The organism is Streptomyces sp. NBC_00154 (genome assembly GCF_026342835.1).
Classification (GTDB): Bacteria; Actinomycetota; Actinomycetes; order Streptomycetales; family Streptomycetaceae; genus Streptomyces.
Map to the genome: position 1 here is coordinate 3,241,266 of NZ_JAPEMI010000001.1, position 115,343 is coordinate 3,356,608.

At 69.6% G+C, this 115,343-nt stretch carries 89 protein-coding genes, 10 tRNA genes, 3 rRNA genes, 1 other RNA gene and 2 riboswitches (1 of these 105 only partly in view); of the genes, 58 read left to right on the top strand and 45 right to left on the bottom strand.

Features of this window, described 5'->3' with window-relative positions; all coding sequences use genetic code 11:
- Positions 1–33 precede the first annotated feature (33 nt).
- From OHA03_RS14565 to OHA03_RS14575, 3 genes are all read right to left on the bottom strand, one after another.
- Complete coding sequence (locus OHA03_RS14565; protein ID WP_267004288.1) at positions 34–468, bottom strand: DUF5959 family protein; 435 nt, start codon at positions 466–468, stop codon at positions 34–36.
- A 268-nt stretch (positions 469–736) separates the two neighbouring features.
- Positions 737–874 (bottom strand): hypothetical protein, encoded by a 138-nt coding sequence (locus OHA03_RS14570; protein WP_267004289.1) that lies wholly within the window; start codon positions 872–874, stop codon positions 737–739.
- Positions 843–1,139 (bottom strand): DUF4265 domain-containing protein, encoded by a 297-nt coding sequence (locus tag OHA03_RS14575; protein WP_267004290.1) that lies wholly within the window; start codon positions 1,137–1,139, stop codon positions 843–845. Before OHA03_RS14575 ends, OHA03_RS14570 begins: the two co-directional genes overlap by 32 nt.
- Before the next feature lie 448 nt (positions 1,140–1,587).
- On the opposite strand from OHA03_RS14575, the gene OHA03_RS14580 reads away from it, so the two are divergent.
- Positions 1,588–3,594, top strand: coding sequence for an Ig-like domain repeat protein (locus OHA03_RS14580; RefSeq protein WP_323181212.1), 2,007 nt, complete (start codon positions 1,588–1,590; stop codon positions 3,592–3,594).
- Between the two features lie 274 nt (positions 3,595–3,868).
- Here the strand turns inward: OHA03_RS14580 and OHA03_RS14585 are convergent, their stop codons facing one another.
- The 4 genes from OHA03_RS14585 to OHA03_RS14600 all read right to left on the bottom strand — a co-directional run bounded on the left by OHA03_RS14585 (position 3,869) and on the right by OHA03_RS14600 (position 7,099).
- Positions 3,869–4,153, bottom strand: coding sequence for a hypothetical protein (locus OHA03_RS14585; protein WP_267004292.1), 285 nt, complete (start codon positions 4,151–4,153; stop codon positions 3,869–3,871).
- 183 nt (positions 4,154–4,336) lie between these two features.
- Entirely contained in the window at positions 4,337–4,627 is a 291-nt protein-coding gene (locus OHA03_RS14590) for a hypothetical protein (RefSeq protein ID WP_267004293.1), read from the bottom strand.
- Between the two features lie 1,153 nt (positions 4,628–5,780).
- Positions 5,781–6,329, bottom strand: a complete 549-nt coding sequence (locus OHA03_RS14595) for an N-acetyltransferase (protein ID WP_267004294.1) — start codon at positions 6,327–6,329, stop codon at positions 5,781–5,783.
- Positions 6,326–7,099, bottom strand: coding sequence for a GntR family transcriptional regulator (locus tag OHA03_RS14600; RefSeq protein WP_267004295.1), 774 nt, complete (start codon positions 7,097–7,099; stop codon positions 6,326–6,328). Before OHA03_RS14600 ends, OHA03_RS14595 begins: the two co-directional genes overlap by 4 nt.
- A gap of 537 nt (positions 7,100–7,636) precedes the next feature.
- Between OHA03_RS14600 and OHA03_RS14605 the strand changes: the two genes are divergently transcribed.
- The 13 genes from OHA03_RS14605 (at position 7,637) to OHA03_RS14665 (ending at position 18,472) form a co-directional block, all read left to right on the top strand.
- Complete coding sequence (locus OHA03_RS14605) at positions 7,637–7,948, top strand: hypothetical protein (protein WP_267004296.1); 312 nt, start codon at positions 7,637–7,639, stop codon at positions 7,946–7,948.
- Positions 7,945–9,051, top strand: coding sequence for a hypothetical protein (locus OHA03_RS14610; protein WP_267004297.1), 1,107 nt, complete (start codon positions 7,945–7,947; stop codon positions 9,049–9,051). Before OHA03_RS14605 ends, OHA03_RS14610 begins: the two co-directional genes overlap by 4 nt.
- Positions 9,048–9,383 (top strand): RRQRL motif-containing zinc-binding protein, encoded by a 336-nt coding sequence (locus tag OHA03_RS14615; RefSeq protein WP_267004298.1) that lies wholly within the window; start codon positions 9,048–9,050, stop codon positions 9,381–9,383. Before OHA03_RS14610 ends, OHA03_RS14615 begins: the two co-directional genes overlap by 4 nt.
- A gap of 74 nt (positions 9,384–9,457) precedes the next feature.
- Positions 9,458–11,032 carry a hypothetical protein gene (locus tag OHA03_RS14620; protein ID WP_267004299.1) on the top strand — a complete coding sequence of 525 codons (1,575 nt, stop codon included), beginning with the start codon at positions 9,458–9,460 and terminating at the stop codon, positions 11,030–11,032.
- Between the two features lie 2 nt (positions 11,033–11,034).
- Complete coding sequence (locus OHA03_RS14625) at positions 11,035–13,113, top strand: hypothetical protein (RefSeq protein ID WP_267004300.1); 2,079 nt, start codon at positions 11,035–11,037, stop codon at positions 13,111–13,113.
- A 212-nt stretch (positions 13,114–13,325) separates the two neighbouring features.
- A complete protein-coding gene (locus tag OHA03_RS14630; RefSeq protein WP_267004301.1) occupies positions 13,326–13,811 on the top strand; it encodes a hypothetical protein in 486 nt (161 codons plus the stop codon).
- A gap of 11 nt (positions 13,812–13,822) precedes the next feature.
- Complete coding sequence (locus tag OHA03_RS14635) at positions 13,823–13,996, top strand: hypothetical protein (protein WP_267004302.1); 174 nt, start codon at positions 13,823–13,825, stop codon at positions 13,994–13,996.
- An 18-nt stretch (positions 13,997–14,014) separates the two neighbouring features.
- Complete coding sequence (locus tag OHA03_RS14640) at positions 14,015–14,203, top strand: hypothetical protein (RefSeq protein WP_267004303.1); 189 nt, start codon at positions 14,015–14,017, stop codon at positions 14,201–14,203.
- Positions 14,204–14,290: 87 nt separating this feature from the next.
- Complete coding sequence (locus tag OHA03_RS14645; protein ID WP_267004304.1) at positions 14,291–15,193, top strand: bifunctional DNA primase/polymerase; 903 nt, start codon at positions 14,291–14,293, stop codon at positions 15,191–15,193.
- Between the two features lie 191 nt (positions 15,194–15,384).
- Positions 15,385–15,543: a hypothetical protein gene (locus OHA03_RS14650; protein WP_267004305.1), complete on the top strand. Its 159-nt coding sequence runs from the start codon at positions 15,385–15,387 to the stop codon at positions 15,541–15,543.
- On the top strand, positions 15,540–16,787 hold the full coding sequence (locus OHA03_RS14655) for a DUF3631 domain-containing protein (RefSeq protein ID WP_267004306.1): 1,248 nt from the start codon (positions 15,540–15,542) through the stop codon (positions 16,785–16,787). Before OHA03_RS14650 ends, OHA03_RS14655 begins: the two co-directional genes overlap by 4 nt.
- Before the next feature lie 185 nt (positions 16,788–16,972).
- Positions 16,973–17,203: a helix-turn-helix domain-containing protein gene (locus OHA03_RS14660; protein WP_267008051.1), complete on the top strand. Its 231-nt coding sequence runs from the start codon at positions 16,973–16,975 to the stop codon at positions 17,201–17,203.
- A 9-nt stretch (positions 17,204–17,212) separates the two neighbouring features.
- Positions 17,213–18,472: a tyrosine-type recombinase/integrase gene (locus OHA03_RS14665; protein ID WP_267004307.1), complete on the top strand. Its 1,260-nt coding sequence runs from the start codon at positions 17,213–17,215 to the stop codon at positions 18,470–18,472.
- Positions 18,473–18,552: 80 nt separating this feature from the next.
- On the opposite strand, the gene OHA03_RS14670 is transcribed toward OHA03_RS14665, so the two are convergent.
- Positions 18,553–18,640: transfer RNA gene (locus tag OHA03_RS14670), tRNA-Ser, on the bottom strand.
- Between the two features lie 109 nt (positions 18,641–18,749).
- Between OHA03_RS14670 and ffs the strand changes: the two genes are divergently transcribed.
- The 6 genes from ffs (at position 18,750) to OHA03_RS14700 (ending at position 27,257) form a co-directional block, all read left to right on the top strand.
- Positions 18,750–18,846, top strand: an RNA gene (ffs, locus tag OHA03_RS14675) — signal recognition particle sRNA small type.
- A 113-nt stretch (positions 18,847–18,959) separates the two neighbouring features.
- Positions 18,960–21,143 (top strand): DNA polymerase III subunit gamma and tau, encoded by a 2,184-nt coding sequence (locus OHA03_RS14680; RefSeq protein ID WP_267004308.1) that lies wholly within the window; start codon positions 18,960–18,962, stop codon positions 21,141–21,143.
- Between the two features lie 93 nt (positions 21,144–21,236).
- Entirely contained in the window at positions 21,237–22,487 is a 1,251-nt protein-coding gene (gene purD, locus OHA03_RS14685; RefSeq protein ID WP_267004309.1) for a phosphoribosylamine--glycine ligase, read from the top strand.
- Positions 22,488–22,803: 316 nt separating this feature from the next.
- Positions 22,804–24,564 (top strand): hypothetical protein, encoded by a 1,761-nt coding sequence (locus tag OHA03_RS14690; RefSeq protein ID WP_267004310.1) that lies wholly within the window; start codon positions 22,804–22,806, stop codon positions 24,562–24,564.
- Positions 24,565–24,785: 221 nt separating this feature from the next.
- Entirely contained in the window at positions 24,786–26,246 is a 1,461-nt protein-coding gene (locus OHA03_RS14695; protein ID WP_267004311.1) for a N,N-dimethylformamidase beta subunit family domain-containing protein, read from the top strand.
- A gap of 111 nt (positions 26,247–26,357) precedes the next feature.
- Positions 26,358–27,257 (top strand): phosphoribosylaminoimidazolesuccinocarboxamide synthase, encoded by a 900-nt coding sequence (locus tag OHA03_RS14700; RefSeq protein ID WP_267004312.1) that lies wholly within the window; start codon positions 26,358–26,360, stop codon positions 27,255–27,257.
- Positions 27,258–27,301: 44 nt separating this feature from the next.
- Here the strand turns inward: OHA03_RS14700 and OHA03_RS14705 are convergent.
- From OHA03_RS14705 to OHA03_RS14725, 5 genes are all read right to left on the bottom strand, one after another.
- Positions 27,302–27,377 (bottom strand) — tRNA-Gly (locus tag OHA03_RS14705).
- Between the two features lie 22 nt (positions 27,378–27,399).
- The gene (locus OHA03_RS14710; protein WP_267008052.1) at positions 27,400–28,011 is read right to left on the bottom strand and encodes a response regulator transcription factor; all 612 of its coding nucleotides are present in this window, start codon (positions 28,009–28,011) and stop codon (positions 27,400–27,402) included.
- Between the two features lie 332 nt (positions 28,012–28,343).
- A tRNA-Gly gene (locus OHA03_RS14715) sits at positions 28,344–28,416 on the bottom strand.
- Positions 28,417–28,497: 81 nt separating this feature from the next.
- A tRNA-Gly gene (locus OHA03_RS14720) sits at positions 28,498–28,569 on the bottom strand.
- Positions 28,570–28,695: 126 nt separating this feature from the next.
- The gene (locus OHA03_RS14725; protein ID WP_267004313.1) at positions 28,696–29,031 is read right to left on the bottom strand and encodes an Lsr2 family protein; all 336 of its coding nucleotides are present in this window, start codon (positions 29,029–29,031) and stop codon (positions 28,696–28,698) included.
- A gap of 382 nt (positions 29,032–29,413) precedes the next feature.
- On the opposite strand from OHA03_RS14725, the gene purS reads away from it, so the two are divergent.
- The 6 genes from purS to OHA03_RS14755 all read left to right on the top strand — a co-directional run bounded on the left by purS (position 29,414) and on the right by OHA03_RS14755 (position 34,467).
- Entirely contained in the window at positions 29,414–29,674 is a 261-nt protein-coding gene (purS, locus tag OHA03_RS14730) for a phosphoribosylformylglycinamidine synthase subunit PurS (RefSeq protein ID WP_030929711.1), read from the top strand.
- Entirely contained in the window at positions 29,671–30,351 is a 681-nt protein-coding gene (gene purQ / locus OHA03_RS14735; RefSeq protein WP_030929707.1) for a phosphoribosylformylglycinamidine synthase subunit PurQ, read from the top strand. The genes purS and purQ overlap by 4 nt, the downstream gene beginning before the upstream one ends.
- On the top strand, positions 30,348–32,597 hold the full coding sequence (gene purL / locus OHA03_RS14740) for a phosphoribosylformylglycinamidine synthase subunit PurL (RefSeq protein ID WP_267004314.1): 2,250 nt from the start codon (positions 30,348–30,350) through the stop codon (positions 32,595–32,597). The genes purQ and purL overlap by 4 nt, the downstream gene beginning before the upstream one ends.
- 68 nt (positions 32,598–32,665) lie before the next feature.
- Positions 32,666–32,791 carry a hypothetical protein gene (locus OHA03_RS14745; protein WP_267004315.1) on the top strand — a complete coding sequence of 42 codons (126 nt, stop codon included), beginning with the start codon at positions 32,666–32,668 and terminating at the stop codon, positions 32,789–32,791.
- A gap of 10 nt (positions 32,792–32,801) precedes the next feature.
- Positions 32,802–33,602: a maleylpyruvate isomerase family mycothiol-dependent enzyme gene (locus tag OHA03_RS14750; RefSeq protein WP_267004316.1), complete on the top strand. Its 801-nt coding sequence runs from the start codon at positions 32,802–32,804 to the stop codon at positions 33,600–33,602.
- A 64-nt stretch (positions 33,603–33,666) separates the two neighbouring features.
- Positions 33,667–34,467: an META domain-containing protein gene (locus OHA03_RS14755; RefSeq protein WP_267004317.1), complete on the top strand. Its 801-nt coding sequence runs from the start codon at positions 33,667–33,669 to the stop codon at positions 34,465–34,467.
- 1 nt (position 34,468) lies between these two features.
- Here OHA03_RS14755 and OHA03_RS14760 read toward each other — a convergent pair whose 3' ends face one another.
- Together OHA03_RS14760 and OHA03_RS48000 are read right to left on the bottom strand one after the other, a co-directional pair.
- On the bottom strand, positions 34,469–35,953 hold the full coding sequence (locus tag OHA03_RS14760) for a sulfatase (protein WP_267004318.1): 1,485 nt from the start codon (positions 35,951–35,953) through the stop codon (positions 34,469–34,471).
- A 174-nt stretch (positions 35,954–36,127) separates the two neighbouring features.
- Positions 36,128–36,220: a putative leader peptide gene (locus OHA03_RS48000; RefSeq protein WP_352303411.1), complete on the bottom strand. Its 93-nt coding sequence runs from the start codon at positions 36,218–36,220 to the stop codon at positions 36,128–36,130.
- 462 nt (positions 36,221–36,682) lie between these two features.
- Here OHA03_RS48000 and purF point away from each other — a divergent pair, with 462 nt between their 5' ends.
- Positions 36,683–38,209, top strand: coding sequence for an amidophosphoribosyltransferase (purF, locus tag OHA03_RS14765; RefSeq protein ID WP_267004319.1), 1,527 nt, complete (start codon positions 36,683–36,685; stop codon positions 38,207–38,209).
- Between the two features lie 60 nt (positions 38,210–38,269).
- Positions 38,270–39,343 carry a phosphoribosylformylglycinamidine cyclo-ligase gene (gene purM, locus OHA03_RS14770; RefSeq protein ID WP_267004320.1) on the top strand — a complete coding sequence of 358 codons (1,074 nt, stop codon included), beginning with the start codon at positions 38,270–38,272 and terminating at the stop codon, positions 39,341–39,343.
- Positions 39,344–39,507: 164 nt separating this feature from the next.
- Here purM and OHA03_RS14775 read toward each other — a convergent pair whose 3' ends face one another.
- Positions 39,508–39,765 carry a DUF3073 domain-containing protein gene (locus OHA03_RS14775; protein WP_030929682.1) on the bottom strand — a complete coding sequence of 86 codons (258 nt, stop codon included), beginning with the start codon at positions 39,763–39,765 and terminating at the stop codon, positions 39,508–39,510.
- A 336-nt stretch (positions 39,766–40,101) separates the two neighbouring features.
- Positions 40,102–41,184 (bottom strand): Glu/Leu/Phe/Val dehydrogenase dimerization domain-containing protein, encoded by a 1,083-nt coding sequence (locus tag OHA03_RS14780; protein WP_267004321.1) that lies wholly within the window; start codon positions 41,182–41,184, stop codon positions 40,102–40,104.
- 175 nt (positions 41,185–41,359) lie between these two features.
- Between OHA03_RS14780 and OHA03_RS14785 the strand changes: the two genes are divergently transcribed.
- Together OHA03_RS14785 and bldC are read left to right on the top strand one after the other, a co-directional pair.
- Complete coding sequence (locus OHA03_RS14785) at positions 41,360–42,205, top strand: hypothetical protein (protein ID WP_267004322.1); 846 nt, start codon at positions 41,360–41,362, stop codon at positions 42,203–42,205.
- A 537-nt stretch (positions 42,206–42,742) separates the two neighbouring features.
- Positions 42,743–42,949, top strand: coding sequence for a developmental transcriptional regulator BldC (gene bldC / locus OHA03_RS14790; RefSeq protein WP_003949541.1), 207 nt, complete (start codon positions 42,743–42,745; stop codon positions 42,947–42,949).
- A 478-nt stretch (positions 42,950–43,427) separates the two neighbouring features.
- Here bldC and OHA03_RS14795 read toward each other — a convergent pair whose 3' ends face one another.
- The 3 genes from OHA03_RS14795 to hrpA form a co-directional block, all read right to left on the bottom strand.
- Positions 43,428–43,763, bottom strand: coding sequence for a DUF6274 family protein (locus OHA03_RS14795; protein ID WP_267004323.1), 336 nt, complete (start codon positions 43,761–43,763; stop codon positions 43,428–43,430).
- A gap of 139 nt (positions 43,764–43,902) precedes the next feature.
- Positions 43,903–43,977, bottom strand: a tRNA-Asp gene (locus OHA03_RS14800).
- 115 nt (positions 43,978–44,092) lie between these two features.
- Positions 44,093–48,025, bottom strand: a complete 3,933-nt coding sequence (gene hrpA, locus OHA03_RS14805) for an ATP-dependent RNA helicase HrpA (RefSeq protein WP_267004324.1) — start codon at positions 48,023–48,025, stop codon at positions 44,093–44,095.
- A 421-nt stretch (positions 48,026–48,446) separates the two neighbouring features.
- On the opposite strand from hrpA, the gene OHA03_RS14810 reads away from it, so the two are divergent.
- On the top strand, positions 48,447–49,217 hold the full coding sequence (locus OHA03_RS14810; protein WP_267004325.1) for a thioredoxin domain-containing protein: 771 nt from the start codon (positions 48,447–48,449) through the stop codon (positions 49,215–49,217).
- A complete protein-coding gene (locus tag OHA03_RS14815; RefSeq protein WP_267004326.1) occupies positions 49,214–50,062 on the top strand; it encodes a cytochrome c biogenesis CcdA family protein in 849 nt (282 codons plus the stop codon). Before OHA03_RS14810 ends, OHA03_RS14815 begins: the two co-directional genes overlap by 4 nt.
- Before the next feature lie 41 nt (positions 50,063–50,103).
- Here the strand turns inward: OHA03_RS14815 and OHA03_RS14820 are convergent.
- The 4 genes from OHA03_RS14820 to OHA03_RS14835 all read right to left on the bottom strand — a co-directional run bounded on the left by OHA03_RS14820 (position 50,104) and on the right by OHA03_RS14835 (position 52,124).
- Positions 50,104–50,177, bottom strand: a tRNA-Phe gene (locus OHA03_RS14820).
- Positions 50,178–50,199: 22 nt separating this feature from the next.
- Positions 50,200–50,274: transfer RNA gene (locus tag OHA03_RS14825), tRNA-Asp, on the bottom strand.
- A 38-nt stretch (positions 50,275–50,312) separates the two neighbouring features.
- Positions 50,313–50,385 (bottom strand) — tRNA-Glu (locus OHA03_RS14830).
- A gap of 170 nt (positions 50,386–50,555) precedes the next feature.
- Entirely contained in the window at positions 50,556–52,124 is a 1,569-nt protein-coding gene (locus OHA03_RS14835; RefSeq protein ID WP_267004327.1) for a metallophosphoesterase, read from the bottom strand.
- A gap of 92 nt (positions 52,125–52,216) precedes the next feature.
- Here OHA03_RS14835 and OHA03_RS14840 point away from each other — a divergent pair, with 92 nt between their 5' ends.
- Positions 52,217–52,567: a metallopeptidase family protein gene (locus OHA03_RS14840; RefSeq protein WP_267004328.1), complete on the top strand. Its 351-nt coding sequence runs from the start codon at positions 52,217–52,219 to the stop codon at positions 52,565–52,567.
- A gap of 170 nt (positions 52,568–52,737) precedes the next feature.
- Here OHA03_RS14840 and OHA03_RS47830 read toward each other — a convergent pair whose 3' ends face one another.
- Positions 52,738–53,286 carry a hypothetical protein gene (locus OHA03_RS47830; RefSeq protein WP_323181213.1) on the bottom strand — a complete coding sequence of 183 codons (549 nt, stop codon included), beginning with the start codon at positions 53,284–53,286 and terminating at the stop codon, positions 52,738–52,740.
- Positions 53,287–53,535: 249 nt separating this feature from the next.
- Here OHA03_RS47830 and OHA03_RS14850 point away from each other — a divergent pair, with 249 nt between their 5' ends.
- The 5 genes from OHA03_RS14850 (at position 53,536) to OHA03_RS14870 (ending at position 61,563) form a co-directional block, all read left to right on the top strand.
- Positions 53,536–55,842, top strand: a complete 2,307-nt coding sequence (locus tag OHA03_RS14850) for a DEAD/DEAH box helicase (protein WP_267004330.1) — start codon at positions 53,536–53,538, stop codon at positions 55,840–55,842.
- A gap of 230 nt (positions 55,843–56,072) precedes the next feature.
- Positions 56,073–58,211, top strand: a complete 2,139-nt coding sequence (locus tag OHA03_RS14855) for an FG-GAP-like repeat-containing protein (RefSeq protein ID WP_267004331.1) — start codon at positions 56,073–56,075, stop codon at positions 58,209–58,211.
- Positions 58,211–59,752: an FG-GAP-like repeat-containing protein gene (locus tag OHA03_RS14860; RefSeq protein ID WP_267004332.1), complete on the top strand. Its 1,542-nt coding sequence runs from the start codon at positions 58,211–58,213 to the stop codon at positions 59,750–59,752. The genes OHA03_RS14855 and OHA03_RS14860 overlap by 1 nt, the downstream gene beginning before the upstream one ends.
- Before the next feature lie 138 nt (positions 59,753–59,890).
- Positions 59,891–61,399: an amino acid permease gene (locus tag OHA03_RS14865; protein WP_267008053.1), complete on the top strand. Its 1,509-nt coding sequence runs from the start codon at positions 59,891–59,893 to the stop codon at positions 61,397–61,399.
- 91 nt (positions 61,400–61,490) lie between these two features.
- Positions 61,491–61,563, top strand: a tRNA-Lys gene (locus OHA03_RS14870).
- A gap of 123 nt (positions 61,564–61,686) precedes the next feature.
- On the opposite strand, the gene OHA03_RS14875 is transcribed toward OHA03_RS14870, so the two are convergent.
- A complete protein-coding gene (locus tag OHA03_RS14875; protein WP_267004333.1) occupies positions 61,687–63,318 on the bottom strand; it encodes an adenosine deaminase in 1,632 nt (543 codons plus the stop codon).
- 182 nt (positions 63,319–63,500) lie between these two features.
- On the opposite strand from OHA03_RS14875, the gene OHA03_RS14880 reads away from it, so the two are divergent.
- Positions 63,501–64,622 (top strand): peptidoglycan bridge formation glycyltransferase FemA/FemB family protein, encoded by a 1,122-nt coding sequence (locus tag OHA03_RS14880; protein WP_267004334.1) that lies wholly within the window; start codon positions 63,501–63,503, stop codon positions 64,620–64,622.
- 36 nt (positions 64,623–64,658) lie between these two features.
- Here the strand turns inward: OHA03_RS14880 and cobN are convergent, their stop codons facing one another.
- Positions 64,659–68,258, bottom strand: a complete 3,600-nt coding sequence (cobN, locus tag OHA03_RS14885) for a cobaltochelatase subunit CobN (RefSeq protein ID WP_267008054.1) — start codon at positions 68,256–68,258, stop codon at positions 64,659–64,661.
- Between the two features lie 90 nt (positions 68,259–68,348).
- A riboswitch (cobalamin riboswitch) is annotated at positions 68,349–68,424 on the bottom strand.
- Positions 68,425–68,527: 103 nt separating this feature from the next.
- On the opposite strand from cobN, the gene OHA03_RS14890 reads away from it, so the two are divergent.
- From OHA03_RS14890 to OHA03_RS14900, 3 genes are all read left to right on the top strand, one after another.
- Entirely contained in the window at positions 68,528–69,844 is a 1,317-nt protein-coding gene (locus OHA03_RS14890; RefSeq protein ID WP_267004335.1) for a cobalamin biosynthesis protein CobG, read from the top strand.
- Positions 69,845–69,912: 68 nt separating this feature from the next.
- Positions 69,913–70,539, top strand: coding sequence for a precorrin-8X methylmutase (locus tag OHA03_RS14895; protein WP_030929633.1), 627 nt, complete (start codon positions 69,913–69,915; stop codon positions 70,537–70,539).
- A 2-nt stretch (positions 70,540–70,541) separates the two neighbouring features.
- Positions 70,542–72,056, top strand: a complete 1,515-nt coding sequence (locus tag OHA03_RS14900; RefSeq protein ID WP_267004336.1) for a precorrin-2 C(20)-methyltransferase — start codon at positions 70,542–70,544, stop codon at positions 72,054–72,056.
- Positions 72,057–72,065: 9 nt separating this feature from the next.
- Here OHA03_RS14900 and OHA03_RS14905 read toward each other — a convergent pair whose 3' ends face one another.
- On the bottom strand, positions 72,066–72,812 hold the full coding sequence (locus OHA03_RS14905; RefSeq protein WP_267004337.1) for a cobalt-precorrin-6A reductase: 747 nt from the start codon (positions 72,810–72,812) through the stop codon (positions 72,066–72,068).
- Between the two features lie 15 nt (positions 72,813–72,827).
- Here OHA03_RS14905 and OHA03_RS14910 point away from each other — a divergent pair, with 15 nt between their 5' ends.
- Positions 72,828–73,943: a cobalt-precorrin-5B (C(1))-methyltransferase gene (locus OHA03_RS14910; protein ID WP_267004338.1), complete on the top strand. Its 1,116-nt coding sequence runs from the start codon at positions 72,828–72,830 to the stop codon at positions 73,941–73,943.
- A gap of 32 nt (positions 73,944–73,975) precedes the next feature.
- Here OHA03_RS14910 and cobM read toward each other — a convergent pair whose 3' ends face one another.
- From cobM to OHA03_RS14935, 5 genes are all read right to left on the bottom strand, one after another.
- Complete coding sequence (cobM, locus tag OHA03_RS14915) at positions 73,976–74,725, bottom strand: precorrin-4 C(11)-methyltransferase (protein ID WP_267004339.1); 750 nt, start codon at positions 74,723–74,725, stop codon at positions 73,976–73,978.
- The gene (cbiE, locus tag OHA03_RS14920; protein ID WP_267004340.1) at positions 74,722–76,011 is read right to left on the bottom strand and encodes a precorrin-6y C5,15-methyltransferase (decarboxylating) subunit CbiE; all 1,290 of its coding nucleotides are present in this window, start codon (positions 76,009–76,011) and stop codon (positions 74,722–74,724) included. The genes cobM and cbiE overlap by 4 nt, the downstream gene beginning before the upstream one ends.
- Before the next feature lie 159 nt (positions 76,012–76,170).
- On the bottom strand, positions 76,171–76,578 hold the full coding sequence (locus OHA03_RS14925) for an SSI family serine proteinase inhibitor (RefSeq protein ID WP_267004341.1): 408 nt from the start codon (positions 76,576–76,578) through the stop codon (positions 76,171–76,173).
- Between the two features lie 336 nt (positions 76,579–76,914).
- Entirely contained in the window at positions 76,915–77,163 is a 249-nt protein-coding gene (locus OHA03_RS14930; RefSeq protein WP_267004342.1) for a hypothetical protein, read from the bottom strand.
- A gap of 72 nt (positions 77,164–77,235) precedes the next feature.
- Entirely contained in the window at positions 77,236–78,621 is a 1,386-nt protein-coding gene (locus OHA03_RS14935; protein ID WP_267004343.1) for an FAD-binding oxidoreductase, read from the bottom strand.
- 149 nt (positions 78,622–78,770) lie between these two features.
- On the opposite strand from OHA03_RS14935, the gene OHA03_RS14940 reads away from it, so the two are divergent.
- Positions 78,771–79,934, top strand: a complete 1,164-nt coding sequence (locus tag OHA03_RS14940; protein ID WP_267004344.1) for a sulfite oxidase — start codon at positions 78,771–78,773, stop codon at positions 79,932–79,934.
- A 36-nt stretch (positions 79,935–79,970) separates the two neighbouring features.
- Here OHA03_RS14940 and OHA03_RS14945 read toward each other — a convergent pair whose 3' ends face one another.
- Positions 79,971–80,387, bottom strand: a complete 417-nt coding sequence (locus tag OHA03_RS14945) for an SHOCT domain-containing protein (RefSeq protein WP_267004345.1) — start codon at positions 80,385–80,387, stop codon at positions 79,971–79,973.
- A gap of 212 nt (positions 80,388–80,599) precedes the next feature.
- Here OHA03_RS14945 and OHA03_RS14950 point away from each other — a divergent pair, with 212 nt between their 5' ends.
- The 6 genes from OHA03_RS14950 to OHA03_RS14975 all read left to right on the top strand — a co-directional run bounded on the left by OHA03_RS14950 (position 80,600) and on the right by OHA03_RS14975 (position 86,298).
- Positions 80,600–80,770, top strand: a complete 171-nt coding sequence (locus OHA03_RS14950; protein ID WP_267004346.1) for a hypothetical protein — start codon at positions 80,600–80,602, stop codon at positions 80,768–80,770.
- Positions 80,771–80,845: 75 nt separating this feature from the next.
- Positions 80,846–82,042 (top strand): SPFH domain-containing protein, encoded by a 1,197-nt coding sequence (locus OHA03_RS14955; RefSeq protein ID WP_267004347.1) that lies wholly within the window; start codon positions 80,846–80,848, stop codon positions 82,040–82,042.
- Between the two features lie 116 nt (positions 82,043–82,158).
- Positions 82,159–82,232: transfer RNA gene (locus OHA03_RS14960), tRNA-Met, on the top strand.
- A gap of 238 nt (positions 82,233–82,470) precedes the next feature.
- Positions 82,471–83,655: a PP2C family protein-serine/threonine phosphatase gene (locus tag OHA03_RS14965; protein ID WP_267004348.1), complete on the top strand. Its 1,185-nt coding sequence runs from the start codon at positions 82,471–82,473 to the stop codon at positions 83,653–83,655.
- Positions 83,656–83,903: 248 nt separating this feature from the next.
- Positions 83,904–84,056, top strand: a riboswitch (cyclic di-AMP (ydaO/yuaA leader).
- 11 nt (positions 84,057–84,067) lie between these two features.
- Positions 84,068–85,186 (top strand): M23 family metallopeptidase, encoded by a 1,119-nt coding sequence (locus OHA03_RS14970; protein ID WP_267004349.1) that lies wholly within the window; start codon positions 84,068–84,070, stop codon positions 85,184–85,186.
- A gap of 167 nt (positions 85,187–85,353) precedes the next feature.
- On the top strand, positions 85,354–86,298 hold the full coding sequence (locus OHA03_RS14975) for an aldo/keto reductase (protein ID WP_267004350.1): 945 nt from the start codon (positions 85,354–85,356) through the stop codon (positions 86,296–86,298).
- A 4-nt stretch (positions 86,299–86,302) separates the two neighbouring features.
- Here the strand turns inward: OHA03_RS14975 and OHA03_RS14980 are convergent, their stop codons facing one another.
- The 4 genes from OHA03_RS14980 to OHA03_RS14995 all read right to left on the bottom strand — a co-directional run bounded on the left by OHA03_RS14980 (position 86,303) and on the right by OHA03_RS14995 (position 91,755).
- Positions 86,303–87,844 (bottom strand): PrsW family intramembrane metalloprotease, encoded by a 1,542-nt coding sequence (locus OHA03_RS14980; RefSeq protein WP_267004351.1) that lies wholly within the window; start codon positions 87,842–87,844, stop codon positions 86,303–86,305.
- Positions 87,845–87,940: 96 nt separating this feature from the next.
- Positions 87,941–88,750 carry a tRNA (guanosine(46)-N7)-methyltransferase TrmB gene (gene trmB / locus OHA03_RS14985; protein WP_267004352.1) on the bottom strand — a complete coding sequence of 270 codons (810 nt, stop codon included), beginning with the start codon at positions 88,748–88,750 and terminating at the stop codon, positions 87,941–87,943.
- Complete coding sequence (gene lhgO, locus OHA03_RS14990; RefSeq protein ID WP_267004353.1) at positions 88,743–89,999, bottom strand: L-2-hydroxyglutarate oxidase; 1,257 nt, start codon at positions 89,997–89,999, stop codon at positions 88,743–88,745. The genes trmB and lhgO overlap by 8 nt, the downstream gene beginning before the upstream one ends.
- A gap of 160 nt (positions 90,000–90,159) precedes the next feature.
- On the bottom strand, positions 90,160–91,755 hold the full coding sequence (locus tag OHA03_RS14995; RefSeq protein ID WP_267004354.1) for a sporulation protein: 1,596 nt from the start codon (positions 91,753–91,755) through the stop codon (positions 90,160–90,162).
- Between the two features lie 1,144 nt (positions 91,756–92,899).
- On the opposite strand from OHA03_RS14995, the gene OHA03_RS15000 reads away from it, so the two are divergent.
- Positions 92,900–95,011 carry an asparagine synthase-related protein gene (locus OHA03_RS15000; RefSeq protein ID WP_267004355.1) on the top strand — a complete coding sequence of 704 codons (2,112 nt, stop codon included), beginning with the start codon at positions 92,900–92,902 and terminating at the stop codon, positions 95,009–95,011.
- A 51-nt stretch (positions 95,012–95,062) separates the two neighbouring features.
- On the opposite strand, the gene OHA03_RS15005 is transcribed toward OHA03_RS15000, so the two are convergent.
- Positions 95,063–97,048 carry a sigma-70 family RNA polymerase sigma factor gene (locus tag OHA03_RS15005; protein WP_267004356.1) on the bottom strand — a complete coding sequence of 662 codons (1,986 nt, stop codon included), beginning with the start codon at positions 97,046–97,048 and terminating at the stop codon, positions 95,063–95,065.
- 378 nt (positions 97,049–97,426) lie between these two features.
- Positions 97,427–98,308 (bottom strand): TetR/AcrR family transcriptional regulator, encoded by an 882-nt coding sequence (locus OHA03_RS15010; protein ID WP_267004357.1) that lies wholly within the window; start codon positions 98,306–98,308, stop codon positions 97,427–97,429.
- Between the two features lie 339 nt (positions 98,309–98,647).
- Here OHA03_RS15010 and OHA03_RS15015 point away from each other — a divergent pair, with 339 nt between their 5' ends.
- Positions 98,648–100,054: an NAD(P)/FAD-dependent oxidoreductase gene (locus OHA03_RS15015; RefSeq protein WP_267004358.1), complete on the top strand. Its 1,407-nt coding sequence runs from the start codon at positions 98,648–98,650 to the stop codon at positions 100,052–100,054.
- A 245-nt stretch (positions 100,055–100,299) separates the two neighbouring features.
- On the top strand, positions 100,300–102,057 hold the full coding sequence (locus OHA03_RS15020) for a SpoIIE family protein phosphatase (RefSeq protein WP_267004359.1): 1,758 nt from the start codon (positions 100,300–100,302) through the stop codon (positions 102,055–102,057).
- Between the two features lie 16 nt (positions 102,058–102,073).
- On the opposite strand, the gene OHA03_RS15025 is transcribed toward OHA03_RS15020, so the two are convergent.
- Positions 102,074–103,372, bottom strand: a complete 1,299-nt coding sequence (locus OHA03_RS15025) for an MFS transporter (protein WP_267008055.1) — start codon at positions 103,370–103,372, stop codon at positions 102,074–102,076.
- Between the two features lie 132 nt (positions 103,373–103,504).
- On the opposite strand from OHA03_RS15025, the gene OHA03_RS15030 reads away from it, so the two are divergent.
- From OHA03_RS15030 to rrf, 4 genes are all read left to right on the top strand, one after another.
- The gene (locus tag OHA03_RS15030) at positions 103,505–104,062 is read left to right on the top strand and encodes a MarR family winged helix-turn-helix transcriptional regulator (RefSeq protein ID WP_267004360.1); all 558 of its coding nucleotides are present in this window, start codon (positions 103,505–103,507) and stop codon (positions 104,060–104,062) included.
- 679 nt (positions 104,063–104,741) lie between these two features.
- Positions 104,742–106,267: ribosomal RNA gene (locus tag OHA03_RS15035) — 16S ribosomal RNA — on the top strand.
- A gap of 296 nt (positions 106,268–106,563) precedes the next feature.
- A 23S ribosomal RNA gene (locus tag OHA03_RS15040) occupies positions 106,564–109,686 on the top strand.
- Positions 109,687–109,765: 79 nt separating this feature from the next.
- A 5S ribosomal RNA gene (gene rrf, locus OHA03_RS15045) occupies positions 109,766–109,882 on the top strand.
- The 16S, 23S and 5S rRNA genes sit together here, the layout of an rRNA operon.
- A 48-nt stretch (positions 109,883–109,930) precedes the next feature.
- Here rrf and OHA03_RS15050 read toward each other — a convergent pair.
- Complete coding sequence (locus tag OHA03_RS15050) at positions 109,931–110,749, bottom strand: GNAT family N-acetyltransferase (RefSeq protein ID WP_267008056.1); 819 nt, start codon at positions 110,747–110,749, stop codon at positions 109,931–109,933.
- Between the two features lie 91 nt (positions 110,750–110,840).
- Between OHA03_RS15050 and OHA03_RS15055 the strand changes: the two genes are divergently transcribed.
- Entirely contained in the window at positions 110,841–111,401 is a 561-nt protein-coding gene (locus tag OHA03_RS15055) for a GNAT family N-acetyltransferase (protein WP_267004361.1), read from the top strand.
- A gap of 104 nt (positions 111,402–111,505) precedes the next feature.
- Here OHA03_RS15055 and OHA03_RS15060 read toward each other — a convergent pair whose 3' ends face one another.
- The 3 genes in view from OHA03_RS15060 to OHA03_RS15070 are tightly spaced (at most 19 nt apart) and all read right to left on the bottom strand, a layout consistent with a single transcriptional unit that may run on beyond the window.
- Complete coding sequence (locus tag OHA03_RS15060; protein ID WP_267004362.1) at positions 111,506–113,050, bottom strand: type VI secretion protein; 1,545 nt, start codon at positions 113,048–113,050, stop codon at positions 111,506–111,508.
- Between the two features lies 1 nt (position 113,051).
- Positions 113,052–114,470 carry an ATP-binding protein gene (locus OHA03_RS15065; protein WP_267004363.1) on the bottom strand — a complete coding sequence of 473 codons (1,419 nt, stop codon included), beginning with the start codon at positions 114,468–114,470 and terminating at the stop codon, positions 113,052–113,054.
- A gap of 19 nt (positions 114,471–114,489) precedes the next feature.
- Positions 114,490–115,343, bottom strand: partial view of an SCO6880 family protein gene (locus OHA03_RS15070; RefSeq protein ID WP_267004364.1) — the 3' portion only. It continues 697 nt past the right edge of the window; the window shows 854 of its 1,551 coding nt (coding positions 698–1,551); the start codon falls outside the window, past its right edge; it ends in the stop codon at positions 114,490–114,492.

The following is a 115,343-nucleotide window of genomic DNA, read 5'->3' on the forward strand; positions in this document are numbered from 1 at the left end:
GCACGCCTGTGGCACGGGCTGCCCCCTCTGAACTCAGTCCGCGGGGATCAGGTGCGCCCAGACGGCGCGGAGCCTGTCGAGCAGGACACGCTGCTCGTCGATCCAGCCGGGGTCCATGTCGAGGGAGACGGCCAGCCTGGTGGTCTGCTGGTCGGCGATGGTGACCGTGATCCGATCGTGGTCGGCCTCCCGCCAGTCCAGGTGGATGCCGATCTCGGCAACTCGCGCAGCCTCGCGCCAGATGGCGTCGTGCCCCGCGGCGACCGCGTCCAATACGTGCGCCCAGTCGGCCAGGTCTCTTGGCTCCACGTAGGTGTCGTGGACGCCGGACACGAAATCGTTGTGGACCAGGAGCTGTCCCTTCACGTCCGGAATGCCCGGGGCATAGGAGTCGTTCAACTCGACCACGACACTGCCGCCGTACTTGCCGGTGATTCGCAGTAGTGCGAACCGCTCGCGCTCCTTCATGTCCCACCCCTGGGTGTTCGATCCAGTGCTGATGTTGGGCACTCTAGGCGGCACCACCGACGACGCCTGCCGCGCTCAACGTCTCAATGGCCGACTCAAGGCCCGTCTTCTTGCCCTGGGTCTTGTCGGGGATCTTGAGACGCTGGGATTTTGCAGGTCGGGACGCTGGTCCGCCATGGCTCAGGGGTCGCCATTGGTCGTTGTTGGCCACTGTCGATCGGCCTCGGACGGCCCAGGGACGGCCCAGCCTTGGCCCACGTGGTCGGCGTCAGCCAGCGGAAGTGGCCCGCCACTGCGCCGTGATGCACCCCTCTTCCATGTCCCACCACTCCTCGGCTGCGCCGTGGTTGAGCAGCCTCTGCACCTTGGCGAGATCAGCGGTGGGCGGAACGTCCAAGGCCACCATGCCGAACCGTTCTATGCCCTCGCCGTCGACGCCAAAGTTGCTGAAACGCGTTGATCACGCTTTGCCGTGCAGCTCCCGAGCGGCCGTCACGGAACACGATGAGGCGGATGGTGCAGTTCTCCGAACGCCGAACCACCTCGCCGGCCCATCGCACGCCTTCCTCGTCGGGCTCCGTGACCACGACGTCGCCGCAGGCGATGCCTCGGATGAACCAGGGGATGTTGTCGAGCTGCACGGTGCCGTCACCCTGGTCGATCGCCCACAAGCTCTCCACCGAGGCCGGAGGTCAGTCGTCCTCTATCTCAAGCCGGAAGTGCACCTTGACGTACGGGCCGCCGGGATTCGTCATGCTGCCAGGATGCACGCGACAAACAGGCCGCCTGGAGGGGGCCTCTTTCGATGGCGACCTCTTCGTCTCGAAGCAACCCGAAGGGGGCTTAAGTAGGGGCGAGTGTGCCGCTGACCTGCTGCGATGGTCCGCCGCCGTCCGTGCTTGTCTGGGGCTGTTCGCCAGCGTTGTCACGCAGTTGGACACTCACCACCGTTGGACCGAGTCATACCGAGTGCGCGCCTGCCATAGGAAGGTGCTCGGCTCCTGGGCGGCATCCAGTGGGACCTGCGGAAACTTGCGCAGGTGTGCCGTACAACCCTGAAGGGGCTCCAGGGGTCTTGTGGGCAACTGTCTTCCTAGTGGGGGTTGCATCACTGTGTGTGTGCGCAGCATTTCGGCCGTAACAGCGCTCGCGGTCACTCTCGGTTCTGTCGCCCTGATCGGGTCGGCGGCGGGCGCTGCTGTCGCCGACAGCAGCGCCGCGCTGCCCATCACGTCCAGCGGCGACATCATCGTGGACGGCGTTCACCAGCGGGTCTTCATCAGTGACCCGTCGGGAGGCAAGGTCGTCGCCACCGACTACAACGGCACCGTCATCGGGACGATCACCTCGCTGCCGCAGGCTGACGGCCTGGAGCTTTCCGCCGACTCGGCAACGGTCTACGTCGCCGTGCCGGGAGCTGATGAGATCGTGGCCATCGACACGGCGACGCTCACCGAGGCCAGGCGGTACGCGACGGGTGACGGCACAGATCCGCAGCACTTGGCGCTCGCGGGCGGCAAACTCTGGTTCGGCTATGGCAGCGTCGGCCACGGCAACATCGGCTCACTCGACCTGTCCGGCGGGCAGCCGCAGGTTTCCCTCGCCCAGGAGGCCGAGGGGACGTGGAAGGACGCTCCCCTGCTGGACTCGGCACCCGGCGCTCCCGACACCCTGGCGGCCGGCTCGCGCCAGTACTACTTCACCCTCGGCATCTATGACGTGTCGTCCGGCACGGCCAGCCGGACCGCGTTCCTCGGCGGGCAGGACGCGGCCATCGGCAACACCGCGGAGGACCTGGCGCTCACCCCGGATGGCACAGAGCTCGTGGTGGCCACCACAGCAGGCGACTTCCAGCAGGTCTTTCGGACCTCAGACCTGTCAGAGACCATCAGGTATCCGAGCAGCTACTGGGAACAACGGTCGGTGGATGTCGCGCCGGACGGCCTCGTCGCGGGGGGCACCGACACTTACGCCTCCTTCAACCGCCCCCATGTGTCCATCTACAAGCCGGGTAGCACGACCCCGAGGCGGACCGCCAACTTCACCGACTACCAGAATGGAATCGCCCAAGAGACCCTGCTCGACCACGGCGACCTCGCTTTCGCGCCCGACAGCAGCCGGCTCTTCGCGGTCACACACGACCTCATCAACAAGTACCGCCTGCGCGTCGTCACCGACCCCAGCAAGGCCGTCACCACCATCACGGTGAACGCCCCGGCGACGGCCGACCGTGCCAAGTCGCTGACCGTCTCCGGCAAGGTCACGAACACGCTCGGGCTGCCCGGGGGGACCACCGTCGCGGTCACCCGGACGGACCTGGAGTCCCCGAACGGCAAGGCGCTCCCGGCCGCGACGGTGAAGGCGGACGGGACCTTCTCCTTCACCGACACCCCGCCCGCGGGCGGCAAGGTCACGTACAAGATCTCGTATGCCGGCGACGCCGATCGCACGACTGCCTCCGCCTCCGACACGGTCGAGGTCTCCCGGAACTCCACGACCCTGACAGTGAACAAGAACGGCAACGTCTACGCCTACGTCAGCAACGTGACGTTCACCGCCCACCTCGGCACGACGTACAAGAACCGGACGCTCTCGCTCTACGCGGACACCGCGGGCGACGGCAAGGGCAAGTACCTGGTCAAGACCGGCACGGTCAACAGCGAGGGCAGCCTGTCGGTCACCTTGACCCTGAAGCGCGACACCACGGTGAGCGCGTCCTTCTCCGGCGACGCGCGGACCGCCCCGAAGACGGCCACGAGCTGGGTGGGCGCGAAGGTCAAGGTGTCGCTGAGCCTTAGCCGCTACTACAAGACGGCCACGGTCAGCGGGCACACCAAGTACTACTTCCGGAAGACGACCAATCCGCTCCTCACGACCACGATGACGGCCTACCCCGGCCGCTCGCAGAGGCTGCAGTTCCAGATCTACTACGACGGCGCCTGGCGGTCGGCGGGGTCCCAGTACTTCAAGCTCGACTCCACGGGCAAGTCGGTGGTGGAACTGGGCGGCACGCACCAGACCGGCTACTCGATGCGCGTGCGGTCGTCCTACATCAACGACTCCTCGGGCGACACCGTGAACTCGACCACGCACGGCTCCTGGAAGTACTTCACCTTCACCAGCTGAGGCCGCCCGCCCCCAAGGCCCGGCGCATCCGATGACGCGCCGGGCCTTGGGATACATCTTCCTCAGGGGATGCGATACAGCCGAGTGCCACGCTCAAGGACACGATGGCGCGCGCCGGCCACTCCTCGGAGCGGGCCGCGCTGATGTATCAGCACTCGGATCTTGAGCGGCAGAGGAATTCAGCGTTGGTCGTCGTTGAGCACCCTCCGACAGCCCTGAGACGGCCCGGGCCGGTCATGAGCCAGGGCGCCTGGTGTGCTCAGCCCGCATGCCGCTACAGACCGCGGAGTGCCTCGTACAGATCGTCGTAGGCTGACCAACAGTCGATGCTGCCGTCGTCGTACAGGCTGCCCATGCACCAGTCGTCGTCATGAACAGGCTTCACAAGGCACAGGCTGTGGAACCCGAGAATGATCTCTGGGTGCAGCACCTCGTGGGTTCCAGTGCCGGCCACCCACCTCACCGCCCGGTTTGGATCCAGCGCGACAGCCTTTCGGTCCCCGGACACGTCGCGGATCTGGTGGAGGGTCCAGCCTGGGGGTAGCGGTGCGTCTGCCATCCACGGATGATCTCAGCCGCCAGGTGTGGACCACCGCTTTAGGAGCGTGGTGGGGCGAGTTGAGGTCTGACCTGCGGGATGCCGTCTTCGGCGGAAGCTGGCCGCCCTTCCTGCCAGCAGCCGCAGTTCCCCGTGAGTCCCCGCCTGATCTGGCGCGGCCGTGGCACAGAGACCTGCCGTCGATTAGCCTTCGGCGACCAACATCAGGGAGGTGTGGTGTTCAGATTTCGCCGGCGGTCGAAAACGGTGCGGCAGCCCTGGATTGAGCGCGACTTGCAGCGGCGAATCGAGCAAGCTGATCCGGAGCGAGGGCGTGGGTTGTCCCTGCCGGCCGAGGTCCAAGGCGAGGCCCTGCGCTTGCTGCAGGCTGGTAACAGGCTTGAGGCCATCAGGATGATCAGGGAGGCGGGTAACTATGGGCTGGCGGATGCCACGCATATTGCCGCTGCCCTGCAGGGTCGTTGCAACGGACATGGACAGGAGTGCCAGGATCAGCAATGACCGTTTTGAGCTCCGGCCTCATCCATATCAGGTCGATCAAGGGGAGACGTCGACCTCGGCCAACCCTCTGTGTGCCTCGACTGGCTGTCTACTGACGTCCAGCGTCGACCGCCGCTTTTCGCACCTGTTGGTGTCAGCTGCTGATGTCAGGAACCGGGGCGCTCGACGAGTTCGGGGTACTTGTACGCCGGATCCTCTCCACAACGTGCACCGCCTGCTCCGGGTAGGCCCATAGTCGTACAGGCCCCGCAGACGATTCACACTCGATCACCAGCGCTCTGGTCGGGAGCCACAACATGTCGCGGAAGGTTGCTTGGCGTGCGCTGATGTAGCGCAGATCTTTCGGGAGTTCACGCAGCCGCGTCCACGACCAGCGAGGCTTCCATTGGAACTTGCCTCCAGCCCGTACCTGCCCAAGGCTGTATCGGCGCCCCTCGTCCGGCAGGTTGGCCCCGACCTGGAAGAAGACTGTTTGCCCTGCTTCGGTCTGAGTGGCTGTTCGCCGCGCTCGCCGCGCCATGAGCAGCGTCCCGATCACGCCGCCGATGAGGGCAGCGCAGAGTCCCGTAATCATGCGCGAAGGTAACAGGCGGCCAACTCATCGCCAAGGGGTTCGGCGCACCTTGGACCTGACATCACCCACCACTCGCCCCAGCTCCCATCCCGTCCGCCGTCGACCCACACACCGTGGAGCGGGCGTGGTTCATGGCGTCCAGGTGGAGCGCGCCACTGTACGAACGACCTGGACGCCATGGGCCGCGTCTGCTCGGCTCTGCCTGGGTCGATGGTGGTCGGGATGGGAGCCCACGACGCTCGCCACGATTCGGCCGGCACTCGCGTACGGCGCCCCCTCCATCCCGGAGTCTGAGCGCCCCCGCCGGAGGCACCTCTTTCGGCCGCTCGAACTGGTCGGCCCGGCCCCCTCGGGCTCCCACCCGGTGTCGGCCGTTTCTCTTGGGCTGGTGTCGCGCTCGGTGCGCCGCCGCCCGGCCGGGGGCAGCCGGGGCGAAGACAGAGGCAGCCCGCGGCCGGGGGCTGCGGCGCGCGCCGCGCTTGCGCGGCGCCTTGATGAAGTAGGGAAAGTTCTACCGCGCGGTGAACCGGGACAGCTCCCAAGGCCAGCTTGTCAGGACGAAGCGGTGTGGTCCTCGAAGCCGTGTTCAGCCGGTGCCGTTCGACGCTGTGCGAGCCACCCGGAGACGCGCGGTCCCCCGTTCACCGCGCCACCCTCTCGGACGGTGCGGACGTGCTCGAACTCTTCCCGAAGGTAGTACCGCTGCAGCGCCTCGTTCGTTGTCCAAGCGTCAAGGCGGAGCCACTTCGCACCATCTCGATACGCTCTGTCGCCCGCCCAGTCGAGCAATCGTCCACCAAGGCTCTGCCCAGCGTAGGCACGGGACACGGTCAGCTTGGTGACGAAGGTGGACGGCTCGGCCAACTCCTGTTCCGTCCACAGGCCCTCTTCTGCCTCAGGCGAGAGCGTGATGGTGGCTGCGGTCGTGGCGCCATCCATAACCATGAAGACGGAGCCGGCCTCAATCGTGGCTGTTAGCCGATCAGCAGGATAGGGACGCTGCCACTGGTCGCTGCCAAGATGCGCGAGCCAAGCGGCAGCCTCCTCGCGGAAGGCTACGAGCTTGGTCACGTCGTCCGGGTGGGCAAGGAAGACTTTCACTGAGGATCGTTCTCGCTTCGGGCGGACTGGTCGCCGATCTCGTAGTTCATCCGGTTTAGGTCGCCTCGGAACGTCGTGACGGTGCAGCGAATGGGCTGCTCAGCCGAGTACCCGGTTCGCATCCAAAGCAGCACTGGCACCCCCGCGCCGATCTCTAGAAGTCGAGCCTCGTCTGGGGTCGGCATGCGAGTGGAGATCTCGTCGAAGTACCCGACCTGCTCGGTTCCGTGCGCGGCGAGGTAGCGGGTTGTGCCCTCGTCTATGTCGCCGGGCTCGGCAAGGCGGGGAGCCTCGTCTGCGAGCCATGCTGGGTAGTACGTCGCCTGAGTCGACCACGGCACGTCATCGACGTAGCGATGGCAGAACCGCAGGACCGTACGCGATGCAGGCTCCACCTTCAGCCGCTCTGCCACGTCGGCCGGCGCGGGCAGAATCTCGACCCTGAACGTCTGATGCGGCCGACGCCCTGCGGCAGTTACGTCGGTGTTGTATGCATCGCCGTTCTGCGGGAAGTTCAGGTTCTCGAACCGGGAGGCGTTCAGCTCGAACACCTCATGCTTGGCGACCTCGTATCCGAGTCCCTGACTGGACGAGACAAGCCCCTGCATGACCAGCAAGCCCAGCCCGGACCGCACCGTGTTCCGCGACGCGTCGAAACGCGCTGACAGCTCGCTCTCCGAGGGGAGTCGGGACCCGGGCGGGTAGGTCCCGTTGTCGATCTCGCGGCGCAGAGCATCCGCGACTTGTCGGTACTTCGCCTGCTTGCTCATGACCCCATCATGACGCACTCGCTCAACTTGTTGGTACATGTGTGCCCCGATCGCTTGACGCCTCACGGTTCGTGGGTGCACCATCACTGCATCAGCTTGTACCAACAAGTTGAGCAAGCGGTGCAGCTCCTTCAAGTGTGTCGTCTTGCGTCTTATTCCCCTGCCTTCGGGCGGTGGATTGCAACGCACAGGAGCCTCGCATCGGTCGGGGGGAGGTGCCGGACAGCTGTTCGCCGAGAGGCGGGCGGTCCCTTGTCAGTCCGGACGGCAGGTCTCTGCCTACAGCGGGGCCCTAGCGACCTGTTCCTTGATCCGGCAGGCGCGTCCCCGAAAGAGACCACCTGAAGTACTCAACTCCGCAGCACACTCTGCGGCCGGTTGCCTCCTCCGCCTGTCCGGCCTTGTGGCCGTACCGGCGGGGCTGAGGGGAGCCGGAGAACGTCTTTTCCGCTTCATCCACAACGGCGTGCGGCCCCGGTGCTCGAACACCGGGGCCGCTGTTTTGGGCCGTTCCTACTGCTAGGGAGAACACGACCCATGAAGACCATCGTTGCTGGTCGCGAGCCTGTTACGGCGACCGAGTTCATCGAGCTGGCCCTGGGGATCGACCTGGAGCTGTTCACTGGTTCGGCCACGGAGTCCGCGATGGAGCGGGCCGCACGGCTGGACGTCGCACACGAGGTTCTGGCGGGCCTTCGGGAGAGTGACCCCGAGACCGCCGCCTACGCCGAATCGCTGCTGCGGACTCTGCCGGCCACAGCGCTCCGGCCGACCGGGCGACGGCCGCGCCACACCGGCCGCCGCCCGGTTACGGCGCGGCTCACCACCGGATCGGCGGTGGCCGCATGACCACGCAGCCGAATCCGGAGGGGCCCCGACGGGCCCTTAGCCGGGCGCAGAAGGTTGTCCTGGCTGCCGCGTTCGTGCCGATGCTCGCCACCGGCATCGCAGGTGGCGTCGGTACGTACAGCAACATCAGTGCCGCCTACGGGTCGGGTACCGCGCTCGGTGCCGTCGCGGCCGGTGAGGGCGCAACCGCGGTCCTGGCCCTGGTTCTGTTGGGGCTGACGATGCTGGGCCAGTCCTCCCCGCTCGTGGTCCGGGTGGGCCTGTGGGCGTTGCCGGCCGCGTCGTCGGTGATGTCGGGGATGGCTGCCGGTGACGATCCGGGTAAGACCGTCATCTACGCCGTGACCCCGATGGGCATGTGCGTGGCCGCGGAGGGCATGGCGTTCCTCGCGCGGCGCATCGTCGTCCACACGGACGGCCGTGACGCCGACGCGGAGCGCAAGGCCGCTGAGGTCGTGCAGGCGCTGGCCTTCCACCGGGCCCGTGCGGCCAACCACCCGGATGCGAAGGTGCAGGCACGGTCGGAGCGCACGTCATGGAAGCTCGCCCGCCGGGTCGGGATCGGTGATGTGTCCCTAGGGGCGCGGCTGGTCGACGTGCAGCGCGAGCGGGTCACCAGCGGTGCCGACGCAGCGCTGATGGACATGTTCTCCGTCACGGCCACCACGGCCGTCACGCCGGGCGTCACGCCTGCCGTCACACCGGCTACCTCCCGCCTCGAACTCGAAGCACCCACGGCCCCGTCGGAGGCAGGGGACACACAGGACAGCGCCATTGGGACCGCCCCGGAGATCCCGCCTGTGCCGCCCGTAACGGCCGAGGACGCGGCGGCCGAGAGCGGCTCCAACTCGGAGCCGGCGGTGACGCCGCTGACGCTGGCCGAGGTGGCCACCGTCGCGGGAGTCGTGACGCCGCAGACCGGCGAGACCCTAACCGACGATCAGTTGGTTGTCGTGCTGCGGCACCTGCGCTACTCGGAGGACCCACCCCTGTCCTACCGGCGGGCCGCCGCCTCGTTCCGCGAGGCCGGGTTCGTCGGCAGTGAGAAGCGCGTCCGCGTCGCGTGGGGCGCACTCCTCTCGCAGGAGGAGAACACGAGGTGAGCGCCCTGCCTTACCGCTGGCGGCTCGCACCGGACGGCTTCGCGACGTACCGGCAGCTTCGGGCCCTTGGCCTGCGCCCCGGCGGACAGGACGTGGCCGCCGTACTGCACCAGCCCCGTCGTCGCCGAGGCCCGCTGGTGGCCTATCTCTACCGCATCGACCGGGCCAAGCCCATCCGTCCCATGACCCCGGCCAAGTGGGCCGCGCTCGCCAAAGCGAACGCCGCTCAGCAGGTCTGTCCGAACTGCCGCCGGGACGCGGAGTACCGCATCCCGCGCTCGCTCGGCATGTGTGTGACCTGCGCCTATCCCGAAGAACAGTGCGCTGCGTGAAACCCCGCAGGGCCCGGCCGCAAGCCTCCACAGCACCGGTCGGGCCCCTACTCCCACGAAGGAGTGCACTCAGCATGACCGACACCACCATCACTTCGGTAGCGGCCCCCGAGGCCGCCCCGGACATCCCGCCTCCGGCACCCGAGCAGAAGCCCGCCCCGGCCGCCGAGGTGGACCACACCCCGGGCGGCTGGCCGGTCCTCCCGCTCGCGGTGACCGGCACGAACGCCACCACCTCCCTGCTCGCTGCCGCAGCGCTGGTCGGAGGCCCGGCCGCGCTTGCCGTTGCCGCCACCGGCGCGGTCGTCCTCGGCACGGCCGCGGCGACCCGTAAGCACCGCGAGAAGAAGAAGTCTGGCAAGGCCACCGGCCGTACGTCGCGCTCTGCGGCCGGTGCGGGATCGGCTGGTCGTACCTCCCGTCACGGCGGGGCGGGTCGAGTGCCGACGCAGACCGGTAGCGGGAACGCCGGCACCAGTAAGACCGCAGGTCGCGGCCGGGGGAAGTCGACCCGCAGCACCGCCGGTTCCTCGCTGGGGGCCGGGAAGTCGGGCGGACTGAACAGCCGCCCGCGCAACACCCGCAAGACACCGACCACACACGCCTCCACTGCAGCTCCGGGTAAGTCTCGGAGTCGTGCGGGGCAGGTCAAGGCGTTGCGGGCGTCGGCACGGCAGACGGCCCCGTCACGGGCGGCCCGGCGGGCCGAGACGACCGGGTCGCGGCGTGCCGTGGCGGATGCCCGCCGAGGTGCCAAGACAGCAGCGCGGTCGGCCTCCATGGCCCGTAAAGGCGCGATCGGCCGGTCCGTGGGCAAAGCCGCGGGCCGGGTCGCTGCGGCCAAGGGCGCGGTGATCGACCGCAACCGGGCCCAACGGGACCGTCGAGCCGCCGACAAAGTGGCCGGACAGCAGGGCGCGGTGCGCAAGGCCCCCGCCCGGAAGAGGGCCCGTAAGGCTCTGTGGCGGTCGGCCGCCCGGTTCCAGGGCCGTCGACTGCGCGCCGCCCTGCTCGCCGGGGCGTTGGGGCTGGTCGGCATGCTCACCACCCCGCTGGGCCGGAAGCTCGGCTGGGCCTGGCTGCAGTACCCGGGCCGCCGCCTCTACGCCCGCCTCACACACACGGCCGAGGAACAGCGCCACCAGCGGGATGACGCGATACGCGCTGCCCTGCAGGACGACGAAGCCGCCGCCGACGCCGAAGCGGCCGACGACAGTGCCGATCAGGTCGGCGGTACGGCGGAGCGCCCTACGGGGCCGACTCCGGCGGCACCGACCACCACGAGCAGTAGTGAGGGAGAGAACGTGTCTGGTTTCCGGTTCGAGGAGTACGCGGCGGAGATGGAGTCCGCTGCTGGGCAGTACGACCCCGAGAACGCCATGGAGATCCTGGCCATGGTCGAAGGGCTCCCGGCCGCGCTCACGAGCGTGGCGAACGTGATGAAGGTACTCGCCGAGCGGGCTGATTCGGAGTTCCCGCTGGAGAAGGACGTTGCGGACGGCTTCAACGACATCTTCGGCGCCGTCATGTCCGCCGTTGCGGTCGCTGAGGACATGGGTCCGCTGTTCCGCCAGTCCCACGAGCAGGACATCGCCCGCCACGAGGACCCGCGCAACGGGCCCGAGGCCGAGAAGGGATGGAACGTCTGATCATGACCACCAACACACAGGCCAGCACTGGGCCGGTGTGGGACTGGGCTGCCGGTCACGGACCCGTGACCGGCGCCTTGTCCGCCACCACCGGATGCCTCGCCGTCGCCACCACCGGAGCAGCCACCGGCATGCCCCCCGGCTGGGCCCTCGCCGTCGGCGCCGCCGGCGCCATCGGGCACACCATCAGCAGCCTGCGCGAACGCCTCTCCGCCCGGACCATCGCCATGCGGTCCGCTTCCTGGCTGGTCGGAGCCGGGTGGACGACCTGGGCCATGACCACCGGGCCCCTGACCTGGGCTGCCATCGGCTCCCTCGCCACGATCGGCGTGGGCATGGGCGCGGCGGCCCGTTCCACCCTCCTGTACGAAGAAGCACGGGAGTTGGAGGCGATCGCGCAGGCTGAGCGCCAGGTCGCCCGCGAACTGTCCGCCGAACGCCGGGCGATCGCCGCGGAGTGGGTCGACCGCGTCCAACGCGTCTGCGGCCTCACGCTGCGAGTCCTCGCGGTGGAGATCTGGCCCACCGGCACAGGGTTCACCGTCGATGCCGAACTCCCCGCCGGCGGCGCGACGTATGACAAGATCGCGGGCTACTCTGCGCAACTGTCCGCGGATGCGCGTCTGCCGCACGGCTGCACCGCGGTTGCCTCACAGGGCATCCACCAGGGCCGCGTTCTGATCGACGTCACCACGGTCAACGTCCTCTCCGAGGAACGCACTTACCCGTCCGACTACACGCCCCTGTCCATCTACACCGGCATCCCGTGGGGCTACCGCACCAACGCCGAAGAGATCTGCGTCTACCTGCGCGAACAGTGCGCCCTGGTCGTCGGCCCCACCGGGTCCGGCAAGACCAACATGGTGCACGTCATCCTTGCCGGGTTCGCCCGCACCACGGACGTCCTGACCTGGGTGATCGACCTCAACGCCGGATCGGCTGGCCTGTCCTGGGTCCGCCCGGCACTGGACGCGAATGGAGCACTCGTCGACGGGGTCCGGCCGGGCATTGACTGGCTTGCCTCGACGTACGAGGAAGCCGTGCTGATGCTCGATGCTGCCCTGGCGATCGGGCTGCGCCGCAAGGTCGCCTACCAGGACCTGATGGCCGAGCGGAACACCGACCAGCTCCCGATCAGCGCGAAGATTCCGCAGATCATGCTGGTCGTCGACGAGGGTGCGGAGATCCTGACCAGCACCGACCGGCGCATGAAGGAACTCGCGAAGAAGATCCTCGAAGTGATCCGCATGCTGCGCGCCATGGGCATCCGCACGGTGCTCACCGCGCTCGGTGCCACCGGGTCCGTGCTCGGCAACCTGATGATCCGCCGCGAGGCCAAAGCGCGAGTCTGCCTCACCGGCGGGGAAGTCGAAGGCATGGACCTGGGCAAGGTCTTCCCCGGCTCCCGTGGGCTCAAGGTGGACCAAGCCCCGTTCAAGGGCGCCGGGTTCATGGGCACCCCGGAGTCCCCGGCGGCCCTGTTCAAGAACTGGCGGATCCTGCCCAACCAGATCCGCGACATCGTGATCGCCACCTCCGACATGCACCCACACCTCGACGACATCTCCCGCAAGGCCGCCGCAGACGCCTACGCCTCGCGGTGGGATCCGGGGCGGACAGCCTGGATGCGAGACACCACCCACACCCCGGCCACCGACGCCCCGACGCAGACGACCAGCAGTATCGGCGCTCTGAACCTCGCTGCGCTCCGCAGCGACGAAGCCGCACCAGCAGACGATGAGGATGCGGCGGTGCGGGCGTTCATGGAACAGGTCGATGCGCAGTTCGCCACCGCCCCCGACCCCGAGGGCACCCCCGACGGTCCGGCCCCGGCGGGGCTGAATCTGTCCGCGCTCCGCGACGCCGACAACGAGGACGGCGGCCCGGCTTGGCTGTCGGATGCGGCCGCTGCTATCAAGGCTGCGGGCCCGACGGGCATGAAGCCGTCCGCCGTCGCCGACCTCGTCCGCCGCAGCCGGCAGGCTGTACGGGCCGCGCTCAAAGCAGCGGCCGAGCGAGGCGAGCTGGTCTACCGGGACAACGGACCGCACTCCGTCTACATCCACCCCGACCACGCCTGAACACCTCACACAGCGCTACCGGCTACTGGCTACTGCCAACTTGCCACTAGCCAGTAGAACGCCCCTCCACTGGCAACCAGGGGCCCCAACAGGCCCTTTCGCGCTTGCCAGTAGCCACTAGCCAGTAGCCACTACGACCACGCACTGTCACAACGCCTCGGGCGGCACCCAACCACCACGGGTGCCGCCCGAGGCGTTGAAGGGAGCCCTTTGTGTACCCCGAGACCGCGTACGAGATCACCACCCAGCCCCGTCCGGCCGACTATCCCGCCTACCTCCCCGCCCCCGAAGGGCGGGTGATGCTGCCCTCGGAGATCCCGCCCGGCGTCCAGATGGTCACCCTGCCCGGCGGCATACGCACCCTCGCCTACACCCCGAACCAGGCCCCGCCCCCGCCGCCGGTGCCTGTCTCGCAGCCGATCCCGGCATGGGCCAAGACCACCGCTCTCCTGACGCCGACGGTCGGCGGGGGAGTCGCCGCCGCGGGAATCGGACTCTCCTACGCAGCCCCGGGACTGATCGCCATGAGCCAAGCCCTGTGGTCCGCCGTCGCACTCATTGCCGCCGCGGCCATCGGCGTCCCCGTCCTTCTTCGCCTCGGACGCGCCGCGACCGGCACCAGCACGACGCACATCACGCAGAACATCACCGCGAGCGGAATGTTCGGCAAGGCCAACGGCACCATCAACCACCGCTAACGGGTGGGGTCATGCCACTCCTCGACTGGCGGGACGCCCGCCACTTCGACGCCGCCCGGAACCTGCCGTGCGTGCTCTGCGGCAAGCCCACACCCATGCGCTCCCACGACCGCGAACCGGTCCACAAGGTGTGCGCCGAGGACTGGTGCGACCAGAACCCCAACTCCAACCGCTTCCACAACTGAGTCAGAGAGCAGGGACCCATGCCCGACCGAAGGACGCGTGCCGACCAGGTATCCGACGCCATCGCCCGCCTCACAGGCAGACGCACCCTGCGGTGCCCGGCCCCCGACTGCGCCCTCCGCATCCGCTATCGCGCCGTCACCCCGGACGAAGCCCGCCGACTGGCCGCGCTCGCCCACGACCACACCCGCCACGGCACCAAGAAGTAGCTACGCCGAGGGCGGCCCCATCTCACGCCAATGAACGGGGGCCGCCCTCGTCTGCCAGCACTATTCACAGAACTGGAGAAATCCAGCATGACCCATGAAGCACGTTCCGCGCTGCTGGCCGCAGCGCTCGATGCCGCCGCCCGCGGCTGGGCAGTCTTCCCGTTACGGCCGGGAGGTAAGCCGCCCGCCCTGCACGGAGAGGCATCCTGCCCCGGCAGCGGTGAATGCACCACCGGTCACCGCAAGTGGGAGCAGCGCGCCACCACCGATCCCGACCGCATCCGGCAAGCGTGGTCCGCGGGCCGGTTCAACATCGGGGTCGCGACCGGTCCGTCCGGGCTGGTCGTCGTCGATCTCGACATGCCCAAGCCCAACAGCAGTGCGGACACGCCTTCCGGTGTGACGACCTTTGAAGCGCTCTGCGAGCGCACCGGCCAGGCCGTCCCGACCACCTACCGGACCCGGACCGCGAGCGGCGGACACCACCTGTACTTCACCGCCCCGACCGGCATCCGGCTCGCCAACAGCGCGGGCAAGCTGGGCCCGTTGGTCGATACGCGCGCATGGGGTGGCTACGTCGTCGCCCCGGGAAGCGTCGTCCACGGCGGCACGTACGACGTCGTCGACCCCGCGCCCGTGGTCGAGTTGCCCGCATGGCTGCTGAACGCCCTCAAGCCCGCCGAGCGCCCCGCACAGTCACCGCGGCTCGCCATTCCGAAGCATGGAAGCCGGGCCGCGGATACCGCCCTCGCCCGGGAGGCCGCAGCGATCAAAGCGGCGGAAGAGGGGCGTCGCGAGGCACAGTTGTTCCAGAGCGCCCGCTCTCTGGGTCGCTTCGTCGCGTGGGGCGACATCCCCCGGCACGTGGTGGAAGAGGCTTTTCAGTCGGCGGGTGAGTCGACCGGACTCCCGGCATCCCAGTGCCGCTCGACCCTGCGCAGCGCTCTGAACTGGTCCATCCGGACCTGCCGGCCGAGGCAGACGACATGAGCGACCGGCCGAACCCCCTACTGAAAAGCCGTACCTCAACGACCCGGCACCTCCGCCTCGCCGAACCGGCCCCGGCCGCGTCCGGCAGTGGTGCGCCGACAGTCGTCGCCCGTCAGGGCGTCCCTTCATCTGTTCGCCCTGACCCGCAGACCGGAGACGGCAGGTACCCCACCGGGTGGCTGCACGTCGTCATGCCACCACGAGCGATCCCCACCGCCACGTCCACCTGCCACTGCGGCCGCAACCGCAGCGCGGTCGGCCGCCGCAAGGTGATCGCCCTGGTCGAAGAACACGCCCACCACCGAACCCTCTGCCCTCTCCGCACGAACCAGGAAGGGATCGCCACGTGAACGCGACACCGACCACCCCGCCGATCGACGGCGCCGCCCTGCTCGACGAGGTGGAGGCCTTCCACCGACGGTTCAACATCTTCCCCAGGGAAGCCGCCTACGTGGCCGTTGTCCTGTGGGACGCGCACGCCCACCTCATGGACTGCTTCGACTCCACTGCGCGTCTGGCGTTCCTTTCCCCGGAGCCGGGCAGTGGCAAGAGCCGGGCTCTGGAGATCGTGGAAACCGTGGTGCCTCGCGCCCTGACCACGGTCAACTCCTCTGCCAACGCCCTCTTCCGTCTCGTGGACGCACCCGAGGGCCGCCCCACGATCCTGTTCGACGAGATCGACACCGTGTTCGGTCCCAAGGCTGGGGACAACGAACCGGTCCGCGGCTTCCTGAACTCCGGGTACCGCCGGTCCGGGAAGATGCACCGCTGCGTCGGTGACGGGGCCAACCAGACTGTCCAGCCGTTCTCGTCGTTCTGCGCGGTCGCCATGGCCGGGCTCGGCTCCCTGCCCGACACGATCCTGACCCGCTCCGTCATCATCCGGATGCGCAAGCGGGCCCCCAACGAAAGCGTGGAGTCCTACCGGCAGCGTCTCAACGAGCATGAAGGGTTCGCGCTGCGGGACCGTCTCGCCGAGTGGGCCGACAGCGTCCGCGACAGCGTGAAGGACGCCTGGCCCGAGATGCCGGACGGGATCAACGACCGGCCCGCCGACGTGTGGGAACCCCTCCTCGCCGTCGCAGATGCGGCCGGCGGCCACTGGCCCGACCGGGCACGGGCGGCGTGCGTCGAACTCGTCAACGCCGCCCAGGACAACGACGAAGCATCCCTGGGCGTCCGGCTGCTCACGGACCTGCGCGACGCCGTGTTCTGCGGAGCGGAGCGACTGCCCACCGCCGTCATCCTCGAACGCCTCCTCGCGATGGACGACGCCCCGTGGGCCGATCTGGACGACAAGCCCCTGAACTCCCGGGGCCTGGCCAAGTTCCTCGGTCAGTACGTCACCCCGGGCAACAAACCGATCAAGCCGCGTGGCATCCGCATCTCCTCCGGAACCCCGAAGGGCTACTACGCGGAAGACCTCGCGGACGCCTGGACCCGGTACTGCCCCCCGCCCCCTCCCAGGTCCGCAACATCCGCCACAGCCGCCACACCGCAGGTCAGAGGGGGTGAATCTGTGGCGGATAGCGCCACAGCCATCCGCCACACGCCCCCGGAAACCGCCACACCACTCTTCTCCGTGGCCGGCTGACCCGCACCGGCGCGCAGGTGCCGCCACACGTAGGTGTGGCGGCACCTATCCGCCACAGAACCGCTATCCGCCACAAACTCAAGCCGCTGACCTGCAATGTTGCGGCGTGGCGGATGTTGCGGATCCCCCAGAGCGAAGGAAGAGCACGCACTCGAAGAGGAGTCCCAGCCGTGGCACTCGTCCAGATGCACAAGGCCGACGCGAACCGAGCCGACTTTGACCCCTCGCTGCTCGCCGTGACGGTAGAGGAAGCGGCCCGTCGCCTGAGTATCGGCCGGACCACGATGTACGGCCTGATCCGCGACGGAGCAGTACCGACTGTCCCCTTCGGCCGCAGCCGAAGGGTCCCCGTTCAAGCGCTCGTCGACTACCTGACCCAGCGCATGCAGACACGAAGCAACCACGCAGCCGCGTAAGGAGAAGCAATGGCCAAGCGGCCCAAGCGCCCGGACGGGGCGTCGTCCATCTATCTCGGCAGTGACGGCTACTGGCACGGCCGCGTGACCGTGGGCATCCGCGACGACGGTAAGCGAGACCGGCGCCACGTCATGAGCAAAGTCAGCGAAGGGGAGGTGATCAAGAAAGTCCGTGCCCTGGAGAAGCAGCGGGACGAAGGCAAGGTGCGAAAGCCCGGACGGCCGTGGACCGTGAAGGCGTGGCTGCTGCACTGGGTGGAGGAGATTGCTAAGCCGTCGGTGCGAGAGAACACGTATGCCGGCTACGAGGTGGCTGTGCGGGTGCACCTCGTGCCCGGTGTGGGGGCGCACCGACTCGACAAGCTGGAACCGGAGCATCTGGAGCGCTTCTACAGCCGGATGCTCGCCAACGGCAGTAAGCCAGCGACCGCGCATCAGGTTCACCGCACGATCCGCACGGCACTGAACCACGCAATGCGCCGCGACCACATCACTCGGAACGTCGCCACTCTCGCGGTACCTCCGAGGATTGAGGAAGAGGAGGTGGAGCCATACGACATCGAGGATGTGCAGCGTCTCCTCTCCGAGGCCGCCAAGCTTCGGAACAGCGCCCGCTGGTCTATCGCGCTCGCGCTGGGGCTGCGGCAGGGTGAAGCGCTCGGGCTGCGGTGGGCGGATCTCGATACCAGTAGCGGTGTCCTGCGCGTCAGGAAGAGCCGTCTGAGGCCGAAGTACCTGCACGGGTGCGGGGGTGGTTGCGGCACGAAGCCGGGCTACTGCAAGAAGCGGGTCAGGAAGAACGAGGACACGGCCAACACGAAGTCGCGCGCCGGCCGCCGCGTTATCGGCGTCCCCGACGAGCTTGTGAGGCTGTTGGAGCTCCACCGCCGAGAGCAGGCACGCGAGCGGACGATCGCTGGGGAGGATTGGCGCGAGTCGGGGTTCGTCTTCACTTCGCCCGTGGGCGAGCCGCTGGTGCCGAGTACGGACTACGACGTGTGGAAGCGGCTGCTCGTCGATGCGAAGGTCCGGGATGGGCGCCTGCACGATGCGCGGCACACCGCGGCGACGGTGCTACTCATCCTCGGTGTCCCCGAACGGGTCGTGATGCAGATCATGGGCTGGTCGTCCACGGCGATGGCGGCCCGGTACCAGCATGTGACGGGCGGCATCCTCGCCGACGTCGCGCAGCGGGTCGGGGGACTCATCTGGGAAGTGGCCAAGGACCCCGAGGAGAGCGGCCCGGAGGGCTCTGAGAAGTCTCGTTGAGACTGCAGATGAGACTACGAACGTCGAAGGGCCCCACCGCAAGCGGTGGGGCCCTTCGACGTATTGCCCGGTGAGAGCAATGGCGGAGGATACGAGATTCGAACTCGTGAGGGGTTGCCCCCAACACGCTTTCCAAGCGTGCGCCCTAGGCCACTAGGCGAATCCTCCGCGGCAAACAATACAAGACGTTGAGGAGTGCTCGCGAACACGTTCCCCACCGACGGGGTCGGGACGGCAGCGGGTGGACTTGATCGGGGTGGGATCGGCTAAGGTAGGCATCAGCCCCTCACGTGGCGCTATCTGACTGAACTCCCCCAGGGCCGGAAGGCAGCAAGGGTAGGTTGGCTCTGGCGGGTGCGTGAGGGGCCCTTGCGTGTCCGGGGCCTGCGGAGCTTCCCGGTGTCTTCCGGTGGTGTGGATTGCCCGGTCCCCGGTGGTGTGCCCGGTCCGGGGCCGGTTGTCGGTCCGCCCCGATAACCTCGTAGGTGTGTCGTCCCTTGCGCTGTACCGCCGCTACCGCCCCGAGTCGTTCGCCGAGGTCATCGGGCAGGAGCATGTCACTGACCCGCTGCAGCAGGCCCTGCGGAACAACCGGGTCAATCACGCGTACCTGTTCAGTGGTCCGCGCGGCTGCGGGAAGACGACCAGTGCGCGCATCCTCGCCCGCTGTCTGAACTGTGAGCAGGGGCCGACGCCGACGCCGTGCGGGGAGTGCCAGTCCTGCCGGGACCTCGCGCGCAACGGGCCGGGATCGATCGATGTCATCGAGATCGACGCCGCATCGCACGGTGGCGTGGACGACGCCCGTGATCTGCGGGAGAAGGCGTTCTTCGGGCCCGCGTCGAGTCGTTACAAGATCTACATCATCGACGAGGCGCACATGGTCACATCGGCGGGGTTCAACGCCCTGCTGAAGGTGGTCGAGGAGCCGCCGGAGCACCTCAAGTTCATCTTTGCGACCACCGAGCCCGAGAAGGTCATCGGCACGATCCGGTCGCGTACGCACCACTACCCGTTCCGCCTCGTGCCGCCGGGGACGCTGCGCGAATATCTCGCCGAGGTCTGCGGCAAGGAGGACAGCTACGTCGAGGACGGCGTGCTGCCGCTGGTCGTGCGGGCCGGCGCCGGATCCGTGCGTGACTCGATGTCCGTGATGGACCAGCTGCTGGCGGGTGCGGGCGACGAGGGTGTGACATACGCCATGGCGACCTCGCTGCTCGGGTATACGGACCTGTCGCTGCTCGACTCCATCGTGGACGCGTTCGCCGCGGGCGACGGGGCGGCGGCGTTCGAGGTCGTGGACCGGGTGATCGAAGGCGGAAACGACCCGCGGCGCTTCGTCGCCGACCTGCTGGAGCGGCTGCGCGACCTGGTGATCCTGGCCGCTGTGCCGGACGCCGGGGAGAAGGGCCTCATCGACGCACCCGCCGATGTGGTCGAGCGGATGCAGGCCCAGGCGTCCGTCTTCGGCGCTGCCGAGCTGAGCCGCGCCGCCGACCTGGTCAACCAGGGGCTCACGGAGATGCGCGGGGCGACCTCGCCGCGTCTCCAGGTCGAGCTGATCTGCGCTCGGGTGCTGCTGCCCGCGGCCTTCGACGACGAGCGTTCGCTGCAGGCCCGGCTGGACCGGCTGGAGCGCGGCGCCTCCTTCGCGACCGCCGGGTCCGGGCCCGCCATGGGGTACGTGCCGGGACCTCAGACGCAGGCGCATGCGCCCGCAGCCATGGTTCCGCCGGGTGACGGGGTCGCTGCGGCGCGGGCGGCCGTGCGGGGGGACACCCCCGAGACCGCGCCCCCCGCCGCGCCCGTACAGCCCGCCCAGTACGCGGCCCCGGCAGCGCCCGCGGCCCCGGCAGCGCCCGCTGCGCCTGCCGCTCCCGCTCCGCAGCCGCCCGCCGAGGCTCCCACGGGTGGGCAGCGTCCCGGGGCCTGGCCCGCCGCTGCCGCACCGGAGTCCGGGCGCCGCCCCGGTGGCTGGCCGACCGCCTCCGCCCCGGGTCAGGCACCGGCCCCCGTCGCCTCTGCGGCCCCCGCCCCGGCCCCGGCGGCGCCGGCCCCCGCCCCGGGTGCCGCCCCCCAGCCGAGCCCGGGCATGACGCAGGGTGCCGCGCAGGTGCGGAACATGTGGCCGGACATCCTCGAGGCCGTCAAGAACCGGCGCCGGTTCACCTGGATCCTGCTCAGCCAGAACGCGCAGGTCACCGGGTTCGACGGCGCCACCCTGCAGATCGGCTTCCTCAACGCCGGTGCCCGCGACAACTTCGCGAGCAGTGGCAGCGAGGACGTGCTCAAGCAGGCGCTCGCCGAGCAGTTCAACATGCAGTGGAAGATCGAGGCGATCGTCGACCCGTCGGGCGGCGCGGGACAGCCCCAGCAGACCGGCGGTGGCCGGCCGTCCGCCCCGCCCGCACCGCAGCGCCCGACCGCGCCCGCCCCGCAGCAGTACGAGTCCCGGCCCGCGCCGGCCCAGCATCAGCAGCCGGGCGCAGGCCCCGCCGCGACCCCCGCCCCGCAGCCCCGGACCGCTCCCGAGCCGCCGCGTCCGGTCGCCCCGGAGGACGACACTCCGGAGGCGGACGACCCGGATCTGGTCGACTCGGCGCTCTCCGGTCATGACCTGATCGTCCGGGAGCTGGGGGCCACGGTCGTCGAGGAGTTCACCAACGAGTAGCGCGGGCCGGGCGGGGCCGCGGTACGCCTCACGGGCTGTCCACGGAGCGGCATCCGTCAAGGCCGCCGCGCCCCGGCGGTTAGGCTGCACCCCGTGAAGGTCCTCGTCATCGGCGGCGGCGCCCGCGAACACGCCCTGTGCCGCTCTCTCTCCCTCGACCCCGAAGTCACCGCTCTGTACTGCGCACCCGGCAATGCCGGCATCGCAGAGGTGGCCGAACTGCACCCGGTCGACGCGCTCGACGGCGACGCCGTCGCGGGCCTCGCCACCGAACTGGGCGCCGAGCTGGTGGTCGTCGGCCCGGAGGCGCCGCTTGTCGCCGGGGTCGCCGACGCCGTGCGCGCCGCGGGCATCCCCTGCTTCGGCCCCTCCGGCGAGGCGGCCCAGCTGGAGGGCTCCAAGGCGTTCGCCAAGGACGTGATGGCCGGGGCGGGTGTCCCCACCGCCCGCAGCTACGTCTGCACCACCCCCGCCGAGATCGACACCGCCCTCGACGCTTTCGGTGCCCCGTACGTCGTCAAGGACGACGGCCTCGCCGCAGGCAAGGGCGTCGTCGTCACGGGCGACATCGAGGCGGCCCGCGCCCACGCGCTGGCCTGCGACCGCGTGGTCATCGAGGAGTTCCTCGACGGCCCCGAGGTGAGCCTCTTCGCGATCACGGACGGCACGACCGTGCTGCCGCTCCAGCCCGCCCAGGACTTCAAGCGGGCCCTCGACAACGACGAGGGCCCGAACACCGGCGGCATGGGCGCGTACTCCCCGCTCCCGTGGGCCGATCCCAAGCTGGTCGACGAGGTCATGGAGACGGTCCTCCAGCCGACCGTCGACGAGCTCCGCCGCCGCGGCACCCCCTTCTCCGGGCTGCTGTACGCGGGTCTCGCGATCACCTCGCGCGGTGTCCGTGTCATCGAGTTCAACGCCCGCTTCGGCGACCCGGAGACCCAGGTGGTCCTGGCCCGTCTGAAGACCCCACTGGCCGGTGTCCTGCTGGGCTCCGCCAACGGCACCCTCGACGAGCTGCCTCCGCTCAAGTGGCGCGACGACGCCGCGGTCACCGTGGTCATCGCCTCGCACAACTACCCGGACACGCCGCGGACGGGTGACCCGATCCACGGCCTCGACGAGGTGGCGGCGCAGGATGCCCCGCATGCGTACGTCCTGCACGCCGGGACCAGGCGCGACGGCGACGAGATCGTCAGCGCGGGCGGTCGCGTGCTGTCCGTGACCGCGACCGGCAAGGATCTCGCCAGCGCCCGTGAACGTGCCTACACGGCGGCCGCGCGGATCCGGCTCGACGGCTCGCAGCTGCGTACGGACATCGCCCGGAAGGCTGCCGGGGTCTGACCGGGCGGCCCCGGCCGGCCCTGTACATCGCGCCCCCTCAGGCCCGAGGCCCGAGGGGGCGCGGCACGTCCCCGGACGTCCCGGCCCGCTGCCCGGGCGCCTCTGCCCTATGGACACCGGTCCGTCAGCACCTTTGCCCAAAGCCATTCCATCGAGTGACGGCTGAGCCATCCGGATGACGCCCGCCGAGGCCCCAACTAGGGTGCGGCGCAAGCGTTCCGGCACTTGGCCCACCGGCATTGCGATGTCGGTGACGGGTGCCACAGTGGGGGAGTGAGCACTACCGCCGCGGGGGCAGAGGGGGTGACGTCCGGCCGTGTCCGGTACCGGTACTGGTGAGGAGCTGGGTGTGCAGGCTGCGCGTGCCCGAGCTCTTGCCCTGCTGCGCATCCGCAGCAGGGCAACGGCCGTGGCCCTGCTGCCGGCGGCGGTCGCTGTCGTGCTGCTCGTCGCGAGCGCGCAGGGCCGCATCGGCGGTGGCGGTTGGGACGCCGCGCGCTGGGCCGTGACGGCCTGCGCGGCGGTCGTGCTGCTGGGCGCCGCGGCGGTCTCGGTCGCGATCGTACGAGCGAGGCCGGCGGTCAGTCCGACCGTCCCGCTCACCGAGCAGGCCGCCCCCGATCTGTACCGGCTGGTCCGGGACCTCGCCGACCGGCTCGGCGTACCCGCACCGTCGGCCATAGCCCTGACGCCCGACTGCGACAGCTGGCTGGAGGACCGCACACACCCCTCCGCACAGCCCGCGGAGAGCTCGGCGACCCGGCCCGCCGCCTCCGGTGGCCGCCGTCATCGGGTGCCGGTGGCGCCCGTGCTGGTCATCGGGTCGCCGTTCCTGTGGTGGATGCGGGTTGCCGAGCTACGGGCGGTGCTCGCCCCGGTCGTCGCAGGTACGGGCCCCGCCGCCCACCCCGATATAGACGCCGCCCGCCGTTTCGTACGAGGGCTGGACGGCGCGGTCGCCGATGCGGCCGTCCCCGCCCCCGGACGGTTCGCGCGGCTGCGCGGGCTGCCGCGCGGCCTCGTCGGCTGGATCGCCCGGCTGCTCCTGCGCAGCTGTCGCGGCCATGCCGCCGCGATGGAGCGGGGTGTCGCCGCCGCCGCGTCCGAGCGTGCACAGGCTGTGGATTACGGGCTGCGGATCGCGGCCCAGGAGCAGGTCGGCCTTGCCTACGCGGGCTGGGACCGGCTGCTCACCCGGGTCGCGCTGCCGGCCTGGCGGATGGGCCGCTGGCCGTCCCGGCTCGACGCGGGCGTCGTCTCCGCCCTCACCGAGCTCTCCCGGCGCGATCGCCTCGCCGAGGGCTTCACCTCCCGACTCGGCGAGCGCCCCGCCTGCGACCTCCTCGAGGAGCCGGGCGCGGCCGACGAGGCGGCCTCGCTGCTCGCCGCCCGCCTCTTCCACGGCGGCCCCGCAGAGACCGGTCCCGACTGGTCCCCGGTCGACTGGCAGCAGTACCCGGAAGAGGTTGTCGACCGGAAGTGGCGTACCGAAGCGGCCCGCCTGCTCCGCGTCCTCGATGCGATGGGTGTACGTCCCGCCCCGGCCGGAGGACCCGACGAGGCGGTCGGGGGAGCCGGGGCCGTCCGGGCTTTCGGGGCACACGGCGCCGGTGTCGCCGTGCCCACACTGGCCCGGGTCGTCGAGCAGCTCTCCGGCCCGGACGGGCGGGGCGAGGAGCTCGCGGCCGGGATCAGCGCGGCGGTGGCCCGCGAGGAGGCCGCAGCCCCGCAGCAGCCTCCGGCAGGCTCGCCCGCGGGCGCTGCCTCCGACGGTGACGCCCTGGACTTCTGGGGCCCCGACCCCCTGCCGCTCTTCCCGCTCCAGCCGCCCCGTACCGGCACGGAGCTGCTCGCCGACCATGTCGCGGCGATGGTCTGCTGCGCCGCCGTGGACACGGCAGGCGCGGCGCCCGGCCTCGACTGGCTCGACGGGCCGGCCCTGCTGGTCGACGGCGAGCGCCGGGCCGATCTGGGCAGTCCCGTGCTCAGCCTGGTCGAGGACGGGGACGCCGGACCGCTGCGTTGCTGGCTCGCCTCGGTCGGCGTCCGTACCGACAAGCCCGTCCGCCTCGTGTGACCCACGGCCCACCCCGTCCCCGCCCGGCACCGGCGGCACCGGCCGGTATCCGGAGGGGCTCGTTCCATTCACGTCAATTCGCGACGAACGGTGACGGAGTGCATGCGTTATGTGATGTGCTGGGGACCGACGCTGACAGCCGTCGCACCACAGGCTGACACTCGGCGCACCACAGTCGGCACATCACCGTTGTCTCGGGGGATTCGAGGGAGGTAAGCGCTATGGGGGCGGAGCAGATTCGTCGGTGGGAATCGGGTGCCCTCGCGCATGCCGTCTCCGACCCCTTCGGCCAGGGCCCCCTGCCCTGGCTGCGCGGCAGTGAGAACTACTTCGACGACACCGGCCAGGTCGTCCCCTGGTACGCGGATCTCGCCCTGGCCCGCGGTACCGGAGGCGGCACCCGTACCGCCGACGACGTACACCGCCAGATCAAGGGCTTCATCTCGACCGGCGCCGCGGCCCCCGGCGAGGCGATCGACTTCCACATCACCGTGGACCCGCCCCAGCAGTTCTCCGTGGACATCTACCGGATCGGCCATTACGGGGGCGACGGCGCCGCCAAGATCACCACCAGCCCGCGGCTCTCCGGCATCGTCCAGCCGCCCCCGCTCACCGCCGACCGGACCGTCTCCTGCCACCACTGGTGGCAGTCCTGGCGGCTGCAGATCCCCACCTACTGGTCGATCGGCGCCTATGTCGCCGTGCTCACCACGGCCGACGGATACCGCTCTCACATCCCTTTCACGGTGCGTGACAACCACCCGGCCGATCTGCTGCTCGTCCTGCCGGACATCACCTGGCAGGCGTACAACCTCTACCCCGAGGACGGCCGCACCGGCGCCAGCCTGTACCACGCCTGGGACGAGCAGGGCCGGCTCCTCGGCGAGGAGGACGCCGCGGTCACCGTCTCCTTCGACCGCCCGTACGCGGGTGCCGGACTGCCGCTCCACGTCGGTCACGCCTACGACTTCATCCGCTGGGCCGAGCGGTACGGCTACGACATCGCCTACGCCGATACCCGCGATCTGCACGCGGGCCGGATCGACGTCAGCCGCTACCGGGGCCTGGTCTTCCCGGGCCACGACGAGTACTGGTCGGTCCCCATGCGCCGCACGGTGGAGGCCGCCCGGGACGGCGGCACCTCGCTGGTCTTCCTCTCCGCCAACACCATGTACTGGCAGGTCAGCCTCTCACCGTCGCCGTCCGGCGTGCCGGACCGGCTGCTCACCTGCCGCAAGCGCCGCGGCCCGGGGAAGCCCGCGCTCTGGCGCGAGGTCGACCGGGCCGAGCAGCAGCTTCTCGGCATCCAGTACGCGGGCCGGGTCCCCGACCCCCATCCCCTGGTCGTACGGAACGCGGAGCACTGGCTCTGGGACGCGACCGGGGCCGACGAGGGCGACGAGATCGACGGCCTGGTCGCGGGCGAGGCCGACCGCTACTTCCCGCGCACCACACTCCCTCAGCACGAGAACCGCATCCTGCTCGCCCACTCCCCCTACCAGGACAGCGAAGGCACGACGCGCCACCAGGAGACATCCCTGTACCGGGCCCCTTCAGGCGCCCTCGTCTTCGCCTCCGGCACCTTCGCCTGGTCCCCGGCGCTGGACCGCCCCGGCCATGTGGACCCGCGCATCCAGCGCGCCACCGCCAATCTCCTCGACCGCATCTGCAAACACGCCTGAACGACGCGTCACCGCCGCCACGTACTGCCCCTGCTCCACCCCGCTCCACCTCACCCCATCCGGATACGGGACAATCGGAACGACTCCTGGATCAACCTACGCGGAGGCAGCGTGTCCGGATTCGTAGAAAAGCCCGAGCCCGTGGTGGTCCCCGGACTCACCCACCTCCACACCGGCAAGGTGCGGGATCTTTACCGGAACGAGGCGGGCGACCTCGTCATGGTCGCCAGCGACCGTATGTCCGCGTACGACTGGGTCCTGCCCACCGAGATCCCCGACAAGGGGCGCGTCCTCACCCGGCTGTCGCTGTGGTGGTTCGACCAGCTCTCCGATCTCGTCCCGAACCACGTCCTGTCCACGGAGCTCCCCGCCGGGGCGCCCGCGGACTGGGCCGGCCGGACGCTGATCTGCAAGTCGCTGCGGATGGTCCCGGTCGAGTGTGTCGCCCGCGGCTATCTGACCGGCTCGGGCCTCGTCGAGTACAACGCGTCCCGTACGGTCTGCGGCCTCGCCCTCCCCGAGGGCCTCGTCGACGGCTCCGAACTCCCGGCGCCGATCTTCACACCCGCCACCAAGGCCGCCGTCGGTGACCACGACGAGAACGTGTCGTACGAGGAAGTGGCCCGCGAGGTCGGCACGGAGACCGCGGCCCGGCTGCGCCGCACCACCCTCGACGTCTACGCCCGGGCCCGGGACATCGCCCGTGAGCGCGGCATCATTCTCGCGGACACGAAGTTCGAGTTCGGCTTCGACGGTGACGAGCTGATCATCGCGGACGAGGTGCTGACGCCGGACTCGTCGCGCTTCTGGCCGGCCGCCGCCTGGGAGCCGGGCAAGGCCCAGCCCTCGTACGACAAGCAGTTCGTACGGGACTGGCTGACCTCGCCGGCCTCCGGCTGGGACCGCAAGAGCGAACAGCCGCCCCCGGCACTGCCGCAGGAGATCGTCGACGCGACCCGGTCGAAGTACCTGGAGGCGTACGAGCTCCTCACCGGCAACACCTGGCAGTAGGAAACGAAGAAGGCCCCGGTCACGAGGACCGGGGCCTTCTTGCGTGGAGCGAACGACGAGGTTCGAACTCGCGACCTCAACCTTGGCAAGGTTGCGCTCTACCAGCTGAGCTACGTTCGCATGCGCCGAAGCGCGAGAACCACTATACCCATCCTCGTCCCCGCTCGAGACGCACTGCCGCATGACGGTTTTCCGCGCCGAGCTTCGAGGCGGCCGCGGAGAGGTAGTTCCGTACGGTCCCCTGCGACAGGGACGCCCGCTCCGCGATCTCCGCCACCGGCGCCCCGTCCGCCGCCAGTTCCCGCACCTCGGCCTTGCGCAAGGTCAGCGGCGAGTCCCCGGCGGAGATCGCGTCGGCGGCCAACTCCGGGTCCACGTAACGGTTTCCGGCGTGCACGGTACGGATGATGCCGGCCGGCTGCCGGGCGCTGACCGTCTTCGGCACGAACGCCCGCACACCCGCCGCGAGCGCCCGCTTCAGATGTCCGGGGCGGCCGTGACCGGTCACGATCATGGTCCGGCAGCCGGGCAGTTCAGCCCTCAGCGATGTGGCCACACTCACACCGTCCGCACCCGGCATCTGCAGATCGAGTACCGCCACGTCGGGGCAGCGGGCCCGCGCCATGGCGAGAGCGTGCGGACCGGCGGCCGCCTCCGCCACCACGACGAGGTCGTCCTCCAGCGCGATCAGTGCGGCGAGCGCACCGCGGATCAGATGCTCGTCATCGGCGAGCAGTACGCGTATCGCGGTCACCGCCGCCCCTCCAGGACCGCCGGACGGGTTTCCCGGCGGGCCGGCGGGACCTTCGCCGTCAGCCTGAACAGCCGTCGACCCGCGCGCCACGGAGAAGGAGATCCCGGTCACGGCCTCGAGGCGGCCGGCGCGGCGTCGCCGCATTCCGTCCGCCTCGATCACGCATTCATCGCCGGTCATGCCTTCAGGCTTCCGCCTGATGGCGGCCGCAAGCAGTGCGAGCTGTCACCACTGCCCATCACAGACGTCATGTTCAGTCACGGAGCAGAGCACCGGAATACGCCGAAGGCCCTGGTCGATATCGACCAGGGCCTTCGAACAACACGATCAAGAGCGGACGACGAGATTCGAACTCGCGACCCTCACCTTGGCAAGGTGATGCTCTACCAACTGAGCCACGTCCGCATTGCTGCCGCTCAGCTTTCACTGGGCGGTGCGAACACCACCCTACCTGATCCACCGGAGTGGTCGATAAGAGTGATGCAGAGCGGGTGACAGGAATTGCACACTGCGCCTTCCCCCTGGAAGGGGGATGTTCTGCTACTGAACTACACCCGCACGCTGCGTGAGGTTCGGCCTTTTCGGCCTTGCCCCTCGGCGTGCTCCAGACTCTAGCCGACCTGATGGGGTGTCGCGCAAGTCGGTGCCTGCGGGGTGTCGTCGCAGGGTGCGTTCCGGTACCCCTCAACTCGCCTCGCGGAAGGCCTCGTAGACCTTCTTGGGGATCCGGCCGCGGGCCGGTACGTCCATTCGGTGGGACCGGGCCCAGGCGCGCACGGCTGCAGGGTCGGGCGCGAGCGAGGTGTGCCGGTACGACACGGGGGTCTTGCCGTGCTTGCTGGCATTTGTCTGCTTACGGCCGGCTGCCATGTACGGGGCCAGGGCCTTGCGCAGTTTCTTTGCATTGGACGGATTCAGGTCGATCTCGTACGACTTCCCGTCCAGGGCGAAGGCAACCGTTTCCGCCGCATCTCCCCCGTCGATGTCGTCGGAGAGCGTGACCACTACGCGCTGAGCCACGGATATTGGTCCTTTCCTGCGGCATCGGCGCTTCTGGCATGCGCTGATGCCGGCCTTCCGGCTGCTGGGCGGATGGGGGCCGACATGTGTCGACTGTTTAGAGGCAATACTGCTTTCCCTGCTAATCATTTGTACAGCGGTAGGCACCGCATTGTGAAGCCCAGCCAATTACCTCCGCGTGTCCGCCTTCTATGCGCGATCCTGTGAGGGTTTTTTTTGCGGGACTTTTCCCGCACGTTGTCACGGCCGATATCTCCGCGTGATCAGGGCCTGGCGATATCTACCCGCGTAGAATTTCTGGCCAGGTAGGCTGAGGTCACCTGCGGGGGTCTGGGGAGCCCCCCGGAGAAACAGCCGCACCACACCACCACCGGGAGTGCCAGTGGCACGCGTCGTAGTCGACGTCATGCTCAAGCCCGAGATCCTCGACCCGCAGGGACAGGCGGTGCAGCGTGCACTGCCCCGTCTCGGCTTCGAGGGAATCGCGGACGTACGTCAGGGAAAGCGTTTCGAGCTCGAGGTCGAGGGGCCGGTCGACGACGCCGCCCTGACCCGCATTCATGAGATGGCCGAGACGTTCCTCGCCAACACCGTCATCGAGGACTTCACCGTGAAGGTGGAGAAGGCCGAGGAGTCGAAGTGACTGCTCGTATCGGAGTCGTCACCTTTCCCGGCACGCTCGACGACCAGGACAGCCTGAGGGCCGTACGCGTCGCGGGCGCCGAACCCGTATCGCTGTGGCACCGCGACAAGGACCTGCACCAGGTCGACGCGGTCATCCTGGCGGGCGGTTTCTCCTACGGCGACTATCTGAGGGCCGGAGCCATCTCCCGGTTCTCGCCGGTCATGGAGACCGTCATCGAGCAGGCGAAGGCCGGAATGCCGGTCCTCGGTATCTGCAACGGCTTCCAGATTCTGACCGAGGCACATCTGCTGCCCGGCGCGATGCTGCGCAACAACCACCTGCACTTCATCTGCCGTGACCAGAAGCTGCGCGTCGAGAACGCGGAGACGGCCTGGACCTCGGACTACTCCGCGGGCCAGGAAATCTCCGTACCGCTCAAGAACATGGACGGGCGCTACGTCGCCGACGAGCGCGTCCTCGACGAGCTGGAGGCGGAGGGCCGCGTCGCCTTCCGCTACCTGGACGTGAACCCCAACGGTTCGCTGCGCGACATCGCCGGCATCACCAATGCCGCGGGCAACGTCGTCGGTCTGATGCCGCACCCGGAGCACGCCGTCGAGCCGCTGATCGGAACCGGTCGCACCGACGGCCTCGGTTTCTTCACCTCGATCATCAAGAAGCTGGTCAACGCATGAGCCTGGATACGGTCAAGCACGCGGCCGAGACCCCGGACGTCGCGCAGCCCTGGAAGGAGCTCGGCCTCAAGGAGGACGAGTACGCCCGGATCCGCGAGATCCTGGGCCGTCGTCCCACCGGCGCCGAGCTCGCCATGTATTCCGTGATGTGGTCCGAGCACTGCTCGTACAAGAGCAGCAAGGTCCACCTCAAGCAGTTCGGCGAGAAGGTCCCCGCCAACGACGCGATGCTCGTCGGCATCGGCGAGAACGCCGGTGTGGTCGACGTCGGTCAGGGTTACGCGGTCACCTTCAAGGTCGAGTCGCACAACCACCCCTCGTACATCGAGCCCTACCAGGGCGCGGCCACCGGCGTCGGCGGCATCGTCCGCGACATCCTCGCCATGGGTGCCCGCCCCGTCGCGGTCGTCGACCCGCTGCGGTTCGGCGCGGCCGACCACCCCGACACCAAGCGGGTCCTGCCCGGCGTCGTCGCGGGCATCGGCGGGTACGGCAACTGCCTCGGTCTGCCGAACATCGGCGGCGAGGTCGTCTTCGACGCCTGCTACCAGGGCAACCCGCTCGTCAACGCCGGCTGCATCGGCGTGATGAAGCACGAGGACATCCACCTCGCCAAGGCCTCCGGCCCCGGCAACAAGGTGATCCTGTACGGCGCCCGCACCGGCGGCGACGGCATCGGCGGCGTCTCGGTCCTGGCCTCGGAGACCTTCGAGTCGACCGGCCCGGCGAAGCGTCCGGCCGTCCAGGTCGGCGACCCGTTCCAGGAGAAGCTCCTGATCGAGTGCACCCTGGAGATCTTCGGCGAGAAGCTCGTCGCCGGTATCCAGGACCTCGGCGGTGCGGGCCTCTCCTGCGCCACCTCGGAGCTGGCCTCCGCAGGTTCCGGCGGTATGCGCGTCGAGCTGGACACCGTTCCGCTGCGCGACTCCTCCCTCTCGCCCGAGGAAATCCTCATGAGCGAGTCGCAGGAGCGCATGTGCGCGATCGTCGAGCCGGGCAACGTCGGCCGCTTCATGGAGATCTGCGAGAAGTGGGACGTCATCGCCACCGTCATCGGTGAGGTGACCGAGGGCTCGCAGCTGGAGATCTTCTGGCACGGCGAGCAGATCGTCGACGTGCCGCCGCGGTCCGTCGCCCACGAGGGCCCGACGTACCACCGCCCGTTCGCCCGCCCGTCCTGGCAGGATGCGCTGCAGGCCGACGACGCGAACAAGCTGGCCCGCCCGGCGAACGCCGCCGAGCTGCGCGAGCAGGTCCTCAAGCTGGTCGCCTCGCCGAACCAGGCCTCCAAGGCGTGGATCACGGACCAGTACGACCGGTTCGTGCAGGGCAACACGGTGCTCGCGATGCCCGAGGACGCAGGCATGGTCCGGATCGACGAGAAGTCGAACCTGGGCGTGGCCATGGCGACCGACGGCAACGGCCGGTACGCGAAGCTCGACCCGTACACGGGCGCGCAGCTCGCGCTGGCGGAGGCGTACCGCAATGTCGCCACCTCCGGCGCCAAGCCGCTCGCCATCTCGGACTGCCTGAACTTCGGTTCACCCGAGGACCCGGACGTCATGTGGCAGTTCGCCGAGGCCACCCGTGGTCTCGCGGACGGCTGCCTGGAGCTCGGCACCCCGGTCACCGGCGGCAATGTGTCGCTGTACAACCAGACCGGTGAGACGGCGATCCACCCGACGCCGGTCGTGGCCGTGCTCGGTGTGATCGACGACGTGACACGGCGTACGCCGGTCGCCTTCAAGGAAGAGGGCCAGCTCCTCTACCTGCTCGGCGACACGCGTGAGGAGTTCGGCGGCTCGGCCTGGTCCGAGGTCGTCCACAACCACCTCGGCGGTCTGCCGCCCAAGGTCGACCTGGGCCGCGAGAAGCTGCTCGGCGAGATCCTGATCTCGGCGTCCCGCGACGGCATGGTCGACGCGGCGCACGACCTCTCCGACGGCGGCCTGATCCAGGCGGTCACCGAGTCCTGCCTCCGTGGCGGGAAGGGTGCCCGGCTGGTCGTGCCGGACGGTCTGGACGCGTTCACGTTCCTCTTCTCGGAGTCGGCGGGCCGCGCGGTCGTCTCGATTCCGCGCAGCGAGGAGCTCCGCTTCAACGACATGTGCGGGGCGCGGGGTCTGCCCGTCACCCGGATCGGTGTCGTGGACGGCGAGGAGATCGAGGTCCAGGGCGAGTTCAGCATTCCGCTGAGCGAGCTCCGCACGGCGCACGAGGCGACGATTCCGGGCCTGCTCGCCTGAGTCGGTTCCGTGTCAGCGCTTTGAGCGAAGCCCCCGTCCGGTCCACCGGGCGGGGGCTTCGTCATCGCGTGCGTATCGGTGCCGGATCGGTCCTCGGCGGTGGTGAGCGGCAGCGCCGGTGCGGCTCGGAGTCCCGCCTGGCCTCCTTCGCGACCGAGGCCGACCGGGGCACGGCGCCCGCCGACTGCCCGTAGGCTCGCTGCCATGCCGCCGTCCCAGAAGCGCGCCCGCCGCTACGACCTCGTCAGGACCCGCACCGCCGTTCAGGCACAGTTCGCCCATGTCCGGGCGGCGGTCAGTACTCTGACGCCGGATCAGCTGGCTCGGCCGACCCGGCTCGGGGAGTGGACGGTGCGCGAGCTCGCCGCCCATCTCGCGATGGCTGTCTCGAACGTCTGCCGGAACCTGGAGCTGCCGGAGCCGCCCGGCGAGAAGCCCGACCTCACACTGATGGAGTGGCCGTTCTCGACCGCCGGGCGGGCGGGCCGGATCGCCGATGACACCAAGGTGCTCGCCGCGGACCGCCCCGATCTCGACGCGTTGTACGCGGAGGTCGCCGACAGGTTCGAGGCGATGGTGCCGGGCGCGGGCGAGGACCGGCTGCTGCCCACCCGGGTGGGCGTGATGCGGCTGGGCGACTTCCTCGTCACCCGCACGGTGGAACTCGTCGTGCACACGGACGACCTGAACACGGCGACCGGGCTGGACATCCCGTACGACCGGCAGGCCCTTGCCGCCTGTACCCGGTTGCTCACGGACGCCCTCGCGGAGAAGGCGCCCGGCGGTTCGGTCGAGGTGCGCGTCCCGCCGTTCGCCGTCGTCCAGTGCGTCCAGGGTCCGAAGCACACCCGCGGTACGCCGCCCAACGTCGTCGAGACCGATCCGCTGACCTGGATCCGGCTCGCCACCGGGCGTACCCAGTGGTCCCGGGCGCTCGACGAGGCGAAGGTCAGCGCGAGCGGCGAGCGGGCCGACTTGAGCGGCCTGCTGCCACTGCTCGGCTGACGGGAGGCGACGGGGGAACCGGATCGGACCCTCGTACCGTCACATGGCCATGTACGGACAACGAATGACCGTCAGCGTCCTGGCTCTCCTCACCCTCGCCGCGTGCGGTACGGAGTCGGGCTCCGGCTCCGGGTCCGGCGACGGCAGCGGCACCGTACGGACCGGCCCGCCCGTCACCGGCGTCCACTGGAACGTCGACTCGGTGACGGTCGAAGGGGAGAGGACCGCGGCCCCGGACGGAGCCCACGTCACGATCACGCCCGACGGCAGGGCCACCGGGAACTTCGGCTGCAACCACTTCACTGCCGCGGTCCGCGTGGACGGCGACACGGTCACCGTGAAGCCGGCCACGACCACCGAGATGGGTTGCGAGAAGGATCTTCAGCAGTTCGAGCGGGCCCTGTCCGGCGCGTTCAGCGGCAGACTGACCGCCGCCGCGACGGAGAAGCACCTGACCCTGACCACGACGAAGGGCGACTCCATCGCCTTCACCTCGGAGCCTTCTGCCCCGCTCATCGGCACCACCTGGACCGTCACCGCTCTGGTCTCGGGCTCGGCCGTCTCGTCGCTGCCCGCCGGTGCGGAGAAGACGGCGCGACTGAGCTTCGGCAAGGACGACTCCGTGCAGGGCATCCCCGGCTGCAACCAGATGCGCGGCGCCGCGAAGGTCTCCGGCTCCGCCATCACGTTCGGCCGGATCAACGGCACCAAGATGATGTGCCCAGATCCGCAGATGAAGGTGGAACGCGCGCTGCTCGCGATCCTGGACGGGAGGACGACGTACAGGATCGATCACCGCACGCTGACCCTCACCGCAGCGAACGGAGAGGGTTTCAGCGCCACGGCACCCGCACCCGGGAAGTGAGTCAGGACCCCGTCGAGTACGGCAGCAGGTCGGCGTCCGTCTTCTCCCAGGACGCCCGCAGCTCGGCCAGCAGCTTCGGCTCGGCCTGTGCCCGGTCCGCCTGCTCCCGCTGGTCATGGGCGAGCTGGAACAGCTGGTCGGCCCCGCCCTTGCCCCGGTAGTACTTCCAGTCGCCGCGTCGCAGCGCCCGCTCCCCGCGTACCCGCCAGAACAGATCCCGCTCCTTCGGCTCCTCGCCCCTGAACAGGTATCCGGCGAGGCTGATGCCGTCCAGCGGGTACGCGGGATCCGGCCGCGCGCCGCCGAGCTCCAGCAGCGTCGCGGTCCAGTCCGGCGAGAACACCGGAAGTCCGCTCACCTGGTGCGGGTCGATCCTGGCCGGCCAGCGCAGCACTGCCGGGACCCGGATCCCGCCCTCCTGCAGCGAGGACTTGTTGCCGGAGAGCGGCCACTGGTACGAGAACCGCTCGCCGCCGTTGTCGCTGGCGAAGAAGACCAGGGTGTCCTCCTCCTGGCCGGACCGCTCCAGTGCCTTCAGCACCTCGCCGACCGAGCGGTCCAGGTCCTCCACCATCTGCTTGTACTTCTCGACCGAGCCGCCGTCCGCGTGGAACAGCCCCGCCAGGCCCCCGGCCCTGATCCTGCGGACGATCTCGGCGCTCTCGGCCGTGTCGCCCTCCGCGATCCACGGCCAGTGCGGGGTGGTGAAGTTGAGATTGAGCAGCCACGGCCTGTCGTGGTCGCGCTGTACGTACTCGCTCGCGCGCTCGGTCAGGATCCGCGTGTAGTAGCGCAGGTCCTTGTACTCGGCGTCGCCCTCGTACAGGTCGTACTCGCCGGCGAGGCCGAGCTTGGAGTAGTACTCCAGCGCCCCGCCGAAGTTCCCGAAGAACTCGTCCCAGCCGGACCTGGTGGGGCTGTAGTCCGGCAGATAGCCGCAGTGCCACTTACCGATCAGCGCGGTGGCGTACCCGACTCCGCGCAGCAGTGAGGCGAGCGTGGGATGGGTGGGTTCGAGACCCACCGACCGGTCCGCGATGGGCTCGGCGAGACCGCCCTTCGTACGGCCCGGATAGCGCCCGGTGTAGAGGCTGAACCGGGTGGGGGAGCAGGTCGCGGAGCCGGCGTAGGCGTCCGTGAACCGCACGCCCTGGCGGCCGAGACGGTCCAGGTTCGGGGTGTGGATGTGCGGGGCGCCGTACGAGGAGAGGTCGGCCCAGCCGAGGTCGTCGCCGAGGATGAAGAGGATGTTGGGCCGCCGGGAGTGCTTGCCGCGGGCTGCCCGGAAGGGGCGCTCACCAGCGGCCTCGGCGGGAGCCACCGCAGCCGCTGAGAACGGTGTGGCGGCGGAGGCGGGCGTGGCGACGGCCGGGATTCCGACTGCGGCGGTCGCGGCGGTCGCGCCGACGGCGGTCCCGAAGGCACGCCGGGTCAGCGGTATCGAATCCGTACTTTCGTTCGAACTGCTGGGATCGCGAGAAGGCATGACTGCTCCAGGGCAGGGCTCGGCCGCGCACGGCGGGGCGGTGGAGGGAAGACCTAGGCGGACCCGTCAGGCGTCACACGCGGACGCGCATGCGGGTACGAGTGAGGGAAAGCGGAAGCGGAGGGCGCCGACGCGAGGGCGGGCCGGACACCGTCGGCGGCATCGACGCGGAAATCAGGCGCAGCGACAGATGGCGCTCGCGACACGTCCCAGATCGACGTGGCGGCGCTCCACGAGCGTGACCGAACGGTCACCGAGAGGCTGCATGGGCCAGGAGCCTGCCAAGGGGGCATGCGCCTGTCAACGCCGGTCTCGCACTCCGGACGCCGACGCGCCGTGAGATCCGAAGCTCGGGGCGGTGCGATCCCCGAACCGAGGCGTGGTGGCGGGGAAAGCCGCATACCGCCCGTCGGCCCCTCGTCCGGTGTGAGGCTCACCACGAAACGAGCGTTCGGCCAGCGCCTTCCCCGGTCCGTCGACGGACGCGCCGAGCGCGCGCCCGGCCCTGCGGTCCCGTGACGGCCTCATGGCCGGAACTGGTCGGTAACCCGCCGCCAGGCCGGGCCTCGGCCGCCTCGCTGCCCCTCCTCCGCCCGCCCGCAGCCGAGAATCGTCACTTTCCGTGACCTCGCGATCGACCCCGGGAACGGCGTTCTGGCGCCCTTCCTAGGTGCTCCGGCAGGTGTCCCCAATTCGGACCAGTGGTCGATCTCGCCTACACTCGGTGGCGTGCCCCGTGGTGATGGACGACTCAACCACGACCTGCTCCCCGGAGAGAAAGGCCCCCAGGACGCTTGTGGCGTCTTCGGTGTCTGGGCTCCGGGTGAAGAGGTCGCCAAGCTCACCTATTTCGGACTGTATGCCCTGCAGCACCGTGGACAGGAGTCCGCGGGCATTGCAGTGAGCAACGGGTCCCAGATCCTGGTCTTCAAGGACATGGGACTGGTCTCGCAGGTCTTCGACGAAACGTCTCTGGGATCTCTCCAGGGCCATATCGCGGTCGGTCATGCCCGCTACTCCACCACCGGTGCCTCGGTGTGGGAGAACGCGCAGCCGACGTTCCGTGCGACCGCGCACGGCTCGATCGCCCTGGGTCACAACGGCAACCTGGTCAATACGGCCCAGCTCGCCGAGATGGTCGCCGACCTTCCCCGCAAGGACGGCCGCGCCACCCAGGTCGCCGCGACGAACGACACCGACCTGGTGACCGCTCTGCTCGCCGGCCAGACCGACGACGACGGCAAGCCGCTCACCATCGAGGAGGCCGCCGCCAAGGTGCTTCCCGATGTGAAGGGCGCCTTCTCGCTCGTCTTCATGGACGAGCACACCCTCTACGCCGCCCGCGACCCGCAGGGCATCCGCCCGCTGGTCCTCGGCCGGCTGGAGCGCGGCTGGGTGGTGGCATCCGAATCCGCCGCCCTCGACATCTGCGGCGCCAGCTTCGTCCGCGAGATCGAGCCGGGCGAGCTCGTCGCCATCGACGAGAACGGTCTGCGCACTTCGCGGTTCGCGGAAGCGAAGCCCAAGGGCTGCGTCTTCGAGTACGTCTACCTGGCCCGCCCCGACACCGACATCGCCGGGCGGAATGTGTACCTCTCCCGCGTGGAGATGGGCCGCAGGCTGGCCGCCGAGGCCCCGGTCGAGGCCGATCTGGTCATAGCGACCCCGGAGTCCGGCACCCCCGCCGCCATCGGTTACGCGGAGGCCAGCGGCATCCCGTTCGGTGCCGGCCTGGTCAAGAACGCGTACGTCGGCCGGACCTTCATCCAGCCGTCCCAGACCATTCGCCAGCTGGGCATCCGCCTCAAGCTGAACCCGCTCAAGGAAGTCATCAAGGGCAAGCGCCTGGTGGTCGTCGACGACTCGATCGTCCGCGGCAACACCCAGCGCGCACTGGTCCGGATGCTCCGCGAGGCCGGCGCCGCCGAGATCCACATCCGGATCTCGTCCCCGCCGGTGAAGTGGCCCTGCTTCTTCGGTATCGACTTCGCGACCCGCGCGGAACTGATCGCCAACGGCATGTCGGTCGACGAGATCTGCACGTCGATGGGTGCAGACTCGCTCGCGTACATCTCGCTCGACGCGATGGTCGAGGCGACGACGATCGCCAAGCCGAACCTGTGCCGCGCCTGCTTCGACGGCGAGTACCCGATGGAGCTCCCGGACCCGGAGCTGCTCGGCAAGCAGCTGCTGGAGACCGAGCTGGCGGCAGGCCCCGCGGCCACCGCCGCGGCCGACGCGCTGCGTCGTCCGTGACCGGCCAGGCACACCAGCCCTGCCATCAGCCCCGTATTTCCACACGAAAGATCCCAGGCAATGTCTGAGACAACAGGTGCTTCCTACGCGGCAGCGGGCGTCGACATCGAGGCCGGCGACCGTGCCGTCGAGCTGATGAAGGAGTGGGTGAAGAAGACGCAGCGCGCTGAAGTCGCGGGCCTTGGCGGCCTGGGCGGATTCGCCGGCCTCTTCGACGCCTCGGCGCTCAAGCGTTACGAGCGTCCGCTCCTCGCCTCCGCCACCGACGGCGTCGGCACTAAGGTCGACCTCGCCCGCCAGATGGGTGTGTACGACACCATCGGCCACGACCTCGTCGGCATGGTCGTCGACGACCTGGTCGTCTGCGGTGCCGAGCCGCTCTTCATGACCGACTACATCTGCGTCGGCAAGGTGCACCCCGAGCGTGTCGCGTCCATCGTGAAGGGCATCGCCGAAGGCTGTGTCCTGGCCGGCTGCGCCCTGGTCGGCGGCGAGACCGCCGAACACCCGGGCCTGCTCGGCCCTGACGACTTCGATGTCGCCGGCGCCGGTACGGGCGTGGTCGAGGCCGACCGGCTGCTCGGCCCGGACCGTATCCGTAAGGGTGACGCGGTCATCGCGATGGCGTCGTCCGGACTTCACTCCAACGGGTACTCGCTCGTCCGCCACGTCGTCTTCGACCGGGCCGGCTGGGCGCTGGACCGCGACGTCGAGGAGTTCGGCCGCACGCTCGGCGAGGAGCTCCTGGAGCCTACCAAGATCTACTCGCTGGACTGCCTGGCGCTGACCCGTACGACCGAGGTGCACGGCTTCAGCCACGTCACCGGCGGCGGCCTCGCCAACAACCTCGCCCGGGTCATCCCGGACGGGCTGCACGCCACGGTCGACCGCTCCACCTGGACCCCCGGCGCGGTCTTCGACCTGGTCGGCAAGGCCGGTCAGGTCGAGCAGCTGGAGCTGGAGAAGACGCTCAACATGGGTGTCGGCATGATCGCGATCGTCCCCGCGGACTCGGTGGACGTCGCGCTGACGACGCTGGCCGACCGCGGAGTCGACTCCTGGGTCGCCGGTGAGATCACGGATCGCGGCACGCATGCGACGGGTGCCGAGCTCACGGGTTCGTACGCGCGGTAGCCGGGGTGGGGGCAGGACGCAGCGGAGCCGTCCGGTGCGTTCGTTCTGCCCTCCATCGCCGGGCGGGCCGGGAATGAGCGCATCCCGGCTCGGCTCAGCCTGATCAGGACAGCACAAAACCCGGTCCGGGCAGGCCCGAACCGGGTTGTTGTGTCAGCGCGAGGTCAAGCGCCGCGGCGCTGTGACGACGGACCGGACTGATCGTCCTCGTCCTCGTCCTCGTCGTCGTTGTACAGATCCGCGTACTGTGCGTACGGGTCATCTTCCTCGTCGTCGTCCTCGAACGGCTCTGCGTTCGGTGGTTGACTCGAAGGCGATGCGCCCAGCTCATTGGCCAGACGCGACAGGTCAGTCCCGCCGCTGCTGTACTTCAGCTGGCGGGCGACCTTTGTCTGCTTGGCCTTTGCCCGGCCGCGCCCCATGGCTCGACCCCCTCGGTGACGGGGCTCGACGGCCCCAGAGTCTTGACACGCGTTCATGTTTCAGGACGGACTCTCGGCAGAGAGACCGTGCCCGTAGGGCTTTAACGGTACCTGCTTCCGTGGCCATACGGTACGCCGCCCGCATCACACGCCCCGGAACAGGACCAGCAAGAAGCCCTGTCCTCGCTGGTCAACTGCGATTTTAACCTCTTCTTGGCATGCGACCCGCCGACCGGCGTGAGTCTTGTCTCGCCGGTCGGCGGATCGGTGGGCCGTGAAGGGCCGAGGAGTAGGAAAGACGCCTGGTGAGGCGCCTGCGACCCTCGGTGACGGATGTCAGCGGCGGCGCGCCTCGGACATCCGCTGCTCGGCGATCCGGTCGGCAGCCGCGGCCGGCGGAATGCCGTCGTCCTTCGCACGTGCGAATATGGCGAGCGTGGTGTCGAAGATCTTCGATGCCTTCGCCTTGCACCGGTCGAAGTCGAAGCCGTGCAGCTCGTCGGCGACCTGGATGACACCGCCCGCGTTCACCACGTAGTCGGGGGCATAGAGGATCGAACGGTCCGCGAGGTCCTTCTCGACACCCGGGTGCGCCAGCTGGTTGTTGGCCGCACCGCACACCACCTTGGCCGTGAGCACCGGAACGGTGTCGTCGTTCAGCGCGCCGCCGAGCGCGCAAGGGGCGTAGATGTCGAGGCCCTCGGTGCGGATCAGCGCGGCGGTGTCCGCGGCGACCGCGATCTCGGGGTGGCGCTCGGTGATCCGGCGTACCGACTCGTCGCGTACGTCCGTGATGACGACCTCGGCGCCGTCCTTCAGCAGATGCTCGACGAGGTGGTGGCCGACCTTGCCGACGCCCGCGACCCCCACTTTCCGGCCACGCAGCGTCGGGTCGCCCCAGAGGTGCTGGGCCGAGGCCCGCATCCCCTGGAAGACACCGAACGCGGTGAGGACGGAGGAGTCGCCGGCGCCACCGTTCTCCGGGGAGCGGCCGGTGGTCCAGGGGCACTCGCGGGCGACGACGTCCATGTCGGCGACGTAGGTGCCGACGTCGCAGGCGGTCACGTAGCGCCCGCCGAGGGAGGCCACGAACCGGCCGTAGGCCAGCAGCAGTTCCTCGGTCTTGATCTTCTCGGGGTCGCCGATGATGACGGCCTTGCCGCCGCCGTGGTCGAGACCGGCCATGGCGTTCTTGTACGACATGCCGCGCGCCAGGTTCAGCGCATCCGCGACGGCCTCCTCCTCGGAGGCGTACGGATAGAAGCGGGTGCCGCCGAGGGCCGGGCCCAGAGCGGTGGAGTGGATGGCGATGACGGCCTTGAGGCCGCTGGCACGGTCCTGGCAGAGCACGACTTGCTCGTGTCCCCCCTGATCCGAGTGGAACAGGGTGTGCAGGACGCCGTCGGTCACATCGGTCACTGTGGTGACTCCCAAGTACGAAGCGGCGGGAGACCCTCCTGAAGGTGGGGAGGGCCCCGGACCGGCCCCACGGCCGGTCCGACTGGGCAAGAGCGTAAGTCCTGCGCGGACGGAGATCTGTTTCAGTGCCGAGGATCACCCCCCGGCGGAGTACGGGCGTGACACGATTTGCTGCATGTCGGTGGTGTCTTCGGTGCTCGTCCCTTACGCGTCCTACCTCCGGGTGTACGAACCGCTGGCCGCCTTCCCGGAGCCGGAACGCACCCACTGGGCCCGGTATGCGGGGCGCGCCCGTATCCCCACGGCCCAGGACGAACTGCGCCGTTCGCTGGCGGACTTGGTGGCCACCCCGCCGGTCGGGGTGCCGGTGCACGAGAGCGGGGACGCGTTCGTCGCCGAGGTGAACGGCGTGGTCTGCGTCTGCCCGTGGCGGACCCGGCTGCGCGGCTGGCTGGCACTGGGGGAGCTGGCGGAGATGTTCCCGGCTCCGGTGCTCGACGCGGTGCTGCCGCCGGTGGTGCGCGGGCAGGCGGTCGCGGACCACGAGCGGTGGGCGGAGCGCAATCCGGACGCCCGGCCGTGGATTCGAACCGCGGTGTGGCAGGTCCCGGTGCGCTGGTTCGTCCTCTTCGCCGACGAGGAGCGCGAGCACACCGGGGCGGCCGCGGACGGGGGAGCGCCGGTGCTGCGTTACCGGACTCCGATGGTGCAGGCGCGGCGCCGGCTGGCCCGGGGGTTGAAGACGCTGCGTGAGAGCGTCGACGAGGGTCCGCTGACCGAGGGGCTGGTGGACGTCGGGCGCTGGCTGGAGGAGTTCCATCCGCGTGCGCTGGTCGAGCTGGACTACGGCGGCCTGGTGCACGCGCTGTCGGCGAAGCAGCTCGCCGAGGACCGGTCGGCCCTGGATGTCGCCGAGGGCATCGCGGCGCTGCGGGCCGGTGACACCGAGGGCGCGGGCGAGGCGTACGGGCGGCTGGCCGAGCGGTGGCGTGCCGTGAGGGACCGTCAGTTCGCGAACTGATCCCGGCCGGTCGGAGAAGGCGCTGAACCGCTGTCCCGTGTGACTCGTGAGATCAGTGAGGGCGAAGGGGCGGGAGCTAACTCCAGTGGCTCCAGGACCTACGTCCCGAACCGGGCCTTTGCCTCAAGGGTGACGGATAGCACTAACTGGGCCCTTGCGCCCTTCCCTACTCCTCGTGCCAAAATAGGACAAGGAGTCCGGGGAGGACTTCTTCCGTCCAAGTATGGGCGGAATGCTCAGCATTGCACGCTATGGGGGGTCTGGTGACTCCTGATCGCTCTGTGACTGATCGTCACGGTGGTGTGACTGTCCGCTATGGCATGGTCCATCGGCTTCCGTCGCTGATGAACACCTGGGAGGGCAATTCCATCGGTTTGGCCGACGTGGCTGGACGGATGGTGTAGTTGTAGTGCCGAGGACAAGCCGTTCGTCCTATAACCGACTCGGCCCGCGTCCGCCATTTCGGGCAACGTGGGTCAAGGTGCAGAATTTAGAGGAAAGAACCGAGATGGTTCGGTTCTCCCGAGGAGGCCGCTCATGACCGCTCGCACCCCTGATGCCGAGCCGCTGCTGACCCCGGCTGAGGTTGCCACGATGTTCCGCGTGGACCCGAAGACGGTCACCCGTTGGGCCAAGGCAGGCAAGCTCACGTCCATCCGCACGCTCGGTGGACATCGCCGGTACCGCGAGGCAGAGGTCCGCGCACTGCTTGCGGGTATTCCGCAGCAGCGCAGCGAGGCCTGACACACCCCTGTCGCCGCGCCACAACCGGGCTGCCCGGGTCCCCCAACCCGCGTTTGCCCACCCATAGCTCCACACGACGGGCGTCCGCCCCAACGGGCGCCATACCTATGTCATACGGGTGCGTCGTTCGATCGCGCTGGACTCCGCCGGGTCCAGCGCGATCTTTTTTGTGCCCGCACGGCGGGTGGTCGGTCCTGTGAGGTGACCCGGGATCGGCTGTGTGTCGGCTTCGGTGCCGGCTCGGTGCCGGCCGTCACGCGTGCCTGCCGGCCCTGCCGGACGGTCCCCTGAGTGCTCTTTCGGCGGCCCCCCAGTGACCCAGCCCGAGTGGTGCAATTGCACATATTAAATTCGCCAGTTGTAGGAAGGGTGTAAAGTCACCCTTTCTCAAAACTCATGCAGTGACTCCCGTCACACAGTCCATGTCTTGCCAGGATCGAGCCTGCCACTGCTGAGAAAGGGAATTCCGCACCCTTGGTCATGGGGCGACGGGAGTTTCCTCCTCGGCCTTCACCTCGCCGGCCGACGCGCCGGAGGCATGGGCGGGCGCGGCGACTGCGGCGGTGTCCACAGCGGCCGCTGACGCCTCGCCGGGCAGGGTGGGTGGTTCCGGGGGGTGCGTGGACCCGGAGGCCGTCACGTACTCCAGGAAGCCCGTAATGGGTTCCATGGAGTCGGCGGCGGGCTCCATGGCGAGCCGCAGGAGCCGATGGCAGATCGGGCAGTGCCGGGTGAGATGCCGGTAGCCGGAAGCGGCCGCCAGATGGGCGCGCAGCAGTGCGCGGGTCTCGTGCCTCGCTGTGGATGCCGCCATCCGCGCCACCCCCCGGTGGAACGCGCTGCCCCGCGCTGTGGAACAGGGACAGTCCCTGTTGTCTGAGTACTCGTTGGCAGTTGCCGGAGTCAAGACACGCGAAAGCCCGGATCCTTGAGGATCCGGGCTTTCGTTACTGCGGTCCTGACGGGATTTGAACCCGCGGCCTCCACCTTGACAGGGTGGCGAGCACTCCAAACTGCTCCACAGGACCAGGTTTTCGCTGCTGCCTTGCGGCTGCCTGCGAAAACAGACTGTACAGGAGGTTGGAGGCTCTGGTCGACCTCACTCCTGGTGGTGGCTCGGTTGCGCCCCCAAGGTTGCCCGGGTCACGGCGCCGCGGCGTCGATCGCCTTCACGATCCGCTTGTCGGAGACGGGGTACGCGGTGCCCAGGGCGTGCGCGAAATAGCTGACCCGCAGCTCCTCGATCATCCAGCGGATGTCCAGGACCTCCTGCGGAACGGGCCTGCCCTGCGGCATCTGTTCGAGCAGCCAGGCGTACTCGTCCTGCATCTCGTGGACCTTCTCCATGCGCGTGGTGTCGCGCTGGACGGCCGTCGGCATCTGCTGCAGCCGGCGGTCCGCGGCGACCAGATAGCGCATCAGGTCGGGCAGCCTGCGCAGCCCGGTCTTCGTGACGAAGCCCGGCGGTACGAGGGCCGCGAGCTGGTCCCGCACATCGGTGACGTTGTTGACCAGGACGAGGCTGTTGGTGGCCTTCAGGCGCCGCTCGCAGGCCTGCCAGGCGGCGAGCACCTGCTGCACCTGGGCGACGGTGTGCTCGGTCAGTGCGACGAGATCGGCGCGGACCTTGTCGTACAGCTTCCGGAACGACTCCTCGTCCCAGGCCGGACCGCCGTGGGCGCCGATCAACCGGTCCGCGGCCGCCGTCGCGCAGTCCTCGAACAGCGCCTGGATGGAACCGTGCGGGTTGCGGGACAGGGCCAGCTTCTGCTGGTTCGTCAGCTTGTCCGAGGCGAACTTGGCGGGGTTCACCGGGATGTTCAGCAGGATCAGCTTCCGGGTGCCGTGCCACATGGACTGCAGCTGCTCGGCCTCGGTGTCGAAGAGTCGTACGGCCACGGTCTCGCCCTGGTCGACCAGCGCCGGGTACGCCTTGACCGGCTGGCCGGCCCGACGGGTCTCGAAGACCCGGTTCAGGGTGCCGATCGTCCAGTCCGTGAGGCCCGACCGCTCGATGGACTCGCCCGACGGGCCCGCGGTGGCCGCAGCGGCCTTGGAGAGGGCCTGACGGGCCTTGGGGCGCAGCTGGAGCTTCAGCGCCTCCAGGTCCTTGTCCTCGGCCACCTTGCGGCGCCGCTCGTCGACGATCCGGAAAGTGATCATCAGGTGGTCCGGGATCCGGGACAGGTCGAAGTCCTCGGCGGAGACCGGGACGCCGACCATCCGCTGGAGCTCACGCGCGAGCGTGACCGGCAGCGGCTCCTGCAGGGGCACCGCCCGGTCCAGGAACTTGCCCGCGTAGTTCGGCGCGGGGACGTAATGCCGGCGGATCGGCTTGGGCAGCGAGCGGATCAGCTCGGTGACGACCTCTTCGCGCAGACCCGGGATCTGCCAGTCGAAGCCCTCCGAGGTGACCTGGTTGAGCACCTGGAGCGGGACATGGACGGTCACACCGTCCGCGTCCGCGCCGGGCTCGAACTGGTAGGTCACCTTGAACTTGAGCTTCCCCTGCCGCCAGGAGTCCGGATAGTCGTCCTTGGTGACGGCCCCGGCCTTCTCGTTGATGAGCATCGAGCGCTCGAAGTCGAGCGCGTCCGGCTCGTCGCGGCGCTTGTGCTTCCACCAGGAGTCGAAGTGCGCGCCGGAGACGACGTGCTCGGGAATCCGCTGGTCGTAGAAGTCGAAGAGCGTCTCGTCGTCCACGAGGATGTCGCGGCGGCGCGCCCGGTGCTCCAACTCCTCGACCTCGCCGAGGAGTTTGCGGTTGTCGTGGAAGAACTGATGGTGCGTCCGCCAGTCGCCCTCGACCAGCGCGTTCCGGATGAAGAGATCGCGGGACGTCTCCGCGTCGATCCGGCCGAAATTGATCTTGCGCTGGGCCACGATCGGTACGCCGTACAGCGTGACCCGCTCGTACGCCATCACGGCCGCCTGGTCCTTCTCCCAGTGCGGCTCGCTGTACGTGCGCTTCAGCAGGTGCTGGGCCAGCGGTTCGATCCACTCCGGCTCGACCTTGGCATTGACCCGCGCCCACAGCCGGGACGTCTCGACCAGCTCGGCCGACATCACGAACCGCGGCTGCTTCTTGAAGAGCGCCGAACCGGGGAAGATCGCGAACTTGGCGCTGCGCGCACCCAGGTACTCGTTCTTCTCGGTGTCCTTCAGCCCGATGTGCGACAGCAGCCCGGCCAGCAGCGAGGTGTGCACCGCCTGCTCGGGTGCGGCCAGGTCCGCCGAGGGCTCCTCGAGATGCATGCCCATCTGCTTGGCGACCGTGCGCAGCTGCGCATAGATGTCCTGCCATTCGCGGATGCGCAGGAAGTTCAGATACTCCTGCTTGCACATCCGGCGGAAGCTGGACGAGCCGCGCTCCTTCTGCTGCTCGCGGATGTACCGCCACAGATTCAGGAACGCCAGGAAGTCCGACGTCTCGTCCTTGAAGCGGGCGTGGTGCTGATCCGCCTGCGTCTGCTTGTCCGAGGGCCGCTCCCGCGGGTCCTGGATGGAGAGCGCGGCGGCGATCACCATGACCTCGCGCGTGCAGCCGTTGCGGTCGGCCTCGATGACCATGCGGGCGAGGCGCGGGTCGACGGGCAGCTGTGCGAGCTTCCGTCCCAGCTGCGTCAGCCGTTTCTTCGGATCCTTCTCGTCCGGGTCCAGTGCGCCGAGCTCCTGGAGAAGCTGCACACCGTCGCGGATGTTGCGGTGGTCCGGCGGGTCGATGAAGGGGAACTTCTCGATGTCGCCGAGGCCGGCCGCCGTCATCTGGAGGATGACGGACGCCAGGTTCGTACGGAGGATCTCCGCGTCCGTGAACTCCGGGCGGGTCAGGAAGTCGTCCTCGGAGTACAGCCGGATACAGATGCCGTCCGACGTACGGCCGCAGCGGCCCTTGCGCTGGTTGGCGCTGGCCTGCGAGATCCGCTCGATCGGCAGCCGCTGGACCTTGGTGCGGTGGCTGTAGCGGGAGATCCGGGCGTTGCCCGGGTCGATCACGTACTTGATGCCGGGGACGGTCAGGGAGGTCTCGGCGACGTTCGTCGCCAGAACGATCCTGCGGCCGGTGTGGCGCTGGAACACCCGGTGCTGCTCGGCGTGCGACAGGCGCGCGTAGAGAGGGAGCACCTCGGTGTGGCGGAGGTTCTTCTTGTTCAGGGCGTCCGCGGTGTCGCGGATCTCGCGCTCGCCGGAGAGGAAGACCAGGACATCGCCGGGGCCCTCCGCCTGGAGCTCGTCGACGGCGTCGCAGATCGCGGTGATCTGGTCGCGGTCGGAGTCCTCGCCCTCTTCCTCCAGGAGCGGCCGGTAGCGCACCTCGACCGGATACGTACGCCCGCTGACCTCGACGATCGGTGCATCACCGAAGTGCCGGGCGAAGCGCTCGGGGTCGATGGTCGCCGAGGTGATGACGACCTTCAGATCGGGGCGCTTGGGCAGCAGCCGGGCCAGGTAGCCGAGCAGGAAGTCGATGTTCAGCGACCGCTCGTGGGCCTCGTCGATGATGATCGTGTCGTACGCGAGCAGCTCGCGGTCCGTCTGGATCTCGGCCAGCAGGATGCCGTCCGTCATCAGCTTCAGATACGTGGCGTCCGGGTTCACCTGGTCGGTGAAGCGGACCTTCCAGCCGACCGCCTCGCCGAGCGGGGTCTTCAGCTCGTCGGCGACGCGCTCGGCGACCGTACGGGCCGCGATCCGGCGCGGCTGGGTGTGCCCGATCATGCCCCGGACGCCGCGTCCCAGCTCCATGCAGATCTTGGGGATCTGCGTGGTCTTGCCGGACCCGGTCTCACCGGCGACGATCACGACCTGGTGGCCGCGTATCGCCTCCAGGATCTCGTCCTTCTTCTGACTGACCGGAAGCTCTTCCGGGTACGAGAGAGCGGGCACCCGCGCGGCGCGCCCTGCGAGCCGCTCGGCTGCCTTCCCGGCCTGGGCGGCGATCTCGTCCAGCACGGTCTGCTGGGCCTCGGGCTTACGGATCCGGCGCGCCCCTTCGAGGCGGCGGCCGAGCCGGTGCGCGTCGCGGAGCGAGAGCTGTCCGAGTTGGGACTGGAGATCGGCAAAGGAAGTAGACATACGGGTCCCAGGATCGCACCCGGGCCCGAGGAACGGCGAACATATTTTGCGCGGTCTGCGTCACGGCCGTGGTGACCGTGGGGAAGCCCGGGGTCACAGCACGTACCATTTCGGGCAACCGATCTTCGTACCGCAGTCGAAAGCTGGTCCCGTGTCCCGTGCGCAGTGGTGCTGCCCGGCGGCGGTGCTCGCAGTCGCACCGGGGCTCTTCTGCGGGGCTGCGACGGCGTCGGGCGGCGGGGCGTCGCAGGCGCCCGGGCCCGCCGGACAGGGGTCGGTCGAGCCGCCCGTACAAGTCGGGTTGCGGGGCCCCGGGCCTGCCGGGCCCACCCCGGTGGAACTCTTCGTACTGCGGGTCTAGGCGGCCCTGCGTCACCCGGTCGTCCCCTCACCACCCCGCATCACGAGCACGGAGCTTGCCATGCCCACGCCCAAAGCGCCCTCGCCGAAGCCGTCCTCCAGGAAGCCGCAGTTCTACGGCACCGGCGTCGTCCTCGCCGCCGCGCTGCTCGGCTACGCCTCCTACCGGGCCACCGCCCCCGACCACTCGGCTTCCGATTCCCCGTACGTCGCCGAGGTCACCGCCGACCCGGATGCCGGCGTCTACCCCGAGCTGGCGAAGCTCGCCCGCCGCGACCCCGGCGACAAACTGGCGCAGGGCCGGGCGGACGCGCCCGTCGTCCTCATCGAGTACGCCGACTTCAAGTGCGGCTACTGCGGCAAGTTCGCCCGCGACACCGAATCCGCTCTGGTGAAGAAGTACGTCGGCAACGGCACCCTGCGCATCGAATGGCGCAACTTCCCGATCTTCGGAGCCGAGTCCGAGGCAGCCGCGCGCGCCGCCTGGGCCGCCGGACAGCAGGGCCGCTTCTGGCAGTTCCACGCCGCCGCGTACGCCGAAGGGGTCAAGGAGAAGGGCTTCGGCAAGGCCCGGCTGAAGGCCCTCGCCCAGCAGGCGGGGGTGGCGGACCTCGACCGGTTCGCCCGCGACGCCGACAGTTCCGCAGCGTCCGCCGCAGTGAGCAAGGACCAGGAGCAGGGATACGGGATCGGCGCCACCTCCACCCCGTCGTTCCTGATCAACGGCCGCCCGATCGCCGGTGCCCAGTCGACGGAGGTCTTCACCCAGGCAATCGACGCGGCGGCAGACCGGGCCAGGAACACCAAGGATGCCAAGGGCGCCGACAAGTGACCCCGGGCATCGGCTACTTCGCCGCCCTGCTCGGCGGGCTGCTGGCTCTGGTCAGCCCGTGCAGCGCCCTGCTGCTGCCCGCCTTCTTCGCCTACTCCATCGACTCCGCCGCACGACTGCTGGCCCGTACCGGCATCTTCTACGCCGGTCTGGCCACCACCCTTGTGCCGCTCGGCGCCGCCGGCTCGTTTGCCGGACGGCTCTTCTACAGCCACCGCGACCAGCTCGTCCTCGGAGCCGGCTGGTTGATCATCGTCCTCGGCGCGGCGCAGATCGTGGGCCTCGGCTTCGCCTCGCGCCGGATCGCCGCGCTCAGTGGCCGGATCAGGCCGACGACCGCCGTATCGGTCTATGCCCTCGGCGCCGTCTACGGCCTGGCCGGCTTCTGCGCCGGGCCGATTCTCGGCAGCGTCCTGACGGTGGCGGCGGTCAGCGGCAGCCCCGTCTACGGCGGACTGCTGCTCGCCGTGTACGCCCTGGGCATGGCCGTTCCGCTGTTTCTGCTCGCGTTGCTCTGGGAACGCTTCGACCTCGGTCGCCGGGCGTGGCTGCGCGGTCGGACCCTCCGGCTCGGCCGCTTCGAACTGCACACCACGACCCTGCTGTCGGGGCTGCTCTTCATCGGGCTCGGCGCGCTGTTCCTGGCCTACGACGGGACGACCGCGCTGCCCGGGCTGCTGGATGTGGACGATTCGTTCGCCGTCGAACAGTGGGCCCGGCGCATCGGCGAGCAGGTGCCGGACACGATTGCGCTGGTGACCGCGTTCGCGGTGGTGCTGCTGGTTCTCGGGGTACGGACGTGGCGCCGCCGCGACGTGAACTCCGCGGACCGGGAAGAGGTCTGACACGACGAAGGCCCCATCCGGTGGACGGGGCCTTCGAGAGGTGGCTGGGGCCGGGATCGAACCGGCGACCTATCGCTTTTCAGGCGATCGCTCGTACCAACTGAGCTACCCAGCCACGCAGCACTTACGAGCTGCAGCGGTCCTGACGGGATTTGAACCCGCGGCCTCCACCTTGACAGGGTGGCGAGCACTCCAAACTGCTCCACAGGACCAAGCTGTTGTGCGACTAAGTGTCGCACAAGGTGGTGCGTGCCCCCAACGGGATTCGAACCCGTGCTACCGCCTTGAAAGGGCGGCGTCCTGGGCCACTAGACGATGAGGGCAGAACTGCTACTTCTGCGTCTATCGCCCCCCGAAGAGGGACGTGAGAAGCATCTGACTCCGCTTCCCCTCAAGAGGTTCCGCTTCTTCTTCAACCTCTGGGGTCTCGGAACGGTCAAGCCCTGACCGGCGCCCTTGGGCACGTCGGAGACTGTACTACGGCGTTTCGGTGTCAGCCAAACCGAATAGGCGAAGGGGTCGCTCCGGGTTGCTTCCCCTCCGGCAGATGGCGGCTGACCTCGGCCGTTGTCAGGCCGAGCCCGCCGAGTGTGATCTCGTCCCAGGCCTGCAGACGGCGGGTCGTGCGGTCCAGATAGAGCACCGAGGCGCGCACCTTTTCCGGCTTCTTGTTCTGCAGGGCGCGCAGCCCGCCGCCACCCGTGGAGCCCTCGACCTTGAGCCGGGTGCCGAATCTCATCAGCTCGTTCTGCCGGTGGTGCACATGGCCGGCGAGGACCAGCGGGACCGTGCCGTCCGTCTCGCGGGCCGCGTCCGGCTCGTGGGTGACGGCGATGTCGACCGGCGTGCCGGCCTGCTCCTGGGCGCGCAGCGCGGAAGCGAGCCGCATGCCCGCCATCTGCTCGGCGGCCGCGCCCTGGTCGGGCAGCGAGCGGTCCGGGGTGAACTGGGGGTCCCCCATGCCGGCCACCCGCAGCCCGCCGACATCCACCGCCCGGCCGTCGTCCAGCACGTGCACGTTCTTGAACCGCTCGAGATACATCTGGGTGATGCGCGAGTCGTGGTTCCCGCGGACCCAGACGTAGGGCGCGCCGAGATCGCGGATCGGGTCGAGGAAGCCGTTCTCGACCGCGGAACCGTGATCCATCGTGTCGCCCGAGTCGATGATCACGTCGATGTCGTACTGCCGGACCAGCGAGCCGATGATCTGCCAGGACGCGGGGTTGAGGTGGATGTCGGAGACATGCAGGACGCGGAGGGTGGCGGGGTCCGGCCGGTAGACGGGAAGCGTCGACGTGGCGTCGTACAACTTGGTCACATTGGCGACGAGCCGGGCCAGTTCGCGCTGGTAGACGTCGAAGTCGGTGACGATCGAGCGGGCGTCACCGACCACCGAGGGAGCGCTGGAGAGCAGCCCGGAGAACTTGGGTTCCAGCACGGACTTCGGGTTCCAGGTGGCGTACGCGCTGACGCCGGATGCGGCCAGGAGCGCCAGCGCGAGCCCGCCGGCGGCCAGGGCGTGGCGCGGCCGGCGGTAGACGGCGAGGCCGAGCGCGGTGGCGCCGGAGACGACGGCTGTGCAGGAGCGCAGGGCGAGATCGCGGGCGCCGGTGGAGACGTCCTCGGTGACTTCCTGCTGGAGACCGGAGAGCCGTTCGGGGTGCTGGACCAGAGCCTCGGAGCGCACCGGGTCGAGGCGGTCGACATCGACGTCGAGACGGACCGGGGCTATGTGCGAGTCCAGCTCCAGGGCGCCGAGCGGGGCCACATTGATCTTCGTGCCGCCGGTGAGGGAGGGGCGCAGGGTCATGGTGGTGTCCATGGGCCCGACGGGCGTACGGACACTCCCGACGATCAGCAGCCCCAGCCAGGCACCGAACACGACGACGGCGACCAGGCCCAGCGCGCGGGCGTAGGGGTGCTGGGCGCTGCCGAGGCAGGGCGCGAGGGCGGTGGTGTTTCCGGGGGCGGCGGGACGGGAGCGGTGCCGGCGCAGGGCGTCGGCCGATGCGGTCACTCCGGCCAGGACGGTTGCTGCTGCGCGGAACGGGTCGCGGGGCATTGGGCGCGTATGCCCGGGGACCGGGGCGGCTATGCGGGGCGAGGATGGTGGGGCGCGGCCGCCGGGGGGCGGGGTTACGTGACAATGGCGGGGTGCTGGAGATGACGCGCGAAGAGTTCGAGGAACTGGTCGCCGAGGCCCTGGACCGCATTCCGCCGGAGCTGACGCGGCTGATGGACAACGTCGCGGTGTTCGTCGAGGACGAACCGGACCCCGGCGATCCGGAGCTCCTCGGGCTGTACGAGGGCACGCCGCTGACCGACCGCGGTGAGTGGTACGCCGGGGTGCTGCCGGACCGGATCACGATCTACCGGGGGCCGACGCTGCGGATGTGCGAGTCGCGCGAGGATGTGGTCGTCGAGACGGAAATCACGGTCGTCCACGAGATCGCCCACCATTTCGGCATCGACGACGAGCGGCTGCACGCGCTGGGTTACGGCTGAGCCGACGGGCGGACAGGGAGCGGCCGTTCGGGTCGGGCGGGGTGCAGGGGCGTCCGGGATCGGGGCTCGGAGCGTGTCCCTTGCGGGGGAACGGGAGTTGGGTACAGCGCCCCCTCCCGTCCGTTCCCGCCCTGCTTCGCTCCCCGCCCCCGGAGGTGCCGCCCCGTGCGTCAGTCGCCCGCCTTGTCCGTCCCTGTCCGATGGGCAGCCGTCACCGCAGTGACGATCGCCGCGTCCACCGGCTGCATGAGCATCAGCGACGACGGGGGGAAGCCGGTCCCGTCGCAGTCGGCCCGGCCGAAGGGCTCGGTGGCCGAACCGGACGGTTCCACGGTGGCCGGTACGGGGCGGGCCCGTTCCGGAAGCGGCGCGGAGGCGCACTCCGACCGAGAGGCCCCCGAATCGCCGGACCCGAGCGTCTCCGTGGGCGCCTCGGCCGGTCCCGGCCGCGGGCAGACGGCCGCCGGGCCCAGTGATCCGCTGCCGACGCGGGGAGGACACCTACCGATGCCCTCGCTGCCGGGATCCGGCGGGCCGCAGCAGCCGCCGGGGCCGTCGTCGGAGCCTTCGGGGCCTTCCGAACCGTCCGGGTCGGCCACCCCCGAGCCGTCGAGCACGCCCGATCCGGAGCCGTCGGATCCGCCTCCGGGGCCGTCCGAGTCGCCTGCCGCACAGTTCCGTAGCAACGCGATGAGCGTGCCGGACGGGCTGGAGGCCATGCGGACGCCTGAGGTATCACCGCAGGTGGGGCCGGTGTAGCGGGCGGTTCGGGACGCGCGGTTTGCGCAATGTGGGTGGGGGTGCGTATGGTAGTAGATCGTTTGATCCCATTGCCCGGCGCCGACACAGAAGAGCGCCGTGTGGCGCGTACTCTCCCTTGCCGTGGCTGGACCGCATTGAGGCGGTCGAAATTGCGAATCACGGAGTTATGGGCGCGTGCCGAGACTCCGGAAGGTTTCGCATTTCGCATGTCCAATTTCAGCTCTGACAACACCGTCATGCCCGAGAACGACGAGATTGTCACCGCAGCCGAGGCCGTAGTGGCCGAGGCCGCCGAGGTGTCCGAGTCGACCGAGACCGTCGACTCCACCGAGGCCACCACCGACACCGACACCGACACCACCTCCGCCGACGCCGGGGACGCCGAGCCGACCGTCACCTTCGGGGACCTGGGCCTGCCCGAGGGCATCGTCCGCAAGCTCGCGCAGAACGGTGTGACCGCGCCCTTCCCGATCCAGGCCGCGACCATTCCGGACGCCCTGGCCGGCAAGGACATCCTGGGCCGTGGCCGTACCGGCTCCGGCAAGACGCTCTCCTTCGGTCTGCCGACCCTGGCCACGCTGGCCGGCGGCCACACCGAGAAGAAGAAGCCCCGCGCGGTCATCCTCACCCCGACCCGTGAGCTCGCGATGCAGGTCGCGGACGCGCTGCAGCCTTACGGCGACGTGCTCGGCCTGAAGATGAAGGTCGTCTGCGGCGGTACGTCGATGGGCAACCAGATCTACGCGCTGGAGCGCGGTGTCGACGTCCTCGTCGCCACCCCGGGCCGGCTGCGCGACATCATCAACCGGGGCGCCTGCTCCCTGGAGAACGTCCAGGTCGCCGTCCTCGACGAGGCCGACCAGATGTCCGACCTGGGCTTCCTGCCCGAGGTCACCGAGCTGCTCGACCAGGTTCCGGTCGGCGGTCAGCGCATGCTCTTCTCCGCCACGATGGAGAACGAGATCGGCACGCTGGTCAAGCGCTACCTGAACAACCCGGTGAGCCACGAGGTCGACAGCGCCCAGGGCAACGTCACGACCATGTCGCACCACGTCCTCGTCGTGAAGCCGAAGGACAAGGCGCCGGTCACCTCCGCCATCGCCGCGCGCAAGGGCCGCACGATCATCTTCGTCCGTACCCAGCTGGGAGCGGACCGCATCGCCGAGCAGCTCATCGAGTCGGGCGTGAAGGCGGACGCGCTGCACGGCGGTATGACGCAGGGCGCCCGTACCCGCGTTCTTGAGGACTTCAAGAAGGGTTACGTCAACGCGCTCGTCGCGACCGACGTCGCCGCCCGCGGTATCCACGTCGACGGCATCGACCTGGTCCTGAACGTGGACCCGGCCGGTGACCACAAGGACTACCTGCACCGTTCGGGCCGTACCGCCCGGGCCGGCAAGTCCGGTGTCGTCGTCTCGCTGGCGCTGCCGCACCAGCGCCGCCAGATCTTCCGCCTGATGGAGGACGCGGGCGTCGACGCTTCCCGCCACATCGTGCAGGGCGCGGGCGTCTTCGAGCCGGAGGTCGCCGAGATCACCGGTGCCCGTTCGCTGACCGAGGTCCAGGCCGACTCCGCGAACAACGCCGCCAAGCAGGCGGAGCGTGAGGTCGCCGACCTGACCAAGCAGCTGGAGCGCGTCCAGCGCCGCGCCGGTGAGCTCCGCGAGGAGGCCGACCGTCTGGTCGCCCGTGCAGCGCGCGAGCGGGGCGACGACCCCGAGGCAGCGGTGGCCGAGGCGGCCGCCGAGGCGGAGGCCGCTATCGAGGCCGCCGTCTCCGTACCGGAGCAGCCCGCAGCGCGCGACGACCGTCGCGACGACCGCGGCAACTTCGACCGTCGTGGTGGCGACCGTCGTGACGACCGGGGCGGCGACCGCGGTGGATACCGTGGCGGCGACCGTCGTGACGACCGCGGTGGTGACCGTGGTGGTTTCCAGCGTCGTGACGACCGTTCGTCCGGTGGCTTCCGTCGTGACAACGACCGTCCGTCGTTCAACCGCGACCGTCGTGACGACCGCGGCGGTGACCGCGGTGGTGACCGTGGTGGTTTCCAGCGTCGTGACGACCGTCCGTCCGGTGGCTTCCGTCGTGACAACGACCGTCCGTCGTTCAACCGTGACAACGACCGTCCGTCGTTCAACCGCGACCGTCGTGACGACCGCGGCGGTGACCGCGGTGGTGACCGTGGTGGTTTCCAGCGTCGTGACGACCGTCCGTCCGGTGGCTTCCGTCGTGACAACGACCGTCCGTCGTTCAACCGCGACAACGACCGTCCGTCGTTCAACCGCGACCGTCGTGACGACCGTCCGGCCGGTGGCTTCCGCTCCGGTGGCAGCGACCGTCCGTTCAACCGCGACCGTCGTGACGACCGTCCGGCCGGTGGCTTCCGCTCCGGTGGCAGCGACCGTCCGACCGGCCGCCGCGACGACCACCGCGGTGGCACCGGCACCGGCACCAACACCGGTACCTTCGGCCGTCGCGACGACAAGCCGCGCTGGAAGCGCAACGGCTGAGTGCAGTGAAGACCTGCTGAAGGTCTGCTGAAAGCGGGCCCGTCCTTCACGGACGGGTCCGCTTTTCTTTTCGCTTACGTCACAAGCGGAACGGCTGCTAATATCCGGCAACTTGCACAGGGCATGGACAGGCGCACGGCCGGGGGGCTTTGCCCGATTCCTTTTGCGGCAGCCGTCGTTGACTCCCTGTGTCATTCATGCCTTTTCAGGCATATCGGGGAGGGGTCCTCTTGGCACGCCTTGCTTTCGTACGCAGCCGTTCCGTCGGGCGCGGTCGCGTGGCCCTGGCTGCAATCACCGTCGTCGCGGCCGGACTCGGCACGGTGCCGAGCGCCAGTGCCGCGGACACGCCGACCCCCGTACAGACGAGCGGGGTCTGGGGTATCGATTTCGCCGGCGGAGTGCTGAACACGGTGGAAATCGCGCCGAGCGGTGAGGAGTTCGTCCTCGCGCGCCAGGTTGCCCAGGACGGGTCGACGGTGGGTGACCGGACTTCCATGGGGTACGCCGGCACCTTCGCAAACGGTGCCCACATCAAGCGTGTGCCGTGCGACGCCGGTTCCTGCGTGCCGCTGCGTGCCACCGGGAACGGCCATGTGGGCTACTTCTTCGTCAACAACGGCGTGGAGCGCGCCCAGATCTGGCTGACGGCCAACAGCTATCACTCGGCCGATGAACCCGCGGTCACGGGTGGCCAGTTCGTGGACGCCACCGGACGTTATTTCGTCTACAACGCCGCGTCGACCGGGAAGCAGTACATCGGCGACGTTTCCGAATACCGCTCGACGAATATCCGAATGACCCGGTCCATCGGCGCTGCCTCGGTATGGGGAGCCCTGCTGTGGACGTCGAATTCCACCGCCGGAGCCGTCACCGCGATCGATCTCGAAAAGAAGAAGACCGTCGAGACGCTCGCCACCGGCGCGCCCTGTGTGGTCAAGGAACTGCAGACCGTGGGCCGCTGGATCTACTGGAACTGCGGTACGAGCGGCCCCGCCGGTGTGTACGACCGTACGGCGAAGAAGAGCTTCACCGTTCCGTCCGGTGCCGCACTCGTCGGCGACGGCTATCTCGTACAGCACGACCGGTCCGCCGGGAAGTTGATGCTCACCGACTTCCACACCGGGAAAGCCGTGGCGCCCCAGGAGATCGCGGATCTGCCTGCGGGCAGCACCGCCGACCAGCGACGGCTGACCTGGGCCGTGGACAAGTTCGGAGGCGACATCGCGTACGTCGGCCCGGACCACGCGATCCGGTTCGTGCAGAGCGGTGTGCCCGCACAACCGCTGGCGAAGATCGAGTCCGATCTCGGCGACGGTTATCTCGACTACAAGAACACCTACGGCAGCCAGTACTGGAACAGCACCTGGCAGCTCAACAAGCCGGCGAGGTGGACCTTCACGGTCAAGGACGCGCTCGGTCGCACGGTCCGCACGCTTTCCGGGGATTCCGGCGCCGAGGTCAAGGTCGAGTGGGACGGCAGGACGGACGCGGGCGGCTACTCCTTCAACGGCCCCCACACCTGGACGCTGAGCGCGAAGGCCTCCGACGGCGACGGCACCTACACCACCAGCGGGAAGATCGCGGTCAGCGGCGGCCGGCAGGGCCACCACGACCAGGGCGGCTACGCCCTCGGTGAGCTGGTCACACTCAACTCCTCCGGCGGCCTGACCCTTCATTACACCGAGGGCAAGGGCACCTTCGACTGGAAGCGGTCCGCCTCCGGCTGGCCCGCGGGCACGGTCGCCGTCCCGTTCGGGGACATGGGCAGCGACCGGTGCTCCGAAATGCTCGTACGGATGCCGAACGGGGAGCTGCGTCGGTACGCCGGCAGGTGCGGTGACTCGTACAAGCCGACCAGCAGCCACACATCTCTGGGCACCGGCTGGAACGCGTACAACGTACTGACGGCGCCGGGCGATCTGACCGGGGACGGCCGTACCGACCTGCTTGCACGCAAGACGTCCACCGGTGACATCTACCTCTTCGCCAACGACGGGCACAGCAAGCTGAAGGCCGGCGTGAAGATCCGTTCGGCGTGGGGCGGCTACACGAAGATCGTTGGTGCGGGAGACCTCAACGGTGACGGGTACGGCGATGTGCTGGCCCGCCACAAGGACGGGACGCTCTACCGCTACAACGGCACCGCCACCGGCGTGCTCAAGGACCGGGTGACGGTCTTCTCCGCGTGGGGAGCCTCGTACAACGTCGTCGTCGGGGTGGGAGACATCACCGGCGACGGCAAGGCGGACATCGTCGAGCGGGACGGCTCCGGCAATCTCTACCGCAACAACGGGGATGGCAAGGGGTCGTTCGGCTCGCGTACGAAGATCGCCACCGGGTGGCAGGCATACAAGGGGGTCTTCTGATGTGGATGATGAGTGATGGTGGCCGGGCTCTCACCACTGTGGCCGCGACCGGGGCGGTGTTGGCCGGGCTGCTGGGTTCCGCGCCGCAGGCCCAGGCGGCCACGACCGTCCCCTCGTGGCTCATTCCGCTCTACTACGCGGACGACGCGGACGGCTCCCACCGGGCCTGCACCGGTATCACGCTGTCCAAGACCCGGACCCTGGCCACGCCCGACTGCTTCACCGGACGCAGCAATGCGGACATGGAGTGGGACTACAGCCTGAAGAGCGGTCAGCTCGCGGGTGGCAGCAGCGGCCCGCGCTACCGCTCCCACCCGAAATACGACACGAACACGCGTCAGGGGGCGGTCGCGGTCGCGGTCCGGCAGACGCCGTCCTCGTACGGCAAGCCGGTGCTGGCGTCGTCGAGCGATACGGCGCTGTACGCCACCGGTGCCAAGGCGACGTTCTACTCGTGGGCCGGATTCGACCTGGACGGGGCACCGCGTGCCGGACACTCCGAACAGGTTGTCCTCAAATCCGGGGCGGACTGCACCACTCTGCTCGGACGCACGCTGCCGAGCGGAACGCTCTGCACCGTCCCGGCGCCGGGTGCTGCCCCCGTTGCGGACGACGACCAGTGCTTCGGCGACGCGGGCGGCGCGCTTGTCGGCGGCGGCAAGCTCATCGCCGTATCGGCCACCAAGGCCACCGGATGCGTCCGGGGCGGTGTACGCCTGTACACCAGGATCTCGTCCTACCGGGCCACGATCACCGACTGGACGCGCGATGTCGATCTCGACGTGCGGATCAGCGGCTCGGTCCTGGCTCGGGAACCCAGCGACGAGATCGACCTCTGCACCACCAATGTGCAGGGCGGGCTCGCGGGCTGCTACGTCGACGATGCCGGTTCGATGCTCGACTGGGACGACGACTTCAACTACCTCACCGAACTAGGGGACATGGGTGGCGACGGCAAGGGCGACCTACTCGCCCGTACGCCCGGCGGCACGCTCTACCGCATTCCCAATCCGCTCGACTACATGGAGGTCGGCGACGCCCCGAGGGTGAAACTGGGCACCGGCTGGTCCAAGTACGACAAGATCGTGGCCTCCCGCGATCTCAGCGGCGACGGCCTGCCCGACATTCTCGCGCGTGACACCACGGGAGTGGTCTGGCTCCACCGCGGCAAGAGCGACGGCTCCCTGGCGGGCCGTACGAAGGTCACCACCTGGAAGACGTACACCGCCATCGCCGGACGCGGTGACCTGTCGGGCGACGGCCGTGCGGACATCGTGGCGCGGGACAGCGCAGGCGTGCTCTGGCTCTACCGGGGCAACGGCAAGGGTGGTTTCGAGCCAAGGACGAAGATCGGCTCGGGCTGGGGCAAGTACAACGCGATCGTCGGCAGCGGCGACATGGACCACAACGGGCTGCAGGACATCCTCGCCCGGACGCCCGCGGGCGCGGTGTACCTCTACAACGCGAATCACACCGGGGGCTTCTCGGCGCCGAAGAAGCTGGCCGACACGCGCTGGAAGAAGTACTCGAAGATCAGCTGAGAGCCGGGCACGAGCAGACGCAAGGGCGCGGCCTCCGGGCCGCGCCCTTGCGTCGTATGCCATGTTTTCCCAGTCGTAACCACGCCGGCGGCATGCGTACGCCGGGGCGAGGGCATCGCTGGGGTCATGACAACAGACATCAGCGAGGACAAGCCGCCACCGGGCGTTTCCGACGAGGAGCGTCTGGCGCAGCTCGGGTACACGCAGACGCTCGCCCGGCGTATGTCCGCCTTCTCCAACTACGCCGTCTCGTTCACGATCATCTCGGTGCTCTCCGGCTGCCTGACGCTGTATCTGTTCGGCATGAACACCGGCGGTCCCGCCGTCATCACCTGGGGCTGGGTCGGCGTCGGCCTCATGACGCTGTTCGTCGGGCTGGCGATGGCGGAGATCTGTTCGGCGTACCCGACCTCCGCCGGCCTCTACTTCTGGGCGCACCGGCTGGCCCCGCCGCGCTCCGCGGCGGCCTGGGCCTGGTTCACGGGCTGGTTCAACGTCCTCGGCCAGGTCGCCGTCACCGCGGGGATCGACTTCGGGGCGGCGTCCTTCCTCGGGGCGTATCTGAATCTCCAGTTCGACTTCGAGGTGACGCCCGGCCGCACGATCGTGCTGTTCGCCGCGATCCTGCTGTTGCACGGACTCCTGAACACGTTCGGCGTCCGCATCGTCGCGATCCTGAACAGTGTGAGCGTGTGGTGGCACGTGCTGGGGGTCGCCGTCATCGTCGGCGCGCTGACCTTCGTACCGGACTCCCATCAGTCGGCGTCGTTCGTCTTCACCGAGTTCGTGAACAACACCGGCTGGGGCAGCGGCTTCTACGTCGTGATGATCGGGCTCCTGATGGCCCAGTACACCTTCACCGGCTACGACGCGTCCGCCCACATGACGGAGGAGACCCACGACGCGGCGACGGCGGGCCCGCGGGGCATCGTCCAGTCGATCTGGACCTCCTGGATCGCCGGCTTCGTCCTTCTCCTCGGCTTCACCTTCGCCATCCAGTCCTACGACGGAGCCCTGAACTCGCCGACCGGCGCCCCGCCCGCCCAGATCCTCCTGGACGCCCTCGGCGCCACCACCGGCAAGCTCCTGCTGCTGGTCGTCATCGGTGCGCAGCTGTTCTGCGGGATGGCGTCCGTGACCGCCAACAGTCGCATGATCTACGCGTTCTCCCGGGACGGCGCACTCCCTCTCTCCCGCGTCTGGCACACGGTCAGCCCCCGCACCCGCACCCCCGTCGCCGCGGTCTGGCTGGCCGCGACCGGCGCACTGGCCCTCGGCCTCCCGTACCTGATCAACGTCACCGCGTACGCCGCGGTGACCTCGATAGCGGTGATCGGCCTCTACATCGCGTACGTCATCCCCACCCTGCTTCGCCTCCTGCGCGGCGACGACTTCACCCCGGGGCCGTGGCACCTCGGCCGCTGGTCCCGGCCCATCGGGATCGTCGCGGTGGTGTGGGTGGCCGTCATCACAGTCCTCTTCATGCTGCCGCAGCTGTCCCCGGTCACCTGGGAGACGTTCAACTACGCCCCGATCGCGGTCCTGGTGGTTCTGGGGTTCGCGGCGACGTGGTGGTTCGCTTCGGCGCGCCACTGGTTCCTCGAACCGGATCACAAACGCACGAGCGCGGACATGTCGGTGGACTGACGACCTCCGGCTGACGGCTCGACGGGCCCGGCGGCCGATACCCGATCGGCGGCCGGGCCGCGGCGGGCTATGCTCAGGGGTGATTCGCCGAGGGCCGTTAGCTCAATTGGCAGAGCAGCGGACTTTTAATCCGTTGGTTGTGGGTTCGAGTCCCACACGGCCTACGTGTTGCGGGGCGAGGTTTCGGCCTCTGACCTGCAAGGGAGCGCCCCGCCCGGTTCCGACCGGGCGGGGCGCTCCGTCGTTGGCGGGCGCCCGTTGCGTCAGGACCGGGTGCGCCGGGTCCGTCAGTCTGCCCTGGTGGTGGCGAAACGCCGCTCGAAGGCCACGAATGCGGCCTCCTGACGCCACTGGACCTGAGCCTTGGCGCTGGTGTTCAGGAGTCGCCGGCACTGCTGCGGGGGGTTGTCCGCGCCGGGGCTGGTGTTGCGGCAGGGGCCGGTGAGCCGGTAGCCGTCGCGGGTCGGGTTGCCCTGCCAGAGGCCGGCACCCGGCAGGAAGGCGTACTCCAGGGAGGCTCGCGCGAGGTCCTTCAGCTCGCGGTAGCCGAGGTCGTACGTCCTGGCGGCGTACCGGTACTCGTGGCTGATGTCGATCCGGGAGACGCCGGGGTCATCGGTGGCCAGCACGACGGGCACACCGTAGGCGCGGTAGGTCGTGAAGGGGTGGTCGGCGCCCTTGACCCCGAGAATCTGCGCGTTGCTGGTGAACGGCACTTCGACCGCGATCTGCCGGTCGGCCATGGTGCGGGCGAGCCGCTGCCAGTTGTCCTCGTGGACCAGGTCGACGCCGTGGCCGATGCGCTCGGCGTGGCCGATGTTCACAGCCTCACCGATGTGGAAGGCCAGATCTTCGGGCTTGACCAGGCCGGGCCACAACTCGCCGGCGTGCAGGGTGATGTGCGCCTTGGGATACACACGGTGCAGGTAGTCGAGCATCCGCATCTGGAGGCTGTAGTTCCGCAGGGAGCTGTCCCAGTCCTCCGGCTGCACCAGATTGACGGCGACGAACCGCTTGTCCCGTTCGGCAAGGCGCAGTCCCAGGGCCATCTGGGTGAAGACCCGCTCGGGTGAACTGCCGCGCGACACCTGGGAGATCCACCGCACCGGCACCCGGCAGCCGGCCTCCGCGCGCGGCGTGCCGCACCGTGCCGCCGTGCGGAACTCGGCGTCGGACTCGTCCGTCTCCCGGCTCGCCTCGGCGACCAGCTCGTCCAGCTTGCCGCCGGCCAGCAGTTTGCTGTGCAGCTTCGCCAGGTCCTCGTCCCAGCCGACCGAGTCGGCCAGGATTCGCGCACCGTCGGACGCCGGGGTCACCATCGTCTCCAGATAGAACTGGTTCTGCCGCGCGACGGTGTCGGCCACGTCGGCGAGCAGCTTGCCCCGGTGGCGCCAGGTGACCTCGCCGAACTTCCCGAACGTGTCGAAGAAGTGGTCGTGCCCCGACTGGCCCGGCGGGAAGTCCTGCATGGACCAGGCCTGCAGCACCGCGCGGCGGAAAGCGGCATCGGTCAGGGCGTCGGACGCCGGTCGTCGGCCCGGACCGCACGGCGGCGGCACCGCAGTCAGCGTCTGCTCGTCGATGCACAGACCGTCGTCCGCGGCGAGCGAGATCAGGTACTCGGTCGAGGCGGCGCCCGACAGGTGGTTGTGCAGGTCCCCTCCCTTCGGCAGTGCCGTGAAGAAGGCACTCAGCGCGGCCGGATCGTTCCGGATCGCGGCGAGCCGCGCGGAGGCCAGGTACTCCCCGCGGGTGGGCGGAGGCAGGGGTGCGGCGGCAGCGAGCTGCGCGGCGGCCACCGGCTGCGCGGCGGCGGGCAGCGTGCCCGGCAGCAGGGACAGGACGGCGAGGGCCCCGAGACCGATCGGGGCCAGGGGGCCGCGCGGGCGGCGCACGGAGCGGCGGTTCACGAAGATCACCTGCGCATGATCCCGAGTACCTCGGGCGCTCGACGCGCGACGGGCGGTCGCCCGGCCGGGTCCACCCGGCCGAGTGATCACACCTGCGTCCTGCTGCCTCTTCTCCGCGGCGGCGAGCCGGTTGCCGTTGATGTGAGGTGCATCTCAGTAGGCTGATGCGCCCGGACGAAGGAGCATTGCGCATGAGTCTGCGCCTGAAGGCGATCACCCGCGAGGAGCACCTGGCCTTCGTCAGCGACCGGCCCTCCGCGAGCCACATGCAGCTTCCGTCGTGGGGGGATGTGAAGCCGGACTGGCGGGCGCGGAGCCTGGGCTGGCTCGACGAGAGCGATCGGCTCGTCGGCGTGGGGCTGGTCCTGCTCAGGCCGTTGCCGAAGCTCAGGCGATACCTCGCCTATCTGCCGGAAGGGCCGCTCATCGACTGGTCCGCGCCGGATCTGGAACGGTGGCTGCAGCCGATGCTCGACCACCTGAAGGCGCAGGGCGTGTTCTCGGTGAAGATGGGCCCGCCTGTCGTCGCCCGCCGCTGGAGCGCGGAGGCCGTCAAGGCCGCGATCGCCGACCCGCGGGCGGGACGGCTGGGGGACGCCGAGGCCACCGTCCGCGAGCCACGGGCCTTCGACGTCGCCGACCGGCTGCGAGCGATGGGCTGGCGGCAGACCGAGCCCGGCAGCGAGGACGGCTTCGCCGCCGGGCAGCCGCGGTACGTATTCCAGGTCCCGTTCGCGGGCAAGTCGCTGGATGAGGTCCAGCGAGGTCTCAACCAGCAGTGGCGCCGCAACATCAAGAAGGCCGAGAAGGCCGGCGTCAAAGTCGTCCGGGGCGGCTACGAGGACCTGCCCGCCTTCCACCGGCTTTACGTCGAGACCGCCCGGCGGGACCGGTTCATCCCCCGCCCGCCTGCCTACTTCCAGCGGATGTGGACCGCGCTCACGGCCGAGGACCCGGACCGGATGCGGCTCTACCTCGCCCATCACGAGGGCGAGGTGCTTGCGGCGGCGACGATGCTGACCGTGGGCGAGCACGTCTGGTACTCGTACGGCGCCTCCACCGACCGCAAGCGCGAGGTCCAGCCCAACAACGCCATCCAGTGGCAGATGATGTCCGACGCCCACGAACTCGGTGCGAGCGTCTACGACCTGCGTGGCATCACCGACACCCTGGACGAGGGCAACCATCTGCTCGGCCTGCTCCGCTTCAAGGTCGGCACCGGCGGTGAGGCCGTGGAGTACCTCGGCGAATGGGACTTCCCTCTCAACAGGTTCCTGCACAAGGCACTCGACCTGTACATGTCCCGCCGCTGAGGCCGGGTCCGGGAAGTCCCACCACGCACGTCGGGGTCAGTCCTCGCCCTCCAGGTCCCCCTCCGTCTCCAGGAACACCTGGCGCAGCGCCTCCAGGACCGCCGGGTCGGGCTTGGACCACATGCCGCGGGACTCGGCTTCCAGGAGGCGCTCCGCGATGCCGTGGAGGGCCCAGGGGTTGGCCTGCTGGAGGAACTCGCGGTTGGTCGGGTCCAGGACGTACGTCTCGGTGAGCTTGTCGTACATCCAGTCGGCGACCACGCCCGTCGTCGCGTCGTAGCCGAAGAGGTAGTCGACCGTCGCGGCCAGCTCGAAGGCGCCCTTGTAACCGTGGCGGCGCATCGCCTCGATCCACTTGGGGTTGACCACGCGTGCGCGGAAGACCCGGGACGTCTCCTCGACCAGGGTGCGGGTGCGGACCGTCTCCGGGCGTGTGGAGTCGCCGATGTACGCCTCGGGGGCCGTGCCGCGCAGGGCGCGGACGGTGGCCACCATGCCGCCGTGGTACTGGAAGTAGTCGTCCGAGTCCGCGATGTCGTGCTCGCGGGTGTCCGTGTTCTTGGCGGCCACGGCGATCCGCTTGTAGGCCGTCTCCATCTCGTCGCGGGCCGGCCGGCCGTCGAGTTCGCGCCCGTAGGCGTAGCCGCCCCAGACCGTGTAGACCTCGGCGAGGTCGGCGTCGGTGCGCCAGTCGCGGCTGTCGATGAGCTGGAGGAGGCCCGCTCCGTACGTACCGGGGCGGGAGCCGAAGATACGGGTGGTGGCGCGGCGTTCGTCGCCGTGTTCGGCGAGGTCGGCCTGGGCGTGGGCGCGGATGTGGTTGTGGTCGGCGGGTTCGTCGAGGGATGCGGCGAGGCGTACCGCGTCGTCGAGCAGCCCGATGGTGTGCGGGAACGCGTCGCGGAAGAAGCCGGAGATGCGCAGGGTCACGTCGATGCGCGGGCGGCCCAGGTCGGCGAGGTCGATCGGTTCCAGACCGGTGACGCGGCGTGAGGCGTCGTCCCAGACCGGGCGGATGCCGAGCAGCGCCAGGGCCTCGGCGACGTCGTCGCCCGACGTCCGCATCGCGCTGGTGCCCCACAGGGAGAGGCCGACCGAGGTGGGCCATTCGCCGTTGTCGGTGCGGTAGCGCCCCAGGAGTGAGTCGGCCAGGGCCTGGCCGGTCTCCCAGGCGAGCCGGGACGGGACCGCCTTCGGGTCCACGGAGTAGAAGTTGCGGCCGGTCGGCAGGACGTTGACCAGGCCACGCAGCGGGGAGCCGGACGGGCCCGCGGGGACGAAGCCGCCGTTCAGGGCGTGGACGGTGTGGTCCAGTTCCGCTGTGGTGGCGGCCAGCCGGGGGACCACCTCGCGGGCTGCGAAGTCGAGGATGTCCCTGACCGGTTGAGGGTGGGCCGCGGCCACGGTCGCAACGGCCGACGGGTCCCAGTCCGCGTCCTCCATCGCCTGGACCAGGGCGCGTGCCTGCTCCTCGGCCTGGTCCGCCGTGGTGCGGGTGGCGGCGGACTCGTCGAGGCCCAGGGCCTCGCGCAGCCCCGGCAGCGACGCCGTACCGCCCCAGATCTGGCGGGCGCGCAGGATCGCCAGGACCAGGTTGACCCGGTCCGGACCGGCCGGGGCGCCACCCAGGACGTGCAGCCCGTCGCGGATCTGGGCGTCCTTGATCTCGCAGAGCCAGCCGTCCAGATGCATGATGAATTCGTCGAAGCCCTCGTCGTCCGGGCGGTCGTCGAGCCCCAGGTCGTGGTCGAGCTTGGCGGCCTGGATCAGGGTCCAGATCTGGGCGCGGATCGCGGGCAGCTTCGCCGGGTCCATCGCGGCGATCTGGGCGTGCTCGTCGAGGAGCTGCTCCAGGCGTGCGATGTCGCCGTAGCTGTCCGCGCGGGCCATCGGCGGTACGAGGTGGTCGATCAGGGTGGCGTGGACGCGGCGCTTGGCCTGCGTACCCTCGCCCGGGTCGTTCACCAGGAACGGGTAGACGAGCGGGAGATCGCCCAGTGCCGCGTCCGGGCCGCAGGCGGCGGACAGGCCCGCGTTCTTGCCGGGCAGCCACTCCAGATTGCCGTGCTTGCCGAGGTGGATCATCGCGTCGGCGCCGAAGCCGCCGTCGTCCTGGGCGGCCGCGATCCAGCGGTATGCGGCCAGGTAGTGGTGCGAGGGCGGCAGATCGGGGTCGTGGTAGATCGCGATCGGGTTCTCGCCGAAGCCGCGCGGCGGCTGGATGAGGATCAGGAGGTTCCCGCGGCTCAGGGCGGCGAGCACGATGTCGCCCTCGGGGTTGCGGGAGCGGTCCACGAACATCTCGCCGGGCGGCGGGCCCCAGTGCTGCTCGACGGCGGCGCGGAGTTCTTCCGGCAGCGTGGCGTACCAGCGCCGGTAGTCGGCGGCCGGGATCCGGACCGGGTTGCGGGCCAGCTGCTCCTCGGTCAGCCACTCCTGGTCGTGGCCGCCGGCCTCGATCAGGGCGTAGATCAGCTCGTCGCCGTCGCCGGAGACCAGGCCGGGGAGGTCGGCTTCGGGGCCGAAGTCGTAGCCCTCGGCGCGCAGTCGGCGCAGCAGGGCGACGGCGCTGGCCGGGGTGTCGAGGCCGACCGCGTTGCCGATCCGGGAGTGCTTCGTCGGGTACGCGGAGAGGACGAGCGCCAGGCGCTTGTCCGCGGCCGGGATGTGGCGCAGCCGCGCGTGGCGTACGGCGATTCCGGCGACCCGGGCGGCGCGCTCGGTGTCGGCGACGTATGCGGGCAGGCCGTCCTCGTCGATCTCCTTGAAGGAGAACGGGACGGTGATCAGCCGGCCGTCGAACTCGGGGACCGCGATCTGGCTGGCCGCGTCGAGCGGGGAGACGCCCTCGTCGTTGTCCTCCCAGTCGCTGCGCGAGCCGGTCAGGCAGAGCGCCTGCAGGATCGGTACATCGAGGCCGGTGAGCGCGCCGGCGTCCCAGGACTCGTCGTCGCCGCCGGCGGACGCCTCGGCGGGGCGGGTGCCGCCCGCGGCGAGGACGGTGGTGACGATGGCGTCGGCGGCGCGCAGTTCGTCGATGAGTTCGGGTTCCGGGGTACGCAGCGAGGCGACGTACAGGGGGAGGGCGCGGGCCCCCGCGTCCTCGACCGCCCGGCAGAGCGTGTCGATGAACGCGGTGTTCCCGCTCATGTGGTGGGCGCGGTAGTAGAGCACCGCGATGGTCGGGCCGTCGGTGGCGCGCGCGGTGCGCTCCAGGGGGCCCCAGGACGGGGCGGGCGCCGGGGGTTCGAAGCCGTGGCCGGTCAGCAGGACCGTGTCGGAGAGGAACCGGGCCAGCTGGTCCAGGTTGGCCGGGCCGCCGTGCGCCAGGTAGGCGTGGGCCTCGGCGGCGATCCCGATCGGCACGGTGGAGGCGGCCATCAGCTGGGCGTCGGGCGCCTGTTCACCGGTGAGGACGACAACCGGCCTGCCGGTGGCGAGGACTTGGTCGAGCCCCTCCTGCCAGGCACGGACACCGCCGAGGAGGCGTACGACGACGAGGTCGGTGCCGTCGAGGAGAGCCGGGAGGTCGTCGAGCGGCAGGCGCGACGGGTTGGCGTAGCGGTAGGTCACCGGACCGTCCGCGGCGCGGGCGCTGAGCAGGTCGGTGTCGGACGTCGACAGGAGCAGGATCATGCGGCGTCGGGCCTTCCTCGGGGTGTCCACGCCCCGGGCGGTGTCGGAATGGGCTCCCCTGCTCGAGCTGGGTCGAGAGGTCGGGGAAGGGAGTTCCTGACTCGCCCGGCCGTTGCGGCCGGACTCACAGTGGCGGGACCGCGCCGGATTCGCACCGGGCTTCCTCCCATGTCGCCGTCTCTGGCGATGCCGGGCCGGGTGGCCCGCTGCTAGGCATAGTAAGGGTCATACATCGGATGGGATTCATACAGCTCAGGATGATGGTCGGTATGCTCGCCGCCATGTCCACTTCGCCCACTCCGCCGTCGGCCCCGGGGGAGCCTCCGTCCCGGGACCGTGACGATGCCTGCCCGGGGTCGCTGCGGCTGCACCGGGCGGACGACGGCGCGCTGGCGCGGGTACGGATCCCCGGTGGTGTGCTGAGCATCCGGCAGGCGGACGTGCTCCTCGAGGCCGCACGGGAGTTGGGCGACGGTGAGCTGCATCTCACTTCGCGGGGCAATGTCCAGTTGCGCGGGCTCGGCCAGGAGTGCGGCGGACGGCTCGCCGAACTCCTCGGCGGGGCAGGGCTGCTGCCGTCCCGGCGCCATGAGCGGATACGTAACGTGGTGGCCTCCCCGCTCTCCGGGCTGGACGGCCGGGGCCGGTCGGACGTCCGGCCGTGGCTGACCGCGCTGGACGGGCTGTTGTGCGGAAGTGACAAAGCGGCCGGGTTGTCCGGCCGCTTTCTGTTCGCGCTCGACGACGGCCGCGGTGACGTGGATGCCCTGGGTGCGGATGTGACGTTGCTGGGGTGGAGCGACGGGAGCGCGCTGCTGCGGATCGGGACCGCGGGGGCGGTTCTGAGGGTCTCCGGGGCGGATGCGCCCCGTGCCGCGCTCATTGCCGCCGAGACGTTTCTGGACGCGGCCCGGGAGACGGGCGCCTGGCGGGTGAGCGAACTGCCGCTCGCTTCCGATGAGTTGCTGGGAACGGTGGAAACGGCGTTGCGTGCGGCCGGAGTTGACGCGGCCCGCCACGTGGAGCACGTACCACCGCCGACGGCGGCGCAGGAGCCCGGGTACGGGCTCGTCGCCACCTCCGGCCCGGCCGCGCTCTGTGTGGGTGTGCCGTTCGGACGCCTCACCGGTGCGCAGTGGGAGAGCCTGACCCGCGCGGGCGGTGAGGTGCGGCTGACCCCCTGGCGGAGCGTCGTCGTGACAGGTGTGGCGCGCGGCGGCGCGGCGGCGCGGCTGGCCGAGTGGGGCGCGGCCGGACTGGTGGCCGGGCCCGACTCCGCGTGGACCGGCGTCGGGGCCTGCATCGGCCGGCCGGGCTGTGCGAAGTCCCTGGCCGATGTACGGGGGGACGCGGAGGCCGCGGTGACGGCGGGGGAGCCGGGCATCGCGCGACTCCCCGTGTACTGGTCCGGCTGTGAACGCCGGTGCGGCCACCCCAAGGGCAGCTGGGTCGACGTCGTCGCCGTCCCCGGCGGGCACCAGGTGTCCCGGGTGCGCGGAGACGTGCGGGGCGCGCCGGCGACGGTCCACGGCAGCCCGTCCGACCTGGCCGCCGCAGTGACGGCCGCCCGAAGCACCTGTAGCTGAACCACCGGCCCCAGGGCCCCACCGTTTGTCAGCCCGACCACCCACCGACCGGAGAGAGCGAAACCACCGTGTTCCAGTACGAGAAGGACGGACCGGCGATCTACCGCCAGTCCTTCGCCACCATCCGCGCCGAGGCGGATCTCGCGGGCCTGCCCGCCGACGTCAGTCAGGTCGCGGTCCGCATGATCCACGCCTGCGGCATGGTCGACCTGGTACGCGACATCGACTTCACCCCGGGCGTCGTGGCCGACGCCCGCCGGGCGCTGCGCTCCGGCGCGCCGATCCTGTGTGACGTGGCCATGGTCGCCAGCGGTGTCACCCGCAAGCGGCTCCCCGCCGACAACGAGGTCATCTGCACCCTGTCGGACCCGGCGGTCCCCGATCTCGCCGCGAAGCTGGGCACGACCCGCAGCGCCGCCGCGATGGAGCTGTGGCGGGACCGCATGGAAGGGGCGGTGGTGGCCGTGGGCAACGCGCCGACCGCGCTGTTCCGGCTGCTCGAGATGATCGAGGAGGGTGCTCCCCGCCCGGCCGCAGTCATCGGTGTGCCCGTCGGTTTCGTCGGAGCCGCCGAGTCCAAGGACGCCCTGGCCGACCATCCGTCCGGTCTGGAACACCTGGTCGTACGGGGCCGTCGCGGCGGCAGCGCCATAGCCGCGGCCGCGCTCAACGCGATCGCCAGCGAGGAAGAGTAAGAGTGAGCGAACAGAACACGGGCCGGCTGTACGGGGTGGGACTCGGGCCCGGCGATCCGGCACTGATGACCGTACGCGCGGTGCAGATCATCGCCGAGGCCGATGTCATCGCCTATCACAGCGCCCGCCACGGACGTTCCATCGCACGCTCCATCGCCGCCGAGCACATCCGCGCGGACCACATCGAGGAGAAGCTGGTCTACCCGGTCACGACGGAGACCACCGACCACCCCGGGGGCTACCGGGGCGCGATGGAGGAGTTCTACGGCGAGGCCGCGGCCCGGCTGGCGGTGCACCTGGACGCCGGACGGACGGTCGCGGTGCTCGCCGAGGGCGACCCGATGTTCTACGGCTCGTACATGCACATGCACAAGCGGCTCGCCGACCGCTATCCCACCGAGGTGATCCCCGGCGTCACTTCGGTCAGCGCAGCCGCCGCCCGGCTCGGCACCCCGCTCGCCGAGGGCGAAGAGGTGCTGACGATCCTGCCCGGCACCCTGCCGGAGGAGGAGCTGACCGCCAGGCTGGCCGCCACCGACGCCGCCGTGGTGATGAAGCTGGGGCGTACGTTCCCCGCGGTGCGCCGCGCCTTCGAGGCGTCGGGGCGGCTCGACGAGGCGCGCTACGTGGAGCGCGCCACGATGGCCGGGGAGCGTACCGGCGATCTGGCGGACACCGACCCGGACTCCGTGCCGTACTTCGCCGTCGCGGTGCTGCCCAGCCGGATCGACGCACCCCGCCCGGAAGCGAGTGCGGACGCGGCGGGCACCGGTGAGGTCGTGGTCGTCGGTACCGGTCCCGCCGGACCGCTGTGGCTGACCCCGGAGACCCGCGGGGCGCTGGCCGCCGCCGACGACCTCGTCGGCTACACCACGTACCTGGACCGGGTTCCGGTCCGCCCAGGACAGGCCCGCCACGGTTCCGACAACAAGGTGGAGTCGGAGCGCGCCGAGTTCGCCCTCGACCTGGCCCGCCGCGGCCGCCGCGTGGCCGTGGTGTCGGGCGGCGATCCGGGGATCTTCGCCATGGCGACCGCCGTGCTGGAGGTGGCCTCGCAGGACGTGTACGCGAAGGTGCCCGTGCGGGTGCTGCCGGGTGTGACCGCGGCCAACGCGGCCGCCGCCCGCGCGGGCGCACCGCTCGGCCACGACTACGCCACGATCTCGCTCTCCGACCGGCTCAAGCCGTGGGAGGTGATCGCCGCCCGGCTGCGCGCGGCCGCGGCGGCGGATCTGGTGCTGGCGCTGTACAACCCGGGTTCGCGGACCCGCACCGAGCAGGTCGGCAAGGCCCGTGACCTGCTGCTGGAGCACCGTTCGCCGGATACGCCGGTGGTGGTGGGCCGGGATGTGGGCGGACCCTCGGAGAGCGTACGGATCGTCACCCTGGCCGAGCTGGATCCGGCCGAGGTCGACATGCGGACGATCCTGCTGGTCGGTTCCTCGCAGACGCGGTCGGTGCGGCGGGGGGACGGCCGGCAGATCGTGTGGACGCCGCGGCGGTACCCGGAGGCCTGAGGCCCGGCCTCAGCGACGCAGGCCGGCCAGCCAGTCCACGGCGAGTTCCGGCGTACCGACCACGGGTACGCCCTCCGGGACCGGCGGCCGGCGCACCACCACCACCGGGATGCCGGCCTCCCGGGCGGCGGCCAGCTTCGGTGCGGTGGCGTCACCCCCGCTGTCCTTCGTGACGAGGACATCGAGGCGGTGACGGCGGATCAGCTCGCGCTCGCCGTCGAGGGTGAAGGGCCCCCGGTCCAGCAGGACCTCCATCCGCGCCGGGTGCGGCCCGTCGGGGGCGTCCACGGACCGCATCAGGAACCACAGGGAGTCGAGGCCGGCGAAGGCGGCGAGTCCCATCCGGCCCGTGGTCAGGAAGACGCGGCGGCCCAGCCCGGGCAGGGCGGCGGCCGCCTCGTCCAGCGATCCGACCGGATGCCAGCGGTCGCCGTCGACGGGCACCCAGCCGGGCCGGCGCAGCGCGAGCAGGGGAACATGGGCGGCGGCGGCGGCCGACGCCGCATGGAAACTGATCGTCCCTGCGAAAGGATGGGTGGCATCGATGAGCGCGTCGACCCGGTGCGTACGCAGCCACTCGGCGAGCCCGTCGGCTCCGCCGAACCCGCCGACCCGCACCTCACCGGGCGGCAGCTTCGGACTGGCCACCCGGCCGGCGAGCGAGCTGGTGACCCGAGCCCCGGCCGGGAGCGCCTCCGCCAGGCTCTCGGCGAGGCGGCGGGCCTCCGTCGTGCCACCGAGGACGAGTACGTGCATGGGATCGGTCCAGACATGAGTGAGGCGAAGGGCGGGCGCAGCGCCCAACTCAAACACACCGGTCTGCGGCCCGGCTGGACGACCGGTGCCTGTGCGACCGCGGCCACGACCGCGGCGTACACGGCCCTGCTGACCGGCGACTTCCCCGACCCGGTGTCGATCACCCTGCCGAAGGGCCAGACCCCCGCGTTCGCGCTGGCGATGGAGGAGCTCGACGGGGAGCGGGCGACGGTCGGTGTGGTCAAGGACGCGGGAGACGACCCGGACGTGACGCACGGCGCGCTGGTGCGGGCCACCGTGCGGCGGCTGCCGCCCGGCTCGGGTGTGGTGTTCCGGGCCGGTCCGGGGGTGGGCACGGTGACCCGCCCGGGTCTGCCGCTCGACGTCGGCGAGCCCGCGATCAACCCGATGCCGCGGCAGATGATGCGCGACCACATCGCGCGCGTTGCTGCGGACCACGGGGCCACGGGCGACGTCGAGATCACCGTGTCCGTCGATCACGGTGAGGAGATCGCCCGTTCCACATGGAACCCGCGCCTGGGCATCCTGGGCGGTCTGTCGATCCTCGGCACGACCGGGGTCGTCGTCCCGTACTCCTGTTCGGCGTGGATCGACTCGATCCGCCGCGGCGTGGACGTGGCCCGCGCGGCGGGACACACGCATGTGGCAGGGTGCACGGGGTCGACCTCGGAGAGGACCGTGGTCGCCGAGTACGGCCTGCCGGAGATCGCCCTGCTCGACATGGGGGACTTCGCGGGAGCGGTGCTCAAGTACGTACGCAGGCATCCGGTGGACCGGCTGACGGTCTGCGGCGGGTTCGCGAAGCTGTCGAAGCTCGCGGCGGGCCACCTGGATCTGCACTCGGCCCGCTCCCAGGTCGACAAGGGGTTCCTCGCCGAACTCGCCCGGCAGGGCGGCGCGGATGCGGCCCTGGCCGCCGAAGTGGCGGACGCCAACACGGGCCTGGCCGCCCTTCAGCTGTGCGCGGCGGCCGGGGTCTCGCTGGGTGACCTGGTCGCGGTGGCAGCGCGCGACCAGGCGCTGTCGGTGCTGCGTGGGGCGCCGGTGGCCGTGGACGTCATCTGTATCGACCGGGCGGGCGCGGTCGTCGGCCGCAGCGCAGTCCACTGACCGCTTGTTTTCCCGACCCCGTCCTTCCGGGGTCAGCAGGCGTGCCGGTCGCGCTCCGCCGAGTACAGGTGGCTGTCGCGGAACTGCTCGGCGCCCAGCGTGCGGCCGACCATGATGACGGCGGTACGGATCACTCCGGCGGCCTTCACCTGCTCGGCGATGTCGCTCAGCGAACCGCGCAGGATCAGCTCGTCAGGGCGGGATGCCATGGCCACCACGGCGGCCGGGCAGTCGGCCCCGTAGTGCGGCAGCAGTTCCTCGACCACCCGGTCCACGTACCGCGCGGCCAGGTGCAGCACGATCAGTGCGCCGCTGCGCCCGAGCGTCGCCAGGTCCTCGCCGTCCGGCATGGCCGTGGCGCGGTGGGCGATCCGGGTGAGGATGACGGTCTGGCCGACGGTGGGCACGGTCAGCTCCCGCTTCAGCGCCGCGGCGGCCGCCGCGAACGCCGGTACGCCGGGCACCACTTCGTACGGCACACCCGCCGCGTCGAGCCGCCGCATCTGCTCGGCGACCGCACTGAAGACGGACGGGTCGCCGGAGTGCAGCCGGGCGACGTCGTGCCCGTCCTCGTGGGCGCGTACCAGTTCGTCGGTGATCTCGTCGAGGTTGAGCTGCGCGGTGTCGACGAGAAGGGCGTCCGGCGGGCACTCGGCGAGCAGTTCGCGGGGGACCAGGCTGCCCGCGTACAGACAGACCTGGCAGGCAGCGAGCGTCCGGGCACCGCGCACCGTGATCAGGTCGGCGGCGCCGGGCCCGGCGCCGATGAAGTACACGGTCATCTGTTCTCTCCTGATGAGGACGGTGAGGACGGTATCGGGGAGGTGCCGACGGGCTTGCACACGGACCACTGGGTGACCGGCATGGCCTGCCGCCAGCCGGTGAAGCCGCCGACCGGCACGGCGTGCGCCACCGCGAGCCGCACCAGTTCGCCGCCATGGCGCCGGTACCGCTCGGCGAGCAGCGCCTCGGACTCCAGCGTGACGGTGTTGGCGACCAGCCGTCCGCCGGGTGGCAGTGCATCCCAGCAGGCGTCGAGCAGCCCCGGCGCGGTCAGCCCACCGCCGATGAACACGGCGTCCGGTACCGGCAGTCCGGCGAGCGCCTCCGGGGCCCGGTCGGTGACCACACGCAGCGCGGGGACGCCGAGTCGGTCCGCGTTACGGGCGATGCGCCCGGCGCGTACCGGGTCGCGCTCGACGGTGACGGCACGGCAGGACGGGTGCGTACGCATCCACTCGACGGCGATCGATCCGGAACCGCCGCCGATGTCCCACAGCAGCTCGCCGGGCGCCGGGGCCAGTGCCCCGAGGGTGGCGGCGCGGACATGACGCTTGGTGAGTTGTCCGTCGTGCTCGTACGCGCCGTCCGGCAGCCCGGGTACGGCGCCGAGCCGCAGTGCGTCCGGGCCCCGACGGCACTCGACCGCAATGACGTTGAGCGGATCGCCCGCCGGATGCGCCCACCCGTCGGCCGTCCCCGTGACACAGTCCTCGGCCTCGCCGCCCAGCTGTTCCAGCACCCGCATAGGGCTGGGCCCGAAGCCGCGTTCGCGGAGCAGCACGGCCACTTCCCCGGGGGTTCCGGCGCCCGCGCTCAGCACCAGCAGCCGCCGGCCCTCGTGCAGGGCGGCGGCCAGCCGGGCGGTGGGTCTGCCCACCAGCGTGACGACCTCGGTGTCCTCCAGCGGCCAGCCGAGCCGGGCACAGGCGTAGGAGACGGACGACGGATGCGGAAGGACGCGGAGGTTCCCGGCACCCAACTCCTCGCAGAGCGCGCGCCCGATGCCGTAGAACATGGGGTCGCCACTGGCCAGCACGGCGACCCGAAGCCCCCGATGCGCGGCAAGGAGACCGGCCACGGCGGGCCGCAGCGGAGAAGGCCAGGGCACACGGCGCCCCGTACAGACCGGCGGCAGCAGGTCCAGCTGACGCGCACCGCCGATCACCGCCTGCGCATCGAGCAGCACCGCGCGCGAGCTCTCCGGCAGCCCCGCCCACCCGTCGGCGCCGATCCCCACCACGGTCGGCGCAGGTGGCGGGGGTATTGCGGGCTCTGCGGGGATCACGGCCGGTACCTCGGTGTTCGGGGGCTGACGCAGCCGAAACTCTACTGTTCACGCTGACCGGCGAGATCGTTCCGGCCGGGTGAGCATCGCCATACGTACGCCGGAATGCCCCTGCCCGGCGCGTCGGCCGGGCAGGGGCGTTCGGAGTCGAAGCCCGGGTCAGAATTCGAAGACGGGTCCCGCGGCCGCCTCCATGGCGCAGGCGTTCGGGTAGGTGCGCTGCCAGTCCACCGTGTCGCCGTCGTACATCCCCTTCGCGGTGACCGTGACGGGGTCGAGGATCAGCGGGCACAGGTGCGGGTCGCCGGGCAGCCTGTCGAAGTCGCCCCCCGCCTCGTCCAGCGCGGCGCACGCCTCCGCCGCCTTCGGGTGGTGGCCCTGGGAGGTGGCCGGACACTGGAGGGCGATGCCGCGGATCCAGGTGTTCTCGCTGCCGGAGACGGTCAGGAAGAGGATGGACTCCGGCGAGTCGGCGTGCGCGGTCGAGGACATGAGCAGGGGTGCGGCCAGGGCGGCTGCTGTCAGCGAGGCGGCGGCCAGGCGCCGGGCGACGGTGGAGATGATCACGGTGGGGGTAACGAACCGCCGGTCACGAGGACACGAGCGGTGTTCGTTCCAGTGGGGTGAACGGAAGGTTCCGGCATGCCGTTCGATCCGTCGCGGGGCAGCTCGTGTCCGCAGGGCTGCCGCACTCCGCCCGTACAGGACGGAAACTGCACGCCCGCGGAGCAGATCCTCATGGGCGTGGGCATCATCCCCGTACCACCGAGTTGATGCGGACATGGAAGCGGCCCCGATGGTCTCGCCACCGGAGCCGGCCCTTCCAGGGCGCCACACGTGAGAGTGTGCGTCCTTGTTTTCAGGATACACCGTAAATCGGCCTAAAGCGGATTCGTTTTCCGTCTATTCCGTGCTGCCGTGCCACTGCCCCTCGACGCGGAACCACAGGCCCGGCGCGTAGACCGCATGGACGACCGGGGCTTCCCCCCTCGGCACCTGCAGGATCCTCAAGGCGCCGCTGGGGAGCAGGTCGTACTCGTAGACCATCGCGGAGTCGCCCTCCGTGACGTCCGCGTACGAGATGTCCGCCACCCCCCGCTCCGCGTATTCCTTGGGGGGACGATTCTCGACCAACTTGACGAAAACACCCATATTTTGACGATAGGACCGCCGAAGCCGTCGCGCTCGCCGGACGGCATCCCACGACCGAGGAGCCGGAAGCGGTCAGTGCTGCTCGGCCGGCGTGATGTTCTGGTTGGCGTGGAAGAAGTTGTCCGGGTCGTAGGCCTGCTTGATCTTCGCGAGCCTGTCGTAGTGACCGCGATAGGTGGCCTTCACCCGGTCCTGCGTCTCACCCGCGCCGATGAAGTTCACGTACGTGCCGCCCATCGAGTGCGGATGCAGCTCCTCCCAGTAGTCCACGCACCACTGCCTGAGCTTCTCGGCGCTGTCCGGGTCCGGGTCGATGCCCGCGATGACACCGGACCAGACCGCGTCCCGGTAGGCCCAGGCCGTGTCGTCGGGGCCGAGTCTGTGGGCGGCTCCGTCGACCGGGTACAGATGCATGGTCGACAGATCGGTGGGGAGGTTCTCGGCGTACTTGGTGTGTACGTCGATGGCGCCGTCCGTGATCCGGTCGAAGAGGTTGCCGCGCCAGTACCACTGCAGACCCGCCGGGAGCAGTTCGTCGAACATGCCCTGCAGCGCGGGGTACGGCATCGGTGCCGTGAAGTGGAAGGCCGGCGGACCCGGTTCGTTCACGACTTTGAGGGTCTCTTCGAGGAGTTCGGGGTCGCCGGTCCAGCACCAGACGACGCCGCACACCTTCTGGCTGTGCAGCTCCTCCGGGAACGGCGGGCCGGGCGGCACGCTGAGCGCCGCGAAGAAGCCGTTCAGCTTCTCGGGCGCCTGCGGCAGGAAGTCCCGGTACCACTCGAGGACTTCGCGGGTCCGGTCGACCGGCCACACGGTGATCGCCACACCCACGGTGTCCACCGGGTGCAGCCGGAAGCTGAACGAGGTGACGACGCCGAAGTTCCCGCCGCCGCCACGCAGCGCCCAGAACAGATCGGCGTTCTCGCTCTCGTTCGCGGTGACGAAGCTGCCGTCGGCCAGTACGACGTCCGCTGCGAGCAGGTTGTCCACCGTCAGGCCGTAGCTGCGGGTGAGATGACCGTGGCCGCCACCGAGGGTGAGGCCGCCGATGCCCGTGGTGGACTGGATTCCGGCCGGGGTGGCCAGCCCGAAGCCGTGGGCGGCGTGGTCGAGGTCGGCGAGCCTGCTGCCGCCGCCGACGCGGGCGGTCCGGGTGCTCGGATCGATGTGCGCCCAGCGCATGGGCGACAGGTCGAGGGTGACGCCGTCGTCCACCAGGCACAGTCCGCCACCGCTGTGTCCGCCGCCCCGGACGGCGAGTTCGAGACCTTCGTCGCGGATGAAGCGGACCGCGGCCATGACGTCCGCCGCGTCCGCGCACCGCACCACGGCAGCCGGACGCCGGTCGATCATGGCGTTGTAGATCGTGCGGGCCTCGCGGTACTCCGGGTCCTGCGGGCCGATGACCGGGCCGCGCAGCGCGGTTCGCATCGCTTCGAGAGTGGTGCCGTCCATAGTCGTCTCCTTGTCGGGCGCGCGGACCGCCGATCCCTCCACGCTCCCGCCGGGCGGGGGGCCGTGCAATCGCGCAGCGCCGCGCAAAGAGCGACATGCGGTGTCGGGGAGCGGTGGGCGCCGGACGCCGGCGGGCGCACCATGAAGCCATGGATGGAGGTCCAGGGCCCTTTGCCGGCGACATCAGCCCATCGGCGCGCCTCGCCGGGCCCGGCGAGGGAATCAGCCCGGAGGAACTCGCGCTCGCGGCCCGCAACCACGGAGTGCCGCTGGAGGCGCTGCGCTACGACCTCACCCCGCCCGGACTGCACTACGTACTGGTCCACTACGACATCCCGTACGTTCCCGACACCTCCGTCGCGCGCTCCCACGGCTGGCAGCTCACCGTGCACGGCCGGGTCCGCAGACCGCTGGCACTGGACGTGGCGGCCCTGCGGTCGTTCCCGGCCGTCACCCTCCGCGTCACGATGGAGTGCGCGGGCAACGGCCGGGCCCTGCTCGCACCGCGCCCGGTCAGTCAGCCGTGGCTGGTAGAGGCGGTCGGTACGGCGGAGTGGACCGGGGTGCCGCTGCGGCTGCTGCTCGCCGAGGCCGGAGTCGAGCCGGACACCGTCGAGGTTGTCTTCAGCGGGGCCGACCACGGGGTCGAGCGGGGCGTCGAGCAGGACTACCGGCGGAGCCTGCCGCTGGACGTGGCCACCGGAGACGACCCGGAAGTGCTGGTGGCGTACCGGATGAACGGCGGGCCACTGCCGCCGCAGCACGGCCATCCGCTACGGCTGGTGGTGCCCGGCTGGTACGGCATGGCGCATGTGAAGTGGCTCCGCGAGATCCGGCTCACCGGCACCCCGTTCACCGGTTTCCAGCAGGCGACGGCCTACCGCTACCGCCAGGAGCCCGGTGATCCGGGCCGGCCCGTCACCCGTATGGCCCCGCGGGCGCTGATGATCCCGCCGGGGTACCCGGACTTCATGTCCAGGATCCGTTTCGTACGCCCCGGCCGCGTGCTGCTGGAAGGAAGGGCCTGGTCAGGGTGGCCGCCGGTCACCCGGGTCGAGGTGACCACGGACGACTGCCGTTCCTGGTACGACGCCGAACTCACCCCGCCGGACAGGAGCGGGGCCCACCTCTGGGCCTGGCAACGGTGGCAGTCGTTCTGGATAGCCACGCCCGGAAACCATGTCCTCGCCGCCCGCGCCACCGATGCGGCGGGCCGGGTCCAGCCCCTGACCCAGCCGTGGAACCGCGGCGGCTTCGGCAACAACCGCATCCAGCGGATCCCGGTCCATTGCGGGCCGGGACGGCTGGGATGAGGAGTACGCCCCCGGGGGCCGGAGGGGCGATGCGGCTCAGATGAGGAGCTTCGTCTTCGCCTGCCGGAACTCCTCCTCCGTGATGGCGCCACGGTCCTTGAGGTCCGCGAGTTTCGCCAGCTCCTCGACGCTGCCGCGGCTCTTCGGTGCACCGCCACCCGTGTCACCGGGGCCTGCGGCCTCGCGTACGTACGCCTTGAAGGCGGCCTCTCTCTCCTGGGCCTCCTTGAGGTCGCGCTTCCCCATGGATTTGCCGCGCGCGATCACATAGATCAGGACGCCGAGATACGGCAGCACCAGGGCCAGGATCAGCCAGCCCGCTTTGGCCCAGCCGCCCAGGTCGTCGCTGCGGAAGATGTCCGCGATGACCTTGAAGAGGAGGAACAGCCACATGATCCAGAGGAAGAACCAGAGCATGGTCCAGAACAGATTGAGCAGGGGGTAGTCGTCCATGTTCGGCTCCCTGGTCGTCGCTGTGGCGCAGCGTCGAATGTCTGAATTCTGAATCAGTCATATCACCACATATGGACGCCTGCTCGTCGTCGTTCGTGGCCGTTCCCCCGGGGGTGGTGCGGAGTACCTTGGAATCATGAGGGAGGCGTGGGCGAGGGCGTATGAGAGCCGCAGATGAGTCCGCCCTGAGTCCGGTCGGGGCGATCGGGCGCGTGACCGTGCCGATCCCGCAGGGCGGCCCGGGCGAAGTGCTGGTGGCCGTACGGGGTGGGTCGGAGGCCTACACCGCATGGTCGACGACGTCGATCGACAGGGACGAACGCGTGGTTGTCGTCGACTCGGTCTCGGCGCGCAGCGTGATGGTCGAACGGCTGCCGGCCTGAACGCAGGAAACGGAGCCGAGACCCGACGCCAGGGACCGACGCCGAGATGAAAAGACCTACGGCAGGAGTTCGCTCATGTTGTTCTGGCACGTTCCCGCCCCCAACGAGGCGATGCTCATCTCCGGATCGAAGCGGCAGACACAGGACACCCAGTTCCGGATCGTCACCGGCCACGGCAGTTTCGTCGTACCCGTGAAGCAGAAGGCGCGCATGCTCTCCCTGGCGCTGCGCGAGGCGGAGATCACCGAGGACTGCGTCACCCAGCAGGGCATCCGTCTCAACGTCCGCGCAGTCGCCGTCTTCAAGGTCGGTGACGACGCCGTCTCCATCGCCAACGCCGCACGCCGCTTCCTGTCCGAGCAGGAGCAGATGGAGGAGCTCGCCGGCCGGATCTTCGCCGGTCACCTGCGTTCCATCATCGGCGGGCTGACCGTCGAACAGATCATCCGGGAACGGAACCGGGTCTCCCAGGAGGTCATCGCAGGCAGCCACGGCGAGATGGAGAAACTCGGCATCGTCGTGGACGCCCTCCAGATCCAGGAGATCGACGACGCCACCGGCTACATCAACAACCTCGCCGCCCCGCACGCGGCCGCCGTCGCCAGCCAGGCCCGGATCGCGCAGGCCAGGGCCGACCAGGAAGCGGCCGAGCGCGAGCAGCAGGCCGCGGCGCTCAAGGCCGAGTACGAACGGGACACCGCGATCAAGCGGGCCGGCTTCCTCGCCGAGACCGAGCAGTACAACGCCCGCGCCGCCCAGGCCGGACCCCTGGCCCAGGCCAGGGCGTCGCAGGAGGTCATCGAGGAGCAGACGGCTCTGGCCGAGCGGCAGGCCGCGCTGGCCGCACAGCGGCTGGAGGCGGAGGTCAGGCGTCCGGCGGACGCCGAGGCGTACCGGCAGCGCACGCTCGCCGAGGCCGCCCGTGACCGGGCGAAGTTCCAGGCCGACGGCAACGCGTACGCCGAACGGACCCTGGCCCAGGCTCAGGCCGACGCCAACACCGCCCGCGCCACCTCGCTCCGGGACGGCAACCAGGAACTGATCGCGGCCAATCGCATCGTGGAGAACCTGCCGACGCTGGCCGACGCGGCCGCCCGCGGGATGAAGGGGGCCAACCTCACCGTGCTCAACGGCACCAACGGGGTCAACGAGATGGCGGCCGGGGTGGTGGGCCAGGGGCTGGCCATCCTCCACTCGCTCCAGCGCAGCGCGAGCGCGGGGAAACCGGCGGTCGACGCGAAGCGGGCGCCGCACATCACCGACTCGAACTGACCTGCGCCTGGCAGGTGCGGGAAAGGTGCGGAAAGGCGTCGGGGCCGTTGGATCGGGCAGCCATTTCATTGGTGGTCAGCAGTCCGTTCCTGATGGCGTAGAGTTGTGTTTACCGACGCGGGGTGGAGCAGCTCGGTAGCTCGCTGGGCTCATAACCCAGAGGTCGCAGGTTCAAATCCTGTCCCCGCTACTGAAGAATCAGGCCCGGCATGCATTAAGCGTGCCGGGCCTGATTCGTGTTTTCCGTCCCCCCTTCGGCCGATGAGGAGTCGCCGCGCGACGCCGCTCCGGCAAGCCTGGGAAGCGGGCCCATGCCCGCAGCCGTGCGCGTGCAGGTCGGGACAGCCGTGCGTGCACGGGGCAGGAGACCACAGGGCGCACCGCCCAGGACAGCACAGGGCGCGCCGGGCAGGAGACCACAGGTGGGGATGGCGACGAAGCTGCGCGGGGGGCGGGTCAGGGGGCGGGCCGTGGTGCGCGGCTGGGCCTGGTGGTTCGTGCGTGCGCTGCCGATTCTGATGATCGTCGGTGGGCTCGTGTTCGACTACCTCAGCCCACCCCCCTTCACCGCCGTGCCGATGTTCGTGGCCGCTCCGCTGATCGCCGCACCGTTCTTCTCGCCGGCCAGCACCGTCCTCACGGGCGTCGCCGCGGTCTTCTCGATCCTCTCGCTGCGGGTGCCCGGCGAAGGTCTGCTGCACGTCGTGCCATTCATCGAGCTCGTCACCGTGTTCACGGTCGCAATCCTTGCCGTCGTCATCAACCGGGTCGTACGGCGCAGCAACGAGCAGCTGGCTTCGGCGCGGGTCATCGCGGAGACCGCCATGCGGGCCGTGCTGCCGACACCGTCCGAGCGGATCGGGGGGCTCCATGTCGCCGCGCGGTACGAGGCGGCCCAGGCGGACGAATTCGTCGGCGGTGACCTGTTCGCCGTGGCGGAGAGCTCGTACGGGGTACGGCTCGTGGTCGGGGACGTGCGGGGCAAGGGGCTCGAAGCGGTCGGGACGGTGGCGGTGGTCATCGGCGCGTTCCGGGAGGCCGCCGAGCAGGAGGATTCGCTGGAGGGCGTGGCTCGGAGGCTGGAGCGGGCGCTGGCGCGGGAGGGGGCCAGGCAGGGCGGGATCGATCCGGTCGAAGGGTTCGTCACCGCCGTGCTCGCCGAGATCCCGCCCGGTGCGGCCGAGGTACGGATCGTCAACCGCGGCCACCCCGAGCCGCTGCTGCTCCACCCCGACGGCTCACTGGAGGTGTTGTCGCCGACCGTGCCCGCGCTGCCGCTCGGCATGGACCTGGGGGTGTGGACGGACCGGGCCGACGTATGGGAGCTGGCCGCCGGGATGACGCTGCTCACGTACACGGACGGGCTCTCCGAGGCGCGCGACACCCAAGGCGACTTCTACGATCCGGCGGCCCGGCTGCGCGGGCGGATCTTTCCCGGGCCCGAGGAGCTGCTGTCCGCGCTGGCTGACGACGTACGGCTGCACACCGGCGGCAGGTCCACCGACGACATGGCGCTGCTCGCGGTCGCACGGCCCGCGCGGGGGCAGCCGAAGCGGCGCAGGACTGTGAAGATCGTGGGCCGGGACGCGAGTGAGGAAGAGCTGAGTCGGTGAAGGGGTTCTGCAGGGCGATGCCACCGTGCGTAATCGAAAGGCCTCGCTCCGCATAACATTTGATACAACGTCAGAAAACGGGTGGTGGCTGAGTGGCGATCAACTCGCCCGTTTCCGCCCGATTGTGTCCCGTAAAGTCCAGGCCAAGGCCGTTAACGATCAGTGGGAACGGCTTGGAATCGGACCCGTCCGTCTATTAACGTTCGATAACGCAGCGCGGTTGTCCCAGCCGTCGTCAGTGGCGGCACCGTGCGCGAGCGCCGAATTCCGCAAGGGAACCGGGGAACCACCTACATGGGGTGAATCGGACACCTGTGTCTCGTGAGAGGCAGAGGGATCCGTAGGAGACCTTCCTGCTCCGAACCCGTCAGCTAACCCGGTAGGCGAGAAGGAAGGAAAGGAGTGCGCCCCCGTGGCGTCCAACAAGCCTGCCCCCGAAGCCCCCTCCCGGTTCGGCTCCGACTTCACGACCGAGTACGGAACCGAGCAGCGGACCGATTTCGGCGCCGAGTTCACCACTGAGTTCGCGACCGACGGTTTCGGTGGGACCGAACGGGCGTGGGAGGAATGGAACCCCACGGAGGAGTCCGTTCGCCCCGTACGCGGCAAGCACCGCGTCGTCAAGCAGCGCAACGGGCTGGCCCGCAGCTCCACGGTGCTCGGAGTCGGCGTCATCGCGGCCGTGGGCGCGGGTGGCATGGCCACCGCGCAGAGCAAGCCGCCGGTCTCCATCTCTCTTCCCGATTCCCTCGCGGACAACCTCCCCGACGCCAAGTCCCTTCCCGGCGTGGGTGCCCTGTTCTCCGACGAGTCCGCCACCGACCAGGCGAAGTCCGCGGCTGCCACCGCCCCGCTCACCAGCGCCGGCATCACCACTGCCGAGGCCGAGCAGGGCACCACCGACGCCGGCGAGGCGCTGCGCGCCCGCATCCTCCAGCAGGCCGAGCAGCAGCAGAACGCCGCCGACGCGGAGGCCAAGGCCGCTGAGGAGAAGGCCGCCGCGGAGAAGGCTGCCGCCGAGGCCAAGGCGAAGCAGGACGTCGCCGAGGCCAAGGTCGCCGCCGAGAAGAAGCAGGCGGAGGAAGAGGCGAAGGCGAAGGCCGAGGCCGCACGGCTCGCCAAGCTCGCCGCCTCCTACGCCATCCCCACCTCCTCGTACACGATCACCTCGACCTTCGGCCAGGCCGGTTCGATGTGGTCCTCCGGCTACCACACCGGACTCGACTTCGCGGCGCCGACCGGCACGCCGATCAAGGCCGTCCACAGCGGCACCATCAAGTCGGCGGGCTGGTCCGGTTCGTACGGCTACCGCACGGTCCTGGAGCTCGAGGACGGTACGGAGCTGTGGTTCTGCCACCAGTCGTCGATCGACGTCAGCGTCGGCCAGAAGGTCACCACCGGTGACACCATCGGCCGTGTCGGAGCCACCGGCAACGTGACCGGACCCCACCTCCACCTGGAGGTCCACACCCCGGACGGCACGGGCATCGACCCGATGACCTGGCTGCGCGACAAGGGCCTCACCGTCTGAGCCCGCGCCGGTTCTCCGGCCCCTCGAACCCGGCAGTCCTGACGCTCACCCCCCGACGTCAGGGCTGCCGGTCTGTTCATATCCGGGTCCTTGCGACGCCGGTGCGGATACCCGTGTGGACCCCCCGGTACGGAATAGCGGGCGCGGCGGAGTCCGTTGATCCATTTATGACTTCTCTTCGTAAGCTCGGCTCTTCCGACCTCCAGGTCTTCCCGCTCGCGCTCGGTGGCAACGTCTTCGGCTGGACCGCCGACGAGGCGCAGTCGTTCGCCGTACTCGACGCGTACGTCGCGGCGGGCGGCAACTTCCTGGACACCGCCGACGCGTACTCCGCGTGGATCCCCGGCAACGAGGGCGGCGAGTCGGAGACGGTCATCGGCAAGTGGCTCGCCGCACGCGCCAACCGTTCCGACATCGTCGTCGCCACCAAGGTCGGCGCCCACCCCGCGTACAAGGGGCTCTCCGCCGCCACCATCAAGGCCGCGGCCGAGGAGTCGCTGCGCCGGCTGGGCACCGACCACATCGACCTCTACTACACGCACTTCGACGACGAGACCGTTCCGGTCGAGGAGATCATCACCGCCCTCGACCAGCTGGTGAAGGAGGGCAAGGTGCGCGAGATCGCCGCCTCCAACATCAGCCCGGAGCGGCTCCAGGCGTCCCTGGACTTCTCCGAGCGCGAGGGGATCGCCCGATACGTCGCCCTGCAGCCGCACTACAACCTCGTCTCCCGCGACACCTACGAGGGAGAGCTCCAGGAGACGGCCGCCCGCGCCGGTCTCGCCGCCGTCCCGTACTTCGCCCTGGCCTCGGGCTTCCTCACCGGCAAGTACCGTCCGGGCGCGTCGGTGGAGAGCGCGCGGGCCGAGAAGGCCGGCCAGTACCTGGCGTCGGAGCGCGGACAGAAGGTCCTGGCCGGACTCGACAAGGTCGCCAAGGAGCGCAGCGCCGAGATCGCGACCGTCGCCCTGGCCTGGCTCGCCGCCCGTCCGACTGTCGCCGCCCCGATCGCCTCCGCCCGTACGGTCGAGCAGGTGCCCGCCCTGGTGGCCGTGGCCGACCTTCAGCTGACCGAGCAGGAACTGGCGGAGCTCACCGAGGCATCCGCCTGAGCCCTCACCAGAGGCGCGGAGGCGGGCCGCTGCCGTACGGCGGCCGGGCATACGGCTGCTGGGCATGGGGTGGCAGATACGGGTTCGGGCTGTAGCCGCCGTACTGCGGGTGCGGGGCCGGCCCTGCAGGTATGTACCGGGGGCGCAGGCGGCCCGTCGCCTGCGCCGCGTACGTCAGCGCGGGTCCGGCCACCTCCCTGCGCTGCCAGAGATGGTGCAGCAGCTCCAGCTCCCGCGCCACGAAGTCCGGGTCCGCGGCCCCGCGGCGGGCCCGGCGGCGCAGGAACGCCAGCGACGTCGCGAACGACTCGTACTCGGCGACCGCACGGGCGGCCGCTCTGCCGTGCGCCTTGGCCTGCGCCTTGGCATGACTGCGGACCTGCGCCACGACCCGGCTGCTGCCGTACGGCACTCCGTACGAGGTGCTGTAGGCACTCGCGCTTCCGTAGGCACTCGAGTGCTGGTGGCGCGCCATGTCCCGGGCCATACCGCGGGCCCGCATCGAGGAGAGCGCGAGCGGCTCCGCCGGGGTGAGCCAGCCGGCTGCCGCATAGGCGGGCAGCTCGGTGGCCAGTGTCCGCAGCTCCCGCTGGCGCGACCAGATCACCAGCCAGGTGACCAGCCCGAAGACCGGGACCATGAACACGCCGTACACGACGTAGAAGCCGTACGGAACGAACGCCCCCGAGCCGTTCCACAGGGCGTGCATGCCCATCGCGAGGATCAGCCCGAGCAGCGGCAGCAGGATCCGGCGGAGGCGGTGGCGACGTGCGCAGAGCGCCGCGAATCCGAAACCCAGGCCGGTCAGCACGGTGAAGAGGGGATGCGCGAACGGCGTCATCACGACGCGTACGAAGAACGTCGCGGCCGTCACCGACGCGAAGCCCGAGGCGCCTATCTGCTGGTCCTCGCCGAAGGCATTGCCCAGATAGAGGATGTTCTCGGTGAAGGCGAAGCCCGTCGCGGTGAAGCCCGCGATGACGACGCCGTCGAGGATGCCGCTGAAGTGGCGCCCTCGGAAGAGGAAGATCAGCAGGACGGCCGTGGCCTTCGCGCTCTCCTCGACCACCGGTGCTATCACCGTGGCGCCGAGGGTGTCCGCGCTCGCCGGATCGGCGGTGGCCGTCGCGATCCAGCGGGTCGCGAACGAATTCGCGATGATCGCGATCAGGGCGGCGGCGCACGCGCCCCAGGCGAAGGCGAACAGCAGATTCCGCCAGGTCCACGGCTCGACCCGGTCCAGCCAGCGGAACGCCGCCATCAGCAGGGGCACGGGCAGTACCGCGAGGCCCAGACCGACCAGGAACCCCTCCGTACCCGTCTGATCGCGGACCAGCGCGAGGATCACCAGCCCGCAGAGAGCCAGCACGGTGAAGACCGCGCCGACACGGAACGTCTTGCTCCGCCAGACCAGGCCGACCTGGTGCGGCCGGTAGCGCCACTGGCCCCGCTCCGGTACGGCCGCCAGGATCTCGCCGACCCGCTGCTCCTGGAGAAGCGGGACGGCCGGCTGCGACTGTTGCTGCTGCACAGACCCGTCGGACACCCGATGACCCTAACGAGAGGGACTGACAACTGACCATGGGGCGACGGGGGATACGTACCGATCCGTCAGTAAATCAGCAGCTCAGCGGCTCATGGCTCAGCGGCGGGCGAACAGCAGGTCGTGCACGACATGGCCCTTGTCCAGGCCCTGTCCCTCGAACCGGGTCAGCGGCCGGAACGCGGGCCGCGGTGCGTAGCCGCCGTCCGCCTGGGTGTTCTCGAAGCGGGGATGCGCGGTCAGCACCTCCAGCATCTGCTCGGCGTACGGCTCCCAGTCGGTCGCACAGTGCAGCACGGCCCCCGGCTTCAGCCGCTGCGCCACCAGATCGAGGAACTCGGGCTGGATCAGCCGCCGCTTGTGGTGGCGCTTCTTGGGCCACGGGTCGGGGAAGTACACCCGCAGCCCGTCCAGCGAGTCCGGCGGCAGCATCTCGCGCAGCAGGATGATCGCGTCGCCGTTGGCCACCCGGATGTTGGACAGTCCGTTCCGGTCCGCGAGACCGAGCAGGTTGCCCTGGCCCGGGGTGTGCACATCGACGGCGAGTATGCCGGTGCCCGGATCGTCGGCCGCCATCCGGGCGGTGGCCTCACCCATCCCGAAGCCGATCTCCAGCACGACCGGGAGCCCGTCGAAAAGCTCCGGCAGGTCGAGGACCGACTGCCCGTCGATGTCCAGACCCCACTTCGGCCAGAGCCGCTGCAGAGCGTCCTCCTGGCCGGGTGTGACACGGCTGCGGCGCGGCTGGAAACTGCGGATCCGGCGCTCGTGGTGCGAGCCGGCCGGATCGGCGGCGGGCCCGCCGGGGAAGCGCGGCTCCTGACGCAGCCTGCGCTGCCGCTCGAAGGCGGCGGCACGCAGATCGTGGGACTCGTCGGTCTCGGGGGCGGGATTCAAGGACTCAGACACAATGCCCCGATTCTACGGCGGGCGGCTTCCATCCCGTCCCGCGTGCCCGGAGCAGCGCCCTGCGTGCCACCTCCCGCCCGATGGGCAGCGAGGCCGTGGCGGCGGGCGACGGAGCGTTCAGTACGTGCACGGTGTGCGGGGCCTCGCGGATCAGGAAGTCGTCCACCAGCGTGCCGTCGCGCAGCACCGCCTGGGCCCTGACACCGGCCGCGACGGGACGCAGATCGTCCTCGGTGACCTCGGGCAGCAGCCGCCGCACCGCCGCCGTGAACGCGCGCTTCGACAGCGAACGGTGCACCTCTCCCGCCCCGTACCGCCAGTGCCTGCGTGCGATCCGCCAGGAGCCGGGCCAGGCCAGCGTGTCCAAGAGCTCATTCGGGCGTACGACCGGCCAGCCGTACCCCTCGCGGGCCAGCGCCGGCACCGCGTTCGGCCCGACGTGGACGCTGCCGTCGTGGCCCCGGGTCAGATGCACCCCGAGGAACGGGAAGGCAGGGTCGGGGACCGGGTAGACCAGCCCGCGCACCAGCTCCGGCCTGGCCAGCTCGTAGTACTCCCCGCGGAAGGGCACGATCCGCATGCCCGGGTCGTCGCCCGCGAGGAGCGCCACCCGGTCGCACTGCAGCCCCGCGCAGTTGACCAGGACCCTGGCCCGCACCACCCGTCCGTCCGCCGTCCGCACCGCCACACCCCAGGGACGGCGGTCGATCGCCGTGACCTCCGCCCCGAACCGGATCAGCCCGCCCGCGCCACGCACCTCGGCCGCGAACCGCTCGGTGACCGCTTTGAAGTCGCAGACCCCGGTCGTCCCGACCCGGATCGCCGCGAGCCCGCGCACCTGCGGCTCGTACTCCGCGATCTGCGCAGGTCCCAGCTCCCGCACCGGCAGCCCGTGATTGCGGCCGCGCTGCACCAGCGCGTGCAGCCGGGGCAGCTCGGACCGCTCGGTCGCGACGATCAGCTTGCCGGTCACCGCATGCGGGATGCTGTGTTCCGCACAGAAGTCGACCATCTCCGCGGCGCCGCGCACCGCGTAGCGGGCCTTCAGCGAGCCAGGGCGGTAGTAGATACCGCTGTGGATCACTCCGCTGTTGCGCCCCGTCTGATGGCGCGCCGGGCCCCACTCCTTCTCCAGCACCGTCACCCGCGTGCCCGGAGCGGTCCGCGTGATCGCATACGCCGTCGACAGGCCGACGATCCCGCCGCCGATCACCAGCACATCGCAGTCGTACGCCGCGTGCGTCATCATCACGCCACCTCCCACCCCGATAGTGCACTGACCCACTGACAACGCACTCAAACCAGCGGGGCCCAGCGTGGCGCCGAGATTTCTGCCGGCGGCCGCCTGTACGTCGCCCGGAGGACTCCGCGCAGGCATCCGAGGGGGCGGGCCTCGCCCGGGGAGGCTGCTACGCGGGTGCCACCAGCAGCGGTCGCGCCCGCTCACGCAGCTCGGCGACGCGCGGCTCGTCCCCGTACGGTTCGAGGCGATGCAGCAGGTCCCGTACGTACTCGGTCGTGCGCGCCGACGAGATGCGGCCCGCCACCTCCACCGCCCGGGTGCCCGCCGCGCACGCCGCGTCGAGGTTGCCCGACTCCAGTTCGGCGACCGCCGAGACCACCAGTCGCAGCCCGTGCGAGCGGACGAACTCCTCGGTCGGCCGGGACAGCGCCTGTTCGGTGAAGCGCCGTACCTGCCGGGGTGCCTTCAGGTCGCGGTAGCACTCCGCGGCGTCGGCGGCGAACCTGTCGTACGAGTAGAAGCCCAGCCACGACGGGTCGGCGTCGCCGTCCCGGGCACGCTCCAGCCAGCTCTCGGCGGCCTTGAGCGCTGCCCCCGCGGCCGGTGCGTCGCTCGCCTTCGCATGGGCCCGCGCCTCGACAAGACGGAAGAAACTCATGGTGCGGGCGGTGGCGAGCCCGCGGTTGCGTTCGACAGCGGCCTGCGCGAGGTCGACCCCCTCGTCGGCGAAGCCGCGGTAGGTCGCCTGCAGCGACATCGAGGCGAGGACATAGCCGCCGAGCGGTACGTCGGCGGCGGCCCGGGCCAGCCGCAGCGCCTGGATGTAGTACCGCTGCGCGGCTTCCTGCTGGCCGGTGTCGAATGCCATCCAGCCGGCGAGTCTGGTCAGTTCGGCGGCGGCGCCGAACAGTGCCCGGCCCACCTCGTCGCTGTACGAACCGAGGAGCAGCGGCGCCGCGTCCACCCGTAAGCACTCCGGGACCATGGAGGAACGCCAGTCGCCGCCGCCGTACTTGGAGTCCCAGCGGCGGGCGTCCTGGGCCGCCTCGCGGAGCTTGGTCACGTCGCTGTGGCCGACCCGGAGCGGCGAGATGTCGTTCACGGAGTCGGGCCCCGGCTGTACGGGAAGGGCGGGAGCACCCGGAGCGCCCGGCGCGCCCTCCGTGCTCGGAACGCCCGGTGCTGCGCCCGCTGATGCGCCCCGTTGCGCGCCCGGCGTACTCGGAGCGCGCTGTGCAGCCGGCGCACTCTGCGTGCCGAGGATCGCCGCCTCCGCGGCCGACGAGTCGCGTGCCACCGACGCGTCGGCGGGGGATATCAGCCAGCGGGACGCGGGTGTCGCGTACGCACTGACCGAGAACGAGCCCGCCAGCGACTGCCAGATCCCGCCGCCGCCCGCCCGCCGTCCGGCCAGATCCAGCCGGTACAACTCGGTTGCCGAACGCACCGCCTCACCCACATCGCGCGGGAAGGCAAGACCGACCTCCGGCGCCGGATCGGCGTCCGCGAGCCCGATCTCGTGCAGCGGGACCGGGCGGCCGAGTTTGGCGCCGATCGCCGCGGCGATGAGATGGGGCGCGGCGCCCTGCGGCACCATGCCCTTGGAGACCCATCTCGCCACCGAGGTCTTGTCGTAGCGAAGTGTCAGGCCGCGCTGCGCCCCGAGGTCGTTGACCCGCCGGGCGAGCCCGGCGTTGCTGATTCCCGCGAGGGCGAGAACGGTTCCGAGCTTCTCGTTCGGCCCGCGTTGCTCCCTGGACATGCGCCACCCCTCGACACACAGACGGCCGCCGCGTCACCCGTCGAGGCGCGCGGCATTCGTACCGTGTCCTCCCCAGGGACGGACCCCGGCACTCCGGCCGCACAGGCATGTGGCCGAGCCCCGAGGAATATGCCTCCTGCCGAGAACCTCAGTGAACCCAGCGTAGTTCGCCGCATCCCTACCGTTAAGGGGCAGACGTCCGTATGGCGGGATTGTTGCCCGTGCGGACGGTCGCGGACGGACGGTGGAGGGAGCGCGGCGGGACGGAGGGGAGGCGGGAGGGCCCGAGGGGCGGGAGGGGAGCGTGAGGCGGACGGCCGGTGGACGCGAGGCGGGCGGGGAACGAGCCCGCCGTGACGATCCGGTCGCCCTCCCGGACCTGCCGGAATGCCGCTCCGGGCCCCGCGGGGGCGAGCTCCCTCGTGCTCCTGCCGTGTGGCCGTGCGCCCGGCCGTGCGCTGTTGTCCGGCCGTCGAGGGAGCGCTTCCATGGGTGCTGCGTGGGTCGGCCCACTGCACTGGACTCAGTGGGCTGGGGGACACTGCCGCCTCATTCCCCGCAGGCGGCGGACCGGTCCGGGAGGCGAACCGCGCCTCCCGGACCGTGCGCGGAGCCGATGGGCGGCCGGCGGGGGGAGCCGGTGGCGGAACCGGTGCAGGAGCCGGTACGGAGTGGGTGCGGATCCGGCCCGACAACCTTGCTCCAAAACGCAATATAACGGTGCATTACGTGCGACGCTCTTCGCGCTCAGCGGCCGATGCGCCCTCCGAGAATGGCCGAATGACGTCGGTCGGTCGGGGTTGGGCCGAGCGATTCGCGGACACCCGACGGGCTGTTGGCGGGCGGACCCGAGGGTGGCCGGATTTCAGCCGGTACCGTCCGGGTACGGCGGGGAACGCAACACCCGGAACCTTTGCGTCCGTTGCCCCGCAGTCCGCCACGCCGTCCGCGCGGCCGAGATCGGACGCCCGCCACCTGCACTCCGGCCTTTGCCAGGGGCGCATGCGCTTCCGACGTGCGCCCTCCGTAGCCACTCCTGCGCGCCGTTGTCGTGGCAGCATGTTCGCAACGGCGCTGAATGCTCACGCAGTTCTCCCGACATGTTCCGGGCGCGCCGTTTTGTCCACAGCCTGTGGAGGCGGCGATGCGTTGGTTGGTGGGGTGGAGCAGTATCGCCGCGAGTTTCGGCACGGTCGGTGCGGTCGGCGGGGGTGACGAGGGGCGCACGGTGCACCCCGTGGGCTCCCAGCTCCTGTGGGGCGACCCGGATCCGCTCTGGGCCGTCGGCGACTGGCGGCCCGACGAGATCCGGATCAGCACCCTGGAGACCGCCGAGGGCACACCCACCGCCCGCCTCGCCGTCCTCGGCTGCTGCGGCGCCACCGACGAACAGCTCCGGCTCGGCCTCCTCGCCGCCCGCGGCGGCGCGCTGCGCCATCTCACCGCCTGGGCGGGCAGTTACACGGCCGTCGTCCAGATAGGCCGACGGGTCACCGTCGTCGGGGACCTCGCCGGAGCCCGCCCGGTCTTCTACACACCTTGGGCCGGCGGCACGGCGTACGCGACCGCCGCACTCCCGCTCGCCGACCTGATCGAGGCGCAGCTGGACATCGGCCACCTGGCCGCGCTGCTCGCCTGCCCCGAGACACCGGAGGCGCTGCGCGACGGCACTCCGTACGTGGGTGTGAAACGCATCCCGCCGGGGCACGCGCTCATCCTCCGTGAGGGCTCGCGCGAGATCACCGGGTACGAACCGGTGGCCTCCCTTGCTGTTGCGGCGCCCCAACTCGACCCGGTGAGCGCCGTGGACGGGGTGCGCGATGCGCTGGTCGAAGCGGTACGCGCCAGGCTCACGGCCCCGCGCCACGCCCCCGAGACCCTGCCGCCCGACCCGGGCCCGGTCCCCGGCATGGGCCCTGCCGAACGCCGCGCCGCCCGTGGCGCACCCGTCCCCGGCATCGGCGCCGACCTCTCCGGCGGCAGCGCCTCCGCCACCCTCGCCCTGCTCGCCGCGGGGCTGCCGGGGCTGCCCGGCACGCTCCTCGGCCACGGCACGGGAGCGGGCGAGCGGCTGCTCGCCGTCACCTTCAACGACCTCACCACCCGCGACCACGAGGACGAACTCGAACGCGCCGCGGTCATCGCCGCCAACCCGCGCCTGCACCACGTCGTCGTCGCCGCCGGCGAGGAGGCCCTGCCCTACGCCGATCTGGGCAGCGGCCCGCTCACCGACGAACCGGCCGCATCCCTCGTCGTCGCCGAACGCCACCGCCGCCGGCTCGCCGCGGGCAGCGCCGACCACCTCGTCGGTGACGGCGCCCGGCAGGTCCTCGACGCCCACCCGGCCCGCCTCGCCGACCTCCTGATGGATCGGCGCCGACGCCACCTTCTGCGCCCGGTCGCCGCCCTGGCCAGAGCCGAACGGCCGTCGGCGCACTCGTTGTTCGTCCCGCTGACCGTCTACCGCGCCGCGCGCCGCCTGGCCCGTACGTCGTACCGCACCGGCCTCGAAGCGGCGGCCGACCGGCTCCCGGACGCCAATCGCCACACCCCCGGCCTCGACACCCCTGCCGACGCCTCGCTCGCCGCGCTCACCTGGTCGCGGCCCGGCCCGGCCGCACGCTGGCTGACGGGGGAGGCGCTCGCCGAAGTCTCGGTTCGTCTGCAGGAGGCGGCGATCCGCCCCACCTCCGTGCAGCGCCCCGGTGAGGCGCGCGCCCGGGCCGCGCTCGCCCGGCACGCCGCCGACCACCGGATCCTGGAGCAGGCCGCCGAGATCCGCAGCCAGCGGCTGCACGCCCCGTTCCTCGACAATCAGGTGGTGCGCGCCGCCCGCGCCCTGCCCGAATCGCTGCGGGTCCAGCCCGGCGCCCGCGCCGCGATCCTGCGCCGGGTCCTCGCCGGTGCGGGCATCCATGAGCTGCCGCCGGGCTGGGGCACCCCCTCCCAGGCCACCTCGACCGCGGTCAGCCGCACCGGCCTGCGCACCGCGCTCCCCGACCTGATCGCGCTCTTCGACGCCCCGCTGCTCGCCGACGCGGGCCTGATCGAGGCCCGGGTCGTGCGGAAGGCACTGCGCGCGGCCTCCGAGGGCGAACCGCTGCCCCTGGACGGCCTCGCCGACCTGGCGGCCACGGAACTCTGGCTCCGCCGCCTCGTCTCGCGCCGCGGCACCTGCTGGACAGGCACGGCGGCGCCCCGACAGCGCGCGGTGGCGGGCGGGGTGGCACCGGCGCGACGCACCCTGCAACGCTGACAGCCGGCCGCCGGCGCCGTCACCTGCCGCCCGGCCCCGAACGGCCGCGCCTCAGCCGCAGCTGATTCTCGACTTCGCCCAGTCGGCCGGCGCCGCCCCGCCGAACGGCGCGTGCGGTTCGACGACGAGCCGGATCCGCTGCTGCCCCGCGATACCGAGGTTCACCGGCACGGGCGGATGGTTGCCGTTCATCACCGGGGAACGCCACAGCCGTGCCCCGTCACCGTCGAACACGGAGAAGCGCACCGAGCCGAGCCCCAGTGCCAGATCGTCGACGCCGACCATCGCCTCGTAACGGCTGCACGGGCGGTTCAGCTCGATGGTGACCGAGGACCTGCTCTGCACGGTCACCCCGTGCGCGTACCGCGTACCGCCGATGGACATACCGGAGCGCTTCCAGACCCAGCTGCTCTCGCCCGTCACCAGCTCAGGCTCGGTGTGGTCGCCGAGGACGGAGTAGCGCAACTCGCTGACCCGGTAGACGGTCGGCGGCGCGGGCGGCGGTGGCGGGGCAGGAGTGGCCGTCGCGGACGGCTCGGGCTTCGGCGGTGCGGGGACCGGGGGCTTCGGCGTAGGTGTGCGGGTAGGCGTGGGCGCAGGCGTCGGAGGCTGCGGGGACCCGGTCGGCGCAGTGGCCGGCAGGACGGGAGTGCTCGGCGGCTCGGGCGTGGGTGTCGGCTTCGGTGGTGGGGGCGACGGCACCGCGGGCGCCACCACCGGAGGCCTGGCCACAGGCCTGGCCTCCGGCTTCGGCGACTCGCCACCGGCCAGCGCCCACACCAGACCGGCCGCGGTCGCGACGGCCACCGCTGCCGCGATCCCGGCCTTGACCGGCGCACCCAGGCCTTCCGAGGCCGCCGCGCCACCGGCCGAGCCGCCGGACGAACTCCCGCTCGTCGCCGCCGCGGCGGCACCCGCACCTGCCGCACCCGCGGCGCCACCCGCCACGATCCCGGCGGTCTTGAGCGCGTACCCGGCGGCGAACCATCCGATGACCGCGACCGGAAGCAGTGCCGGAATCCCGGCGTTGACATGTGCCAGTTCGCCCGCGGCGACCCGGCACTTCGCGCACTCGTCCAGATGCTTGCGCAGCCCGCGCTCGGCCCGGATCCGCAGCCCGCCCCGGGCATACGCGCCGAGCCGGTCCGCGTAGCGGGCACAGTCGCCGCCGGAAGTGAGCGACCGGCTCACATGCGCCTGCAGATATGCCTGCTTCAGCCCTTCGCGCGCCCGGCTGGCCAGCACCGCAGTGGCGTTGGCGGTGAGCCCGAACAGCGGCGCGATCTCGCTCGGCGACTCCTCCTCGACGGTGGTGTGCCACAGCACCGCCTGCCAGCGCTCCGGCAGACTGCGGAACGCCTTCATGGCCATCGACTGCTCGGCCTCGTGCATCGCCAGGACGTCGGCGCCCAGATCCAGCGTGTCCGCGTCCGACACCTCGGAGAAGCCGGCCGCCTGCGCGGCGAACACAGCGAAGTCGTCGACCAGTTGCTCCCGTTTCGCCGTCTTTGTCCAAGCGGTTGCGACATGCCGGACGGCCGTCATCAGATACGCACGTACGGCTTCCTCGGGCCCCTTGCCGCCCCGAACCGCCTGCAGGGTGCGGGCGAAGACCTCGGCCGTCAGGTCGTCGGCGGTGTGGGCGTCCCGGCAGCAGCTCCGCGCGTAACGACGCACACTGCCCGAGTGGCGCCGGAACAGCTCCTCGTACGCGAGATCGTCGCCGCCCCGCATCTGCAGGATCAACTGAGCGTCGGAGGGGGCGAGTGCGGCGGTGCCGGAACCGCTGCCGCCCGCTCGCTGCATCGGTACGGCGGCTTCGGCTCCGATCCCGCCCGCCGGCTCCACCGGCCCGCTGCCGACGGGCGCGGGCGGCCAGGGGCCGGGCAGTACATTGCCGCCTTCGGCGTCGTCGCCCGACCGCCCGGGGCCGGCCTGACTCGGCACCTGCCGGGCGGACGTCCCGCCGGCCTCCGTGCCACCGCCCACGGTCGAGATACCGTCGAGCGACTCTTCCTGCTGCCCGTCACCGCTCATCGCGGAAGCCCCCGTATGCGCCTTCGGACCCGAACACCGGGCAAGAGTGCCACATGGCGCAATGACGACGGTCGTTCAGTTCCGGCAACCACTCATCCGGGGCGTTTTCCCGAAAGCGAGCACTAACAGCCACTCGAACAGGGAAGGAACAATGCGACCGAGAGGCGGGTGAGTCGTCGAGCGCGACCCCGCACACACGGGCCGCACCGACTCCCCACACCACCCTCATCCGCCCGAGACGCCACCCTCACAGCGGCGAAGGCCCCAGGCGCACAGAAGGCCGCCCGGTGGACGCACGGATCGTGCCGGAGCAGGCACTCGGTCCGCCGGAGCACGCACTGAGCCGGCGGCCCCGCTCGAACAGCTCGAACAGCCCGCTCACGCCGGGCGTGAGCGCAGCCCCTCCAGCAGGATGTCCAGCAGCCGGGCCGAAGCGGCGGCCTGCTGAGCCGCATCCGGCAGCGAGGGTGCCGCCGTGGCGATGACGAGCAGCACGTCCGCCACTGTCACATCGCGGCGCAGTTCACCCGCCGCCCGTGCCCGGTCGACCAGCCGGCCCACGACCTCCAGCAGTTCGGCCGCGCCCATGTCGTCGTCCGCGAGCCCGTCCTCGTCGGTGGAGCGCCGGCCGACGACCCGGAGGTCGGCCTGCGCCACTCCCTGCCGCTGGTGAGGCACCCGAGCCTCATCCCGGACGTCACCGGAGCCGGAGCCCTGACCCGGGGCCGCGCCGCGTACGGCTCCCGGCTCTCCGACGACTGTCGAGTCGTCCACATCGACGCCGACCCGCAGCACCTGCGGCGGCAGCAGACGACCCGCGCCCGAGGCCACGGACGTGCGCAGGAAGCGCGAGAGCGCCGACCACGGCTCGTCCTCCTGCCCCAGTGCGGCCCGCGCCTGGTCGGTCAGCCGGGAGGTCTCCTCCTCGGCTATCCGCCGCACCAGCACGTCCTTGCTCGGGAACCGCCGGTACACCGTGCCGACCCCGACCCGGGCGCGGCGCGCCACGTCCTCCATCGGGGCCCCGTACCCCAGCTCGCCGAACACCTCGCGCGCGGCCCGCAGCACATGTTCGAGATTGCGCTGTGCGTCCACGCGCAGCGGCGCCGAGCGGGCGCCGTCGCCGGACCCGACCGTGGTTCCCACCGCAGTTCCGGCTCCGGCGGAACCCACCGAGCCGACTGTCCCCACTGTGCCGATTCGTCCGTTTCCTTCGGACGAGACAGCAGCAGTCTGCCAATGCGATTCCTGAATGTGCATAACTTTTCCCCCGGTTATGACGTCTCCCCCCGGAGACTCCCGCCGTGTCAGCCGGGGAGTGGATCATCATCCCAACCCGACACCCCGACGACATACGAACATAGTTGAGCCCGGGTCAATTCAGAAGGGGGTAGTTCCGCACGGAGCGCCCCCCGATCGGAGCAAGGACCGGTTGGTTCCTGTTTCCGCCCCACCCAGCCACCCCCGCTGCAACGTCTGACCTGCGCGCCTTCCGTGCACCCGCAGGGATCGACGACACCGGTCCCTGGAAAACCTCCGGTCACACAATTTGCCGAGGCTGTGGACAAATATCGGAGCACGATGCGTCATGGGGAGGTGATGGCTTCAGATTCCCGGGGGACGCCCCCCGGCCCGCCGCCGGGTGAGCGCATTCTCGTCATCGGCGGCGGCTACGTCGGGATGTACACAGCGTTGCGTCTCCAGCGGAAGCTGAAGCAGAGACTCAAGTCCGGCGAGACCGAGATCGTCGTCGTCACGCCCGAGCCCTATATGACGTATCAGCCGTTCCTGCCCGAAGCCGCAGCCGGCTCGATCTCGCCGCGCCATGTCGTGGTGCCGCTCCGTCGCGTCCTGGCGCACTGCACCATCGTCATCGGCGAGGCGCAGCAGATCGACCACGCCAAGCGCACCGCGACCGTCACCACCCTCGCCAGCGGTGAGGACGGCACGGGCGCCGTGGAGATCCCGTACGACGAGATCGTCATCGCGCCCGGTTCCGTCTCGCGCACCCTCCCGGTCCCCGGCCTCGCCGACCACGGCATCGGCTTCAAGACCATCGAGGAGGCCATCGGCCTGCGCAACCACGTCATCGAGCAGATGGACATCGCCTCCGCCACCCGCGACCCGGCCATCCGCGACGCCGCCCTGACCTTTGTCTTCGTCGGCGGCGGCTACGCGGGCGTCGAGGCGCTCGCCGAGCTCGAGGACATGGCCCGCTACACCGCCCGCTACTACCACAACATCAAGGCCGAGGACCTGAAATGGATCCTCGTCGAGGCCTCGGAACGCATCCTTCCCGAAGTCGGTGACGCGATGGGCACGTACGCCATCCGGGAGCTGCGCGGCCGCAACATCGACGTACGCCTCGACACCCGGCTGGACTCCTGCGAGGACCGGGTCGCCGTCCTCAGCGACGGCTCCCGCTTCCCGACCCGCACGCTCGTGTGGACGGCGGGCGTCAAGCCCGCCCCGATCCTTGCCGCCACCGATCTGCCGACCGACGAACGCGGCAGGCTCAAGTGCACGGCGAAGCTCACCGTGGAAGGCGCCGAACACGCCTGGGCCGCCGGGGACGCCGCGGCCGTTCCCGATCTGACCGCGGGAGAACCGGGCAAGGAGACCGCTCCCAACGCGCAGCACGCGGTGCGTCAGGCCAAGGTCCTCGCCGAGAACATCCTCGCGGCGATCAGCGGCGAACCGCTCAAGGAGTACCGGCACAGCTACGCGGGCTCCGTCGCCTCGCTCGGCCTCCACAAGGGCGTCGCCCATGTCTACGGGCGCAAGCTCAAGGGCTATCCGGCCTGGCTGATGCACCGTACGTACCACCTCAGCCGGGTGCCGACGTTCAACCGGAAGGCCCGCGTTCTTGCCGAATGGACCCTCGCGGGACTCTTCAAACGCGAGATCGTCTCCCTCGGCTCACTGGAACACCCGCGCGCCGAATTCGAACTCGCCGCGGGGGGAAGACGTACCGACGGCGGCGGCCCGCCGAAGAAGGATGGCTGACTGTCAGTACGGTCGGTCACACTGGACGTGTGACCATAGGTGGGCTCACACCTGCACAGAGTGACCCGGCCGGCAGTGACCAACAGTGACCAGTACGACGAGGCCCGGCTGCGCCTCCCCGGGGGTCCGGCCCCCGGTTCCCCCGACCCCGGCGAGAGAGAACCGGTAGAAGAACCGGAAGCAGATCCGGCAGAGGAAGCAGCCCGCCCGAGCGGACCAGACCGACACACGAGGCCAGAAATTCCGTGAACTTCACGCGTTGGAGCGCCCGCCTACCAGGAACGCGCCGCGCCGCCGCCCGGGACGACCGCAGTTCCGTGCCCGCGGCCCGCGCCGAGTACGCCAGGCCCGAGCCCGGGTCCGGGCCGGCGGACGGCGACACCCCCAAGGCCTTCCCCGGGGCATCCGCAGAGATCTCCGAGGAGAGCGCCGGCCGGACCTCCGACCAACTCTCCGGCCCCGCCCTGCTGGAGGATCTCTCCGCCCGCGAGATCCTCGGTCGGCTGCCCGCCCTCGTCGCCCTCGTGCACGGCCCCGACCACCGCATCGCCTACGTCAACGACGCCTACGCAGCCGCCTTCGGCCCCAGACCCACGGGCGCCACCGCCGCCGAGGCGATGCCCGAGCTCGACGAGCTGAGCCTGCTGCCCCTCATGGACCAGGTCCTGCGCAGCGGCACGCCCCGTACGGTCAAGTCCCGCAAGGTCCGCAGCGGCAACTCGTACACCGTGACCTGCACGCCCGTCGCCACGCCCGCCGGTCTCCCCGCGAACGGCAGAAGCAAGAACAAGAACGGCAGGAACAAGGGGAGCGAAGGCGGTGTCCTTTTGTACGCCGCCGATGTCACCGACCACGCCGAAGCGGCCGAGCGCCTGCGTACCAGCGAACGCCGCCACCGCGAAACGGCCGTCACCCTCCAGCGCTCCCTGCTCCCGCAGGAGCTGGAGCAGCCCGACGACCTGCGGATCGCCGCCACGTACCAGCCCGGCGGCACGGACGCGGCGGTCGGCGGCGACTGGTACGACGTCATCACTCTCGGCGCGGGCCGCACCGCCCTCGTCATCGGAGACGTGATGGGCCGCGGGGTGCGCGCCGCCGCGGTGATGGGCCAGCTCCGCACGGCCGTGCGCGCCTACGCCCGTCTCGACCTCCCGCCGCACGAGGTGCTCCAGCTGCTCGACGGTCTCGCCGCGGAGATCGACGCCAGCCAGATCGCCACCTGCGCCTACGCGGTCCACGATCCGAACGAGGGCCGGCTCGTCTACGCCTCCGCCGGCCACCTCCCGATCCTCGTGCGCGACCAGGACGGCACGGTCCACCGTGCAGAGGACCCGACCGGACCGCCACTCGGCACCGGTGGCTGGATCCACACCTCCGGCACGATCGCGCTGCCGCCCGGCTCCACCGCCGTCCTCTACACGGACGGTCTCGTCGAACGCCGCAGCGAGGACATCGACGAGGGGGTCGCCGCCCTGGAGCGCGCCCTCTCCGGTGCCAAGGGGTCCCCGCAGGTGGTCTGCGACCGTCTGATCCGCTCCCTCGGAGTCACGGCCGAACATGACGACGACGTGGCCGTGCTGGTGGTCCAGCACCCCGCCCGCACAGGGACGAACGCGGAGCTTTTCCACAACGCCTCGCTCGATCTGCTCGGCGGCATCGAAGCGGCCCCGCGCGCCCGCGCCTTCGCGACCGGCGTCCTCACGTCGTGGCGCTTCCCGGTCGAGCTGTGCGATCTGGGCGTCCTGGCCGCCAGCGAACTGGTGGCGAACTCCCTCCAGCACGGAACCCCGCCGATGCGCCTGGGCCTGCGCCGTACCGACCGCCGCCTGATCATCGAGGTGACCGACGGCGACGACCACCTGCCGCGCCGCCGCCGCGCCGAACCGGCGGACGAGTCGGGCCGCGGCATCTCCATCGTCGCGACGATCGCCTCGTCCTGGGGCAGCCGCCGCACACCGGGCGGCGGCAAAGCGGTCTGGTGCGAGTTCGCGCTGCCTCGGTGAGCGTCAGCGGGTGAGGTCACCGAGCTGCAGCGGGCTCGGCCACCATCCCGGCCTCCGGCAGTGACACGGCCACCACCCGCGACGGCGTCGCCGCGAGCGAAGGCTGGTCCTGTACGGGGGTGAGTTGGCGGCCCAGCCGCAGCGCGAGCACGGTGATGCCCAGGGAGAACAGCACGAACGTCACGATGTACGGCCCGTGCAGCGAAGCCCCCATCGGCCCGCCCACAGCCGGACCGACCGCCAGCGCAAGCTGCTTGACCAGGGCGAACGCCGAGTTGTACTGACCGACCATCGACTCCGGGGCAAGATCGGCGACCAGCGGGGCCACCGTCGGCGACAGCATCGACTCGCCGAGTCCGAACAGTGCGTACGTCGAGATCATCGCGGCCGTCGCCATGGTCTGGCTGCCGTGCCCGAGCCCCGCGTACCCCGCCACGATCCAGGCGAACGCCCAGATCAGGCCGACCGAGGCGATGACCCGGCTGCGCTTGCGTCGCTCGACCAGCCGCAGCACGACGAACTGCGCCACGACGATGACCGCGGTGTTGGCAGCAAGGGCGATGCCCAGCGTCGAGGGCTCGATCCCCGCAGCCTCGGTGCCGTACGCCGCGAGACCGGACTCGAACTGCCCGTAACAGGCGAAGAACAGCACAAAGCCCAGCACACACAGCTGAACCATGGCCCGGTGCGACAGCAGCGCCTGCAGCCCGCCCTTCGCGGTGGACCCGTCGGTGGGCCGGGCGTCCGCGATCGCAGGAGTACGAGGCATCCGCACCGTCACGGCTACGACGCCGAGCACGATGAACATCGCCGCCTCGATCAGGAACAGCAGCGTGAAGGTCTCCGGCCGGCGCGTGTCCACGATCTGCCCGCCGACCAGTCCACCGATGCCGAGCCCCAGGTTCTGCAGAAAGAACTGCATGGCGAAGGCTCGTGTACGGGTGGTTGTGCTGGAGCACCAGACGAGCATGGTGGCGAGCGCCGGCGACATGACGGCCGTGCCCGCGCCGAGCACGGCCGCCGACAGCACGGCGGTCGTCACATTCGACGAAAGGCCGAGGGCCGCCGCCCCCACGGACGCGACCACGGCGGCGACGATCAGCACCGGCATCGGACCGCGCCGGTCGATGGCCCGTCCGGTGAACGGCAGGACAGCCAGCGCAGCCATGGCGAAGACCGCCAGCACGACTCCCGCCGTACCGGCGCCCAGATCCCGCACCTGCGCCACGTAGACGTACAGATACGGAACGGTGAACCCCACACCGAACGCGCTCAGCGCGCTCCCCAGCTGGATCCGCCGCAGCGCTGCGCCCATTTCCCTGGTCACACTCACCTACCTCAAGCTCACGAAGGACTCACGTCCAAAGACTTCAACAGTAAAGTTAGAGCTTCAACAGTACAGACCGAAGGACTTCGACGCCAATGAAGGCGTGCCATACTGCCCGCCATGTCTGACACCACCGAGCCCTCCGGCCTCCAGGAGCCGAGCCTCGACGAGCAGATCGCGGCCTATCAGCGCGAGTTCCGGGACCTGGACCCCCAGGTCGAGCAGGTCGTCTCGGCCCTCGGCCGGCTGAACCGCCGGATGAACGTCGGCTACGGACGCCAGCTGGCCGACCTCGGCATCAGCAACGCCGAGTGGGAGGTCCTCAAGACCCTGGTCGTGGCGGGCTCCCCCTACCGGCTGGGCCCGGGCGAGCTGGCCAAGCGCCTCGGCCTCACCCCGGCCGCGATGACCCACCGCATCGACCGCATGGCGGGCGAGGGCCTGGTCACCCGGGACAGGGACGAGAGCAACCGGGTGCGCGTCATCGTCGAGCTGACCGACGAAGGCCGTACGAAGTGGCTGGAGGCGATGCGCATGGCGTCCGCCTTCGAGGAGGACCTGCTCCAGGACCTCTCGGGCGACGAGCGCGGCGCCCTCGGCGAGATGCTGATCCGCTTGCTGCGCCGGGTGGAACATGCCCAGCCGGACGCCGGCGGCCGCCTCACCGACCTGGACTGAACCCACGCCGGGTGAGGGGGAAAACGGCTTGACCTGGCGGAGTTGACACACCACCCGTCGATCCGTAAGGTTCTTCGAGTTGTCACGGAGCCGGAACGGTTCTGCGGCAGCCGATCCCGCCGCGAATGCGGCAACCAAAACTCTGCACGATCTCCCACTCGGGACGATTTCGGCATGCCGGAATTCATTTCGAAGGCTCGATTATGAGCCGCCGGGAAAATCCGCTAGAGTTTCGACGTCGGAACGGCCCAACAGCCGGGAAGACAAATCCCGCTGACTGGGAATCAGGCCCGAAAGGATCTGATAGAGTCGGACTCGCCGGAAAGGGAAACGCGAAAGCGAAAACCTGGAAAGCGGAACCCGCTTCGACCGGGAATCGGACACGAAAGAGTCTGATAGAGTCGGAAACGCAAGACCGAAGGGAAAGCCCGGAGGAAAGCCCGAGAGGGTGAGTACAAAGGAAGCGTCCGTTCCTTGAGAACTCAACAGCGTGCCAAAAGTCAACGCCAGATATGTTGATACCCCGGCCTGCTTCGGCAGGTTGGTGGTTCCTTTGAAAGTCCTGCCGGGCCCTTGTGGTTCCGGTAGGCAATTACACAGCGAGGACGCTGTGGACGGTCGGTCTTATTCCGGCTGATCGTCCCGCTCTCGTGATGTGTCTCCCGATTACGGGAAAACATTCACGGAGAGTTTGATCCTGGCTCAGGACGAACGCTGGCGGCGTGCTTAACACATGCAAGTCGAACGATGAAGCCTTTCGGGGTGGATTAGTGGCGAACGGGTGAGTAACACGTGGGCAATCTGCCCTTCACTCTGGGACAAGCCCTGGAAACGGGGTCTAATACCGGATAACACTCTGTCCCGCATGGGACGGGGTTGAAAGCTCCGGCGGTGAAGGATGAGCCCGCGGCCTATCAGCTTGTTGGTGGGGTGATGGCCTACCAAGGCGACGACGGGTAGCCGGCCTGAGAGGGCGACCGGCCACACTGGGACTGAGACACGGCCCAGACTCCTACGGGAGGCAGCAGTGGGGAATATTGCACAATGGGCGAAAGCCTGATGCAGCGACGCCGCGTGAGGGATGACGGCCTTCGGGTTGTAAACCTCTTTCAGCAGGGAAGAAGCGAGAGTGACGGTACCTGCAGAAGAAGCGCCGGCTAACTACGTGCCAGCAGCCGCGGTAATACGTAGGGCGCAAGCGTTGTCCGGAATTATTGGGCGTAAAGAGCTCGTAGGCGGCTTGTTGCGTCGGTTGTGAAAGCCCGGGGCTTAACCCCGGGTCTGCAGTCGATACGGGCAGGCTAGAGTGTGGTAGGGGAGATCGGAATTCCTGGTGTAGCGGTGAAATGCGCAGATATCAGGAGGAACACCGGTGGCGAAGGCGGATCTCTGGGCCATTACTGACGCTGAGGAGCGAAAGCGTGGGGAGCGAACAGGATTAGATACCCTGGTAGTCCACGCCGTAAACGTTGGGAACTAGGTGTTGGCGACATTCCACGTCGTCGGTGCCGCAGCTAACGCATTAAGTTCCCCGCCTGGGGAGTACGGCCGCAAGGCTAAAACTCAAAGGAATTGACGGGGGCCCGCACAAGCAGCGGAGCATGTGGCTTAATTCGACGCAACGCGAAGAACCTTACCAAGGCTTGACATATACCGGAAAGCATCAGAGATGGTGCCCCCCTTGTGGTCGGTATACAGGTGGTGCATGGCTGTCGTCAGCTCGTGTCGTGAGATGTTGGGTTAAGTCCCGCAACGAGCGCAACCCTTGTTCTGTGTTGCCAGCATGCCCTTCGGGGTGATGGGGACTCACAGGAGACTGCCGGGGTCAACTCGGAGGAAGGTGGGGACGACGTCAAGTCATCATGCCCCTTATGTCTTGGGCTGCACACGTGCTACAATGGCCGGTACAATGAGCTGCGATGCCGCGAGGCGGAGCGAATCTCAAAAAGCCGGTCTCAGTTCGGATTGGGGTCTGCAACTCGACCCCATGAAGTCGGAGTTGCTAGTAATCGCAGATCAGCATTGCTGCGGTGAATACGTTCCCGGGCCTTGTACACACCGCCCGTCACGTCACGAAAGTCGGTAACACCCGAAGCCGGTGGCCCAACCCCTTGTGGGAGGGAGCTGTCGAAGGTGGGACTGGCGATTGGGACGAAGTCGTAACAAGGTAGCCGTACCGGAAGGTGCGGCTGGATCACCTCCTTTCTAAGGAGCATCTAGATTCCGCAAGGAATCCAGAGCCACTACGTCGGCAAATGTTCGACGGTGGTTAGCTCATGGGTGGAACGTTGACTATTCGGCACGACAGGTTGTTTTTCACTAGTACTGCTTCGGCGTGGAACGTGAGAGGTGGTCGGTCGTGTCGGGCACGTTGTTGGGTGTCTGAGGGTATGGCCGCAAGGTTGCCTTCAGTTGCCGGCCCCAGTGAACTCGCCCTTAGGGGTGGGGTGATGGGTGGCTGGTCGTTGTTTGAGAACTGCACAGTGGACGCGAGCATCTGTGGCCAAGTTTTTAAGGGCGCACGGTGGATGCCTTGGCACCAGGAACCGATGAAGGACGTGGGAGGCCACGATAGGCCCCGGGGAGCTGTCAACCGAGCTTTGATCCGGGGGTGTCCGAATGGGGAAACCCGGCAGTCGTCATGGGCTGTCACCCGCTGCTGAACACATAGGCAGTGTGGAGGGAACGAGGGGAAGTGAAACATCTCAGTACCCTCAGGAAGAGAAAACAACCGTGATTCCGGGAGTAGTGGCGAGCGAAACTGGATGAGGCCAAACCGTATGCGTGTGATACCCGGCAGGGGTTGCGCATGCGGGGTTGTGGGATCTCTTTTTCACAGTCTGCCGGCTGTGAGGCGAGTCAGAAACCGTTGATGTAGGCGAAGGACATGCGAAAGGTCCGGCGTAGAGGGTAAGACCCCCGTAGCTGAAACATTAACGGCTCGTTTAAGAGACACCCAAGTAGCACGGGGCCCGAGAAATCCCGTGTGAATCTGGCGGGACCACCCGCTAAGCCTAAATATTCCCTGGTGACCGATAGCGGATAGTACCGTGAGGGAATGGTGAAAAGTACCGCGGGAGCGGAGTGAAATAGTACCTGAAACCGTGTGCCTACAAGCCGTGGGAGCGTCGCATGCAAGCTTGCTTGCATGTCGTGACTGCGTGCCTTTTGAAGAATGAGCCTGCGAGTTTGCGGTGTGTTGCGAGGTTAACCCGTGTGGGGAAGCCGTAGCGAAAGCGAGTCCGAATAGGGCGTTTTAGTAGCGCGCTCAAGACCCGAAGCGGAGTGATCTAGCCATGGGCAGGTTGAAGCGGAGGTAAGACTTCGTGGAGGACCGAACCCACCAGGGTTGAAAACCTGGGGGATGACCTGTGGTTAGGGGTGAAAGGCCAATCAAACTCCGTGATAGCTGGTTCTCCCCGAAATGCATTTAGGTGCAGCGTCGTGTGTTTCTTGCCGGAGGTAGAGCACTGGATAGGCGATGGGCCCTACCGGGTTACTGACCTTAGCCAAACTCCGAATGCCGGTAAGTGAGAGCACGGCAGTGAGACTGTGGGGGATAAGCTCCATGGTCGAGAGGGAAACAGCCCAGAGCATCGACTAAGGCCCCTAAGCGTACGCTAAGTGGGAAAGGATGTGGAGTCGCAGAGACAACCAGGAGGTTGGCTTAGAAGCAGCCACCCTTGAAAGAGTGCGTAATAGCTCACTGGTCAAGTGATTCCGCGCCGACAATGTAGCGGGGCTCAAGCGTACCGCCGAAGTCGTGTCATTCCAGCATATAGGGCCAACGCCTGCTGGGATGGGTAGGGGAGCGTCGTGTGCCGGGTGAAGCAGCCGCGGAAGCGAGTTGTGGACGGTTCACGAGTGAGAATGCAGGCATGAGTAGCGATACACACGTGAGAAACGTGTGCGCCGATTGACTAAGGGTTCCTGGGTCAAGCTGATCTGCCCAGGGTAAGTCGGGACCTAAGGCGAGGCCGACAGGCGTAGTCGATGGACAACCGGTTGATATTCCGGTACCCGCTTTGAAACGCCCAGTACTGAATCAGGCGATGCTAAGTCCGTGAAGCCGGCCCGATCTCTTCGGAGTTGAGGGTAGTGGTGGAGCCGACGAACCAGACTTGTAGTAGGTAAGCGATGGGGTGACGCAGGAAGGTAGTCCAGCCCGGGCGGTGGTAGTCCCGGGGTAAGGGTGTAGGGCGTGTGATAGGCAAATCCGTCACACATTAAGTCTGAGACCTGATGCCGAGCCGATTGTGGTGAAGTGGATGATCCTATGCTGTCGAGAAAAGCCTCTAGCGAGTTTCATGGCGGCCCGTACCCTAAACCGACTCAGGTGGTCAGGTAGAGAATACCGAGGCGTTCGGGTGAACTATGGTTAAGGAACTCGGCAAAATGCCCCCGTAACTTCGGGAGAAGGGGGCCATCACTGGTGATTGGATTTACTCCATGAGCTGGGGGTGGCCGCAGAGACCAGCGAGAAGCGACTGTTTACTAAAAACACAGGTCCGTGCGAAGCCGTAAGGCGATGTATACGGACTGACGCCTGCCCGGTGCTGGAACGTTAAGGGGACCGGTTAGCTGACTTTCGGGTCGGCGAAGCTGAGAACTTAAGCGCCAGTAAACGGCGGTGGTAACTATAACCATCCTAAGGTAGCGAAATTCCTTGTCGGGTAAGTTCCGACCTGCACGAATGGCGTAACGACTTCTCGACTGTCTCAACCATAGGCCCGGTGAAATTGCACTACGAGTAAAGATGCTCGTTTCGCGCAGCAGGACGGAAAGACCCCGGGACCTTTACTACAGTTTGATATTGGTGTTCGGTTCGGCTTGTGTAGGATAGGTGGGAGACTTTGAAGCAGCCACGCCAGTGGTTGTGGAGTCGCCGTTGAAATACCACTCTGGTCGTGCTGGATGTCTAACCTGGGTCCGTGATCCGGATCAGGGACAGTGTCTGATGGGTAGTTTAACTGGGGCGGTTGCCTCCTAAAGAGTAACGGAGGCGCCCAAAGGTTCCCTCAGCCTGGTTGGCAATCAGGTGTTGAGTGTAAGTGCACAAGGGAGCTTGACTGTGAGACCGACGGGTCGAGCAGGGACGAAAGTCGGGACTAGTGATCCGGCAGTGGCTTGTGGAAGCGCTGTCGCTCAACGGATAAAAGGTACCCCGGGGATAACAGGCTGATCTTCCCCAAGAGTCCATATCGACGGGATGGTTTGGCACCTCGATGTCGGCTCGTCGCATCCTGGGGCTGGAGTCGGTCCCAAGGGTTGGGCTGTTCGCCCATTAAAGCGGTACGCGAGCTGGGTTTAGAACGTCGTGAGACAGTTCGGTCCCTATCCGCTGCGCGCGTAGGAATATTGAGAAGGGCTGTCCCTAGTACGAGAGGACCGGGACGGACGAACCTCTGGTGTGCCAGTTGTCCTGCCAAGGGCATGGCTGGTTGGCTACGTTCGGAAAGGATAACCGCTGAAAGCATCTAAGCGGGAAGCCTGCTTCGAGATGAGTATTCCCACCCCCTTTGAGGGGTTAAGGCTCCCAGTAGACGACTGGGTTGATAGGCCAGATGTGGAAGCCCGGCAACGGGTGGAGCTGACTGGTACTAATAGGCCGAGGGCTTGTCCTCAGTTGCTCGCGTCCACTGTGTTAGTTCTGAAATAACGAACGGCCGTGTTGTTGCCCGGTGTTGGTTAATTTCATAGTGTTTCGGTGGTCATTGCGTTAGGGAAACGCCCGGTTACATTCCGAACCCGGAAGCTAAGCCTTTCAGCGCCGATGGTACTGCAGGGGGGACCCTGTGGGAGAGTAGGACGCCGCCGAACAATTATTCCGGGAAAGCCCCGCACCTCTGGTGCGGGGCTTTTCTGCGTTTACGGGCCGGCCGCTACCCGCCGCGGCGACCATACATAAGGGGTCGTGGTGGTGACTGCGTGAAAGCCCAGGCGGCGCAGGATCGGTGCGCTGTCGCTGGACGCGTCCACTTGCAGATACCTGACTCCGCGGGCTGCTGCGATGTGGGCGCGGGCGGCGACCAGAGCGCGGTAGATGCCCCGTCCGCGCCAGGCGGAGAGTGTCGAACCGCCCCACAGGCCCGCGAATTCGGTGCCCGTGCGGAAGACCAGCCAAGCCGCGGAGACGACCTCGCCGTCCGCCTCGGCGACCAGGACGACGAGGTCGTCCGGGGCAGCAGCGACGCGGCCCGCCAGGTCGTCACCGATCATGGTCAGGTCCTGACCCCAGACAGTCGTTTCCAGTGCTGCAATGCGGTGCATGTCCGCGCGTTCCGTGACCTGGAGGAGTACAACGCCGTCCGGGAGTACGGGCGGTGATGCCATGTCCTTGGCGGGGCCGATGAGGACGGTCTCCTCCGCCTCCGCTGCGAAGCCCGCGGCGCGCAGGCGGTCGGTGAGGTCGGACGGCAGGTCGTGGCCGCGTATCTTCCACTCCACCGCCTCGCCCCGGGCGGCGAATCGGTCACGCTGACGGGCGATCAGTGCGTCGAGTTCGGCCCCGCGCACCTGCACGTCGCGCGGGGCGCTGATGAAGCCGCGGAACTGGCCGACGGTCCGGGTCAGGGGGCCGTCCTGTTCGTAGGTGACCCCCGATGGAGGGGTGGGCGGCACACCCCTCATCTGCTCGTCATAGGCCGAGAGCAGGCCGGCCATCTCGTCGTCGATCTTGTCATCCATGTCTGTCACGGGAGTAGACGGTACGAGCCGAGGTGCGGGGCGGGGCAGGAATTCGATTGCTGGGAGACACGGGGAGGGGCAGGATCCGTGTATGAACTATGCGATTCGGGCCGTACGCGCCGAGGAATGGGCGCTCGCCAAGGAGCTCCGGCTCGCCGCTCTGCAGGATCCTGTGGCGCCGGTGGCTTTTCTGGAGACGTACGAGCAGGCCGTGGCCGAGCCCGACGAGTTCTGGCAGGGCCGCACGGCCGGTGGGGCCGAGGCCAGTGGTGACGAGGTGCGTCAGTTCGTCGCCGAGGCGCCCGACGGGAGCTGGGCGGGGTCGATCACAGTGCTGGTCGAGCGGCCGGACGATGATCTGCGTTTCGGTGAACCGGCCAAGGTCCACCAGGCTCATGTGGTCGGTGTGTTCGTGAGGCCGGAGGCGCGGGGCGGCGGACTGGCCGAGCAGTTGTTCCGGGCCGGGGTCGAATGGGCGTGGTCACTGGGCGAGCCGCGGATCGAGCGGGTGCGGTTGTACGTGCACGAGAACAATCCGCGGGCCGCTGCCTTCTACCGGCGGTTCGGCTTCGCACCGAGCGGGGAGACCGTTGCCGTACCGGGCGATCCGACGGCGCTGGAGCTCGAGTACGAGATCGTCCGCCCTGTCTGACGTCTGCAGTGCTGGTTCGGCCCGCTGTCGCCCCGGACCGGATTCGGCCGGTTCAGGGGCTGCCGTCTGAAGTCCCGGTCCTGGCCGCAGGTCCGGCCACCGTGTTACGGCTGGAGCGGGGACGTCCAGCGGGCTCGGGCCTGCTCCTGCGAGCGGAGCAGGACCAGCGTCGGCAGGGCCTGGTCCTGGTTCGTCGAGACCAGCTCCGGGAGCTGAGGGAGAGGCGCCACAGCCGCGACGTCGTCGAGGACGAGCGTCATTGGTGGGTCGAGCCGACCGTCGGTTGACCGTGCGGCCATGCGGCGGCCGTGCTCGACCACGTGTGAGGCGAGGGCGGTGAGCAGCGGCATCGCACCCGGTCCGGAGCGAGGATCCTCGATGGGTTCACCGACCACATAAAGAGTGCCCCCTTCGCCCGCAAAAGATTCCAGCGCGAGTGAATCGGATCGGTTCGGCATGCAGGCGTCGCGGATGTGGACCGAGGAGAGTGCGGCGAACGCCCGTACCGTCAGCTCCTGTGCCATCTCCCGGCGTTCGGGATGGCCGGTGAGCGCGGACTCCAGCAGGCCGGCGAGTCCGGAGGCGGCCTTGGTGTGGGTGCGGAGGAGTCGTACCGGTTCATGGGCGTTGCCACCGAGGGCCCAGCGGTGGACCTGGCGGAACGGCCGACCGTCTATGGCGGCGGCGTGCAGCCAGCACTGGAGGAGGGTCTCCGCGGTCTCGGCCGTCATCGCGTCGATACGGGCCTGCGGCCGGACCGGGGCGAGGAGGGCGATGGCGCGGGCGGCTGCGGTGTCCGGTGCTTCGCACCCGGCCGTGGGGGACCAGTGGAGGCGGGCCGGGGTGTCGCAGAGGTGGCCCGGGTCGTAGACGAGGACCGGGCCGAGCTTGGCGCGGGCGTCCTTCGTCTCCTCCCAGACGGTGGAGTCGGACGTGACGACGAGGGCGGGTCCGTCGGCCTCCCGGATGGCCTGCACGACGGTGGGGCGACGGGTGGCGGCCGGGCCGTAGACGACGAGGGGCGTGCGCGGGGAGGGGACGACCGGGGTGAGGGGGAGGAGCTCTGTCCGGGGGGCGGCCTCGGTCGGCGCTTCTGTTGCTGTGGCAGTGGTCGCGGGGGCCGGCTCAGGGGCAGGGGCAGGGGACGGCATCGCGGGGGCGGTTGCTTCCACCGCTTCCACCGCTTCCACCGATTCGACCGCGGCGGGCTCTGCGCGCTGAGTGTGCTCCGCGTAACGCTCGGCATGACGTTCCTGACGGCGCTCTTCCCGCCGACGTGCGCGTACCACTCGCCAGCGGGTCACCACGCCCATCACGAACACCGTCAGCACCATGAGCACCATGAGCTCGCCGATGAACAGGCCCCAGAACAAGCCGTATCCGGAGAGCTCGCCCGCCGGTGTGCCGGGCCAGGCGGCGGTCATGTCGTGCGGGGACGCCGCCAGCCGGCGCATGGCCAGTGGGGTCTCGGTGAAGGTGACGCCCTTCGGCCAGGCGCCGTGCGTGAACAGTCCGGACAGGCCGGTGGCCGTCCAGACGAGGATCGTCAGCCCGAGCAGGAAGCCCAGCAGGCCGACCAGCAGACCGTCCGGGACACCGCCGGTGCCGCCGGTGCTCGTCCCGGTCCGCTGTTCTGTGCGTCCTGCCATGTCATGCCACCGTTGACTCGGACGACTCGTTCAGTCGTTGCTGGTGCTCGATGCGTGCCGCGCGCTGCTCCGCCTCCAGCTCCGCGGCTCGTACGTCCTCCGGCAGGAGATCTGCGGCCGAGGACTCGGTCATGGCGCGGTCGGTGTAGACGAGGGGGCGCTCCGCCTCGGTGATCAGGTGTTTGACGACCTGGACGTTGCCGTTGACGTCCCATACCGCGATGCCGGGGGTGAGGGTGGGAATGATCTCGACCGCCCAGCGGGGCAGGCCGAGTACGCGCCCGGTCGCTCTGGCCTCGTCGGCCTTCTGCGCGTAGATCGTCCGGGTCGAGGCCATCTTCAGGATCGCCGCGGCCTCGCGTGCCGCGGCCCCGTCGACCACGTCGCTGAGGTGGTGGACCACGGCGACGAACGACAGGCCCAGCCGTCGGCCGAACTTCAGGAGCCGCTGGAAGAGTTGGGCGACGAACGGGGAGTTGATGATGTGCCAGGCCTCCTCGACCAGGAAGATGCGTTTCTTCCGGTCGGGCCTGATCCAGGTGTGTTCCAGCCATACGCCGACGATCGCCATCAGGATCGGCATGGCGATCGAGTTCCGGTCGATGTGCGACAGGTCGAAGACGATCAGCGGAGCGTCCAGGTCGATGCCGGCCGAGGTCGGGCCGTCGAACATGCCACGCAGGTCACCGTCGACCAGCCGGTCCAGGACGAGGGCGACATCGAGGCCCCAGGCCCGTACGTCGTCTATGTCGACGTTCATCGCCTCGGCGGACTCGGGCTCCGGGTGGCGCAGTTGCTCGACGATGTCGGTGAGCACCGGCTGCCGGTCGTTGATCGTCTGGTTGACATAGGCGTGCGCGACCTTCAGCGCGAAGCCGGAGCGCTCGTCGAGGCCGTGGCCCATCGCGACTTCGATGATCGTACGGAGCAGGGCGAGCTGACCGGTCGTGGTGATCGAGGGGTCGAGCGGGTTGAGCCGGATGCCGCCGTTCAGGGCCGCGGTCGGGTCGAGCCGGATGGGGGTGAGGCCGAGCTCCTGGGCGATGAGGTTCCACTCGCCGACGCCGTCCTCGCCCTGCGCGTCGAGGACGACGACCTGGCGGTCGCGGAACCTGAGCTGGCGGAGCACGTACGTCTTCTCCAGCGCGGACTTGCCGTTTCCGGACTCCCCGAGCACGAGCCAGTGCGGAGCGGGGAGCTGCTGTCCGTACAGCTGGAAGGGGTCGTAGATGTAGCCCTTGCCGGAGTACACCTCGCGGCCGATGATCACGCCTGAGTCGCCGAGGCCGGGGGCCGCGGTGGGCAGGTAGACGGCCTGGGCCTGCCCGGTCGAGGTTCGTACGGGCAGCCTGGTCGTCTCCACCTTCCCGAAGAGGAAGGAGGTGAAGGCATCCGACAACGCGGACAGAGGATCTCGCATGGCGTGACTGCCCTCTCGGTTAGCGACGGATGCCGGTGGCGAACGGCAGCGTGTTCACAAAGGCGCGGTGGTGCTCGCGGTCGCACCACTCCAGCTTCAGGTACGACTTGCCGGCCGAGGCACGGATCGTCCGCTTGTCGCGGGCGAGAGCCTCGGGTGATCGCGACGACACGGTGATGTACCCCACGAGATTCACGCCCGCCGCGCCGCTCGCGAGATCTTCACCCCGCTGGTCGAGCCTGCCGTGGGCGGCGATGTCGCGCGGGTCGACGGTCCGGTTCATCTTGGCCTGGCGGCTCGCCTCGGCCTCGTCGTTCGTCTTCTCCGTGAGCATCCGCTCGATGGCGACCTCGGTGGGTTCGAGGTCCATGCAGACCGCGACGGTACGGATGACGTCCGGGGTGTGTACGAGGAGAGGGGCCAGGAAGTTGACGCCGACGGGCGTCATCGGCCATTCCTTCACCCATGCCGTGGCGTGGCACCAGGGCGCGCGGGTCGTCGACTCGCGGGTCTTGGCCTGCAGGAACGTCGGCTCGACGGCGTCCAGCTCGGCGGGCCAGGCGTTGCGCTTCGTCATCGCCTGGATGTGGTCGATGGGGTGGTCGGGGTCGTACATCGAGTGCACGAGCGAGGCGAGCCGGCTCTGGCCGAGCGGCTGGCGTACCCGGATGTCCGCTTCGGCGAGGCGGGCGCAGATGTCGGTCAGTTCGCGCGCCATGACGACGGCGAGGCCCGCGTCCCGGTCGAGCTTGCGGCCGGCCTGCGGGCGGGCGGCGCGGGCCATGGCGTTCGCCTCGGCGGCCAGTTCGCGGTTGAAGTGCATGCAGGCGACGAGGTAGGCGCGGTGCTGTTCGCTGGAGGTGGAGACCATCG

Bases quoted from the DNA above. Each gene is read 5' to 3' on its own strand.
- OHA03_RS14565 (WP_267004288.1), bottom strand. From the start codon at position 468: ATGAAGGAGCGCGAGCGGTTCGCACTACTGCGAATCACCGGCAAGTAC.
- OHA03_RS14570 (WP_267004289.1), bottom strand. From the start codon at position 874: ATGGTGGCCTTGGACGTTCCGCCCACCGCTGATCTCGCCAAGGTGCAG.
- OHA03_RS14585 (WP_267004292.1), bottom strand. From the start codon at position 4,153: ATGGCAGACGCACCGCTACCCCCAGGCTGGACCCTCCACCAGATCCGC.
- OHA03_RS14590 (WP_267004293.1), bottom strand. From the start codon at position 4,627: ATGTCCGTTGCAACGACCCTGCAGGGCAGCGGCAATATGCGTGGCATC.
- OHA03_RS14600 (WP_267004295.1), bottom strand. From the start codon at position 7,099: ATGAGCAAGCAGGCGAAGTACCGACAAGTCGCGGATGCTCTGCGCCGC.
- OHA03_RS14605 (WP_267004296.1), top strand. From the start codon at position 7,637: ATGAAGACCATCGTTGCTGGTCGCGAGCCTGTTACGGCGACCGAGTTC.
- OHA03_RS14610 (WP_267004297.1), top strand. From the start codon at position 7,945: ATGACCACGCAGCCGAATCCGGAGGGGCCCCGACGGGCCCTTAGCCGG.
- OHA03_RS14620 (WP_267004299.1), top strand. From the start codon at position 9,458: ATGACCGACACCACCATCACTTCGGTAGCGGCCCCCGAGGCCGCCCCG.
- OHA03_RS14625 (WP_267004300.1), top strand. From the start codon at position 11,035: ATGACCACCAACACACAGGCCAGCACTGGGCCGGTGTGGGACTGGGCT.
- OHA03_RS14635 (WP_267004302.1), top strand. From the start codon at position 13,823: ATGCCACTCCTCGACTGGCGGGACGCCCGCCACTTCGACGCCGCCCGG.
- OHA03_RS14640 (WP_267004303.1), top strand. From the start codon at position 14,015: ATGCCCGACCGAAGGACGCGTGCCGACCAGGTATCCGACGCCATCGCC.
- OHA03_RS14645 (WP_267004304.1), top strand. From the start codon at position 14,291: ATGACCCATGAAGCACGTTCCGCGCTGCTGGCCGCAGCGCTCGATGCC.
- OHA03_RS14650 (WP_267004305.1), top strand. From the start codon at position 15,385: ATGCCACCACGAGCGATCCCCACCGCCACGTCCACCTGCCACTGCGGC.
- OHA03_RS14660 (WP_267008051.1), top strand. From the start codon at position 16,973: ATGCACAAGGCCGACGCGAACCGAGCCGACTTTGACCCCTCGCTGCTC.
- OHA03_RS14665 (WP_267004307.1), top strand. From the start codon at position 17,213: ATGGCCAAGCGGCCCAAGCGCCCGGACGGGGCGTCGTCCATCTATCTC.
- OHA03_RS14695 (WP_267004311.1), top strand. From the start codon at position 24,786: ATGGGGGCGGAGCAGATTCGTCGGTGGGAATCGGGTGCCCTCGCGCAT.
- purL (WP_267004314.1), top strand. From the start codon at position 30,348: ATGAGCCTGGATACGGTCAAGCACGCGGCCGAGACCCCGGACGTCGCG.
- OHA03_RS14750 (WP_267004316.1), top strand. From the start codon at position 32,802: ATGCCGCCGTCCCAGAAGCGCGCCCGCCGCTACGACCTCGTCAGGACC.
- OHA03_RS14755 (WP_267004317.1), top strand. From the start codon at position 33,667: ATGACCGTCAGCGTCCTGGCTCTCCTCACCCTCGCCGCGTGCGGTACG.
- OHA03_RS14760 (WP_267004318.1), bottom strand. From the start codon at position 35,953: ATGCCTTCTCGCGATCCCAGCAGTTCGAACGAAAGTACGGATTCGATA.
- OHA03_RS48000 (WP_352303411.1), bottom strand. From the start codon at position 36,220: ATGCAGCCTCTCGGTGACCGTTCGGTCACGCTCGTGGAGCGCCGCCAC.
- purM (WP_267004320.1), top strand. From the start codon at position 38,270: ATGTCTGAGACAACAGGTGCTTCCTACGCGGCAGCGGGCGTCGACATC.
- OHA03_RS14775 (WP_030929682.1), bottom strand. From the start codon at position 39,765: ATGGGGCGCGGCCGGGCAAAGGCCAAGCAGACAAAGGTCGCCCGCCAG.
- OHA03_RS14785 (WP_267004322.1), top strand. From the start codon at position 41,360: ATGTCGGTGGTGTCTTCGGTGCTCGTCCCTTACGCGTCCTACCTCCGG.
- bldC (WP_003949541.1), top strand. From the start codon at position 42,743: ATGACCGCTCGCACCCCTGATGCCGAGCCGCTGCTGACCCCGGCTGAG.
- OHA03_RS14795 (WP_267004323.1), bottom strand. From the start codon at position 43,763: ATGGCGGCATCCACAGCGAGGCACGAGACCCGCGCACTGCTGCGCGCC.
- hrpA (WP_267004324.1), bottom strand. From the start codon at position 48,025: ATGTCTACTTCCTTTGCCGATCTCCAGTCCCAACTCGGACAGCTCTCG.
- OHA03_RS14810 (WP_267004325.1), top strand. From the start codon at position 48,447: ATGCCCACGCCCAAAGCGCCCTCGCCGAAGCCGTCCTCCAGGAAGCCG.
- OHA03_RS14835 (WP_267004327.1), bottom strand. From the start codon at position 52,124: ATGCCCCGCGACCCGTTCCGCGCAGCAGCAACCGTCCTGGCCGGAGTG.
- OHA03_RS47830 (WP_323181213.1), bottom strand. From the start codon at position 53,286: ATGGCCTCCAGCCCGTCCGGCACGCTCATCGCGTTGCTACGGAACTGT.
- OHA03_RS14850 (WP_267004330.1), top strand. From the start codon at position 53,536: ATGTCCAATTTCAGCTCTGACAACACCGTCATGCCCGAGAACGACGAG.
- OHA03_RS14860 (WP_267004332.1), top strand. From the start codon at position 58,211: ATGTGGATGATGAGTGATGGTGGCCGGGCTCTCACCACTGTGGCCGCG.
- OHA03_RS14880 (WP_267004334.1), top strand. From the start codon at position 63,501: ATGAGTCTGCGCCTGAAGGCGATCACCCGCGAGGAGCACCTGGCCTTC.
- cobN (WP_267008054.1), bottom strand. From the start codon at position 68,258: ATGATCCTGCTCCTGTCGACGTCCGACACCGACCTGCTCAGCGCCCGC.
- OHA03_RS14890 (WP_267004335.1), top strand. From the start codon at position 68,528: ATGCTCGCCGCCATGTCCACTTCGCCCACTCCGCCGTCGGCCCCGGGG.
- OHA03_RS14905 (WP_267004337.1), bottom strand. From the start codon at position 72,812: ATGCACGTACTCGTCCTCGGTGGCACGACGGAGGCCCGCCGCCTCGCC.
- OHA03_RS14910 (WP_267004338.1), top strand. From the start codon at position 72,828: ATGAGTGAGGCGAAGGGCGGGCGCAGCGCCCAACTCAAACACACCGGT.
- cobM (WP_267004339.1), bottom strand. From the start codon at position 74,725: ATGACCGTGTACTTCATCGGCGCCGGGCCCGGCGCCGCCGACCTGATC.
- OHA03_RS14930 (WP_267004342.1), bottom strand. From the start codon at position 77,163: ATGGGTGTTTTCGTCAAGTTGGTCGAGAATCGTCCCCCCAAGGAATAC.
- OHA03_RS14935 (WP_267004343.1), bottom strand. From the start codon at position 78,621: ATGGACGGCACCACTCTCGAAGCGATGCGAACCGCGCTGCGCGGCCCG.
- OHA03_RS14940 (WP_267004344.1), top strand. From the start codon at position 78,771: ATGGATGGAGGTCCAGGGCCCTTTGCCGGCGACATCAGCCCATCGGCG.
- OHA03_RS14945 (WP_267004345.1), bottom strand. From the start codon at position 80,387: ATGGACGACTACCCCCTGCTCAATCTGTTCTGGACCATGCTCTGGTTC.
- OHA03_RS14955 (WP_267004347.1), top strand. From the start codon at position 80,846: ATGTTGTTCTGGCACGTTCCCGCCCCCAACGAGGCGATGCTCATCTCC.
- OHA03_RS14965 (WP_267004348.1), top strand. From the start codon at position 82,471: ATGGCGACGAAGCTGCGCGGGGGGCGGGTCAGGGGGCGGGCCGTGGTG.
- OHA03_RS14975 (WP_267004350.1), top strand. From the start codon at position 85,354: ATGACTTCTCTTCGTAAGCTCGGCTCTTCCGACCTCCAGGTCTTCCCG.
- lhgO (WP_267004353.1), bottom strand. From the start codon at position 89,999: ATGATGACGCACGCGGCGTACGACTGCGATGTGCTGGTGATCGGCGGC.
- OHA03_RS14995 (WP_267004354.1), bottom strand. From the start codon at position 91,755: ATGTCCAGGGAGCAACGCGGGCCGAACGAGAAGCTCGGAACCGTTCTC.
- OHA03_RS15000 (WP_267004355.1), top strand. From the start codon at position 92,900: ATGCGTTGGTTGGTGGGGTGGAGCAGTATCGCCGCGAGTTTCGGCACG.
- OHA03_RS15005 (WP_267004356.1), bottom strand. From the start codon at position 97,048: ATGAGCGGTGACGGGCAGCAGGAAGAGTCGCTCGACGGTATCTCGACC.
- OHA03_RS15010 (WP_267004357.1), bottom strand. From the start codon at position 98,308: ATGCACATTCAGGAATCGCATTGGCAGACTGCTGCTGTCTCGTCCGAA.
- OHA03_RS15015 (WP_267004358.1), top strand. From the start codon at position 98,648: ATGGCTTCAGATTCCCGGGGGACGCCCCCCGGCCCGCCGCCGGGTGAG.
- OHA03_RS15025 (WP_267008055.1), bottom strand. From the start codon at position 103,372: ATGGGCGCAGCGCTGCGGCGGATCCAGCTGGGGAGCGCGCTGAGCGCG.
- OHA03_RS15030 (WP_267004360.1), top strand. From the start codon at position 103,505: ATGTCTGACACCACCGAGCCCTCCGGCCTCCAGGAGCCGAGCCTCGAC.
- OHA03_RS15050 (WP_267008056.1), bottom strand. From the start codon at position 110,749: ATGGATGACAAGATCGACGACGAGATGGCCGGCCTGCTCTCGGCCTAT.
- OHA03_RS15055 (WP_267004361.1), top strand. From the start codon at position 110,841: ATGAACTATGCGATTCGGGCCGTACGCGCCGAGGAATGGGCGCTCGCC.
- OHA03_RS15060 (WP_267004362.1), bottom strand. From the start codon at position 113,050: ATGGCAGGACGCACAGAACAGCGGACCGGGACGAGCACCGGCGGCACC.
- OHA03_RS15065 (WP_267004363.1), bottom strand. From the start codon at position 114,470: ATGCGAGATCCTCTGTCCGCGTTGTCGGATGCCTTCACCTCCTTCCTC.